The organism is Acinetobacter sp. ESL0695 (assembly GCF_029392135.1).
GTDB lineage: Bacteria > Pseudomonadota > Gammaproteobacteria > Pseudomonadales > Moraxellaceae > Acinetobacter > Acinetobacter pollinis.
In genome coordinates, this window is sequence record NZ_CP113932.1 from 57,672 (window position 1) to 173,014 (window position 115,343).

At 36.9% G+C, this 115,343-nt stretch carries 116 protein-coding genes, 1 pseudogene and 1 riboswitch (1 of these 118 only partly in view); of the genes and pseudogenes, 67 read left to right on the plus strand and 50 right to left on the minus strand.

Going from position 1 to position 115,343, the window contains the following annotated elements; all coding sequences use genetic code 11:
• Positions 1–76 precede the first annotated feature (76 nt).
• The 5 genes from OZX61_RS00285 to OZX61_RS00305 form a co-directional block, all read right to left on the minus strand.
• Positions 77–328, minus strand: coding sequence for a hypothetical protein (locus OZX61_RS00285; RefSeq protein WP_195771710.1), 252 nt, complete (start codon positions 326–328; stop codon positions 77–79).
• The gene (locus OZX61_RS00290) at positions 328–873 is read right to left on the minus strand and encodes a M23 family metallopeptidase (RefSeq protein ID WP_277094923.1); all 546 of its coding nucleotides are present in this window, start codon (positions 871–873) and stop codon (positions 328–330) included. The genes OZX61_RS00285 and OZX61_RS00290 overlap by 1 nt, the downstream gene beginning before the upstream one ends.
• Positions 874–896: 23 nt before the next feature.
• Positions 897–1,946 carry an A/G-specific adenine glycosylase gene (mutY, locus tag OZX61_RS00295; RefSeq protein WP_277094924.1) on the minus strand — a complete coding sequence of 350 codons (1,050 nt, stop codon included), beginning with the start codon at positions 1,944–1,946 and terminating at the stop codon, positions 897–899.
• Positions 1,947–2,032: 86 nt separating this feature from the next.
• Positions 2,033–2,413 carry an HIT family protein gene (locus OZX61_RS00300; RefSeq protein WP_277094925.1) on the minus strand — a complete coding sequence of 127 codons (381 nt, stop codon included), beginning with the start codon at positions 2,411–2,413 and terminating at the stop codon, positions 2,033–2,035.
• Between the two features lie 100 nt (positions 2,414–2,513).
• On the minus strand, positions 2,514–3,248 hold the full coding sequence (locus OZX61_RS00305) for a dienelactone hydrolase family protein (protein ID WP_277094926.1): 735 nt from the start codon (positions 3,246–3,248) through the stop codon (positions 2,514–2,516).
• Between the two features lie 252 nt (positions 3,249–3,500).
• Between OZX61_RS00305 and OZX61_RS00310 the strand changes: the two genes are divergently transcribed.
• Positions 3,501–3,953: a YcgN family cysteine cluster protein gene (locus tag OZX61_RS00310; protein WP_277094927.1), complete on the plus strand. Its 453-nt coding sequence runs from the start codon at positions 3,501–3,503 to the stop codon at positions 3,951–3,953.
• A 31-nt stretch (positions 3,954–3,984) separates the two neighbouring features.
• Here the strand turns inward: OZX61_RS00310 and OZX61_RS00315 are convergent, their stop codons facing one another.
• Complete coding sequence (locus OZX61_RS00315; protein WP_195771716.1) at positions 3,985–4,620, minus strand: cation transporter; 636 nt, start codon at positions 4,618–4,620, stop codon at positions 3,985–3,987.
• A gap of 70 nt (positions 4,621–4,690) precedes the next feature.
• Here OZX61_RS00315 and OZX61_RS00320 point away from each other — a divergent pair, with 70 nt between their 5' ends.
• The 3 genes from OZX61_RS00320 to OZX61_RS00330 all read left to right on the plus strand — a co-directional run bounded on the left by OZX61_RS00320 (position 4,691) and on the right by OZX61_RS00330 (position 6,847).
• The gene (locus tag OZX61_RS00320) at positions 4,691–5,134 is read left to right on the plus strand and encodes a MerR family transcriptional regulator (protein WP_277094928.1); all 444 of its coding nucleotides are present in this window, start codon (positions 4,691–4,693) and stop codon (positions 5,132–5,134) included.
• Positions 5,135–5,234: 100 nt separating this feature from the next.
• Positions 5,235–6,506, plus strand: coding sequence for a replication-associated recombination protein A (locus OZX61_RS00325; RefSeq protein ID WP_277095602.1), 1,272 nt, complete (start codon positions 5,235–5,237; stop codon positions 6,504–6,506).
• Positions 6,507–6,517: 11 nt separating this feature from the next.
• Positions 6,518–6,847, plus strand: a complete 330-nt coding sequence (locus OZX61_RS00330; protein WP_277095603.1) for a tRNA-binding protein — start codon at positions 6,518–6,520, stop codon at positions 6,845–6,847.
• On the opposite strand, the gene OZX61_RS00335 is transcribed toward OZX61_RS00330, so the two are convergent.
• The 4 genes from OZX61_RS00335 to dapA all read right to left on the minus strand — a co-directional run bounded on the left by OZX61_RS00335 (position 6,839) and on the right by dapA (position 10,225).
• Positions 6,839–7,738, minus strand: coding sequence for an alpha/beta hydrolase (locus OZX61_RS00335; RefSeq protein WP_277094929.1), 900 nt, complete (start codon positions 7,736–7,738; stop codon positions 6,839–6,841). The two genes, OZX61_RS00330 and OZX61_RS00335, sit on opposite strands and share 9 nt — an antisense overlap.
• A 212-nt stretch (positions 7,739–7,950) precedes the next feature.
• Entirely contained in the window at positions 7,951–8,670 is a 720-nt protein-coding gene (gene purC / locus OZX61_RS00340) for a phosphoribosylaminoimidazolesuccinocarboxamide synthase (RefSeq protein ID WP_277094930.1), read from the minus strand.
• Positions 8,671–8,707: 37 nt separating this feature from the next.
• Positions 8,708–9,319: a lipoprotein-34 precursor (NlpB) gene (locus OZX61_RS00345; protein ID WP_195771720.1), complete on the minus strand. Its 612-nt coding sequence runs from the start codon at positions 9,317–9,319 to the stop codon at positions 8,708–8,710.
• Between the two features lie 12 nt (positions 9,320–9,331).
• Positions 9,332–10,225 (minus strand): 4-hydroxy-tetrahydrodipicolinate synthase, encoded by an 894-nt coding sequence (gene dapA, locus OZX61_RS00350; RefSeq protein WP_195771721.1) that lies wholly within the window; start codon positions 10,223–10,225, stop codon positions 9,332–9,334.
• Between the two features lie 314 nt (positions 10,226–10,539).
• On the opposite strand from dapA, the gene pncA reads away from it, so the two are divergent.
• The gene (gene pncA / locus OZX61_RS00355; RefSeq protein ID WP_277094931.1) at positions 10,540–11,160 is read left to right on the plus strand and encodes a bifunctional nicotinamidase/pyrazinamidase; all 621 of its coding nucleotides are present in this window, start codon (positions 10,540–10,542) and stop codon (positions 11,158–11,160) included.
• Positions 11,161–11,219: 59 nt separating this feature from the next.
• On the opposite strand, the gene OZX61_RS00360 is transcribed toward pncA, so the two are convergent.
• Together OZX61_RS00360 and OZX61_RS00365 are read right to left on the minus strand one after the other, a co-directional pair.
• Positions 11,220–11,774, minus strand: coding sequence for a YqcI/YcgG family protein (locus tag OZX61_RS00360; RefSeq protein ID WP_277094932.1), 555 nt, complete (start codon positions 11,772–11,774; stop codon positions 11,220–11,222).
• A 98-nt stretch (positions 11,775–11,872) separates the two neighbouring features.
• Positions 11,873–12,430, minus strand: coding sequence for a TetR/AcrR family transcriptional regulator (locus tag OZX61_RS00365; RefSeq protein ID WP_277094933.1), 558 nt, complete (start codon positions 12,428–12,430; stop codon positions 11,873–11,875).
• A 105-nt stretch (positions 12,431–12,535) separates the two neighbouring features.
• Between OZX61_RS00365 and OZX61_RS00370 the strand changes: the two genes are divergently transcribed.
• Complete coding sequence (locus OZX61_RS00370) at positions 12,536–13,345, plus strand: hypothetical protein (RefSeq protein ID WP_277094934.1); 810 nt, start codon at positions 12,536–12,538, stop codon at positions 13,343–13,345.
• 127 nt (positions 13,346–13,472) lie between these two features.
• Here OZX61_RS00370 and OZX61_RS00375 read toward each other — a convergent pair whose 3' ends face one another.
• Positions 13,473–13,841: a hypothetical protein gene (locus OZX61_RS00375; RefSeq protein ID WP_277094935.1), complete on the minus strand. Its 369-nt coding sequence runs from the start codon at positions 13,839–13,841 to the stop codon at positions 13,473–13,475.
• A 237-nt stretch (positions 13,842–14,078) separates the two neighbouring features.
• Positions 14,079–14,321: a hypothetical protein gene (locus tag OZX61_RS00380; RefSeq protein ID WP_277094936.1), complete on the minus strand. Its 243-nt coding sequence runs from the start codon at positions 14,319–14,321 to the stop codon at positions 14,079–14,081.
• Positions 14,322–14,556: 235 nt separating this feature from the next.
• Here OZX61_RS00380 and OZX61_RS00385 point away from each other — a divergent pair, with 235 nt between their 5' ends.
• Together OZX61_RS00385 and OZX61_RS00390 are read left to right on the plus strand one after the other, a co-directional pair.
• The gene (locus tag OZX61_RS00385) at positions 14,557–15,168 is read left to right on the plus strand and encodes a LysE family translocator (protein WP_277094937.1); all 612 of its coding nucleotides are present in this window, start codon (positions 14,557–14,559) and stop codon (positions 15,166–15,168) included.
• 50 nt (positions 15,169–15,218) lie between these two features.
• Entirely contained in the window at positions 15,219–15,596 is a 378-nt protein-coding gene (locus tag OZX61_RS00390) for a hypothetical protein (RefSeq protein WP_195771729.1), read from the plus strand.
• 42 nt (positions 15,597–15,638) lie between these two features.
• Here the strand turns inward: OZX61_RS00390 and OZX61_RS00395 are convergent, their stop codons facing one another.
• Positions 15,639–17,081, minus strand: a complete 1,443-nt coding sequence (locus OZX61_RS00395; RefSeq protein ID WP_195771730.1) for an NAD-dependent succinate-semialdehyde dehydrogenase — start codon at positions 17,079–17,081, stop codon at positions 15,639–15,641.
• Between the two features lie 30 nt (positions 17,082–17,111).
• Positions 17,112–18,362 carry a 4-aminobutyrate--2-oxoglutarate transaminase gene (gene gabT, locus OZX61_RS00400; protein ID WP_277094938.1) on the minus strand — a complete coding sequence of 417 codons (1,251 nt, stop codon included), beginning with the start codon at positions 18,360–18,362 and terminating at the stop codon, positions 17,112–17,114.
• Between the two features lie 143 nt (positions 18,363–18,505).
• Between gabT and OZX61_RS00405 the strand changes: the two genes are divergently transcribed.
• Positions 18,506–20,008: a PLP-dependent aminotransferase family protein gene (locus tag OZX61_RS00405; RefSeq protein ID WP_277094939.1), complete on the plus strand. Its 1,503-nt coding sequence runs from the start codon at positions 18,506–18,508 to the stop codon at positions 20,006–20,008.
• Positions 20,009–20,017: 9 nt separating this feature from the next.
• On the opposite strand, the gene OZX61_RS00410 is transcribed toward OZX61_RS00405, so the two are convergent.
• A complete protein-coding gene (locus OZX61_RS00410; protein WP_277094940.1) occupies positions 20,018–21,016 on the minus strand; it encodes a serine hydrolase domain-containing protein in 999 nt (332 codons plus the stop codon).
• Between the two features lie 348 nt (positions 21,017–21,364).
• Between OZX61_RS00410 and OZX61_RS00415 the strand changes: the two genes are divergently transcribed.
• Positions 21,365–21,946: a hypothetical protein gene (locus tag OZX61_RS00415; protein WP_195771734.1), complete on the plus strand. Its 582-nt coding sequence runs from the start codon at positions 21,365–21,367 to the stop codon at positions 21,944–21,946.
• Here OZX61_RS00415 and OZX61_RS00420 read toward each other — a convergent pair.
• Positions 21,943–22,821 (minus strand): LysR family transcriptional regulator ArgP, encoded by an 879-nt coding sequence (locus OZX61_RS00420; protein WP_277094941.1) that lies wholly within the window; start codon positions 22,819–22,821, stop codon positions 21,943–21,945. The two genes, OZX61_RS00415 and OZX61_RS00420, sit on opposite strands and share 4 nt — an antisense overlap.
• 113 nt (positions 22,822–22,934) lie before the next feature.
• Between OZX61_RS00420 and OZX61_RS00425 the strand changes: the two genes are divergently transcribed.
• The 7 genes from OZX61_RS00425 to OZX61_RS00455 all read left to right on the plus strand — a co-directional run bounded on the left by OZX61_RS00425 (position 22,935) and on the right by OZX61_RS00455 (position 28,836).
• Positions 22,935–23,555, plus strand: a complete 621-nt coding sequence (locus tag OZX61_RS00425; RefSeq protein ID WP_277094942.1) for a LysE/ArgO family amino acid transporter — start codon at positions 22,935–22,937, stop codon at positions 23,553–23,555.
• A gap of 13 nt (positions 23,556–23,568) precedes the next feature.
• On the plus strand, positions 23,569–24,084 hold the full coding sequence (locus OZX61_RS00430) for a DUF1543 domain-containing protein (RefSeq protein WP_277094943.1): 516 nt from the start codon (positions 23,569–23,571) through the stop codon (positions 24,082–24,084).
• Between the two features lie 3 nt (positions 24,085–24,087).
• The gene (locus tag OZX61_RS00435; protein WP_277094944.1) at positions 24,088–24,714 is read left to right on the plus strand and encodes a PAS domain-containing protein; all 627 of its coding nucleotides are present in this window, start codon (positions 24,088–24,090) and stop codon (positions 24,712–24,714) included.
• Between the two features lie 99 nt (positions 24,715–24,813).
• Complete coding sequence (locus OZX61_RS00440) at positions 24,814–25,776, plus strand: threo-3-hydroxy-L-aspartate ammonia-lyase (protein ID WP_277094945.1); 963 nt, start codon at positions 24,814–24,816, stop codon at positions 25,774–25,776.
• Positions 25,777–25,946: 170 nt separating this feature from the next.
• A complete protein-coding gene (locus OZX61_RS00445) occupies positions 25,947–27,083 on the plus strand; it encodes a tyramine oxidase subunit B (protein WP_277094946.1) in 1,137 nt (378 codons plus the stop codon).
• A gap of 24 nt (positions 27,084–27,107) precedes the next feature.
• Complete coding sequence (locus OZX61_RS00450) at positions 27,108–27,524, plus strand: Rid family hydrolase (protein WP_277094947.1); 417 nt, start codon at positions 27,108–27,110, stop codon at positions 27,522–27,524.
• Between the two features lie 16 nt (positions 27,525–27,540).
• Positions 27,541–28,836, plus strand: a complete 1,296-nt coding sequence (locus tag OZX61_RS00455) for an FAD-binding oxidoreductase (RefSeq protein ID WP_277094948.1) — start codon at positions 27,541–27,543, stop codon at positions 28,834–28,836.
• Between the two features lie 49 nt (positions 28,837–28,885).
• Here OZX61_RS00455 and OZX61_RS00460 read toward each other — a convergent pair whose 3' ends face one another.
• Together OZX61_RS00460 and OZX61_RS00465 are read right to left on the minus strand one after the other, a co-directional pair.
• A complete protein-coding gene (locus OZX61_RS00460) occupies positions 28,886–29,542 on the minus strand; it encodes a helix-turn-helix transcriptional regulator (protein ID WP_277094949.1) in 657 nt (218 codons plus the stop codon).
• A 68-nt stretch (positions 29,543–29,610) separates the two neighbouring features.
• Positions 29,611–30,942, minus strand: coding sequence for a hypothetical protein (locus OZX61_RS00465; protein WP_277094950.1), 1,332 nt, complete (start codon positions 30,940–30,942; stop codon positions 29,611–29,613).
• 181 nt (positions 30,943–31,123) lie between these two features.
• Here OZX61_RS00465 and OZX61_RS00470 point away from each other — a divergent pair, with 181 nt between their 5' ends.
• Positions 31,124–32,536, plus strand: coding sequence for an APC family permease (locus OZX61_RS00470; protein ID WP_277094951.1), 1,413 nt, complete (start codon positions 31,124–31,126; stop codon positions 32,534–32,536).
• A 64-nt stretch (positions 32,537–32,600) separates the two neighbouring features.
• Complete coding sequence (locus OZX61_RS00475) at positions 32,601–33,557, plus strand: helix-turn-helix domain-containing protein (protein WP_277094952.1); 957 nt, start codon at positions 32,601–32,603, stop codon at positions 33,555–33,557.
• Between the two features lie 46 nt (positions 33,558–33,603).
• Here OZX61_RS00475 and glmS read toward each other — a convergent pair whose 3' ends face one another.
• From glmS to OZX61_RS00515, 8 genes are all read right to left on the minus strand, one after another.
• Positions 33,604–35,448 carry a glutamine--fructose-6-phosphate transaminase (isomerizing) gene (gene glmS, locus OZX61_RS00480; protein ID WP_277094953.1) on the minus strand — a complete coding sequence of 615 codons (1,845 nt, stop codon included), beginning with the start codon at positions 35,446–35,448 and terminating at the stop codon, positions 33,604–33,606.
• 25 nt (positions 35,449–35,473) lie between these two features.
• A complete protein-coding gene (gene glmU / locus OZX61_RS00485; protein ID WP_277094954.1) occupies positions 35,474–36,835 on the minus strand; it encodes a bifunctional UDP-N-acetylglucosamine diphosphorylase/glucosamine-1-phosphate N-acetyltransferase GlmU in 1,362 nt (453 codons plus the stop codon).
• 16 nt (positions 36,836–36,851) lie between these two features.
• Entirely contained in the window at positions 36,852–37,370 is a 519-nt protein-coding gene (locus OZX61_RS00490; protein ID WP_195771746.1) for a phosphatidylglycerophosphatase A, read from the minus strand.
• Complete coding sequence (thiL, locus tag OZX61_RS00495; protein ID WP_195771747.1) at positions 37,348–38,271, minus strand: thiamine-phosphate kinase; 924 nt, start codon at positions 38,269–38,271, stop codon at positions 37,348–37,350. Before thiL ends, OZX61_RS00490 begins: the two co-directional genes overlap by 23 nt.
• A 10-nt stretch (positions 38,272–38,281) precedes the next feature.
• The gene (gene nusB, locus OZX61_RS00500) at positions 38,282–38,725 is read right to left on the minus strand and encodes a transcription antitermination factor NusB (protein ID WP_195771748.1); all 444 of its coding nucleotides are present in this window, start codon (positions 38,723–38,725) and stop codon (positions 38,282–38,284) included.
• 3 nt (positions 38,726–38,728) lie between these two features.
• Complete coding sequence (ribE, locus tag OZX61_RS00505) at positions 38,729–39,199, minus strand: 6,7-dimethyl-8-ribityllumazine synthase (protein WP_195771749.1); 471 nt, start codon at positions 39,197–39,199, stop codon at positions 38,729–38,731.
• A 12-nt stretch (positions 39,200–39,211) separates the two neighbouring features.
• Positions 39,212–40,336 carry a bifunctional 3,4-dihydroxy-2-butanone-4-phosphate synthase/GTP cyclohydrolase II gene (gene ribBA / locus OZX61_RS00510; protein ID WP_195771750.1) on the minus strand — a complete coding sequence of 375 codons (1,125 nt, stop codon included), beginning with the start codon at positions 40,334–40,336 and terminating at the stop codon, positions 39,212–39,214.
• Between the two features lie 246 nt (positions 40,337–40,582).
• The gene (locus OZX61_RS00515; protein ID WP_195771751.1) at positions 40,583–41,845 is read right to left on the minus strand and encodes a hypothetical protein; all 1,263 of its coding nucleotides are present in this window, start codon (positions 41,843–41,845) and stop codon (positions 40,583–40,585) included.
• 628 nt (positions 41,846–42,473) lie between these two features.
• Here OZX61_RS00515 and serB point away from each other — a divergent pair.
• The 3 genes and pseudogenes from serB to OZX61_RS00530 all read left to right on the plus strand — a co-directional run.
• Positions 42,474–43,130, plus strand: a pseudogene (gene serB / locus OZX61_RS00520) (phosphoserine phosphatase SerB); the annotation flags it as partial.
• A 388-nt stretch (positions 43,131–43,518) separates the two neighbouring features.
• Positions 43,519–43,836, plus strand: coding sequence for an AciT family ciprofloxacin tolerance protein (gene aciT, locus OZX61_RS00525; RefSeq protein WP_277094955.1), 318 nt, complete (start codon positions 43,519–43,521; stop codon positions 43,834–43,836).
• A gap of 154 nt (positions 43,837–43,990) precedes the next feature.
• Positions 43,991–44,470, plus strand: a complete 480-nt coding sequence (locus OZX61_RS00530; RefSeq protein WP_277095604.1) for an SCP-2 sterol transfer family protein — start codon at positions 43,991–43,993, stop codon at positions 44,468–44,470.
• Positions 44,471–44,499: 29 nt separating this feature from the next.
• Here the strand turns inward: OZX61_RS00530 and dtd are convergent, their stop codons facing one another.
• Positions 44,500–44,943 (minus strand): D-aminoacyl-tRNA deacylase, encoded by a 444-nt coding sequence (gene dtd, locus OZX61_RS00535; RefSeq protein WP_195771754.1) that lies wholly within the window; start codon positions 44,941–44,943, stop codon positions 44,500–44,502.
• A gap of 226 nt (positions 44,944–45,169) precedes the next feature.
• Here dtd and OZX61_RS00540 point away from each other — a divergent pair, with 226 nt between their 5' ends.
• The 8 genes from OZX61_RS00540 to asd all read left to right on the plus strand — a co-directional run bounded on the left by OZX61_RS00540 (position 45,170) and on the right by asd (position 56,384).
• On the plus strand, positions 45,170–48,052 hold the full coding sequence (locus OZX61_RS00540; protein WP_277094956.1) for a type VI secretion system Vgr family protein: 2,883 nt from the start codon (positions 45,170–45,172) through the stop codon (positions 48,050–48,052).
• On the plus strand, positions 48,045–50,324 hold the full coding sequence (locus OZX61_RS00545) for a peptidoglycan DD-metalloendopeptidase family protein (protein ID WP_277094957.1): 2,280 nt from the start codon (positions 48,045–48,047) through the stop codon (positions 50,322–50,324). The genes OZX61_RS00540 and OZX61_RS00545 overlap by 8 nt, the downstream gene beginning before the upstream one ends.
• A 9-nt stretch (positions 50,325–50,333) precedes the next feature.
• Positions 50,334–51,122 carry a hypothetical protein gene (locus tag OZX61_RS00550; RefSeq protein ID WP_277094958.1) on the plus strand — a complete coding sequence of 263 codons (789 nt, stop codon included), beginning with the start codon at positions 50,334–50,336 and terminating at the stop codon, positions 51,120–51,122.
• Positions 51,123–51,179: 57 nt separating this feature from the next.
• The gene (locus OZX61_RS00555; protein WP_277094959.1) at positions 51,180–51,971 is read left to right on the plus strand and encodes a hypothetical protein; all 792 of its coding nucleotides are present in this window, start codon (positions 51,180–51,182) and stop codon (positions 51,969–51,971) included.
• 57 nt (positions 51,972–52,028) lie between these two features.
• Positions 52,029–52,820 carry a hypothetical protein gene (locus OZX61_RS00560; protein WP_277094960.1) on the plus strand — a complete coding sequence of 264 codons (792 nt, stop codon included), beginning with the start codon at positions 52,029–52,031 and terminating at the stop codon, positions 52,818–52,820.
• Between the two features lie 565 nt (positions 52,821–53,385).
• On the plus strand, positions 53,386–54,588 hold the full coding sequence (pncB, locus tag OZX61_RS00565) for a nicotinate phosphoribosyltransferase (RefSeq protein WP_277094961.1): 1,203 nt from the start codon (positions 53,386–53,388) through the stop codon (positions 54,586–54,588).
• Positions 54,589–54,690: 102 nt separating this feature from the next.
• Complete coding sequence (locus tag OZX61_RS00570; RefSeq protein ID WP_277094962.1) at positions 54,691–55,539, plus strand: sulfurtransferase; 849 nt, start codon at positions 54,691–54,693, stop codon at positions 55,537–55,539.
• Complete coding sequence (gene asd / locus OZX61_RS00575; RefSeq protein ID WP_277094963.1) at positions 55,536–56,384, plus strand: archaetidylserine decarboxylase; 849 nt, start codon at positions 55,536–55,538, stop codon at positions 56,382–56,384. Before OZX61_RS00570 ends, asd begins: the two co-directional genes overlap by 4 nt.
• Positions 56,385–56,421: 37 nt before the next feature.
• On the opposite strand, the gene OZX61_RS00580 is transcribed toward asd, so the two are convergent.
• From OZX61_RS00580 to phoB, 3 genes are read right to left on the minus strand one after another with little or no spacing between them, the layout of a single operon-like run.
• Complete coding sequence (locus OZX61_RS00580; RefSeq protein WP_277094964.1) at positions 56,422–56,775, minus strand: hypothetical protein; 354 nt, start codon at positions 56,773–56,775, stop codon at positions 56,422–56,424.
• Positions 56,776–56,790: 15 nt separating this feature from the next.
• Positions 56,791–58,155, minus strand: a complete 1,365-nt coding sequence (gene phoR, locus OZX61_RS00585) for a phosphate regulon sensor histidine kinase PhoR (protein WP_195772986.1) — start codon at positions 58,153–58,155, stop codon at positions 56,791–56,793.
• Positions 58,156–58,174: 19 nt separating this feature from the next.
• Positions 58,175–58,876, minus strand: a complete 702-nt coding sequence (gene phoB, locus OZX61_RS00590) for a phosphate regulon transcriptional regulator PhoB (protein ID WP_196337795.1) — start codon at positions 58,874–58,876, stop codon at positions 58,175–58,177.
• 340 nt (positions 58,877–59,216) lie between these two features.
• On the opposite strand from phoB, the gene OZX61_RS00595 reads away from it, so the two are divergent.
• Positions 59,217–59,690 carry a GAF domain-containing protein gene (locus OZX61_RS00595; RefSeq protein WP_277094965.1) on the plus strand — a complete coding sequence of 158 codons (474 nt, stop codon included), beginning with the start codon at positions 59,217–59,219 and terminating at the stop codon, positions 59,688–59,690.
• A gap of 42 nt (positions 59,691–59,732) precedes the next feature.
• Here the strand turns inward: OZX61_RS00595 and OZX61_RS00600 are convergent, their stop codons facing one another.
• The 5 genes from OZX61_RS00600 to OZX61_RS00620 form a co-directional block, all read right to left on the minus strand.
• Positions 59,733–61,097 carry an MATE family efflux transporter gene (locus tag OZX61_RS00600; RefSeq protein ID WP_277094966.1) on the minus strand — a complete coding sequence of 455 codons (1,365 nt, stop codon included), beginning with the start codon at positions 61,095–61,097 and terminating at the stop codon, positions 59,733–59,735.
• A gap of 78 nt (positions 61,098–61,175) precedes the next feature.
• On the minus strand, positions 61,176–62,333 hold the full coding sequence (locus tag OZX61_RS00605; RefSeq protein WP_277094967.1) for a methionine aminotransferase: 1,158 nt from the start codon (positions 62,331–62,333) through the stop codon (positions 61,176–61,178).
• A 101-nt stretch (positions 62,334–62,434) separates the two neighbouring features.
• Positions 62,435–63,736: a DUF445 family protein gene (locus OZX61_RS00610; RefSeq protein WP_277094968.1), complete on the minus strand. Its 1,302-nt coding sequence runs from the start codon at positions 63,734–63,736 to the stop codon at positions 62,435–62,437.
• Positions 63,737–63,752: 16 nt separating this feature from the next.
• Positions 63,753–64,331, minus strand: coding sequence for a hypothetical protein (locus tag OZX61_RS00615; protein ID WP_277094969.1), 579 nt, complete (start codon positions 64,329–64,331; stop codon positions 63,753–63,755).
• 39 nt (positions 64,332–64,370) lie between these two features.
• Entirely contained in the window at positions 64,371–64,910 is a 540-nt protein-coding gene (locus OZX61_RS00620) for a DUF924 family protein (RefSeq protein WP_195772955.1), read from the minus strand.
• Positions 64,911–65,119: 209 nt separating this feature from the next.
• Between OZX61_RS00620 and gshA the strand changes: the two genes are divergently transcribed.
• The 4 genes from gshA to parE are packed head-to-tail and all read left to right on the plus strand — an operon-like array spanning position 65,120 to position 69,744.
• Positions 65,120–66,697 carry a glutamate--cysteine ligase gene (gshA, locus tag OZX61_RS00625; protein ID WP_277094970.1) on the plus strand — a complete coding sequence of 526 codons (1,578 nt, stop codon included), beginning with the start codon at positions 65,120–65,122 and terminating at the stop codon, positions 66,695–66,697.
• Positions 66,698–66,719: 22 nt separating this feature from the next.
• Entirely contained in the window at positions 66,720–67,211 is a 492-nt protein-coding gene (locus OZX61_RS00630) for a disulfide bond formation protein B (RefSeq protein WP_195772957.1), read from the plus strand.
• 37 nt (positions 67,212–67,248) lie between these two features.
• Positions 67,249–67,860: a YqiA/YcfP family alpha/beta fold hydrolase gene (locus tag OZX61_RS00635; RefSeq protein ID WP_277094971.1), complete on the plus strand. Its 612-nt coding sequence runs from the start codon at positions 67,249–67,251 to the stop codon at positions 67,858–67,860.
• A gap of 3 nt (positions 67,861–67,863) precedes the next feature.
• A complete protein-coding gene (parE, locus tag OZX61_RS00640; RefSeq protein ID WP_195772959.1) occupies positions 67,864–69,744 on the plus strand; it encodes a DNA topoisomerase IV subunit B in 1,881 nt (626 codons plus the stop codon).
• 38 nt (positions 69,745–69,782) lie between these two features.
• Here the strand turns inward: parE and OZX61_RS00645 are convergent, their stop codons facing one another.
• Positions 69,783–70,028 (minus strand): DUF333 domain-containing protein, encoded by a 246-nt coding sequence (locus OZX61_RS00645; protein ID WP_195772960.1) that lies wholly within the window; start codon positions 70,026–70,028, stop codon positions 69,783–69,785.
• A 202-nt stretch (positions 70,029–70,230) separates the two neighbouring features.
• Here OZX61_RS00645 and hpxO point away from each other — a divergent pair, with 202 nt between their 5' ends.
• A complete protein-coding gene (hpxO, locus tag OZX61_RS00650) occupies positions 70,231–71,388 on the plus strand; it encodes an FAD-dependent urate hydroxylase HpxO (RefSeq protein ID WP_277094972.1) in 1,158 nt (385 codons plus the stop codon).
• A 165-nt stretch (positions 71,389–71,553) separates the two neighbouring features.
• Complete coding sequence (locus tag OZX61_RS00655) at positions 71,554–72,306, plus strand: carbonic anhydrase family protein (protein WP_277094973.1); 753 nt, start codon at positions 71,554–71,556, stop codon at positions 72,304–72,306.
• Between the two features lie 57 nt (positions 72,307–72,363).
• On the opposite strand, the gene OZX61_RS00660 is transcribed toward OZX61_RS00655, so the two are convergent.
• The 4 genes from OZX61_RS00660 to uraD all read right to left on the minus strand — a co-directional run bounded on the left by OZX61_RS00660 (position 72,364) and on the right by uraD (position 74,802).
• A complete protein-coding gene (locus OZX61_RS00660; protein WP_195771993.1) occupies positions 72,364–72,801 on the minus strand; it encodes a hypothetical protein in 438 nt (145 codons plus the stop codon).
• 126 nt (positions 72,802–72,927) lie between these two features.
• Positions 72,928–73,797 carry an outer envelope protein gene (locus OZX61_RS00665; RefSeq protein ID WP_277094974.1) on the minus strand — a complete coding sequence of 290 codons (870 nt, stop codon included), beginning with the start codon at positions 73,795–73,797 and terminating at the stop codon, positions 72,928–72,930.
• A 196-nt stretch (positions 73,798–73,993) separates the two neighbouring features.
• The gene (uraH, locus tag OZX61_RS00670; protein ID WP_277094975.1) at positions 73,994–74,320 is read right to left on the minus strand and encodes a hydroxyisourate hydrolase; all 327 of its coding nucleotides are present in this window, start codon (positions 74,318–74,320) and stop codon (positions 73,994–73,996) included.
• Positions 74,317–74,802, minus strand: coding sequence for a 2-oxo-4-hydroxy-4-carboxy-5-ureidoimidazoline decarboxylase (gene uraD / locus OZX61_RS00675; protein ID WP_277094976.1), 486 nt, complete (start codon positions 74,800–74,802; stop codon positions 74,317–74,319). Before uraD ends, uraH begins: the two co-directional genes overlap by 4 nt.
• A 359-nt stretch (positions 74,803–75,161) precedes the next feature.
• Here uraD and OZX61_RS00680 point away from each other — a divergent pair, with 359 nt between their 5' ends.
• The 4 genes from OZX61_RS00680 (at position 75,162) to dsbD (ending at position 78,812) form a co-directional block, all read left to right on the plus strand.
• Positions 75,162–75,509, plus strand: a complete 348-nt coding sequence (locus tag OZX61_RS00680) for an HPF/RaiA family ribosome-associated protein (RefSeq protein ID WP_195771990.1) — start codon at positions 75,162–75,164, stop codon at positions 75,507–75,509.
• A 123-nt stretch (positions 75,510–75,632) separates the two neighbouring features.
• Positions 75,633–76,175: an ankyrin repeat domain-containing protein gene (locus tag OZX61_RS00685; protein WP_277094977.1), complete on the plus strand. Its 543-nt coding sequence runs from the start codon at positions 75,633–75,635 to the stop codon at positions 76,173–76,175.
• Positions 76,176–76,192: 17 nt separating this feature from the next.
• Complete coding sequence (locus OZX61_RS00690) at positions 76,193–76,963, plus strand: transporter (protein WP_195771988.1); 771 nt, start codon at positions 76,193–76,195, stop codon at positions 76,961–76,963.
• Between the two features lie 25 nt (positions 76,964–76,988).
• On the plus strand, positions 76,989–78,812 hold the full coding sequence (gene dsbD, locus OZX61_RS00695) for a protein-disulfide reductase DsbD (RefSeq protein WP_277094979.1): 1,824 nt from the start codon (positions 76,989–76,991) through the stop codon (positions 78,810–78,812).
• A 29-nt stretch (positions 78,813–78,841) separates the two neighbouring features.
• On the opposite strand, the gene OZX61_RS00700 is transcribed toward dsbD, so the two are convergent.
• Positions 78,842–79,756, minus strand: a complete 915-nt coding sequence (locus tag OZX61_RS00700) for an alpha/beta hydrolase (protein ID WP_277094980.1) — start codon at positions 79,754–79,756, stop codon at positions 78,842–78,844.
• Positions 79,757–79,910: 154 nt separating this feature from the next.
• On the opposite strand from OZX61_RS00700, the gene OZX61_RS00705 reads away from it, so the two are divergent.
• A complete protein-coding gene (locus OZX61_RS00705; protein ID WP_277094981.1) occupies positions 79,911–80,348 on the plus strand; it encodes a DUF2147 domain-containing protein in 438 nt (145 codons plus the stop codon).
• Positions 80,349–80,399: 51 nt separating this feature from the next.
• Here the strand turns inward: OZX61_RS00705 and OZX61_RS00710 are convergent, their stop codons facing one another.
• Together OZX61_RS00710 and OZX61_RS00715 are read right to left on the minus strand one after the other, a co-directional pair.
• Positions 80,400–80,750 (minus strand): Spx/MgsR family RNA polymerase-binding regulatory protein, encoded by a 351-nt coding sequence (locus tag OZX61_RS00710; RefSeq protein WP_277094982.1) that lies wholly within the window; start codon positions 80,748–80,750, stop codon positions 80,400–80,402.
• 493 nt (positions 80,751–81,243) lie between these two features.
• Complete coding sequence (locus OZX61_RS00715) at positions 81,244–82,065, minus strand: exodeoxyribonuclease III (protein WP_195771983.1); 822 nt, start codon at positions 82,063–82,065, stop codon at positions 81,244–81,246.
• A gap of 41 nt (positions 82,066–82,106) precedes the next feature.
• Here OZX61_RS00715 and pyrE point away from each other — a divergent pair, with 41 nt between their 5' ends.
• A complete protein-coding gene (gene pyrE / locus OZX61_RS00720; RefSeq protein WP_195771982.1) occupies positions 82,107–82,757 on the plus strand; it encodes an orotate phosphoribosyltransferase in 651 nt (216 codons plus the stop codon).
• A 29-nt stretch (positions 82,758–82,786) separates the two neighbouring features.
• Here pyrE and OZX61_RS00725 read toward each other — a convergent pair whose 3' ends face one another.
• Positions 82,787–82,999, minus strand: a complete 213-nt coding sequence (locus tag OZX61_RS00725; protein ID WP_277094983.1) for a DUF1737 domain-containing protein — start codon at positions 82,997–82,999, stop codon at positions 82,787–82,789.
• Between the two features lie 197 nt (positions 83,000–83,196).
• Between OZX61_RS00725 and OZX61_RS00730 the strand changes: the two genes are divergently transcribed.
• The 9 genes from OZX61_RS00730 to lpxC all read left to right on the plus strand — a co-directional run bounded on the left by OZX61_RS00730 (position 83,197) and on the right by lpxC (position 93,445).
• Positions 83,197–83,988, plus strand: coding sequence for a shikimate 5-dehydrogenase (locus OZX61_RS00730; RefSeq protein ID WP_277094984.1), 792 nt, complete (start codon positions 83,197–83,199; stop codon positions 83,986–83,988).
• Positions 83,989–84,029: 41 nt separating this feature from the next.
• A complete protein-coding gene (gene gshB / locus OZX61_RS00735) occupies positions 84,030–84,974 on the plus strand; it encodes a glutathione synthase (RefSeq protein ID WP_277094985.1) in 945 nt (314 codons plus the stop codon).
• 362 nt (positions 84,975–85,336) lie between these two features.
• Entirely contained in the window at positions 85,337–86,434 is a 1,098-nt protein-coding gene (gene murG / locus OZX61_RS00740) for an undecaprenyldiphospho-muramoylpentapeptide beta-N-acetylglucosaminyltransferase (RefSeq protein ID WP_277094986.1), read from the plus strand.
• A gap of 12 nt (positions 86,435–86,446) precedes the next feature.
• Entirely contained in the window at positions 86,447–87,895 is a 1,449-nt protein-coding gene (gene murC / locus OZX61_RS00745) for a UDP-N-acetylmuramate--L-alanine ligase (RefSeq protein ID WP_195771970.1), read from the plus strand.
• Positions 87,896–87,940: 45 nt separating this feature from the next.
• Positions 87,941–88,867, plus strand: coding sequence for a D-alanine--D-alanine ligase (locus OZX61_RS00750; protein ID WP_277094987.1), 927 nt, complete (start codon positions 87,941–87,943; stop codon positions 88,865–88,867).
• Between the two features lie 3 nt (positions 88,868–88,870).
• Positions 88,871–89,719, plus strand: a complete 849-nt coding sequence (locus OZX61_RS00755) for a cell division protein FtsQ/DivIB (protein ID WP_277094988.1) — start codon at positions 88,871–88,873, stop codon at positions 89,717–89,719.
• A 72-nt stretch (positions 89,720–89,791) separates the two neighbouring features.
• Entirely contained in the window at positions 89,792–91,054 is a 1,263-nt protein-coding gene (gene ftsA / locus OZX61_RS00760) for a cell division protein FtsA (RefSeq protein ID WP_277094989.1), read from the plus strand.
• A gap of 169 nt (positions 91,055–91,223) precedes the next feature.
• Positions 91,224–92,420, plus strand: coding sequence for a cell division protein FtsZ (ftsZ, locus tag OZX61_RS00765; RefSeq protein WP_195771963.1), 1,197 nt, complete (start codon positions 91,224–91,226; stop codon positions 92,418–92,420).
• A gap of 122 nt (positions 92,421–92,542) precedes the next feature.
• Positions 92,543–93,445 carry a UDP-3-O-acyl-N-acetylglucosamine deacetylase gene (gene lpxC, locus OZX61_RS00770; RefSeq protein ID WP_195771961.1) on the plus strand — a complete coding sequence of 301 codons (903 nt, stop codon included), beginning with the start codon at positions 92,543–92,545 and terminating at the stop codon, positions 93,443–93,445.
• 82 nt (positions 93,446–93,527) lie between these two features.
• Here lpxC and OZX61_RS00775 read toward each other — a convergent pair whose 3' ends face one another.
• Entirely contained in the window at positions 93,528–93,968 is a 441-nt protein-coding gene (locus OZX61_RS00775) for a DUF721 domain-containing protein (RefSeq protein WP_277094990.1), read from the minus strand.
• A 104-nt stretch (positions 93,969–94,072) separates the two neighbouring features.
• Between OZX61_RS00775 and OZX61_RS00780 the strand changes: the two genes are divergently transcribed.
• From OZX61_RS00780 to recJ, 8 genes are all read left to right on the plus strand, one after another.
• Positions 94,073–94,657: a M23 family metallopeptidase gene (locus OZX61_RS00780; RefSeq protein ID WP_195771958.1), complete on the plus strand. Its 585-nt coding sequence runs from the start codon at positions 94,073–94,075 to the stop codon at positions 94,655–94,657.
• Positions 94,658–94,895: 238 nt separating this feature from the next.
• Positions 94,896–97,613, plus strand: a complete 2,718-nt coding sequence (gene aceE / locus OZX61_RS00785; RefSeq protein ID WP_195771956.1) for a pyruvate dehydrogenase (acetyl-transferring), homodimeric type — start codon at positions 94,896–94,898, stop codon at positions 97,611–97,613.
• 2 nt (positions 97,614–97,615) lie between these two features.
• Complete coding sequence (locus OZX61_RS00790) at positions 97,616–99,595, plus strand: 2-oxo acid dehydrogenase subunit E2 (RefSeq protein WP_277094991.1); 1,980 nt, start codon at positions 97,616–97,618, stop codon at positions 99,593–99,595.
• A 181-nt stretch (positions 99,596–99,776) separates the two neighbouring features.
• A riboswitch (yybP-ykoY riboswitch) is annotated at positions 99,777–99,906 on the plus strand.
• A gap of 74 nt (positions 99,907–99,980) precedes the next feature.
• On the plus strand, positions 99,981–100,556 hold the full coding sequence (locus tag OZX61_RS00795) for a TMEM165/GDT1 family protein (RefSeq protein WP_195771953.1): 576 nt from the start codon (positions 99,981–99,983) through the stop codon (positions 100,554–100,556).
• 181 nt (positions 100,557–100,737) lie between these two features.
• Positions 100,738–102,204 (plus strand): IMP dehydrogenase, encoded by a 1,467-nt coding sequence (guaB, locus tag OZX61_RS00800; RefSeq protein ID WP_195771952.1) that lies wholly within the window; start codon positions 100,738–100,740, stop codon positions 102,202–102,204.
• 150 nt (positions 102,205–102,354) lie between these two features.
• Complete coding sequence (gene glmM, locus OZX61_RS00805) at positions 102,355–103,695, plus strand: phosphoglucosamine mutase (protein WP_277094992.1); 1,341 nt, start codon at positions 102,355–102,357, stop codon at positions 103,693–103,695.
• Positions 103,695–104,351 (plus strand): pyridoxamine 5'-phosphate oxidase, encoded by a 657-nt coding sequence (gene pdxH / locus OZX61_RS00810; RefSeq protein ID WP_195771949.1) that lies wholly within the window; start codon positions 103,695–103,697, stop codon positions 104,349–104,351. Before glmM ends, pdxH begins: the two co-directional genes overlap by 1 nt.
• A 4-nt stretch (positions 104,352–104,355) precedes the next feature.
• Entirely contained in the window at positions 104,356–106,059 is a 1,704-nt protein-coding gene (recJ, locus tag OZX61_RS00815) for a single-stranded-DNA-specific exonuclease RecJ (protein WP_277094993.1), read from the plus strand.
• A 52-nt stretch (positions 106,060–106,111) separates the two neighbouring features.
• On the opposite strand, the gene OZX61_RS00820 is transcribed toward recJ, so the two are convergent.
• Positions 106,112–106,888: a putative porin gene (locus OZX61_RS00820; protein WP_195771945.1), complete on the minus strand. Its 777-nt coding sequence runs from the start codon at positions 106,886–106,888 to the stop codon at positions 106,112–106,114.
• A 340-nt stretch (positions 106,889–107,228) separates the two neighbouring features.
• On the opposite strand from OZX61_RS00820, the gene prfB reads away from it, so the two are divergent.
• The 3 genes from prfB to OZX61_RS00835 all read left to right on the plus strand — a co-directional run bounded on the left by prfB (position 107,229) and on the right by OZX61_RS00835 (position 109,889).
• Positions 107,229–108,324, plus strand: a protein-coding gene (prfB, locus tag OZX61_RS00825) for a peptide chain release factor 2 (protein ID WP_277094994.1) whose coding sequence is annotated in 2 segments (ribosomal slippage) — positions 107,229–107,300 and positions 107,302–108,324 — 1,095 coding nt in all. Because the reading frame shifts where the segments join, the coding sequence is not laid out codon by codon here.
• Between the two features lie 155 nt (positions 108,325–108,479).
• Entirely contained in the window at positions 108,480–108,782 is a 303-nt protein-coding gene (locus OZX61_RS00830) for a helix-turn-helix transcriptional regulator (protein ID WP_195771943.1), read from the plus strand.
• A 36-nt stretch (positions 108,783–108,818) separates the two neighbouring features.
• Positions 108,819–109,889 (plus strand): alkene reductase, encoded by a 1,071-nt coding sequence (locus tag OZX61_RS00835; RefSeq protein WP_277094995.1) that lies wholly within the window; start codon positions 108,819–108,821, stop codon positions 109,887–109,889.
• A gap of 46 nt (positions 109,890–109,935) precedes the next feature.
• On the opposite strand, the gene OZX61_RS00840 is transcribed toward OZX61_RS00835, so the two are convergent.
• Complete coding sequence (locus OZX61_RS00840) at positions 109,936–110,826, minus strand: LysR family transcriptional regulator (protein WP_277094996.1); 891 nt, start codon at positions 110,824–110,826, stop codon at positions 109,936–109,938.
• A gap of 127 nt (positions 110,827–110,953) precedes the next feature.
• Here OZX61_RS00840 and OZX61_RS00845 point away from each other — a divergent pair, with 127 nt between their 5' ends.
• The 3 genes from OZX61_RS00845 to OZX61_RS00855 all read left to right on the plus strand — a co-directional run bounded on the left by OZX61_RS00845 (position 110,954) and on the right by OZX61_RS00855 (position 113,735).
• Positions 110,954–111,598, plus strand: coding sequence for a LysE family translocator (locus OZX61_RS00845; protein ID WP_277094997.1), 645 nt, complete (start codon positions 110,954–110,956; stop codon positions 111,596–111,598).
• A gap of 143 nt (positions 111,599–111,741) precedes the next feature.
• The gene (locus tag OZX61_RS00850) at positions 111,742–113,028 is read left to right on the plus strand and encodes a 3-deoxy-D-manno-octulosonic acid transferase (RefSeq protein WP_277095605.1); all 1,287 of its coding nucleotides are present in this window, start codon (positions 111,742–111,744) and stop codon (positions 113,026–113,028) included.
• A complete protein-coding gene (locus OZX61_RS00855; protein WP_277094998.1) occupies positions 113,025–113,735 on the plus strand; it encodes a 16S rRNA (uracil(1498)-N(3))-methyltransferase in 711 nt (236 codons plus the stop codon). Before OZX61_RS00850 ends, OZX61_RS00855 begins: the two co-directional genes overlap by 4 nt.
• Here the strand turns inward: OZX61_RS00855 and OZX61_RS00860 are convergent.
• The gene (locus OZX61_RS00860) at positions 113,732–114,637 is read right to left on the minus strand and encodes a mechanosensitive ion channel family protein (RefSeq protein ID WP_277095606.1); all 906 of its coding nucleotides are present in this window, start codon (positions 114,635–114,637) and stop codon (positions 113,732–113,734) included. The genes OZX61_RS00855 and OZX61_RS00860 overlap by 4 nt on opposite strands.
• Positions 114,638–115,050: 413 nt before the next feature.
• Between OZX61_RS00860 and OZX61_RS00865 the strand changes: the two genes are divergently transcribed.
• Positions 115,051–115,343 carry the start of a response regulator transcription factor gene (locus OZX61_RS00865; protein ID WP_195771939.1) on the plus strand. 358 nt of this gene lie beyond the right edge of the window, so the window shows 293 of its 651 coding nt (coding positions 1–293); it begins with the start codon at positions 115,051–115,053; its stop codon lies off the right edge, out of view.

Consider the following 115,343-nt stretch of genomic DNA (forward strand, 5'->3'; position numbering starts at 1 on the left):
TCATTGATCTCATCGTTATTATCTAATGTGTTTAGATTAAACGAAAGTTTATGAGATAAGAATAGGGGATGGGGGATTACGAAACGTCGTTAAATGCTTGCCATATACTGTGTTTTTGATCCCAAAAAAATAGTTTAGCATTCTTTAAGGCTTCAAAAGAAAGCCAAACATCAGTGCCTTTCTTCTCATTAAATCCTGTACTGATAAGCAGTCCTTCTTCAGAAACTTCCATAATCCAACCTTGATAAGTTATTTCAGGAAATTCAATTTTCTGTTGGTTGCCAGATTCTGCAAATTCAATTAAAGATGCTAACTGTTGATCAGACATTAAAAATCACCATTTAAATAAGGGAAGGGGTTTGTCGCACCACGTCCTTTGCCTGTTAAATAAATACCATAGTGTAAATGGCTTGCTGTATATTTTGCATTGCCACTATTTCCCACATAGCCAATTGTATCACCAATGTGAACATAGTCGCCCACACGTAATCCAGATTTATGACGATCTAAATGTGCATAATAGTGCCATGAGCCACTAGGGCCTAGAATCCAAACAACATTTCCACCTAAGTTATTGCCTTGTAGGCTAGCGACAATTCCTTCTGTTGCACTAATGACACGTGTTCCACGTGGAGCCATAATGTCTACACCTTCATGGCGTCTACCTACACTGCGTGCAGCTCCCCAAGTGTCTGTGAGCTGCTGACGTGTAATACCAAAGACAGGAATTGGTAAAACAGGGCTAAGTGGCAATTGTTTCAAATATTGAACATCTCTTGCAGGTAAGGGATGTGATTTTTTAACAGGAGTATGCTGGCATGCACTGATCAAAAAAGTACAGCAAAGAATAATAATAGAGGTTGAATATTTCACTGAAAGATCCTTTTTACATGGGTTTAAACACCAAGATCTTTATATTTATTGGCTGTCGTAATTACTTTTTTCATTGCAGTTGGAATACCTCGTTCGTCTGCTTGTTCTGGTGTTATCCATTCACCACCAATATTTTTAGCAAAGATCTCTTTTTGTTCAGGTGTAATACTTACAACTTGAACTTCTAATTGCCATGTAAAATGTGTAAAGCTGTGCTTAATTTCAAATGTCGATTCAACGGGTGGTAGACTCAAAGCACGATATTCTTGCTGTATTGGTACATCATAAATTGGAAGAGACCATAAGCCACCCCACAATCCAGTCGATGGACGCTGATACCAAAGCCAAAGATTATGAGAGCGAAGTAGTAGAACCTTTGCATATTTTATTGGTACAGGTTTTTTTGTTTTCTTAAAAGGAAGCTCGTTTTCAAGTCCTTGTTGATGTGCTTTGCAATGTTTTTGCATTGGACAATAAAGGCATAATGGTTTTTTAGGGGTACATACTGTTGCACCTAAATCCATAATCGCTTGTGTATAGTCGTGGTTGCGCTCTGTTGGACAAAGTGAAGTTGCAAGACGCCACATTTCCTTTTCATGAATAGACTTCGTTAAGTCATCTTCAATAGCAAAGAACCGAGCGAGTACACGCTTCACATTACCATCCATAATTACGCCGTATTTGCGTAATCCGAGTGACATGAGTGCGCCTGCTGTCGAACGTCCAATACCAGGTAGCGCAATCCATTCTTCGAAGGTTTGTGGAAGTATTTTATTATTCTTAACGACTTGAGTTGCAGCTTTATGTAAGTTTCTTGCTCTTGCATAGTATCCAAGTCCTGCCCAATAAGGAGCGACCTCTTCCCATGATGCTTCGCCCAGTGCAACAACAGTTGGAAAGCGTTCAATAAAGCGGTCAAAATATTTGAGGACTGTTTTAACTTGGGTTTGCTGAAGCATAATCTCAGATACCCATACTTTGTAAGGATTATCTGAAACTTGCCAAGGTAGGTCATGACGACCATAGTCATCAAACCAGTTGAGTAATGCTTGAGAAAAAGAAAAATTCGACATATAAACCCTATTCTTAATGCGACATATTATAAATCGAATTAGATTAAAAATAAGGTTTAAACAGTTATTTTAATATTTACGCTACATTAAGATAGAGCATCTAAATCTGGTTGGTGTACACCCCAACGTTGATCTAACTGGAGTGCTTGTTTTTCATAGCGTGGAATAATATGAATGTGTAGATGCGCAGCACGGTCTTCGAATACATCACCATCATTGAAACCAATATGATAACCAGATGGTTTATAGCGCATTTCTAATTCATTACGTGCTTTTTCTAGCAAAGACATTAAGCTTTTTCGTTCTTGATCTGTAATTTCAAAAAATGAACTGATATGGCGTAAAGGTACAATAACCACATGACCTTTAGACAATGAAGTAGGCTCTGGAAAAACTACACCAAATTCGTTTTTTGCAATGATATCGTACTCATCTACATCGCAATAGATACATTTTTCTGAGGACATGATGTGTTCCTTTAGGCCATATCATTGAATAATATAAAGAGTTTAACCGATCTCTTTATATTATTGGCTTATCTTTAGTCTAACTCATTTTAATGAGGTTTTACTTGAGCGTGGTTTGAAGTAGCTCATCTAAAGCAATTAGGCTTTTTTGTTCTGCTTGTGCATTGTATCCCACATCTACACCTGTTTTTTTAGCGCGCTCATCTGCAAGTGGGTTCATAAATCCATGTTTTGCATGTTCTAAAACAAGGACTTGATGTGGCACGTGGGCACTTTCAAGTTCTTGGGTTATATTCGCTACATCTTCTAAACTTACCATACTGTCATCTTTACCATGACAAATTAAAGTTGCTGCTTTGAAAACTCCTTCTTTGGCTGGGTTTTGAGTTTGTAGGTTGCCATGAAATGATGCAACAGATTGGATGGGTGCGCCTGCTCGTGCAAGTTCAAGAACGACTTTACCACCAAAACAAAAACCAATTGCAGCGAGTCTATTCGGATCAACTTCAGGTTGGGCGCTTAAGGTTGCTAAAGCCGCATTCGCACGATCTACAATGGTATTGGGTTGTGCGAATGTCTCATTCATCCATTCGTGTGCTTGACTGGCTTCATCGGTTGTTTTTTTATCACCATACATGTCTACTGCAAAAGCTGCGTAGCCTTTTTCTGCGAGTGCTTTTGCACGCTCTACAACATAGTTGTCACGTCCCCACCACTCAGGTACAACGATTATACCTGCGACAGGTTGGTCTGTTTTAGGTGCTGCAAAAAAACCAACAAAATTTTTTCCGTCATGTGCCGTGTATTCAATTTCGCGGGTTGTAATGTCAGACATATTATTTTCCTATCAGTTAAGTTTTTATTTAATAAGTATTCTTTAGAAGTATATCGGGCAGATTAGAGTTGCTATGTCCAAGAACTTAGTTCTTGTTGTCTAAATCTTACCTTTATCATGTGGTTATCTATAACCCATCGTCAATATTTTTTATGTGTCAAAAAGCAAAAATCTGCATTGAGAAGACAATATATTTTACCATTCTTGAGCTGTTATAATATCTGCTATGTTGTACCTCAGTTGGTTGGAAAAATGCTTTCGTTACGTCCATTGTTTTGGAAAAAATATCCCCTAGCAGCACTCAATGCAGATGAATGGGAGGCATTGTGTGACGGTTGTGGCCAATGTTGTTTAATTAAACTTGAAGATGATGAAACGGATGAGGTTGCTTATACTAAAGTTGCTTGTCAGTTATTAGATTGTTCAACGGGGTACTGTTCCGACTATGTTCATCGTAAAAATTTTGTACCAGACTGTATTCAACTCACCCTTCAAAAAATTACTGAAATCGCTTATTGGTTACCTACGAGCTGTGCATATCGCCGTTTATATGAAGGAAAAAATTTACCATCTTGGCATTATTTGAATACAGGCTCACGTAAGAGTGTGATTCAGGCTAAAAAATCCGTTGCTGGTCGCTGTATTTCAGAAAAAGAAATTAATGATGATGATATTGATGAATATATTGTACGTTGGGTAAGATAGTCCAACGTACAATGAGATATTTAGATTGAAGCTAGTGTGCGTGGTGATGTTCTTGAGATTCTTGACGTTCAGCCCATGCCTTTTTCACAATTTGTAGCCCACCTGAAAAACCAAGTACTGCCATAATAAAAGCAACGATTAAGTCTGGAAGAATGCTTTGTGTCCCAAATACACCAAGTGCTGCGAGTAAAACAGCGATATTACCAATGGCATCGTTACGGCTACAAATCCATACCGAACGCATATTTGAATCACCTTCTCTAAAAGCATAAAGTACCAACGCGCTGATGATATTCGCGCCTAGTGCTAAGATACCAATCAGCCCCATTGTTATTGCTTCAGGTGGCTGTCCATTGGCATAAGACCAGATGACTTTTCCAACAACTAACCCTGCGAATAAAAGCATCATTGCACCTTTGAGGAGAGCAGCATTGGCACGCCAATATAAACTCATTCCCAATGCGATGAGTGAAAGAATGTAATTAAAAGAGTCACCTGCGAAATCGAGTGCATCTGCCCAAAGTGCAGCAGAACCTGACTGCATACCACCAATCACTTCGGTGAGAAATAAACTTAGATTGAGTATGAGTGCAATCCATAACGCATTACGAAATTTTTTTGAGTACGACTTTTTTGGAATGTCGTGACTGCAAGCGCATCCAGCCATTTGAAAATCCCCCAGAAGTTATTTAAACTCATTAGAAAGCTTGGAGTAACTCTAGGGTCAAGAGGTAAATATGAAATTTACAATTGGTGAGTTAGCAAAAAAAACAAAACTAAGCGCAGATGCGATTCGTTTTTATGAAAAGAAAAAATTGATTGCGCCTGCACAACGCGCAGACAATAATTATCGTTACTATGATGAAGATAGTCTTACACGACTCACTTTTATTCGGCATTGTCGTGAGTTAGGCATGTCTTTAAAAGAAATAGAAGCACTTCATTTGCAGTTACAGCATCCATTAAATAACTGTTCGGAAGTAAAACAGGTAATTACCAACCATTTAGCACATGTGAATGAAAAAATTGCTCAATTAAAAGTATTTAAAGAGCAATTGGAACAATTACAGCATTCGTGCCATTCAGATGAAACTATTCAGTCCTGCCAAATTATTCAAGCATTACAACGTTCGGATGATGAGCAATCTTTTGGACATGTAAGCACGATTGATTTACATTAAGCCCAACAACCACATGATGTGCATGGCGATTTTTTTTATAAAGCATGGCATGATGTAGAAATACTTCTTCTTATTTAGATTTGATTACATATTATTCATGATGACAGACAGCCACATTCCTTTACCTGAACGTATTCGTCCACGTGATTTATCTGAAATTATGGGGCAAGATCATTTGTTGGGTGAGCATGCGCCTTTACGTCAGATGATTGATCAAGGCCATTTACCTTCTATTATTTTTTGGGGGCCGCCAGGTGTTGGCAAAACAACGATTGCGCTGTTACTTGCTCAAGCGATCGATCGACCATTTGTAAGCTTATCTGCTCTAAATACAGGCGTGAAAGAGTTAAGAGAGGTAATTGCTGAAAGTGGTGATCTACTTACGCCTGTGGTATTTATTGATGAAATTCATAGATTTAATAAATCTCAACAAGATGCATTACTGGGTGCAGTCGAAAAAGGCAAAATTACGCTTGTAGGTGCAACTACAGAAAACCCATCGTTTGAAGTAAATAGCGCGTTATTGTCACGTTGTCAGGTTTATACACTAAATGCTTTAGATGAAAAGGCGCTTGTTCATTTATTAAATCATGCGATTGCGACAGATAAAATTTTACAAGCCCGCCATTTATTTATCGATGAATTTGAAGCACTTATTCAATTTTCAGCAGGTGATGCGCGAAAAGCACTCAATTTGTTAGACCTAGTTTCAAGTACATTCGATGTGAATGAAAATGTAAATCATATTACCAATGCACTTGTTGTTAAAGTTGCACAGCAAAATATTGCACGCTATGACAAAAGTGGTGAGCAACATTATGATCTTGTCTCTGCCTTTATTAAGTCGATTCGTGGGAGTGATCCTGATGCTGCTTTATATTGGATGGCACGAATGCTTAAGGGTGGAGAAGATCCATTATTCATTGCACGTAGAATGCTGATCGCTGCTTCTGAAGATATTGGGAATTCTAATCCAAATGCACTTCTTCTCGCAGGTGAGTGTTTCAGATCTGTACAAGTCATTGGTATGCCTGAAGCAAGGATTATTTTAGGTCAATGTGCGGTTTATCTTGCAACTAGTGCGAAAAGTAACAGTACATATCTGGCAATAAATAAAGCCATGGCACTTGCTGAAAAGACAACTGATGTTTCGGTACCACTTCATTTAAGAAATGCACCAACGACTTTAATGAAAGAACAAGGCTATGGTGTCGAATATTTGTATCCTCATGACTACCCTGAACATTTTGTAACTCAAGATTACCTCCCACCTGAATTAAAAGGTACAAAGTTATATGAGTCTGCACGTAATAAAAGAGAAGTAGAGGGTGAAAAATTACAACAGCGTCGTTGGAATAAAGAACAGGAATAAATATATAAGAAATTACATGGAGTGATTTTGAAAAAGTAGAGTTACATGTAGGTCAAATTATTGATGTGATCGATTTTCCAAAAGTGAGGAAACTTGCTTATACATTGCTTGTCGATTTTGATGATGAAATTGGTATATGTAAGTCGAGTGCTCAAATTACTGACTTATACAATGCATCTAACCTGAAAGGTAAGAAAGTCATTGCTGTTGTAAACTTTCCAAAAAAACAGATTGGAAAGTTTATGTCAGAGTGCTTAGTCACAGGCCTACATAATGAACATGGTGAGGTTGTTTTATGTGTTCCTGATGGTGAAGTATTGCTTGGTACAAAGTTACTGTAAGGTTTGAAACCAGTCTAAAAATAGATGGGGCCATGCGGTGGTTTCTGTACCTTGCTTTCCAAGTCCCCAACCATGACCACCATTTTTAAACTTATAAAACTGGTATGGAACATGTGCTTTATTCAATGAATGTTCTAAGAGAAGACTGTGCATGATCGGTGCAGTTTCATCATCTTCTGCATGTGCGAAAAATACCGGTGGCATTTTGGAAGAGACTTGCTCATCTACAGAAAATGCTTTTTCTAGAGCAATATTTTGAGTGTGTCCTAAAAGGCTATAGTAAGAGTGTGTAGTATTAAGAGGAGCTTCCATATGAATGACAGGATAAAGTAAAACTGTAAAGTCAGGACGTGCAGATATAGAGTCTAAAGCATCTTGTTGATTATAAAATGTTGTATTCCATCGTGTACTTAAAATCCCTGCGAGATGTCCTCCTGCTGAAAAGCCTAATACACCAATTTTATGTGCATCGTAACCATATTTTTCTGCACTTGCACGAATAATACGAATAGCACGTTGGCCGTCTGCAAATGGATCATTGCGTGAGTTGGCATTTTCTTTAATATTAGGTAGTCGGTAAATAAGTTCAAATACAGTAAAACCTTGTTTTTTTAACCATTTTGAAGTTGGCGTTCCTTCTTTATTTAATGCTTCATGTGCATAACCTCCACCACTGAGTACTAATATTGCAGTATGCTTATTATTCTCTTGCTGTGGTTGATATAAAGCCATCATTGGCGCTTCTATACCATGTCTATCTACATTTTTTTCTAATAATGACTGATGAAGTAGATTTTGATTGGGCCATATAGCAATACTTATAGGTTGTGCCCACAAAAGATGAGGTGTAATAAATATTGAAAAAATGAATAGAAAATAGCTTTTTAACATTGATGATCACCCTACAAAGAACTAGAAACTAAGGGAAGAGCATAATTCATCTATATTTAATCTATTCTTAAACCACAGGATAAATATTGTTAGTACCTGTAGTTTTCTGTTCGCCTGTTCTCTATTTTTGAATATGACCTTCTATATTTATTTATCACTGAAGCAGAAAAAAACCGAGCTAAATAACTCGGTTTTTATCATATTGAATATGATTAGATGCTGTCTAGATTTACGCCTAAACGATGTGCAACTTCTTCATATGCTTCTACGACATCGCCAAGTCCTTGACGGAAACGGTCTTTATCTAGTTTTTTCTTTGTTTCTTTATCCCATAGACGGCAACCATCTGGCGAAAATTCATCACCAAGAACGATACGATCGTGGAATACACCAAATTCAAGTTTAAAGTCGACAAGGATCATATCGCCTTCATTAAAGAGAGCAGTAAGTACTTCATTCACTTTATAAGTAAGCACTTTCATTTGTGCAAGTTGTTCTTCAGTTGCCCAACCTAAAGCCACAGACTGTGACTCGTTCACCATTGGGTCACCTAAAGCATCATCTTTGAAAAATAGCTCGAATGTTGGTGGTGTAAGTTGTTTACCTTCTTCTACACCCAAACGACGGCATAATGAACCTGCTGCATAGTTACGAACAACGCACTCTACAGGAATCATATCTAATTTCTTAACTAACACTTCACTTGGATTTAAAAGCTTTTCAAAATGGGTCTCGATACCTGCTTCTGCAAGTTTTTCCATAATGAAGGCATTAAATAGGTTATTTACCTTGCCCTTACGGTCTAATTGAGCAACTTTTTCGCCGTTGAATGCTGAAGCATCATCACGGAACACTAAAATTAAATGATCTGGATGATCTGTTTCATACACAGATTTTGCTTTACCGGTATAGAGCAGGGCTTGTTTTAACATGGGATAAACCTGTTTTTTCAAAAATAATGCTTAAAATTTAGGCTGGCCAATTTTGAGAAATTTGATCCAATAATGCTTTTGCTTTTGTTTGGTCAGCAAAACTATTATCAGGGTTAAACAATACAATTGTACTGTCTTTGCCAACAGCCGAAAGTTTAATGATATATGTACCATCATTACCTTGGATCGTTGCTTGATACTTTGAACGACTTTGGTCAGTGACCTGATAGTTCAGATGATTGAGCGCGCCAAGCGTATACTGCCAAATAGTATCAGGTTTACCGCTGACTTTCAGTAAAGGATTTTGCTGAGCATCAAATAATACAGTAGGACGGACATACAATCCCTGTTTTGCAGATGTTCTATTTGCAACTATTTCGCCTGGTCTAGGCATTGCAAATCGATTTCCCTTTTGATTTTCAAAATCAGGTGCGTGTTGAAGTGCAAGTGGATCAATTGTTGGAGCAGGATATAAAGGAGTTGCAGGTCTAACTTGATCACCTTCTGGATATTTAAGTGGTTCAAGCGTAGTTGCTTTTTTATAATCTAAAGATCCATTATTCACAGCCAATTTATGGCCTAAAGTGCTACAACCTGTAATTGCTAACACTGAAAGTGTGATAAATGTAAGACCTAAACGTAATTGCATAATATTGTGCTCTTAAATAATTCCGACTTCTTTGAGTGCCTCATTCAGTGGTGTTCTATATTCTTCTGCAAGTGGCGTAAGCGGAAGTCGAATACCTGTAGACATAAGACCCATTTCGTATAGTGCCCATTTCACAGGAATTGGATTGGATTCGCAAAATAAAATATTGTTTAGATTTGCAATTCTTTCATTTAAATGGCGTGCTTCTTGGGCGTTTCCTGCAATAGCAGCTTTACAGACTTGACTGACTGTATTTGGAGCAATGTTTGCAGTCACTGAGATATTTCCCTTACCGCCTAAAAGCATGAGTTCTACGGCAGTATCGTCATCACCTGAAAATACATCCATTTTACCATTTAATTGTTCAATGAGTGCTTGACCACGAGGGACATCACCTGTTGCATCTTTAATTGCAATAATATTTTCAATTTCTGCAAGGCGAACAACAGTTTCATTTTTTAAATCTACACTGGTTCTACCTGGAACATTGTAAAGAATAACAGGAATATCTGCAGATTCAGCAATTGCTTTAAAGTGCTGGTATAAACCTTCTTGTGTCGGCTTATTATAATAAGGCGTTACAGAGAGAACTGCGTCAGCACCAAATTCATAAGCTTCTTTGGTTAGCTCAATCGCTTCATGCGTTGAGTTTGCACCTGTACCTGCAATAATAGGAATACGTTTATTTGCAACACGAATGATTTCTTTGATCACTTGAGCGTGCTCATGCATGGTAAGTGTAGATGACTCACCAGTTGTACCTACAGCAACAATAGCATTTGTACCTTGGGATATATGCCACTCAACGAGCTTTTCTAGACCCTTCCAATCTACGCTGCCATCTTCAAACATAGGGGTGACGAGTGCGACAATTGAGCCTTGAATATTCTGAGCTAGCTGAGTCATTTTGAAAAAATATCCTGTTTGGTCATCCATATTTTAATCAATAAAGCGGATGGTGAAAGTAATTTTAAAATTGAATGAAAAAATTGATCATTGCATAATGCTTATTCAAATTATGAATGATCATGACGTGAAGAACAATATCATTTGAAATAAGTCTATAAAACTTTATAGTCATTTTTTGTTATTTTTTCAACCATATTTGTCTGTTTATTAAATAGAAAAAATAAACCTGCTCATTTTTTGAAAAAAATAGATGTAATTACATATTATTCGTCGTAATTTTATAAATATCTTGTCATATAGAAGGTGCTCATATGGTATCTAAAAAATCTGCGTTAATTGTGGTTGATGTACAAAATGGCTTTATGCCTGGGGGAAACCTTGCAGTAAAAGAGGCAGACCAGATTATTCCAAGTATCAATCAAATAGCTAGGCAGTTTGGTTGTGTTGTACTTACTCAAGATTGGCATACAGAAGACCATATTTCATTTGCAGAAAATCATATAGCTAAACAGCCTTTTGAAACGATAGAGTTAGCATATGGTACGCAAGTTTTATGGCCAAAACATTGCGTACAAGGCACTCATGATGCAGATTTTCATCCTGCACTAGATATTCCAACAGCACAATTAATTATTCGCAAAGGATTTCATCAACATATTGATAGTTATTCTGCATTTTTAGAAGCCGATCATCAGACATCTACTGGTTTAAAAGGATATTTAAATTCAAGAGAAATTGATACGGTATATATTGTAGGTGTTGCTACAGATTTTTGTGTAGCTTGGACTGCGATTGATGCAATTAAACTTGGATTTAACACTTATGTCATCGAAGATGCGACGGCTGCAATTAATTTAAATGGATCATTAGGGCAAAGTTGGTTGCAAATGACACAAATGGGCGTCAAAAGAATTTTGATGAAAGATATTTAAAAAAAAAGGACAGTAAAAATATAGGGGGTACTATATTTTTACTGTTGGGATAAAAAACGTTAACTCGCTTTTTTCATTGTAATTATACGAGGGCTATTTTTTTTCTTTAGATGCAATATAAGCATCAGGTTCTTGTCAAAAACACCTCGGGAGTATTTGACAGATGAGTCAATAATATTTAAACAAAGCTCTAAATCATTGAAAAAGAACGTTTGTTTAGTATCTGTCATCTCATTAAATTTTCTGTTATTTGATAACCCAGAATCAAACTGCTGTGCATAACCTAAGGCATCCCAAATGAGCTCCTTTGGATTATGCTTGAAGAATCGATTCAAGTTTTTATCAAAAAATACGACTAATGGTTGTTCAACTAAAGAATCATCTAAATGTTCCTTCAGCGTATTAGTATAGAGCAAGAGAGCAGAAGTAAACTGATGATAGTTTTTAAACTGCTCTTTGCAACAGAAACTATAGAAGAACCGATGCGTCGTAATAAATTTTTGGGCAGATGTACATGGAAAATTCTTTGCTATCGCAACAGATTTTAAATCATCAATGATTTCATTTTTCCAACTTCTATCATGCGTGAAATGATCTTCAGACTGGTAAATCATACATTAACCCAAAAATATATATTAACATTTTGTATATATGTAATGATACATTAAAAAGATAGACAGTTCTGTATTTATTTTCACTTTTTTGTAACTAGCTATGAGATTGTTGCATGCGATAGCATCGCCGCAACAACATCCCAAGCTAAAGTGATTGCTTGACGATCTTTGAATAGCTGTTCATGAATAATAGCACCGTCGAGTAATAAACGAATTTGTATGGCTAATTTATGATTATCTACAACATTCATTTCCTCTAATAGTTGCTCTATCACATCTGTTAACCACTTTTTATGGGCTTTTGATATCGTTTGGGAGTCTGGATGGTGTGGTAACTCATCTAAGGCTTTAATAAACATACACCCATGAAAATCATCTTGATTGAACCATTTCTCAAACCAATCAAAGATCATTTTAAGTTTGAAATAAGGATCTTTATTTTCTTCCAATGAAGACAAGATACTTTCTCGGATGAGTCGATCTCTTTCTATTAAACACTCTGTAATAAGATTATCCTTCGATGGAAAATACTTATAAAATGTCATTTTTGCTACTTTCGACTCCGATATAATGCGGTCAATTCCCACACTTGCATAACCAAATTGGTTAAACAATTCTATAGCCTTATAAAGGATATCTTTTTGCTTTTTTGACATCATTTAATCTCTTTAAAATATTATGATATAAAAATATTATGTGTCATATTATATACAGATAAGTCTATTAGTTCTATTAAAAAGAGGGGAAGCCTTTTGTGTAATATGGCGAATAATCAATCGGCTAGGCATACTGCAATTGATCTTCTAAAAAAATCTATTCCAGAAAGTATATGGAATGAGAGTGAAAATAAACTTGCTGGTTTGAAGGATGAAATTTTAGCGCATCCATTATTCAATCACGATATTATTGAAAAATTAAACAATAAATTTTTTAATTTACAACAAGTACAAGATATCCATTTGGAGTATCAACACAGTATTGTTGAGATATTTACGGATGCATTGTTGATGTCACAGTTTCAGGCACGCCAGCTCGATCCAAAAATATTTCCAACTATTAAAATGTACCCAAGGTTCTTGATCGCTTTTAATATTAATGATGAGTTTGGTTTGTCTTCAGAACATAACAGTTATGATGACACACCTCTAAATGCCCACTTTTGTTTGTTTAATCGCGTACTTGACGATCTAAGTATTTCTAAAGAAAAAATTGAGCAATATGTGTGTTCTCAAGAAGCAAACAACCTCAGAACATTTTTAGAAAATACTTACTCTGACTACATTAAAGTGGTATTAGCACTTGCGATTGCAGAACAACAAGTGATTACATTCTCGCCACCATTGAAACAGTCTGTTAAAAGTTTAGATATCGCGACAGATCGCGGCTATTACGATGTTCATGGTACTACAGAAGATGAGAGTACATCTGCTGCAGATGATCTTCATGAAGAGGACTTGTGGTTGTTACTTAATCATGCATTGCATTTAACTGACTTCGAAGATGTTAGAAAAGTCGCAATTGAGTACTGTGACTTATGGTATGCATTTTGGAGTAAGATGGAGCAAATATAGTTTTATAACTAAACATGTTAGGCAAATGATTATTTAGAATTAATGTTACTGTATATTTAAAATTACTTATAAATAGCTAAAATTTTATTATTATAAAGTAGTTATTTTTTAGCCTAATTTATCTATATTAAATAATGTTTACAAGTTCTAAATCTTCATTTGCTGATACTGAGTAAATATCATTATCTAAGTCAATCGATTCTACTGTTAGGTAATTTGAAGGATCAGTACATTTTTCTACGCTTAAAAATGTAAAATCATCAATAGTAGCATTACCAGTCTGAATGAAATTTTCTTTCATCTTTTCCAGATTATCATTAATTTCACTATATACATCTTTAAGTACTGAAATACTGCTGTCTTCTGTATTAAGTAATTTTACTATTTCTTTATAGTTATTATTCTGTATGTGTTCAAAGAATAATTCTCTATTTTCTGTATTGTCACATGGGAAAACTCTGCTGTAAGTTTCCCAAGGTGTAATCTGAAAAGTCATTTCATACAAATGCATTTTTCTTCAACTTTCTTGCTTGAATTGGTTTTATTTTACACTAATAAAGACAGGTCTGTCTAATTTAGTTAATTGGTTCTCTATTTAATGTAAATAGCTTAAATGGTACTTAAATTAAAAATTATTTTTTAAATTAAAATATACATAGAAAAATGACATTCCTGATTTAATTCTTAATTTTAATTTAGTACCAAAATTGATCTTATTTTATTAATTTATATACTATTTATGTGATTTTGAAACAATTAATTTAGTCTTCCATGAGTACTTTTTCCACACCCATAAATTGCCTAAATTTTCATCAATATAGATTTTATTGTCTACATGTGCGTGTCGAAGAATGTCGAGTGTTGGACGTTTATCTGAAAAAGCAAATAGGAAATTCCCATTAATTCCCTGAAGATAAACTTTTTTATTTGTAATTAATGTTGGGGAGTTGGTAAGCAATATTGTACTAGTATTCATAGGAGATAAATATCTAATTTTAAATATGAGAGTATATATATGTAAATTTAGTATTTAAACAGAATATAAGTAACATATTATCTGTAATTTAAGCAAAATAATCACGGTTATATATATTTTTGTAAAACAAGGCACATAAATAATATATTTTTAGTTAAATATTTTTATCGTATAAATTTATTATTTTTCATATCTCAATCAATTATTTGAAATTGAAACATAGAAAGGTAAAGAAATGAATTGGTTAGAGTTATTGAGCTATATTATTACGGTTGTAGTAATGATTGCTGTTCCTGGTCCTGTTATGTTACTTGTTGCTAGTGCAGGATTAAAAGGTGGATATGTACAAGCTTTAAAAACAATTTTCGGTACCAATACTGCTTCATTAGTTTTAATTGTCGCTTCTATTTGTATTTTAAAGGGCATATTTACTTTAAATATGCAGTTTTTTATTTTATTTAAATTGTTGGGCTGTTTATATATCGCATATTTGGGTTATGAGACACTCAAGGATGCAAAAGAGAGTGGCAATAAAGAAAAAATAGATCAAATTTCTCCTCAAGCAGGTGGTTTTAAGAAGGGTTTTTTGGTAGGTATTTCTAATCCTAAAGATATTATTTTTTTCTCGGCTTTTTTTCCTCAGTTTGTCAATGTTACATCCGATGTAAATATGAGTTTGATGGTTCTGATTGTTCTCTGGATTATTTTAGATTTTCTTACGCTATCTATTGTTTATATGGGATTTAATCGATTATCTAAAAGTCGACAGTACTCTAAAACTTTATATCTCTGCGGGATGATTTTAATATTTATTGCCATTTATGGAGCGATCACCAGCTTAACATAAGGAAAAATGAAAGAGGTTTTTTGCCAACGCACATGCATGGAATACAGTTTATGATTAAAACATGCATTCATAAATCTGGAAAAATGATGATATGTCCAAAGTGTGGTTCATCTGAACTAGAAATTAGAGATCATGAACAGCGATTAAAAAGTTTAGGTGGCATTGTTCTTGGTTCTGCAGGTGTTGCCGCAGGCACAGTTGGTGGTGCAGCAGCAGGTGCATCTACAGGTGCCGCTATTGGGACATTGGCCGGACCTTTAGGTGTTATTACAGGTGCAACAATTGGTACCTTTGTCGGTGCAATTAGTGCAGGCGTAACAGGTGGTTTCTTAGGTAGAAAATTTGGGAATAAAGCTGGTACAGTTGTCGATAAGAATGTTTTTTTTGATTATTTGTGTAAGCAATGCGGTTGTCGTTTTAATGCATAAAAAAACTAGCCTTATTTTAGTAAATAAGGCTGGTTAATGTGTTTATGAAATATCAAGGCATAAGTACTTTGTTTCAAGGTATTCGTCAATGCCGACCTGACCACCTTCACGACCAAGACCAGATTGTTTAATTCCGCCAAATGGTGCGACTTCATTTGAAATTGCACCTGTATTAATACCTACCATACCATATTCTAAAGCTTCGCCAACACGCCATTGGCGACCAGTGTTTTGCGTAAATAAATAGGCAGCTAAGCCAAACTCTGTATCGTTTGCCATAGTAATCGCTTCACTTTCTTCTTTAAAACGAAAAAGAGGTGCAACTGGTCCGAAAGTTTCTTCTTTGGCAACTTTCATGTCTTGTGTAACATCTGTAAGGACTGTTGGTTCAAAAAAGCAAGCGCCTTGATCTGTAGATTTTCCACCCGTTGCAATATGGGCACCTTTAGATGTTGCATCTTCAATGTGTGATAAAACTTTATCTACAGCAGCTTGTTCGATGAGTGGCCCTTGAGTTACACCTTCATCGCGACCATCACCGACTTTAAGTTTTTTAACAGCTTCAACGAGTTTCTCGCTTAGTGCGTTATAAATACCGTCTTGTACATAAATACGATTTGCACAAACGCACGTCTGTCCACTATTACGGAATTTACTTGCCATAATACCTTGGACTGCTTGCTCTAGGTTGGCATCGTCAAACACAATAAGAGGTGCATTTCCACCGAGTTCTAAAGAAAGTTTTTTAATAGTGGGCGCACATTGCTTCATGAGAATACGCCCGACTTCTGTAGATCCTGTAAAACTCAATTTGCGAATAACATCACTTTCACAAAGAACCTGTCCAACATCTTCAGTTTCACCACTTACATGAATTAAGAGGTCTTGAGGTAAACCTGCTTGTAGTGCTAACACTTCAAGTGCATAAGCAGTTAATGGGGTTAGCTCAGCAGGCTTAACAATCATGGCACAGCCTGCGGCGAGAGCAGGTCCTGCTTTACGTGTAATCATTGCTGCAGGAAAGTTCCAAGGGGTAATTGCCGCCGTAACACCAATAGGTTGTTTAATGACAAGAAGACGTTGATGACTTTGGGTTTGTGGAATAATTTCACCTTCAGTTCGTCTTGCTTGCTCCGCAAACCAACGGATGAATGAAGCTGCATAGCCAATTTCGCCTTCAGCCTCTGCAAGCGATTTACCTTGTTCTGCTGTAAGAATTTGTGCAAGATCTTTTTTATGTTCAATCATTGATTGATACCAAGCCAATAAGATATCTGCACGTGCCAAAGCAGTTTGATTTTTCCAAGATACTTGTGCTTTTTCAGCTCGCTGAATGATTTTTTCTACAGCAACTTTGTCATGCTTTTTAACCCATGCCAAAGTTTCATTGGTTGCTGCATCTGTGACTTCAAGATAATCCGAAGTTTGCTTATCAAAAGAAATATCGGGATGTTTGAGTAGGTATTGTAGTTTTGTTGCAATCATTAAATCTCTCCGTGCTTTACGCTTTTGTATTTATAAAGATGCAAAACTTTGTTCTAGGATTTGTAACCCTGCATTAAATTGTTCTGTTGGAATAGTCAGTGGATAAAGAAAGCGAATTACATTGCCATATTTACCACAAGTTAATAACAGCAAACCATTTTCCATTGCATGATTTTGTATTGCTTTCGCAATATCGGCTGTTGTCACTTCAACCGCAATCATTGAACCAAGTGCACGAACATCTTGAATAACAGAAGGATAACTTTCTTTTAACTGCTCGAGTAAAGAAACAAGTGATTTACCTAAAGTATGCGCACGCTCACATAAGTTTTCTTCTTGAATAATATCTAAAACAGCATGAGCGGCAGCAACAGCAACTGGACTACCTGCATATGTGCCACCAAGGCCTCCAGCTTGTGGTGCATCCATGACTTCTGCACGACCGACTACACCTGAAATTGGAAATCCGCCACCTAAACTTTTTGCCATAGTGATGAGATCAGCTTTTACTTGATGATATTGCATTGCAAAGATTTGACCTGTGCGGGCAAAGCCAGATTGAACCTCATCTGCAATAAGTAAAATACCCTGTTCATCACAAATTTTTCTGAGCTGAACCAGAAATTCAGGTGGAGCAATATGAAAGCCACCTTCACCCTGAACAGGTTCGAGAACAATTGCAGCGACATCGTGTGCAGAGATGTCTTCACTAAAAATATTATGAATACTTTCAATAGCATCATCGACAGTGACACCATTGCATGCCACCGGATAGCGAGCATGAAATACACCAGCAGGCATTACACCAAAATCACGTTTATAAGGTGCTGTTTTTCCTGTCATTGCCATGGTCATAAAAGAACGGCCATGAAATGCATTGCCAAATGTAATAATGCCATGACGACCAGTATACGATCTTGCAATTTTTACCGCATTTTCTACAGCTTCTGCACCTGTTGTAAAAAATGCTGTTTTTGCTTCACCTTCAATTGGTGCAATGTCATTAATACGTTCTGCGAGAGAAATATAACTTTCATAAGGTGTGACTTGATATGCAGTATGCGTAAAATGTTCAAGTTGTTGCGTGACGGCCTTAATAATTTTTGGGTGACGATGTCCTGTATTGAGTACAGCAATTCCACCTGCAAAATCTGTAAATACACGTCCTTCGGTATCCCAAATCGTAGCGTTTTCAGCTTTCTCTGCGTACCAGTTACACATAACACCTACACCACGAGGGGTAGCTTGTTGCTTACGAGTATTTAAAGTATTTTTTTCCATGATGGCATCCTTGAGTTTATGGCTACATCGTGCATATACAATGCTTTATAATGTAAAGCTGAGTCAGAAATTTCTTATGCTCTAATGTGTCTGTTTTTATAGATGTTGACGAGAGCCATTTTCTTAAATGTGGAGGGTACCAATTGCGGAGTCTACTTGGAGATTATGTCTTACAACATTTACAAAATGAGCAAACTGGTACGTTACATTATCGCTTATTTCGTTGTTTAAGACATGCTATTGTCAAAGGTGTTGTACAACCAAGTACACGATTGCCCGCATCACGCGATCTTGCTCAAGCAATACATGTGTCTAGAAATACGGTTTTAAGTGCTTACGACCAATTACAGGCTGAAGGCTATGTAGAAGCAAAGACAGGGCATGGGACTTGGGTATCTTCTCGTATTCCAGATGATTTTTTATCTTCACTTCCTTCGTACATAGACAATAAACGAGAAAAATTGGATGAAGAAGAAAAGTATGAGATTTCTAAAAGGGGACAATGTTTAATTGAGAGGGCGTCAGCTTCACCACATCAATGGGGTGCTTTTGTACCAGGTGTACCAGATGTCATGGCTTTTCCTCATCATATTTTTCAACGTATTCAAACCAAGCAAAGCAAATTGCCTCAAATTGAACAATTAATTTATAGCAATACAGGTGGATGTTTTCGATTACGTACTGCTTTGGCTCAGTATCTAAAAGTATCTCGTTCAGTCTCTTGCGATGCCGATCAGATTATTATTACAGAAGGCATTCATCAAGGAATTGATTTAATTACGCGAGTATTAAGTGATGTGGGCGATTTAGCTTGGGTTGAAGAGCCTGGTTATTGGGGTGTTAAAAACAATTTAAGTATGAATGGGCTCGATGTAGAACCTATCTCTATTGACTCAGAAGGATTGTATATTCCCAATTCACCTCAAAGATTGCCAAGCCTTATTTTTGTCACACCTTCACATCAGTATCCTTTAGGTCCACATTTAAGTATTCAGCGACGTAAACATTTGATTAAGTTTGCACGAGAAAATAAATGTTGGGTTGTTGAAGATGATTATGACAGCGAGTTTCGTTTTTCGGGAAAACCATACCCATCTTTACAAGGACTTGAAAGAAATAGCCCTGTTATTTATATGGGAACCTTTAGTAAAACGATTTATCCAGCACTGCGTATTGGTTATGTGGTTGCGCCAAAAAGTTTAGCGCCTATTTTACGTCAAGCCTCTACAGAGCTGTATCGCGGTGGACATACTTTACTTCAAAATACCTTAGCTGAATTTATTGAAGAAGGCCACTATGAAGCACATATTCGCCGTATGAGACTACTATATGGTAAGCGTCGATCTTATCTAATAGATCTTATTTTTAAATACTTAGGCGAACGTTTTTTACACCCTTATGATAATGCTTCAGGTCTGCATCTAGTACTTAAACTTCCTCAAAGTGTTGATGATACTGCATTAAGTGAATATGCCATTCAACGTGGTGTAAAAGTCAGACCTTTATCTCAGTATTATTTAAATAGACATAGCGCATGCGAAAAAGGATTATTACTCGGTTTTGCCTGTGTTGATGAAAAAAATATGTTTGATGCTTTTACTTTACTGATAGAGTGTTTAAAAAAGTTTAATATTCCTCTCAAATAATAATGCGTGCTAAATCATGATTGTTCTTGCTTTTTCACGCATTTGAGATGCGATTTGATGTACATTTAAATCTTCATTATTGGACAGTACAATTAACGTAAAACTATTCTTTATATCTCTTAAGAAATAAGAAACAAAGCCGAGCCATTCTCCTGAATGTTCTAAGATATTTTCATATTCATTTTCTACATGTAAAAGACCGTAGGCATACGATTCATGATCGATAACAGGTAAGTGGTTAATGTGATATTTAGGTAAAACAGTCATCATCTTATTTATTAGTGCTTTTCCACCAATTTGACATGTTTTAAAATTATGTCCCCACTTTAAAAGATCGTTAACTGTTGAATGAACAGCACCATCTCCAGTTTGTGTCCATAAAGATTCAGAAATTTCATATTGATGATTCTCTGATATTTTATAGCCTGTTGCCATTGGGAAATCTAATGGATACTTTTCAACGATGGTAGTATTGACCATACCTAACGGTGCGAAAATATTTTGCTTTGCAAATACTGAGAAAGGGGTTTGTGTGACTTGCTCAATAATTTGAGCCAGTAAAAAATACCCTGTATTTGAATATTCAAACTTTGTTCCTGCTTGAAATTTCGTTTGAGTTTCACGAAAGATGTCATGAAGTGTGTCTTGTACGGTATACGGTTGATTGAGAGAAACGCCATGATCAATAGCAACGTCAATATAATCGTAGAGTCCACTCGTGTGATAAATTAAATGCTGTAATGTAATCTGATCTGCACAAATACTCATTTGAGGAAAGTATGTGGATAGTTTGTCACTTAAAGACAGTTTATTTGCTTGTTCTAAAAGTAATATAGAGAAAGCTGTAAATTGTTTAGATAAAGAAGCTAGATTAAATATGGTATTTGAAGAAATTAAAATAGGTTGGTCAATAGATTCAACGCCTTCTTTGAGTTCTAAATAATCACCTTCGTCAAATGCGAGAAAGGCAATAAAACCTGGTCGATGGGTAGGTAGGTCTTGGTTCATATGAGTTATAGATTTTTAAATATAAAGATATATTTTAAATATTTTTAATATGAAAATACTGTAAAAAATAGTATTTATTAGACATCTTAAAAGTTTTTAGTAATTTCAATATTTTATTTTTAATCAAAAACTTAATATAGATATAATTATTTTTTCTATGCTGTATAAAGATGAATTTTCTCAAATAATATATAGGTAATACTACTAGGTTATCATTTTTTATAGATTAGTAGCTTTATATTACAATTTTTTTTGTTATATTAGGAAGCATAAAACATTCAATATGAATGTAGGTATAAAAAATAAACTTACACGCTTCCCTACAATGAATTATAAGAGGGTAAATCAATGAATAAGAAATATTTCATAGGTATGGCTGTTTGCTTTTTTGCACTACTGAATACAGCATGTTCAACATCCATACAAAATCCTAAAAATGAAATATCTTCCAGTACAAAGTCGAAATATGCAGATGAACACCAAAAAACATTTGGTATTACAGCTGAACAGTTCCGTGAAAAAATGAATGCACGTATGGATAAGACAAATACATTTGTACTTGTACCATTTCAGTCTTTCAATATTCAAAAAAATAAGTTTAAAGTGGATGACATCTCACAGCGTAATATTATATTGGAAGGGACGGTTGCACCGAATGGTGAACTCACTGCAATTATCTATAAAAGTCGTATGAATGACGATGAAAGTCTCGTTAAAACGATGACATTGATAGATGCAACTGCCAAAGTGTTGCCTCCAACGATTGATGAAAAGAAAAAGGGGGATTTACTTGAAGATGTGATAGAAGCTTCTGTCGCTAGTCCAAAAAGTTATGCGCAAAAAACGGTGGACAACGCAGTAACTTATGCTGTTAAAAGTTTACCCGATGGTCAGTTTGTAGTGACTTATACGCCTGCTGAAACTGGTTAAAGTAAAAACTCTTGTGACTTAATAATGAGATGGTGTGTAAGCCTTTCCAATTGTGGTGACTGTTGTTGCCAATGATGCCAATATAAACTGATATCTAAAGTTGTTTTTTGGGTAAGCACAACCAACTCAGTATTTCTTACTTGCAGTTCGGGTACCATGCCATAGCCTAGTCCAAGCTCAATGGCATCTACAAAAGATTCTGAAGATGGAATGAAATGATAAGGATAAGCCGTTTTAGGTAATCCAAAATGCTCGAGTAGTACATTTCCATGCATATTATCTTTACGATTAAAAATAACAGCAGGCGCATGCTTGAGCGCTTCTCTAGAAATCCCATATGGAAACCATCTGCGAATAAATGCATCGGATGCAACTAAATGATAGCGAACTTTACCTAAAAAAGTGGCATAGCAACCGCTTCTTGCTTTTGATTCTGTAGAAATACAGGCATTCACTTGTCCTGTCTCTAGTAAATAATGAGTGTAGTCCTGATCTTCTAATTGTAAATTTAGTAAGATTTTTTCAGTAAGTGTGACTTGTTGTAAAGCAGGTAAAAACCAAGTCGCTAAAGTGTCTGCATTAATTGCAATTGCGAGTTTGAAGAACTCTGAGGAAAGGTCTTTGCCCGAAAATTGATACAATAAATCTTGCTCTAATAGCTTAACTTTTCTTAAATAAGATAATAACTCATGTCCTGATTGGGTTGGTTTACATGGCCTTTCACGCAGTAATAATGTTTTTCCTACACATTGCTCAAGTGCTTTTACTCTTAATGTAATGGCAGATGGCGTCACATGTAATTGAGCACCGGCTAATTCAAAACTTCCTGTTTCAACCACTGCTAGAAATGCCTCACACTGTTTATTATCAAGCATATACTACCTAAATTATTTTTAGTTTGACCTATATTTTCTTAATAATACTTAAAAAGCAATAAAAATATGAATAATGCATTTGAGTGCAAAACTGAAAATATGGGGAGTCTAAAATGTTGTGGGGAATCTGGGGGCAAGGACTTGTTATGGGGGCAGGTTTGATTATTGCAGTAGGAGCACAAAATGCGCATGTATTACGCATTGGCTTACAGCAACAACATGTACTCATTACAGTATTCATTTGTATTTTATGCGATGCACTTGCAATTTCAGTAGGTGTGGCAGGCGTGGGAAACTTTATTCAAAGTAATGAAATTTTAATGAATATTGCACGTTGGGGCGGTGCTTTATTTTTATTAAGTTATGGATTTTTAGCATTGAAACGAGCACTCTTTGCCAAAGAGGGATTATATGTTGCTCAGCAAAATAAAACACTAACAAGAATGACGGCAGTTCAACTTGTTCTGGCAGTTTCTGTACTAAATCCACATTTATATTTAGATACAATGGTACTCTTAGGAGCAGTTGGAAGTCAGCACGATGCCAGCAATGCAAAAATTGCCTTTACTGTAGGAGCTATTTCAGCATCGATTATATGGTTTACTTTGTTAGGTTGGGGGGCGAAAAAAGTTGCACCATGGCTACAAAAACCTATGGCATGGCGTTTTATAGATGGCTTTGTCGCTATAATGATGTTTACAATTGCATCTATACTTATATTTAAACCTTTATAAATAGGAAATACCGATGTCGCAGGAAACTCTATATATTGTTTTATTGGGTGGAAAACATGAAAAAGCAAATATAGAGGTTCATGATATCAGACCGATCATTTGTTCAAATTTAGAAGATATATATTCCAAATTAAAGCAACAATGGTTTGGTCTCCAAAAGGGATTACATATTGATGGATGGATGAAAATTCATGGTGTTCATTATCATGATCAATCTTATAAGCTTGTGATTTCAGATCAACCACAATCTTCGGCATTAAAACTATACCTTATTAATTTAGGTGCTTATGTTCCGCAAGAGTTTGGAGAGGTACATAAGTACCTAGTCGTTGCGGGTAAAAGTACAGCAGATGCAAAGCAACAAGGCAAACAGGCAATAGAAAAGCATTGGTTTAAACCACATACAGATGCGGTTGTCGATGTCGATGCATGTATTGAACTTAATTTAATTGATCAACAATATATCCATCTTATAGAGGGTTCATTTGAGCCAAACAGCTTTGAAAATGACTATATTGTGATTGGGTGATTTATGTCAGATAGTCAGTTAGATGAACAACATCTTTTAGCGCAGTTAGACATTATTGCAGACGGCTTAAGCCAAACTCTAAAACCCTTTTGTGAGGTGGTTGTTCATCACTTAAATGGTGATCAACAAGGTATACATCGGATTTACAATAATTTATCTAGCCGAACAGAAGGTGACCCTGTCACAACATTGGGCGAAGCACGTATTTCAGATGATAATTATCCGAGTATTATTGCCAATTATGCAAATACACTACCTGATGGAAAACCACTAAAAAGTACCTCTATTGGAATTAAAAATAAACAAGGTGAGTACATTGCAGCTTTATGTCTGAATGTAGATATCGCTGCATTCTCTACAGTGCAACATATGCTTGCCCAATTTACAGCAGTTGGTGATTTACAGCCTAAGGAAAGATTACAACCTTTCAATCAGGACGATTTGATTGAGTATATGAATCAATTCTCTGCAGCCAAAGGAATTTCAGTAAGAGGTTTAAGTAGTCAAGAAAGAAAGCAATTAATGTCTGAATTAAAAGAACAAGGATTTTTAGAAATTCGTCGCTCGATTGACTTAATTGCTAAGCATCTCGGTGTTTCACGACCAACAATTTATGCTTATCTAAAATAAAACATGCTTTAATTTTAGTACCATCTTCTAAAAATTAACTTTACAAAATGTCAATTATTTAATATTTTGTAAATATGTCGATGGGATAGAAATACAAATATGAGTACAATTCAATATAATGATGTGGTTCAAGCACATGAGAAAATTAATGCGCATATTCGAAGAACAGACATACATACATCCGAAACTTTAAATAGATTATTGGATGCAGAAGTTTATTTTAAATGTGAGAATTTCCAAAAAACAGGCGCATTTAAATTGAGAGGTGCATTGAACGCATTATTAAATTTTAATGTTCTACAACGACAAAAAGGTGTGTTGGCATTTTCATCGGGTAATCATGCACAAGGTATTGCTTATGCAGCAAAAATTTTGAATATTCCAGCAAAAATTCTCATGCCAAAAGATGCACCTAAGTCTAAAGTACAAGCAACACAGGGTTATGGTGCAGAGGTTATTTTTTATGACCGCTATATAGAAAATAGAGAGGAGATTGGTAAGCGGTTGGCATTGGAACATGAAATGACATTAATACCATCTTACAACCATCCAGATATTATCGCAGGTCAGGGAACAGCAGCTAAGGAACTTATAGAAGATATAGGCCAGCTTGATGCTATTTTTGTTGGACTCGGCGGTGGTGGAATGTTATCAGGCACGCTACTTACAGCACATGCATTATTGCCTGATTGTAAGGTTTATGGTATCGAGCCAGAAGCGGGGAATGATGGCGAGCGTTCTTTGCAGGCAGGTCATATTATTCAAATCGATACGCCTCAAACCATTGCAGATGGCGCACAAGTTACCAGTTTAGGGCATTTCACATTTCCAATTATTCAAAAATATGTCGCAGATATTCAAACGGTAAGTGACTTAGAGCTACAGCAAGCGATGGCATTCTTTGCCCAAAGAATGAAAATGATTGTTGAACCCACAGGTTGTTTGGGCTTGGCAGGACTTATGAAGTATCGTTCATTATGTAAAGGTAAGCGAGTTGGAGTGATTATTACGGGTGGAAATATTGATTTGGAGAGATATGCAAGATTGATTTCTAAATTATAAATATATTTCAATGTATTATATAATTTTATTAGACTAATTTTAAAATAAAAAATGATATAACTTCTTAAAAAATCATCCATTCGGATGATTTTTCTATTCTAATCTTTTTATATGCTCATTCTAAATACTCAACTTTGTTTATATTCTTACCCACAAAGGATGCATGAAGAATGACGAACTCTAATATAGATTTTATATACCTTTCTGAGACAGATATGGTTAAAGCTGGTGTAACGGATATGCCTGCTTGTGTCGATACCATGGAAGAAATGTTTGGATTACTTTATTCCGGTGACTATCGAATGGCTGGTGCAAATAGTGATTCGCATGGAGCGATGATTACTTTTCCAGAGGACTCACTATTCGAAACGATGCCGAAACCAACAGCTGATCGTAGATTTATGGCGATGCCTGCCTATCTTGGTGGTAACTTTCGTACTGCAGGCGTGAAATGGTATGGATCAAATATTTCAAATAGAAACAAAGGATTACCTCGTTCTATTTTAATGTTTACCTTAAATGATGCAGATACGGGTGCACCATTGGCTTACATGTCTGCAAATTTATTGTCTGCTTATCGTACGGGTGCAATACCTGGGGTAGGTGCAAGATACTTAGCACGAAAAGATTCTCAAGTGATTGGTCTTGTCGGTCCGGGAGTAATGGGAAAAACAGCAGTTTCTGCCTTTGTGTCAGTTTGTCCTCAAATAAACGCTATAAAAATAAAAGGACGTAGTCAGCATAGTATTGATGATTTTATTGAGTGGTTAAATGTAGAGCATCCAAAAATTAAAAATATTCAAGTTGTAGACACTATAGAGCAAGTTGTAAGAGATTCTGACATTGTTACTTATTGCAATTCTGGAGAGACCGGTAATCCAGACAGTTATCCACTGGTTAAATATGAATGGGTAAAACAAGGTGCATTTCTTGCAATGCCAGCATATTGCAATACAGATGAGGCCATGAATAACAAAAGTGTTCGTAAGGTATTGGATAATCCAGGTATGTATGAGGCATGGTTTGAGGAAGTTCCTAAGCCTGCGCATGTGCATATTCCTCTTATTGGCGTTAAATTTCTAGATATGGTGCAAGAGGGAAAAATAGAAAAACAAGATTTAGAAGATTTAGGAAAAATTGTTTCTGGAGAAGCACCCGGTCGTAAGACAGAGGAAGAAATTATTTTAATGTCTGTTGGTGGAATGCCTGTTGAAGATGTTGCATGGGGAACTGTTGTATATAGAAATGCAATTGCGCAAGGTATAGGTACAAAGCTGAACTTGTGGGAAACCCCAGTGTTACGATAATTCAGAGATAAAAGGAGCAGAAAAATGACAAAGTTGGTGAAAGTAAAAACAGGCGCTAAGCTTGAAGAAGAATATAACTACTCACGTATTGTAAGTATCGATAATTGGATATTTGTTTCAAATACTGCTGGGCGTAATCCAGAAACAAAAGAAATTCCAGAAGATATTACTGAACAAACATTACAAGTATTTAATAATATTGAATTTGCTTTGATTGGGATAGAGTCTGGCCTAGCAGATATTATTAATGCGCGAATTTTTATTCAAAATCCTAAAGATACTTTGGCTGTAATGAAAATTGTTGGAGAAAAATTTTGTGGGATAGATCCAACGATCACAGTCACAAATCCATCTTTAGGCTCAGCACATTATAAAGTAGAGATAGAGGTAACAGCATATAAAGATGCTTCTAAAGCGACAATTAAGAAGTTAAGAATTTAGCTGTTGGAGAGAACCTATGAGACCTGCAATATCTTCAGTAGAAACTTCTAGTAATTTACCTTCTTCAACTACAGTGATTATTATTGGTGGAGGGATTGTGGGTTTAACAGCCGCACTTACGCTTGCTGAAAGAAAAATTCCTGTTGTTGTCTTGGAAAAAGGGCAGATCGCTGGTGAGCAATCATCTAGAAATTTAGGTTGGATTCGTAAAACAAGCCGTACTTCAGAAGATGTGCCGTTAGCACAAGCTTCAGATCGATTATGGAAAGAGATGAGTCGACGTGTTCAGGGTGACGTAGGGTATCGACAATCTGGAATTATGTTTGTTACACGTACACAAGAGCAGATGGCAAGTTATGAAAAATGGTATGAGTCAGTTCGTCATTTAGATTTAGACACACAAATTCTATCGAATCACCAAATTTCAAGTTTAGCCCCTCAAGGAAAAACTAAATGGGAAGGAGGAGTTTATACACCTTCAGATGGATGTGCAGAACCAACATTGGCGGCAAGTGCTATTGCAAAAGCAGCGATTGAAAAAGGGGCGATTATTATTGAGTCTTGTGCGGTAAGAACGTTGAGTTTGTCTGCAGGACGAGTAAGTGGTGTTGTTACAGAACAAGGAGAAATTCGCTGTGAGCAGGTATTATTAACGGGTGGTTTATGGTCGAGAAAATTTCTTGGAAATTTAGATATTAACTTCCCGACCTTACCTTTAATTTGTTCGGTATTACATACGAAACCAATGCAAGGACCTACTGATATTTCATTGGGTGCACCAGATTTTTCTTTTAGAAGACATCAAGATGGTGGCTTTATTATTACTCAAAGAGGAGCTCTAGATGCACCTATGACACTCGATCATTTATTAATTGGGATGCGGTATTTGAATCAGCTTCGAGCACAGGGTGGTTTTTTAAGAGTATCTCTTGGAAAGTATGGTCTAACAGACTTAGCATTGTCTCGCCGTTGGAAAAGAGATCATATTTCACCTTTTGAAAAGATACGAATTATGGATCCTCAAGCAAATATAAGGTTAAATAAAGAAGCAATAAATAATCTACAGCATGCTTGGCCTATGTTCTCGGCATTAAAAATTGCTAACGCTTGGGCAGGAGTAATCGATGTAACACCCGATTCTAATCCAATTATTGGATCAATTGATAAGATTCATGGCCTCTTTGTTGCATCAGGCTTTTCTGGTCATGGGTTTGGGACTTCGCCTGCAGCAGGGCAATTGGCAGCTGATTTAATCATGGGTAATACTCCAATTATTGACCCCACCCCTTATTCTTTTCGTCGATTCCAGTAAGAAAAAAAGGGTACTTTGTACCCTTTTTACGTGCTATTACGATCTACTTTTATGAAGCAAGAGATTTTACAATTAATTCAGATTTACTACTCACTAGCATTTTTTGAAAAATATGCTGAATATGTGTTTTTACAGTAGTAATGCTAATAAAAAGAATATTTGCAATATCCTGATTTTTCTTTCCCTGTAAAATAAGATCTAACACTTTTTTTTCTTTACTGGTTAGTTCCGTAACATCTACCATTTTTTGGCTTTTATAAGGTATAAATGTTAGGGAGTGTTTAGCAAGTGAATGACAGCTTTGAATAGCCATAAGCTCATGCTCCGAAAAATAAGACTCTTGTGTATTGCGTACTAGGCTAATGCCACGAACGGTCTGTGAATTTTGTTTAAAAATTAATTCAATATTATCTAGAACGCCATTCTCATTTAAGAAACTCTGATAAATAGGAGAGATATGTTGTGTTCCTAAGGAGAGTACTTCTTCTGTATTTTGAATATTATTTTTAAAATAAATAGGATCATGATCACTCATGCGGTGAATGTAGTGATCTATTGTTTTTTTCGAAATATTTTGAGATGTATAAGAGTGGAGTGCGTGCTCTTTTGAATGTACTTCATAAGCAAAGAACTGTGAAAAAGGCACAGCCTTATGAATACTCGTTAAAAAATGATCCAAAAATGAATCCCAACTATTTGTTATCATTTTTACTCACCTCTAGTTTATCTGATGAATAAAGAAGCAAATATCGTTCCATATTCAGCTAATTAGATTTAAAAATTCATAGTAAAAACAAGAGAAGAATAAATATTTAAATGGTTGTTTCCATTTTGAAGCCCTTGATCTGAACTACTCTTAGATGGTTTGTAAAAGGCAATAACAGGTGAGATATTAATATTTTTATTTACGGTAATTAAGCTATATAAATCTATTTCATTCGCTGATAAGTTAAGTGAATTATTTTTTTCTAATGTTCTAAAATTATAGTAGAGTGCACCAAATGTAAGTGAACTCCTAGGGGTAAATTTTGCTCCAATCTGCACCACTTGGACATTACTATTAAAAGGCCCTGCGTAGTTGTAAGCAACTTCACCTTGAAACCATGTACCGTATTCTGAGCCACCTACAAAAAGATTGTCCCATTTTGAAGAAAATCTTGAATATCTTAGACTAATAGTTGGCTCCCATAGATACTTTGAAAATGTATAAGTTGATCGTACGAACCAAGCATTTGCATGATCATTATTTTTTTTATCTTGGTATGCATATTGAAAGGAAAGGTCTGTATTTTGAATAAGGGTCTGATTGTGACCAAGGATACTGTATACGTTGATATGTTTCCGGTAGGCATTTTGACCGAGTATTGCTGGATCGGCATAACTATCATTCAAGCTAGTATTATGTAAGTAAATTAGGCTTAAATTATCTCTATAATTTAAATTTCCTCCAATAAATTGAGATTGCATTTGTATGGGTTGATTCGATTTAAATGTAAAAATACTCCCATTGATTACTTTGTTTTGTGCAATTTTTAAAATAGCTGTGTTTTTGAAATCCTTATGAGCAGCTAAATAATATGCACCGCCTCTTTTTGTTGCATATTTATGCGGATATGCAGTGGTATTGCCCAAATTAGGTTCATCTGAACAAACTAAGAAGCCATCATTTAAACAAAAATTTTGTCTCCCATATGTAATATCTATTCCATCTTTTCCTAAGAAAGAAAATAGCTCTCCAGATTTCCATCCAATATAAGCATCCTCTATACGAGTTGCTGCCTCCTTACCATTCGTATATCCTCCAGCATCACCATCTCCTTTGGTCGTTGCGCTAACTAAGCTGACTTGACCGTAGATCGAACTTTTTTTCATACCAATAAGATGTGTAGCATCCATACCATATTGAGCATATCCTTCTAACCATTGATAAGATTGAGCTGAATGACTAGCTATATAACCTTTATTACTTGAGAACGCACCTAAAGATAAATTTAAATTGGTATTTAATTGGGTATTTTCTGTCTTTAATAGTGAAAGATTTGCAAAGACCGATTGTGTTTGAAAGATAATAGAAAATGTAAGTGCATAAGTGATTTCTTTATTCATTCTATATGACCGAGTTGTGTATGAAATTCTCATCAGTTTTTCTTAAAAGAATTTATTTTTCTATCAAAAAACGGCAAATCTATGCCACAAATTTCCTAGATTGAATTGCCTAATTTCGATAACGAATGTTTTGAACATACTCCTAGACTAAGAAATAAATTCTATTTAGGAGATATCTAAAATGACCTCTAAAAACAAACTCAAATCCGGCAGTCTAGGGCTCTTTTCTATTGTATTTTTCGTAGTTGCTGCTGCATCTCCACTAACAGGTATTGTCGGTGCATTACCTGTTGCATTTTCTTTGGGAAATGGTGAAGGTATTCCAGGCGTATATTTATTAGCTGGGATTTTATTGGTTATTTTTAGTTTTGGCTTCGTTGCCATGAGTAAATATACAAAAAATTCTGGTGCTTTTTATGCCTATATTATTCAAGGATTAGGATTTTCAAGTGGGTTAGCAGGGCTGAATCTTGCACTTTTGGGTTATATCTGTATGCAATTTGCGATTAGTGCAATGTTTGGTTTTTTTACGAGTGAGTTAGTGAAGTCTTTACAGATTCATGTTCCAGTTGCATGGTGGCAATATGCAATAGTAATGCAGATAATCGTTGTACTGTTAGGTATTTCTAAAGTTGAAATTGGTGGCAAAGTATTAGGAATTTTAATGCTGTGTGAAGTTGGAATTGTCATATTACTTGATTATGTGATTTTACAACATACACATACAATGAATCTAAATTCGTTTTTACCATCGACCCTTTTGAGTGGTCACTTTGGCATAGCAATGGTTTTTGCTATATGTTCATTTATTGGCTTTGAGGCGACGGCAATTTATGCAGAGGAGTGTAAAAATCCCGAGAAAAATATTTCTAGAGCTACATTTATTGCGGTTGTTATTATCACTCTATTTTTTGCATTTAGTGCATGGGCTATTGTCCAGTACCTTGTAAATGTTCAAAAGAATATTTCATTTGCCTCACTTGATCCTACCACTCTTATTTTTAATATTACACAAGCAACTCTAGGAAGCTGGGCTGTTCAGCTAATGTCAGTACTTTTGGTTACAAGTTTATTTGCAGCTACGCAGGCATTTCATAACTCATTATCTCGTTATTTGTTTGCGATGGCGAAAGATCAACTTGTATGGGAGAAGCTATCATACACACATGCAAAACATCAAACGCCTTATATTGCGAGCATTCTACAAGGTATTTTTATGGTAGTTATGCTTGCCATTTTTGGAGCTTTTCATTTAGACCCAATGAGTGAAGTCTTTTCATGGGCCTCTATGCTTGGAAGTATGGCCATACTCGCTTTGCAAGTTGGCGTAAGTTGTGCAGTTATTTGTTTTTTCTTACGGCATAAACATCTAAATGTTTCTAAGTGGAGTTCGGTGATTGCACCTACAATTTCTGCTTTTGGGATGGCATATGTACTTATGAATGTGATTGAGAATATTAAGCTTATTGGTGGATCATCTTCTATTGTACTGTCATTTTTACCTTGGATAGTGTTACTGGTAGTTGTTATTGGCTTTTTAAAGGCTTTACATTTTAAGAAAAGAAATTTTGTTCTTCCTATTATTAAGAGTTAGTTTTTATATTATTTGGTTTGTTTTTTGCTTGGTAGTTAAGATCAGAAAAATTAAGTTTCTAGTTATGCAAAATACAGAACAGAATCAATTCTATAATGCATCAAATATATTAGAAATCAGTCAGCATGCCAATATGATGACTGATTGGGATTTATCATATCATCAAATATCTTCTGGCAAATTTAAAAGCACTTTAAATCTGCTAACTTTTGATGATATACAGATATATCGAGAAAGCTTTTCAACTTCTGTGTTCCAACAAGGTGAAGCAAAAAAAGGGTGCTTGAATCTTGGTTTTTACTTGCCTACATTATCGCCTATTTTATGGAAAGGTCGTGTATTGGAAGGTAAGGAAATTATTACAATTATGGGAGGTGAAGATATTATTTTAAGCACACCAGAAGGTGCTGTATGTTTAGGATTAAGTATACCTTTTCATCATTTGAGTGAAGAGTATAAATATAAATCTAATGAAAAAATGAACCACCAACTTATATTAAATACAGGGGTCTATTCTAAGCTTTATCATTTAATTCAGGCACTTTTGTCCCAGCCACTGCTTATTGCAACAAAGCAGCCAAGAGAACAATTAAAAAAAGAAATTATTGATTTATTGGAAGAGAATTTTTTGGTGTGTCATGAAAATGTTAAGTTTTCTTCTTATAAGTCGAGTTCAGTTGTAAATACCGTGATCGAGTATGTGAATGCACATCAAGAACAACAATTATCGATCGCTGATCTATGTCGTATGACGAATACTTCAAGAAGAACTCTTCAAAATTGTTTTGAACAAACAATAAATATTAGCCCTGCCTTATTTTTAAAGTATTTGCGTCTAAACTATGTAAGAAGAATATTGGCACAAACTACAGAAAAAGTTTCAATTAGTACGGTGGCTACTTATTTTGGTTTTTGGCATTTGTCTCAATTCTCATTAGATTATAAGCGTCTATTTAGTGAGTTACCTTCAGACACATTAAGGTTTAATCGTAAATTGATGAAAAATTCTTTGACTGTATAGGTTGTATGAGAATATTTACTACTCTCATACAATAACTCAAAACGTATTATTCAACCGTTACAGATTTCGCCAAATTACGTGGTTGGTCTACATCGGTACCACGTAATACAGCAACGTGGTATGACAGAAGCTGTACAGGAATACTATAAATAATTGGTGCTAACCAAGGGTTAACTGTTGGAATATCAACAACGTGTTGACGTTCTTTATTCGCAATACCGCTGTGCTCATCTGCAAAAACAAAAAGCTCGCCACCACGTGCTTGCACTTCTTCCATATTCGATTTTAGCTTATCTAACATGTCATCTTTAGGTGCTAAAATAACAACGGGCATCTCATTATCTACGAGTGCTAGAGGTCCGTGCTTTAACTCACCTGCAGCATAGCCTTCAGCATGAATATATGAAATTTCTTTGAGCTTAAGTGCGCCTTCAAGTGCGATAGGGTAGTTTGTTCCACGACCTAAGAATAAGCAGTGTTGTTTTTCAACAAAGAGTTCCGAAAGACGTAGAATTTCTGCATTGTGTTGCAATGTATCTAAAATGACTTTTGGACAGTGCCATAAGCTTGCAACGATTTCAGTCAATTGTGATTCAGCTAAGCGCTTTTTCACTTGACCAATTTTAAGCAGTAGCAACATGAGTGCAGAAAGTTGAGTTGTAAATGCTTTCGTCGAGGCAACACCAATTTCAGGGCCTGCCAAAGTTAATAAATGATGATCTGTTTCTCGTACCATAGATGAAGTTGGAACGTTACAAATCGCCATTGTTGAAATATTCAGCCCTTTATCTTTCGCACGCTTTTGAGTGTCGCGTAAAGCTGCCAATGTATCTGCTGTTTCACCTGATTGAGAAATACATACATACAATGTACGGTCAATAATTACAGGTGAGCGATAACGGAATTCGCTTGCAATTTCAACCTGACATGGTAAATCAATCAGTTGTTCTGCCCAATATTTAGCAATCATACCCGCATGGTAGCTTGTACCACAGGCAATAATTTGGATTTGCTCTATATTCTGAAAGCTAGTTACTGCATCACTTAAAAAGTCTTCACGAAGTGCATTGTCATTAAGAGCTTGCGCAATCGTTTGCTGAATCGCTTCGGGTTGCTCATAAATTTCTTTGAGCATAAAGTGTTTATATTCACCTTTAGAAGCATGGCTGACTGTCGCATCTAACTCTTTAATTGGGCGCTCTATACGCTCTTGACCATGATTTTTAAATACTTCAACTTGAGTACGTGTGAGGTGCGCAATATCACCTTCTTCAAGGTAAATAAAACGATTTGTAATGGGTAACAATGCGAGTTGATCTGAGCTAATAAAATGTTCACCAATCCCTACACCAATTACTAGAGGTGAGCCTTCACGGACTGCAATCAAATCTTCTGGATAATCTGCATGTACAATACCCAAAGCAAAAGCACCTTTTAGACGAGGCACAATACTTCGAACGGCATCGAGAAGTAATGGATGAGTTTTCATTGCTTCGGCAACAAGATGCGCGACTACCTCAGTATCTGTTTGAGAAACAAATACATAACCCAAACGTTCAAGCTCAGATTTAATTTCTACATAGTTTTCAATAATACCATTATGAACAACGGCGACTTTACCCGAGATATGTGGGTGTGCATTTGTTTCAGTAGGTTTCCCGTGTGTCGCCCAACGCGTATGAGCAACTCCAATATGACCTGTAATCTTATGTTCTTTCGTTGCTTCTTCTAGATTAATCACTTTACCTACGCGTCGTTCACGCAGAATATTATTATCATTAATAAGTGCTAAACCTGCAGAATCGTACCCACGATACTCTAAGCGTTTTAAACCCTCGATAAGAATTTCACTAATATTTCGTTCTGCAATACCACCAACAATACCACACATATTTTAAGCCTCTATTTCTGTTTTGCTATTTAGTCTTTTGAGGACGTTGATAATTTGCTTTTTCGATTTGTTGTGAACGTTCAAAAGCAAGCGTATTTTCAGGTACATCTCGAGTGATAACAGAGCCAGCACCGACTGTTGCACCTTTACCAATAGAGATAGGGGCAACCAATGAACTATTTGAACCGATAAAAGCAGATGAGCCAATTTTGGTTTTATGCTTGTTTACGCCGTCATAGTTACAGGTAATTGTACCTGCACCAATATTAGACTCGGTGCCAACCTCTGCATCACCTAAATAAGTGAAATGGTTTGCCTTAACCCCTTTTTCAAGGTGTGAGTTTTTAACCTCTACAAAATTCCCGATATGAACATCGTTATCCAGTTGAGTTCCTGGTCTTAAACGTGCGAAAGGACCAATAATAACTTTCTCACCGACAACAGCATTGTCGATTATGGTATAAGGTTGAATTTTTGTATTTGAAGCAATTTTGGCATCTTTTAATATCGTACCTGCACCGATTTCGACATTGCTTCCAATTTCGCAATGACCTTCAATAATGACATTGATATCGATATAAACATCTTGCCCAGTGGTTAATGTACCACGTAAGTCAAAACGCTCTGGGTCGGCAAAAGCAACACCCTCACGCATTAAATGTATGGTTTGTTGGCGTTGAAAAGCACGTTCTAAATTTGCAAGCTGAATGCGGTCGTTTACACCTTCAACTTCATAAGCCAATTTCGGTTGAATTGATGCAATTTCTAAACCGTCTTGAACGGCCATTGCAACAATGTCAGTCAAGTAATATTCGCCTTGTGCATTCTCATTTGAAAGCTGAGGCAACCACTCATGTAATTTACTATTTTCAACACAGTAAATACCTGTATTAATTTCAGTAATTTGACGCTGTTCCTCAGAGGCATCTTTATGTTCAACAATTGCTTGTATCTGACCATGCGAACGAACGATACGACCATAACCTGCTGGCTCATCTACATTCAGTGTAATCATACCAATACCAGTTTTCTGACTGGCTTCGAGCAATTTATTTAAGGTTTCTGAAGAGACTAATGGCACGTCTCCATATAAAATAAGTGAGAAACCATCTGTAGGTAGCACTGGCAGTGTCATTTGAACTGCATGTCCTGTACCTAATTGCTCTTTTTGTTCAACCCACTCTATATTTTCTTCTTTAAATGCATTTTGAACGTGTGCGCCGCCATGACCAAAAATAGTAATAATACGGCGGGCTTTTAATTGTTTTGCTGTTTCAACAACATGACCAAGTAAAGGTTGACCAGCCAAAGGTTGGAGTACTTTGGGCAGTTGAGAACGCATACGTGTTCCTTTGCCGGCAGCGAGAATAATCACGGTAGTTGACATAATCACCCTATTGGAATTAAACCGAGAAATTTAAATAAATAAGTATACATAAGGCAGCCCAGATACCAGCAATGACATCGTCGAGCATAATGCCGAAGCCACCATCAACTTTTTGATCGATGACACGAATTGGCCAAGGCTTCCATATATCAAATAAACGAAAGAGGGCAAAACCAATCAGTGCCCATTGTATATTCATTAGATTAAAATAGATTAAAGGAAGAAAGGTAATTGATTGCCCAGCAAACTCATCCCATACAATACGACCGTCATCGTGTACTTGAATTAAGCGCGCTGTCTTGCCACAAATGTATATCCCAATCAGTGTCATGAAAGTTATGAGTATGAACGAGCTATAAAAACCTACGTGCATAAATATTGGAATAAATAAAAGTGCAAATGCTGAACCAAATGTACCCGGTGCTTTAGGAGAAAGACCAGAGCCGAGCCCCACACCTAAAAATATAATAAATCGGTGATAAAGGGAAAATTGGCGAAAATGAATAGCTGGTTTATGCAAAATGCTGGTATCCATGAAAATTTAAAGCTTGTTCTTCGTTTTGATAAGTCAGACGTAGACCTAAAGCAGATTCAATATAACCAATCACACTTAATGAAACATTTGGTTTTTGTAAACAAAGTTTTTTATAGTTTTCTGGAGAAATTGTAAAGCAAAGCTCATAGTCATCTCCACCTGCAATTGCATATTGCCATTGCTGTTGTCGAGAGAGTGAATGTAGGGCATTGTCTGTCGGTAAGTTTTCAAGTTGAAGCGTTGCGCCAACGTTAGAAGCGTTTAGAATGTGTTGTAAATCTTGGATGAGACCATCAGACAGATCTATCATACTCGATGCAAAACCTAGCAAATGCTTTCCAAGCTCACAACGAGGCGTAGGGTAATCTAAACGCTTTTGAAGTGGATGACCTAAGTGCTGTAAGCCAAATGCAGCATCACCAAGTTGGCCACTCACGACAATATAATCACCAATTTCTGCACCACTACGAGTAATGGCTTGACCTTTTGGAACCCAACCTAAAGCAGTCACACTAATTGTTAAGTGAGGCCCCTGAGTTGTATCGCCACCAATGAGTTCAACACCATATTGTTCACAACATGCAAATAAGCCTTGGCAAAAGTTGTCTAGCCAATCTTCTTGAATCTTGGGGAGTGTAATCGCAAGTAATATACTGTGAGGAGTTGCCCCCATTGCAGCAATATCAGATAGATTCACAGCTACACTTTTCCAACCAACAGCATGTGCAGTGGTCGATGAAGGGAAATGTCTACCTTCGACCAATGTATCTGTGCAAATGACAAGTTGCTGGTTTTCTGGTGGGGTAATTAAGGCCGAATCGTCACCTATACCTAAGTTTACGTTACTCTGCCGAGCATGTTTTTGCTTAAAGTAGCGGTCAATAATTGAAAATTCGGCCATAAGTCTGTCTTTATGCTTGCTTTTCAGCCTGACGTAATGTCTGTGCAAGGCGGTCTAATACACCGTTAATGTATTTATGACTATCTGCACCACCGAAGTGTTTTGCGAGCTCAATCGCTTCATCTAGTACAACACGGTACGGAATTTCAGCATGATCACGCAATTCGTAAGCACCTAAACGTAAGGTTGCAAGCTCTACACCATCAAGAGCAGTTAAATCACGATCGAGTACGCTACTTAAAAGTTGATCGAGAACATCATGTTCTGCAACCACACGTGTAAGAAGTTCATGATAGTAATTTAAATCAACCTTATGCATTGCATTGTCTGCACGTGTACGTGCTTCAATTTGGTGTACAGGATTTTGGCTCATTTGCCATTCATAAATCCCTTGTACGGCAAAGCGACGAGCTTTACGTTTAGCAGCATAAATTGCTTGTTGTGTTTGTGACATCGATTAAATTGCCTTTAACAAGTTAACCATTTCAATGGCAGTAAGAGCAGCTTCGCTACCTTTGTTGCCCGCTTTAGTACCTGAACGTTCGATGGCTTGTTCAATGCTGTCAGTAGTTAAGACTCCATTGATGACTGGTAAACCAGTCTCAAGACCAACAACGCCTAATCCTTTCGCACATTCACCTGCAACAAAGTCGAAGTGAGGTGTGCTACCACGGATTACGGCTCCAAGCGCAATAATGGCATCATAAGTTGATGTATTTGCTAATTTTTTAGCAACTACAGGAAGTTCCCACGCACCGGGTGCGTGAACAACAGTAATATTTTCTTCAGCAACACCATGACGTTTTAATGTGTCAATAGCACCTTCAAGAAGGTGTTCAACAACAAAACTGTTGAAACGTCCAACTAAAATCGCGTAACGGCCTTCGCTCGCGAGATGCATTAAACCTTCGATACGGCGAATAGCCATAAGAAACCTCTATTATTTTTCAGTAGATTGATCAGCAGAAATATATTCTACTACTTCTAAGTTAAAACCTGATAATGCATTAAAACGTAAAGGGGAGCTGAGCAATTTCATTTGCTCTACACCTAAGTCACGTAAAATTTGTGCACCCACACCAATATTTTGATATTGCTTTGAGAGCTCAGCATTAGACTTGCTTGCTTTACGCGGTAACAATGATGTTTCTAAAGCATGACCAAGATCTAACAAATGTGTTTGACCAATCCATACTAAAACACCACGCTCACTTTGTGCAATGTATTGAAGGGCATGATCTAAACTCCATGCCGTTTCGCCAGATTGCTGCTTCAGTTTCACGAGGTCGCGCAGTGGATTAAACCCATGAACTCGAACGGTAGTTACCCCTTCTTTCGGTTCGCCTTTAACCAATGCAAGATGTGTTTCAGTACTACCATGTTCACGGTAGCGATAAAGTTCAAATGAACCATATTCCGTTTCAAGCGTTTCTTGCCCTAAGCGTTCAACAGTTTGTTCATTTGTCATGCGATAATGAATCAGGTCGGCAATTGTACCAATTTTTAACTGATGTTTCTCGGCAAATTTTTCTAAATCGGGACGACGTGCCATCGTACCGTCATCATTAATAATTTCACAGATAACAGATGCAGGCTCCAAACCCGCTAAACGAGATAAATCTGAACCTGCTTCAGTGTGTCCTGCACGGTGTAGTACACCACCGGGCTGTGCCATTAATGGGAAAATATGTCCCGGTTGTACAATGTCTGAGGGCTTTGCATGTGCTGCAACGGCAGTTCTAATGGTATGTGCACGCTCTGCTGCTGAGATACCTGTCGTTACGCCCTCAGTTGCTTCAATAGACAATGTAAAGTTTGTACCATGTTGAGCACCATTTTGATCTACCATTAAAGGTAAATTTAACTGTTCACAACGAGCTTTACTTAAAGTAAGACAGACCAAGCCACGTGCATGAGTAATCATGAAGTTGATGTCTTCAGCACGAACATGCGTCGCTGCCATCACAAGATCACCTTCATTCTCACGATCTTCATCATCCATTAAGATGACCATTTTACCGGCACGAATATCTTCGATAATTTCTTCTACTGTGTTAAGTGACATCCGTCCACCTTTCCCAGATTGCACTTATTCTGCAAATACTGTTTGTAAGTTATGTTAGCAATATTTATCGCACTTCTTCGATATTTTACCGTAAGCGCCGATGGGTTGCTATGAAAGTGATATTAAAATTTTACAATAAAAGAAATGGAGAGAATTGAATAGAGGGAAGGGGCTTTGTTATTTATACATTTGTTAAAGCTTCTGAGAGACATCTGTATTACGTTATGAATACAGATGTCTTTTAAATTATGTTGTGGTTTTTTTACCCTTTAGGATTTCAGTTCTTAACTTTTGAGCAATAACGGCACATGGGGTATTCATACCATTAATCATAAACGCATGGCGTGTAAGTACATTAGTTGGGCTAGGTAGAGCAACTAACTGATAACAGTCATTTACGCTTTTGAGCATCGCATGGTCTAGATGCACAGCGCTTTCTTTTGCGCTTAAAAGTTGACATAAGCGTGATGCAGCTTGAGGTGCTTCTAATTGCATTTCATCTACAGCGTTTGAAATACCACAACGTGTTTGAAGTACAAAACGTTTTTCTTCTCTATAGCGTTTATATAACACTTCAGACAACAATTGAAAAACGGTTGAAATCATGAGCAAACAGGTTGCTGCTTTAGGTTTGTCTGTAGTAATACAGATTGTTGCACCTTGTGCATTAAACTCTTCTTCAATTGAAATGGTTGATGTCGGAATTTGGTAATGCTGTGCACATAAAGCAATACTTTTATTGAGGAAGATTTGGCACAGGTTAAAATGTGATGTAGCAACAGATTGACTGACAGAGTTAAGCAATTGTTTTGGGTCGTAAAACTGAATATTTAACGCAATTTGACTTTTATTGAGATCTTTGGCCTGAGTATTATCTAAGACTTGTTCAGCATTAAACACTTTACTTTTAGGCATATCTTGCTGTGTCACAAGCTCAATGTTTTTTTGTTTTTCTTGCTCTAAAGCTTCAGTTAAAGATTGAATTTCATTTTTTAACTGCATTTCATGCTGAATGCGCTGAATATATTCAGTTCGACTTGGACGTGCAATGACGCGATAGGCAAGCCATAAAATTACATGTAGGAAGAATGAAAGTACGATAGCAAGCCACTCAGTTCGTAAGATTTCTCCGATACTCGGCTTCACTAAGGTAATTTCTACACGTCCGACTTTCTTCTCATTTTGTAAGGCATCGCGAGAAAAGACTTCACCCGTACGTGTTTGTTGTAAACCACTCGTTGCAAGTACATCATTATTCATTCCTAATATACGAATAGATGCAACGCTTGGGTTGCTTGAGTAACGATTTGCAATGAGCGCCAATGAAACTGTATTTGGAGGGCTCATTTCCTGTAACCCATCTGCAACCAATTGGCTTGTCATGAGTTGCCCTTGATTCGCGCGATTTTCTTTTAATTGATAGGTTGTCGCAAGAACCAATAAAAAAGCTTGCAGTGCAAAACTGATGATAAGTAGGCTTGCAAAAAGCCCTTGTCTAGGTGCATTCAAGGTAACGTTCCAAAGCAATTTAGTTTATTTCTAGTGCCTATTACAATAGCTTGGCTATCGAGCCGAAATGCGCTTATATCAAGAGATATTTATAAATGCTGAAACCAGTATGGGGCATATTTAACGCATGAATGATGATATATTTTAATAAATTAAGTTTAATTTACTCATCACTTTTTAAATATGGCACCTTATTTCATTGGCTTCAGTTAATTTATGTATAAAGTGATTTCGTTTCTATATCCAACTTATTGTTGTATGTGTAAAAAAATATGGCTAATTTTAACATATTAGAATGCTAAAGTAGCTAGATTGAAACCAATGAGTAACATAGAAGATTGACTATATGACGCAGACAACTCCAATCCAATCTTATCAATTTACCCTTTTGGGAAAAACTCTGACCAAAGATCATATTGCTTCTTTAAATCAGGTGTTTAAAGAATCTCAAATTACTGTTGATTCGTCGCCAAAATATTTATCTGTAGGGCAGGGGCACGATGCAGTTCAATTTGCAGTTAAAACCTCTCATGCTCAGCATACATTACGTGACTTGTGCTTAAACTTTTCTGCACACCACAAAGTTGACCTGTTGGCGCAACCACAGTCGTTTGACACGAAAGCATGTCGTTTAGTTTGTTTCGACATGGACTCTACACTTATTGAACAAGAAGTGATTGATGAGTTAGCAAAGGAAGCGGGGATAGGAGAGCAAGTTGCTGAAATTACTGAGCGTGCTATGCAAGGTGAGCTCGATTTTCAAGAAAGCTTTAAAGCAAGAGTTGCACTTTTAAAAGGTTTAGATACAGATGTTCTTGATAAAATTGCATCGCGTTTAACAATTAATGATGGCGCTGCTCGACTTATCTCAACTTTAAAAGCCAATGGGATTCATACAGCTATTTTTTCTGGTGGATTTCAGTATTTTGCTGAATATTTAAAAAATAAACTGGGTTTAGATGAAGTACATGCAAATACTTTAGATATACAAGATGGGCAAGTCACAGGTGAAGTGAAAGGTCAAATTGTAGATGGTGCAAGAAAAGCAGTTTTGTTACAAGAGCTTGCGAACAAGCTTGATATTTCATTAGAGCAAACTATTGCTGTAGGGGATGGTGCGAACGATTTACCTATGCTTTCTTTGGCAGGGCTTGGTGTAGCATTTAGAGCAAAACCTTTGGTAAAGGCGCAGGCAAAGCAATCTATTTCATATGAAGGGCTTGACGGTATTTTATATTTACTTCAGCTTTCTGATGATGAAATTGAATCTAAAACAAATATTTAGTGATCAGAGGACATCATAATTGAATAAAAGTATTTGAAAATTATGGTGTTCTTATTAAATAGGCTTAAACGATATCTATAAATCATATTTCTTATAAAAAAAGAAATTTCTCACTTTTTCAGGTGGTATTTTTTTGTAATGACACGGGAAGCTATAAGTCATCATGGCTATACGCTAAAGACCAATTTAAAAAACTGTAATTACAAAATAATATTGCGACATCTTATGTCGTACTGAGCATTTATACCACTTTTTTTTCCACTTTTTTACGGCATAATATGGCTTAAGGAGTGTTGAATCAGATGTTTAACTCCTTCGAGTTGCAACAAAATAAATAGTAGTTATTTTTATTTATGGTTCATCACATACAGTGATTGACGGAGGTTTTATGTTAACAGCAAGTTTTGCCAGTATGGTGGGGACATTTCTCATCATGATAGCACTTGTTTCTGTGTACTTCTCACCGTATCGTCATTGGCTTGGTTTTATGTTAGCGGGTATGGTGTTTTGGGGTGCAATAGAAATTATGCGCTTAAGTATCCAATACACGTTACAGTGTTCAATATCGTCTAGTTATCTTATTTCAGCTTTCATTGGAATGATTGGCTTACTCTTCGTTTTACTACGTCTTAATCGTGTTGAACAAAAGACAATAGCGAATCGACAACTTATAGAACATACCCCTGTGTATGACGACAAACAATAATAATAACCAGTAGTAGCTCACTCGACTTGGTGTATTGAAAAATACACCTTTTTTTTTAGATATTACAAGATATGTATTTTAGTTCAAATCTTACTTATCCTTGGGTATGATACGATGCTCTAATATTTGGGAATATGAGAATCGGCGAATGCGTATAAATCTTTCAGCAATTCCTGTTGTGAAATTACCTGTAGTGGATGTCAGTACGGATCCATTAGATTTATTGGTTGCAGGTATAGCATTGCGTATGAAGCAACTTGCAAAAACCAGTCCAAAATTTATTGAGTTGACACACGATCGCCAATTACGTATTCAAATAAGTACGCAAAAGGGAATGGCGCGTCAAATTGTAATTGACCAAGGTGCTGTTTCAAGTGTATCTGGTGAGATTGAACCTGCTGATTTAGTGCTTCAATTTAAAAATAGTGATCAGGGTGTAAAAACATTTTTACAAGGAGATCCTGCTGTAATTCTTTCAGGTATTCAGAAAGGAAGTATTCAGCTCGAAGGCGACCAAAGATTATTGGTTATTTTTGCAAAGTTGTTGCGTTTGCTTCCACCAAAACTACCAAATCCTCTTCAAGAAAAAATTCAACATGCGAAAGCATTTATTCGTAAAAAAACGAGTAAGTAAAAATAAAGCCCTTATTTAAGGGCTTTATTTTAATTTGTTACTTCAAGATTAAATGTAACTGGTCCATCATTAATAAGATGAACTTTCATATCTGCACCAAATATACCGGTCTCGACTTTAATATTCTGTTGCTTTGTATATTCAATTAACTGTTCATATAGAACTTTTGCTTCTTGTGGAGGCATGGCATCTCCGAAGTCAGGACGTAATCCCTTTTGTGTTCTTGCCATTAAGGTAAACTGAGATACAAGTAAAATAGAGCCTTGCGCTTGTGAAATATTCCATCCCATTTTACCTTGCTCATCATCAAAAACACGGTATTTTAGTAATTTTTCAATAAGCTTTTTGCCAATCTCAAAATTGTCATCTTTAGAAATACCTAAAAAAACCAATAAACCTGTTTGAATTTCGCCAGTTGTTTGCTGCTCTACAACGACTTTAGCGTGTTGTACTTTTTGAATTAATGCGCGCATTGTTGTACTTAAATAAAGAACGTCTTTTTATTATAAATAATATTTAGCATAAAGCGTGCTTTGGAGTTTTTTTGTTTATCTTGCCATCATTATAAATTGAGAAGAGAAACAAAAGTTACTTTCAGATTAATTAAAATGCAATATAAGTCACATTTTTTATAAATATTGTGTTTTTGATTTGTTTATTTATTGTATAATTTACTTTTTATTTAAATAACTTTTTCTAATGATCAGTGATGTTTTTTCTCTTTTAGAAAGTTTGGGGTTTGGATATCAAACACGAGCGATTCACGCTCAATTCTCAAGTCCGTTACTTAATCCACAACTTTTTATACAACGCATCGATGGCCATCATGAAATCAATAAAGGCCTGAGTTGTGAACTCATTTGTTTGTCGATTAATCCTGCGATTCCACTCAAGGAATTTATAGGATGCCGTGTGGCAGTCGATCAAATTACAGATCTAGGTCAGTTATTTAGAACAACAGGAATTATTGTAGAAGCCTCACAAGGACAACATGATGGTTCATTGAGTGTCTACAAACTTAAAATTCAAGATGCAACCTCCCTTTGGCAGAAGCGTCGCAATAGTCGAGTATTTATGAATAAATCTGTGTTAGATATTACACAGATCTTATTTAAAGAATGGCAAGAGAAAAGTCCATTGTTTGCATCGAGTTTAATGCTCGACATGAGTGGTCTGAGTAAAGCCTATGATGTACGACCGTTCATCATGCAAAGTGCTGTAGAAACAGAATATGAGTTTCTAACCCGTTTATGGCGAAGTGAAGGGATCAATTGGTTAATTGATGAAAGCCAAGCATTTGTATTGCATAACAAAGATCAAATCCAAGCACAGAAACTGCGTTTAATTGATGCCAATGCCCAGTTTAAAGCATTAGATCGTCAACTGATTCGCTTTCATCGTAGTGATGCGACAGAAACATTCGATACCATTACCAGCCTGACGGCTTCTCGTCAGCTTCAGCCAAGTACGGTGCATGTACAAAGATGGCAACCGCAATATTTAGAACAAGAAGATGGTGCAGGTTCAGTTTTATCTTTAGGTGAGCAAAGTGGTCAATATGACAATGCCACACTCAGCTTAGAAGATGCTTGGCATGTGAGCCCAGCATGGATGGGAGATCTGAACGGTGAAGATGGTGTTACACCATCAAGCCATCAACAAGTTGAGGCATTGAACAGCCATTTATCCGATCAAAACCGTTTAAAGTCAAAATACTTTACTGCACACAGTACCGTACGTGATGCGCAAGTGGGCTATTGGTTTAAACTGAATGGCCACCCTGAAATAGATCTACACACAGGTTCAGACCAAGATTTTCTTATTTTAAGCAAGCACTTCTATAACCAAAACAACTTACCCAAAGATATTCAAAAACAGGCAGAAGAACTACTCACGTCGAGTCGTTGGCATCATAAAAACATTCAAGAAGATGAACAACGCCAAGGCAATACCTTAACACTCATCAGACGTGAGATTAAGGTGGTGCCTGAGTATCATCCTGAACAACATAAACCGACAGTGCATGTTCAACGTGCGCAGGTGGTGGGGGTTGAAGGTGAAGAGATTCATGTTGATTCATGGGGTCGAATTAAAGTTCGTTTCTTATTTAGTCGTGCAGAAGACAACAGCCATGATGGAGGTGCAGGGAGTAACCAAAGCGATACCGATTCTGCATGGGTAGATGTACTTACCCCTTGGGCAGGTGAAGGCTACGGTGCCAGATTCCTTCCGCGTGTTGGTGAAATAGTTGTCGTTGACTTCTTTGATGGCAACATAGACCGTCCCTTTGTGACAGGTCGCTTGCATGAAGCACAGCGTCACCCGACACAGTTTGATCAGGCTGGTCAACTTCCCGAAACCAAAAGTTTAAGTGGTATACGTTCACAAGAGATCAAAGGGTCGGGTTATAACCAACTGCGTTTTGATGATACTCATGGACAGATTAGTGCTCAGTTACAAAGTAGTCATGCATCGAGTCAACTTAATTTAGGGCAACTCAGCCATCCTAAATCACAAGCGACCAGTGACAGTCGAGGAGAGGGTTTTGAGTTAAGAACAGACCAGTGGGGTGCTGTTCGAGCAGGAGAAGGTCTTTTAATCTCTACGTATAAACAATCAGATGCACAAGGAGATCATCTTGATGCTCAGGTTGTAAAACAACAACTTCTGCAAAGTAAAGACAATAGCGAAGTGCTGAGTGCTGTTGCAAAAAATCAGCAAACTGATGAAATTGAAACGATTGATCAATTAAAAGCATTTGCAGATCAGCTTGAAAAAGACGTTGCAAAATTTAATAAAGCACTTTTAGTTTTAAGTTCACCTGATGGTATTGGTCTAAGTACGGCACAGGATATTCACTTGTCTGCAAATGCTAAGATTAGTCAAACTGCAGGCGACAGCATTAGCATGAGTACGCAAAATAACCTGATTGCTCAGGCACAAAATAAAATTAGTTTATTCGCAAGTACAAAGGGCATTAGTGCAAAAGCCGCGAAAGGCAAAATAGATCTTCATGCACAAGATGACATGATTGAGCTTATTGCAAGAAAAATGATGAAGATCATTTCAACGGAAGATGTTTTGGAACTCATTAGTGCAAAAGGCATTTCATTGAAATCGGGTGGCTCAGAAATTTCAATTTCTCCCAATGGGATTACGCTTAAAACAGCTCAAGGTATTTCTTACTATGCTGCACAACATCAGTTTAAGAAAGGAGAGAAAGTTGAAGCTCAAATACCTGAGCTACCAAAACAAGGTCTACATGCCATTAATTTCCTATTTTCAGATTTAATGGGGCGAGCACAAAAAGATGCCAAAGTAGAAATTGTAAATACTCAAACAAAAGAACCAATTTGGCAGGGTGAAACTGATGCATTGGGTATAACAAATCTTTCTGTTTTAGATGAAAAGCAAACATACAAAGCTTTAGTCGGTTTTGACTATTGGGCGAGTGAGTTTGAAGACGAAGAACAGTATGCACCAGAAATAGAAGAAGAGGAGAGTTTTGATCTAGGTGAACATGAAGGCCCTCAAACTGAAGTAGATGAGATGATTATAGATAAAGGAAATAAAAATGTCTGAGTTCTATACTGTAAAAAAAGGCGATACACTTTGGGGTATTGCAAAACATTATAACATTCATGTCAGTGATTTAGCATCTATTAACCATTTACGAGGCAATGCTGTTCATCACTTAAGATTAGGGCAAAAGATTTATTTAAAAGAGCATCCTAAAGATCTAAAAACATATGAAACAAAATTGACCATTAAGCTTTTTGATTTGGCATTTAAACCAATTAAAAAGGCGACATTAAGGGTTGAATATGATGGTAAAAAAGAAACTATATTTGTGCATGATGGTGTAAGTAATGAATTATTTATTGAAGACCATGCAAAAGGTTTAAAAGTTTACTTTAAAAATTTAAAAGAAGAATTTGATCTTGTTGCAGATCATAAAAAAGTCAGCATTGGCAATAAAGTACTTAAGCTTACGTCTAGGAAAGTGTTAGTCGAGGGAAGTTATCATCCGAAAGAAGGTGTACAGCATACTTCTACAGATTCAATTAAACGAAATCTTCGTAAGGCTGGTAAAGAAATTCTTGAACATACAAGACAAGTTCAAGACAAGATGCCAAAGCCTCAAGCTCCAACAGTACCTGTACACACAGAGGCACAACCTGCAACATCAAAAACAGCAGTACCAGAAAGTCCAAAAACGACAACACCTACAATTAAACCAAAACCGCCAGCTCAACCAGTGTTAGGAGCGCCCAAAGTAAAAACACCACCACCTGTAAATGAACAAAAAAGAACAGACCACGGCAACAGTACACATGTGGTTGCAGTTCATTTTTCAGAAGATAACTTTATTATTATTCCTGAAAATGAAAAATACCGAGGCTATATTTTCGCAGCAGCAAAACGACATAATTTAACCCCGCATTCTTTAGCAGCATTAATTAATGCGGAAGCGGCAAGAATTAGTAAAACTGTACCTGGGAGACAGAAAAAGGTTCAAACAGAAGAATGGAATCCAAAGTCAAAAGCACCGCCTCCAGGTACAGCAGCAGGCTTAACTCAATTTTTAGATGGCACTTGGTTAGGTATGGCAGCCGATTCTAATTCATTGGTCGGTCAACATGTTGCAGCGAAGTACCCCAATGTAAAGCCGAAAGATTTATCAACATTATTTTCAAAGAACAGCTATATAAAACAAGAGGTTTTAGATTTAAGGTTTAACCCAGAGATGTCGATTGATGCAGCAGGGGCGTATGCCCGTGCCAATTTAAACGAGCTACAAAAATATGTACCGAGTTCGAGTCAACTACAAGATGCTGAAGCATTGGCAAAATTGGCTTACCTGTTACACCATGAAGGGTTAGCAGGTGCAAAAACAATTATTAAAGATAATCTGATTGAAAAAAGAGCGCACGAATTACTTAATACACAACTTGTATATACAAATAAAAAGACCAAACAGCTAGTGACCGAACGTAGGGATATGTGGTTAAAGCGTTATCACAATGACCCGATTAAAACCTATAAAGCGTGGCTGATAGGGTATGTGAATGAGCATATCAATGTATATAAATTTTATCCAAAAGATGAAAATAATCAAATTATTTCTAGTAATTTAGATTTTGAAGAGGTATTAGTACAGTTAAATCCACAGTACCGACGTGTAGGTGAGGCTGCACCTTTACATCAGACCAAACCACCTGTCAAGCCGATAGCAAAACCAGATACGAAGCCTGCTGAGCCACTAAATCAAACCATACAGCTACAACCACAATCTACACAACCGAGTGGTGTAGTGGGTGGGGAAAATGGTTGGTTTGACCCTGTTAGAGTGTGTAAATTAAGAACCAAAGGTTTACGAGATGTCAAAGGCTCGACCTTTGGTATGGTGCGAATGACAAAGGAAGGTCATAAAAAACCCCATCAAGGCATCGACTTAGAAGCAGAACCCGGCACAGATGTTTTTGCGGTTTGTGGCGGTAGCATCCTAATGGCTGGGGACTCTGGTGGTGCTTATGGCAAAGTGATTGTTTTAACAGTCAATGTCGCAGATTTACCGCCTAAGCATCAAACGTATGCAAAAAATATCGTAGGTAACCAGGAACAAATTTACTTTTTTTATGCGCATTTATCCAAAATAGATGTAGATACAGATAAACCTGTGCAAGCAGGGCAAAAAATCGGTCAAACCGGCTGTACAGGCAATGCGTCTAATATGAAACACATTGCAACAGGGGCACATTTGCATTTTGAAGTACGTGTTACAAAAGAAAAGATGGGTGGATTAAACGGACGTATTGATCCGTTGCCATTTATTTCGAGCAAATTATTATAAGGAATTTTTATGAAATATTTAAAGGTACTGGCACTGTTATGTGGTGGCTTGTGCGCCAATTTAAGTTATGCAGATGACCCTGAATGGGATGATCCATTTATTGAAGGTGTGCAATTAAAGAATCCTGTTAATTTTTTAAGTAGTCGTAGATTTAATTTTTACTCTTATTATAGTGATGATTTAAAAGTTAAAATTGTAGACTATGGAACTAGCGATGAATCTACAGGTAAAGAGAATTATCAACTAAAAAAATATGGTGTGGAGATTCTAAACAAGAATAAAATCTATCAGCTATTTAAAACGACGGGTGCTTATAATGATGCTTTTGGGGTACGTATAGATACTCTTTGGTTAGAGGACGATAGTTATATTGCCCTTACCGTGCGTACAAATAAATACATCAATTATGGATCATCACCATTTAAAACAAATGATGTTACGACTTATGTTTATAATTTAAAAAACAATAAATTTATAAGGTTAAATTCAATATCAGTCAGCAGTAACGTCAACTCTAAAGGGGATGCGATTAAGCCACTAGATTGTACTGTAGGAGTGAAACTAAGTTATAACGAAAAAACTAAACTGTTTACCTATACAGACCGTATTCAAAAAGGCTGTGATGGACCCATCAATGCGCAAACTATAAAAAATATGCCAGTTTATAAAGTGACGTTTGACCGTAATTTTAAATGCATTTCGACCAATAAATTAGCTGGTGGCTGTAGTGATGAAGATAATATAAATGAAAGCATCGGTAATTATACTGCTGAATTTCTTCGTATGAAGAAAAAATAAAGTAGTTACTTTAAAGCCAATATGAGCGCTCATATTGGCTTTTTTTATGGGGAATAAATGAAATATTTAAAAGTACTGGTATTACTGTGTGGTGGGTTGTTTGCCAATTTAAGTTACGCAGACGACCCTGAGTGGGATAATTTTATGATAGATGATATACAATTAAAAAATCCTGTTGATTTTTTAAGTAATCATCGATTTAATTTTTATTCGCGTTACAGTGAAAATTTAAAAGTTAAGATTGTCGATTATGGGGTTTTAAATAGATCATCTGGTGGGTATAACTATCAATTACAAGAGTATGGTGTAGAAATACTTAATAAAAATAAAATTTACCAATTATTTAAAACAACAGCACCATATAATGATCAATTATGGGTACGCATAGATAATATTTGGTTAAATGAAGAAAAAGGCTATATTGCCCTTACTGTGCGTACAAATGATTATATCAATTATGGATCAGTACCTCAAAGAAACAATGATGTTACGACTTATGTGTATAATTTAAAAACAAATAAAATGATAAGTTTGAATTCAATATCGGTCAGTAGTAACGTCGACTCTAAAGGGGATGCGATTAAACCGCTCGATTGTACTGTGGGGGCGAAGCTAAGTTATAACGAAAAAACCAAGCTATTTACCTATACAGACCGCATTCAAAAAGGTTGTGATGGACCTATCAATGCGCAAACCATAAAAAAAATGCCAGTTTATAGAGTGACGTTTGACCGTAATTTAGAATGTGTTTCGACCAATAAATTAGCCGGTGGTTGTACTGACGAAGATAACGTCAATGAGAGTATTTATAATTATACTGCTGAATTTATCCGTATGAAGAAAAAATAAATTAGTCACTTTAAAGCCAATATGAGCGCTCATATTGGCTTTTTTTATGGGGAATAAATGAAATATTTAAAAGTACTGGTATTACTGTGTGGTGGCTTGTTCACCAATTTAAGTTATGCAGACGACCCTGAATGGGATGATATTATGATTGAAAGTGTGCAATTAAAGAATCCTGTTGACTATTTAAGTAATGATAAATTTAATTATTACTCTTATTATAGTGATGATTTAAAAGTTAAAATTGTAGACTATGGAATTAGCAACGAATCTACGGGGAAAGAAAATTATCAGTTGCAAAAATATGGTGTCGAGATACTCAATAAAAATAAAATCTATCAGCTATTTAAAACGACGGCTGCTTATAATAACAAACTATGGATTCGTATAAATAAGATTTGGTTAAATGAAGAAGCAGGCTATCTTGCACTTACTGTGCGGACAAATAAATATATCAATTATGGTACATCGCCATATAAAACAAATGACGTCACCACGTATGTCTATAATTTAAAAAATAATAAAGTGATAAGTTTAAAGTCGGTATCAGAAATTAGCTCGGTCGATGCCAAAGGTAATCCAACTAAAGCGATGGATTGTACAGCAGGTATGAAATTAAGTTATAACGAAAAAAACAAGTTATTTACTTATACAGATCGTATTCAAAAAGGCTGCATTGGACCAATCAACGAACAAACCATTAAAAACATGCCAGTTTATAAAGTGACATTTGACCGTAATTTTAAATGTATTTCGACCAATAAATTAGCCGGTGGCTGTAGTGATGGTGATGATGTTAATGAAAAAATTGGTAATTACAATGCTGAATTTCTTCGTATGAAGAAAAAATAAAGTAGTCACTTTAAAGCCAATATGAATAGTCGTATTGGTTTTTTTATGGGGAAAGTGCTGTAAAATTTACATACTACATATGAATATTGCTAAAGACAGTAAGCTCTTTAAATATACTTACACTGAGAAAAATTATAATTTTAATAACTACCGAATTTATTTTCTAAATGTTATAAAATATTAAGTAAGACGGGTGAGAATGATCCTTTTTAATGACTCATATTGTTTAGCTAACCTAAATAGCGGATAAAAAATCAATTAAAACTCCTGAATTTTAAGTTTAGTTACAGTACATTGATAAGAGATTTATGTTGCATAAATATGGGCTATCTAAAATTTTTGACTATCTAAGATCTCAAGTAAATTTCTCTGACTCATATGATGCTTATACTCTTCATTTAAATGGTTTGTAGCCATACTTGGTCTTGTGATGAGATCACCATTCAATTTTATTATCTATAAATACATTAGAATGGTAAACAATTTTGAATTCTAGGGCTTTCTAATCTTTCATCTACTGAAAAATATGCTTTAATGCTAGAAGTCAAAAAAAAGCTATATTGATATGGAACCAATAATACAGTCGTTACTTGATACGGATTTATATAAGTTTACAATGCTTCAAGTGGTATTACATAAATTTCCACAAACACATAGTGTGTACCAATTTCGCTGTCGTAATTTAGAGGATACCGTTTATCCTCTACCTGAAATTTTAGATGATTTAAATCATCAACTCGATTTACTGTGTGAGCTTAAATTTAAACCCGACGAGCTCTTATATTTAAGAAAACTTCGTTTTATTAAAAGTGACTTTGTTGACTATCTAGAACTGTTTCAATTGAAACGTCGTTTTATCGACGTGGGTTTGGATACACAAGGACGTTTAGATGTCCATATTGAAGGGCCAATGATTCAAGCATTAATGTTTGAAATATTTGTACTTTCAATTGTAAATGAACTGTATTTCCGTAGATTACACTCAGTAGAAGTCTTAGCAGAAGGTGAAAGAAGATTACAAAAAAAATTGGAACAGCTTAAAACTTTTGAGAAAAAACAAGCTGGTACAGAACCCCCATTTTTAGTTGCAGATTTTGGTACGCGCCGTCGTTATAGCTTGGACTGGCACCGTCATGTCGTACAAGAGTTTAAACTCACTGCACCTACAATTTTTAGAGGGACAAGTAACGTTTTACTTGCAAAAGAATTGGGTATGATTCCTATAGGAACAATGGCACATGAGTTTTTACAGGCCTTCCAAGCACTTGATGTAAGATTAAGAGATTTTCAAAAAGCAGCCCTTGAAGCATGGGTACAAGAATATCGTGGGGATTTAGGCATTGCATTAACTGATGTGGTAGGAATGGATGCTTTTCTTACAGACTTCGATTTATATTTTGCAAAGCTTTTTGATGGTCTACGTCACGACAGTGGTGATCCATATGTTTGGGGAGACAAAGCATATGCCCATTACCAAAAACTTAAAATAGACAGTAAAACTAAAATGTTAACATTTAGTGATGGTTTAAATTTAGATCGTGCTTGGGACTTGTATCAGTACTTTAAAGATCGTTTTAAAGTGAGTTTCGGAATAGGGACAAACCTAACCAATGATATGGGAATAACGCCGTTAAATATTGTATTAAAATTGGTCGAGTGTAATGGACAGTCTGTCGCAAAAATTTCTGATAGTCCGGGAAAAACGATGACAGATAACGATACATTCCTTGCGTATTTAAGACAGGTCTTTGAAATCCCAGCAGAGTAATACGACATGCAGTTTTGTATTGAGCTTATACAAAATTAAGAAAAGCAGACTGTTGCCTTATGCTAATATTGAAAATGTCAAAGAATATAGAATTTATCCGCTATGGCTACACCAGACTTGCCCTTTGGTTTGCTTATTGAGGCAGAAGAACTTGTTCCATACTTGGGTCATCCTAAAGTACGCATTGTCGACTTAACAAGAGCTTCTGTGTATGAGCAGTTACATATCCCTCATGCAATTCATGTTAAACCACAGCAGTTGCTCCAGCAAAAAGGAATGGCTTCAGGTTATTTACCAGATGAAGAACAACTGCAAGCATTAATTGAATATTTGCAGTTGTCACCAGAGCATCATGTGGTTGCATACGATGATGAAGGCGGAGCATGGGCAAGTCGCTTGTTGTGGAACCTACATTGTATAGGCTTTTATCGCACCAGTTTATTGAACGGTGGTATACATGCTTGGCTTGGCGATGGCCTGCCAACCAGTAATGTTATTGAAGAAATTGAACCCACCAGTCACTTTATTTCAGTGCACCCTATTGCACTCGAAAAACATCAAATAAATTATTTAGAAATTAGACAACTTATTGAAAATAATGAAATTCAAATTTGGGATTGCCGAACCTTTGACGAATATACAGGTAAGCGCTTAGCTGCAAGAAAGGGTGGACATATTCCAAATGCACATCACTTTGAATGGAGTAGTGCCCTAAATCGTGAAAATCGTTTAAAATTACATTCTTTTGATCGTATTCAACATACTTTAAAAGATGTTGGATTTAATTTAGATCAACCCGTTGTTGTATATTGTCAGTCTCATCATCGGTCAGCATTCGCTTATTTTTTAGGACGTTTATTGAATTGGGATATCCGCGCATATGATGGTGCATGGAGTGAGTGGGGCAATATGTCAGACAGTCCAATTGTTATGGGAGAGAAACCACTTTGAATCTTGCAGCATTAAAGAATAAGGTGTTTTTAAAAGCACAGCGCATTGTTCCTCAGCATCAGCTGAGCCGTGTTGTGGGTAAAGTGGCAGCCAGTGAGAATGTTGTCGTAAAGAATTTAGCGATTCAGGCATTTAAAGCGAAGTATGGCATTGACCTTTCGATTGCAGAACAGACCGATGCATTAAAATATAAATCTTTTAATGAGTTTTTTACTCGCTCACTTAAAACGGGTGTGCGTCCTGTAGATGACGTTGAATCACATATTGTGTCTCCTGCAGATGGTGCAATTTCTCAAATTGGTAAAATTGTAAATGGTGACGTTTTTCAAGCCAAAGGCCAAAAGTTTACGGTTGAGCAATTAATTGGTGATCCAAAATTGGCAGAACCATTTAAGCAAGGAAATTTTGCGACTGTATACCTATCACCTAAGGACTATCATCGCGTACATATGCCATTCTCTGGAACACTGACAGAAACACTGTATGTACCAGGTGAGCTTTTTTCTGTAAATCAAGTGACTGCAGAAAATGTAGATGCCTTGTTTGCACGTAATGAGCGTATGGTCTGTTTATTCGATACAAAAGTTGGGCGCATGGCTGTGGTGTTGGTCGGTGCAATGATTGTTGCTGGAATAGAAACAGTTGCTACGGGTAAAGTGAAACCAACAGGACGTCTTGAACTCGAACAGCATCAGCTTGACTTAGAAAAAGGTGATGAGCTTGGACGTTTTTATTTAGGTTCTACGGCAATTGTATTGTTTGAAGAAAACGTCATGCAATGGGACGATGTCTTTAAAGCTGAATCACATGTGGTTATGGGTGAAAGACTGGGTGAGGTTATCTAGTTTTCTTAAAGAAGTGTGACCAAAGGTCACACTTCTTTTAGTCCTGATCTAATGCTTTGTCACATGCTTTCGTATCTTTTCTTAATCTTTCTTGCTCTTCAGGCGAAAAGCTATAGAAGCGATTAATTAATTTATGCGCAAATTCTTCATAAATTTTGGGTTTATAATAGGCATAATCTGGAATTGCATTTTGCGCTACATATAAGAAGTTATCGTACATCTGTGTGGGATTCTGAGAGATTCTAGGTTTACTAATCACGTAACAAAGCGATGATCGGTGGTAGGCTTTATCATCGTCGTTAGGACGGTGTTTTGATATATACACATATGCAGATACAGCAATAACAATAATTGCCCCAACAATGGGGAGGCCTATTTTTTTTACATTCATGGTAAAAATTCTAAATTAATTTTCGCTTTGGTAGAGACATTCTTTCGGAAAAATAGCTTTAAAGCAAGAACCTTCATTTGGAATAGATTCAATTTCTAAGTACGCACCATGTTGCATGAGTACGTGTTTGACGATAGCTAATCCGAGGCCTGTTCCACCTGTTTGACGACTTCTTGCACTATCTACACGATAGAAGCGTTCTGTCAGACGTGGTAGGTGTTTAAGATCAATACCAATCCCATTGTCTTGTACTGTGAAATATCCATGTTCTTGGTCATCATGCCAACCAATCGTAATATGACCATTGCCTTTAGGCGTGTACTTAATGGCATTAGTAATTAGGTTACCAAATGCACTTGCCAGTTCCATATCTGAGCCAATTAAGTCGCAATGACTATCTATTTCTAAGTGCAGGATGTGTCTGTATTCTGTATTGTAAGCCTGTGCATCATCAAAAAGCTGTGTCATTAGACTTGGCATATCGACAATTTGATTTTTAATAATTTTTTTCTCACTTTCGAGACGAGAGAGTAAAAGTAGATCGTTGACTAAAGCATTCATGCGTCGCGTTTGTGATTGCATTTGATCAAAAGCACGTCGCCATCTTGGGTTAAAATCATCTTGTTCTTGGAAGGTTTCTAAATAACCACTGAGTACCGTCAGTGGTGTACGCAATTCATGTGAAATATTGTCGACAAAATCTTTACGCATTTGCTCTAAGTTATGAATGCGCGTAACGTCATAAGCAACCAATAGGCGACTTTCTACGCCAAAACGTGTCAGCTTAATTTGTACATAGTGGCCTTCATACAGTGAAGATTCGATTTTAATGCCATCTGGATGCTGTTCCATATCTTGGAAATATTCAACAAATGCAGGTCGTCTTAAAATGCCTAAAATATTATTGCCATGATCACTGGCTTTAATTCCTAAAATACGTTCTGCCGCAGGGTTACACCATTCAATTTGATGAAGTTCGTCGGTAATCACTACCGCTTCAGTTAATGCAAATAAAGAGGCTTGAGCACGGTCAATTAGGCTTACCATTTCCGCCTGTACAACACGTTCTTGACGTTGTGTTCGATAAATATTAAAAAGCAATGCCCCCCAAATACCATTAATATTTGGAGGCGCATCATAAGGACGACTTGAAATCCACTCATTGACTAAGTAGAGCGCGCGGACTTGTAATGCTGTAAATACACTAAAGCCAATTGCAATACATAACCAAAAGTGTCCGCTACCTAAACCAATAAGCCCCGCGATCAGAAGTAAAAAGATCAATACTTTGAAATCTTGTTTAGCAGACTCCCATAAACTGCTATAACGATATTTCTTATGTTCGTGACTTAATTCAGGTGTTGGGTAGGGTTCATACATAAGGCAATGGTCTTAAAGATTAAGCATCGGTGCGTGTTGAAAAACGATAACCTGTTCCACGAACAGTTTGAACAAATTTATCGGCACCAAATGGTTCTAAAATTTTACGTAAACGGCGAATGTGCACGTCAATAGTACGGTCTTCAATATAGACACTTCCACCCCAAACATGGTCTAGAAGCTGAGCGCGTGTATAAGCACGTTCTGCATGTGTCATAAAAAATGCAAGCAAACGATATTCTGTTGGGCCCATATCTAAGATATTGTCATTAAAGCTCACGCGTTGACTTACAGGATCAAGAATTAATCCATTGGCATCGATAGATTTTTCACCACTTAATGCACTTGAGCGACGTAAAACAGCTTTAATGCGAGAAATAAGTTCACGTGTTGAAAATGGCTTCGTCATGTAATCATCTGCACCAGCATCTAGCCCTTGTACTTTATGGTCTTCTTCACCACGTGCTGTCAGCATAATGACAGGAATTTCAGCCAAAGTCTCATCTCGTTTTAGACGATAGCATAGATCTACACCACTTAATCCACCCGGTAACATCCAGTCAAGTAGTACCAAAGATGGACGACGATCTACAATCATTTGATGTGCTTGCTTGGCATCTTCTGCTTGTAGACATTGATAACCTGCCATATCTAATGATGTATGAATCATTTCACGAATTGGCAATTCATCGTCGACAATTAAAATATAATCCTCTTTCACTACGCAATATCCTATATGAACAATTTCATTAAACCTTATAGGTGAGTATTACAAAGATTTATTGTGACAGTATTATTGCAAGAGTGGTAAGGATGTAACATTTTAATGTTTTTTTATGACAAAATCATACGACCTTAATGAATATTAAATGACATTTTTTTGACAAAACTAGAGACAAATTGAAATTATTAATTTAAGTTTTTGATTTTATTATTTTTTTATAAAAAATATTTAATTTATCTTTTATTTCTTTATTTTTTTGTATTTTAAAAACCAATTTTCTATATTTTTATAAATGGTTAAACTGCATTATATATTCATTTTATATTACGGTATTGGTATGGCTGAAGATTTAAAGATCACTGAAGGAAGTAAAATAGAGCAATATAAAGATATTATTCCTCAAATTTTAGCAATTATTGCCGATGAAACAGATTTAGTGGCAAATTTAGCAAATATTGTTGCTGCACTAAAAGAGCAATTTAACTGGTTTTGGGTCGGTTTTTACTTAGTAAAAGACAATGAATTGGTTCTTGCACCATTCCAAGGACCTATTGCGTGCACACGTATTGCAAAAGGTCGTGGTGTTTGTGGAGATGCATGGGAACAGTCAAAAGTACTTATTGTTCCAGATGTAGATGCTTACCCGGGGCATATTGCATGTAGTTCACATTCAAAATCTGAAATTGTTTTACCAATTTTAAGAAATGGAACATGCTTGGGTGTATTAGATATAGACAGTAGTGCGTTAAATACATTTGATGAAATTGATGCACAATATTTACAAGAAGTAATTGACGCCATTCGGTTTTAAAGTCTTAAGAGGTATACCTTTAAAAGTATACCTTCTACTCAGCTAAACCAATTTACGAATGGCTTTTTTCTTCCAAACAAACTGATAATAAGAAAACTGAAAAATACTTAGACTGACAAAAGAAAGTGCATACGCAAACCAAATGCCCTGTAACCCCCAAAAGTGGCTGAACAGATATGCACACGGTACCTCTATAATAAAGATGGTTGCAATATTAATAAGCATAGGTGGTGTAACTGTACCTGATGCACGCATAATTGATGCAAACACTGCATTGGTTCCTAAAAATAAGATAGCCCATAAAATAGTAAAAAGAAGTTTTTGGCCTAAAGCAACAACGTTGGGATCTGTGATAAAAAGCGTCATTAAATGACGAGAAAATAAATAAGCAAGTGTGACCAATGACCCTGTAATAGCTAAATTCATAAAAAGTGCTGTTTTGGTGACTTTTGACAAAAGCTCTGCTTTTCCTGCACCAATGGCTTGTGCGGCAAATATAGATGCTGCAATTGCAATTGAGAAAGCCGGAAATTGAATATAGTTAATGACTTGGTTTAATGCACCATAAGCCGCCGTTGCATCTGCACCAAAAGAGTTTACAAGACGAATGACCACTAGTCCGGCAATAGATGCTGTAATCATTTGAATACCTGTGGGTACCCCTAATTTTAAAATAGTTTTACTGAGTTGAGCGTGATGTTTTACTTCTTTAAGGAGTGCTTTATTGGGACGAAGAGGATGTTGTTTTTTATTTAAATAGAATGCTAGAAATAAAAGGACTGCAAAGTTTCCAACAATTGAGGCGATTGCAGGAGAGATAATGCCCAATTGGGGTAATCCTAAATAACCTTTAATTAGCGCAGGTGTAATAAATAGGCCAAGTAGGCTGGTCATCGCAAGTGATACCAAGGGTGTGATGCTATCTCCTACACCCCGTAAGAGTGATGTATAAACAATATATAAAAACAGTAAGGGACTACCAATCAGCATACTACGTATATAAGGTTCAGCCAGATGTGATACATCGGGTGCAACCCCAAGCACGTGTAAAAGTGGGTGTGTAAACGTCAGGCCTAGTATTGCAATAATTATACCCGAGATCACAGTCATAAAAATAGTTGAGCCTACGGCACGACGAACAGTTTCTAAATTACCAGCCCCCCATGCTTGACCCACTAAAATACTGGCACCTGCAGAAAGCCCAATCATAAATGCTAAAAGACAAAATAGAATTGGAAAAAAAACAGCAACCGCAGCAACAGCATGTACACCAAGTAATTGACCGACAAAAACTGTATTAATGGTCATGGACAAGTTTTGTAAAATATTGGTTGCGATCAGTGGAAGCAAAAATAAGAAAAATGATTTCCAGAGCTTTTGGCCAGTTACCAAAGGGCTTTGCTGCATAAAACTGACCTATTGACTAAAGGGTATAATTTTAAGACTTCTGTGTGTGTTGGTACAGCTTTGCTTTGTAATAGGTGCTTATTTTATTTTCTCTAGAATGTGAATGGCTTGGTCTAATGTAGTCTGTTTCTTTGCAAAGCATAGACGGACAAGTCTTGAAGATTGTGGGGGCACTTTATAAAATGCAGACAAAGGAATAGTCACAATTTTATATTCATGTGCAAGATATTGGCACATTTCATAGTCAGATAAATCCGGTCTAATGGAACTATAATCGAGTAACTGAAAATAAGTTCCTTGGGTAGGTTGTAGTTTAAAAGAGGTTTCCTTTAGACCATTGATAAAGTAATCGCGTTTATTCTGATAAAAAGAAGCAAGGTTTTCGATATGCTCAGGGCAATGTTCGATAAACTGACTAAGTGCGACTTGTACAGGTGATACACCACAGAAACACGCAAATTGATAAACTTGTCGAAATTGCTGCATTAAATGAGATGAACCAACGCAGTAGCCAGTTTTCCATCCTGTCACATGGAAGGTTTTTCCAAAAGAACCAACCACTAAACTTCTATTGCGTAGTGACTCAAAAGAAAAAGCACTATAGTGACGTTGTTTATCGAAAATAATATGTTCGTATACCTCATCTGACAGCACAATAATCTTGGTGTCTTGAATAAGTTCGATGAGTGTTTGCCAATCTTCCTTTGACCAAATCGCACCAGTTGGATTATGCGGTGTATTGACAATAATCATGCATGTTTTTGAGGTAATGGTATCTTTTACTTGTTGCCAATCTACATGGAAATCTGGAGACTTGAGTGATATATGCTTGGCAACTCCTTGTGCCAACTGAATGGCAGGCCCATAACTGTCATAACTTGGATCGAATACAATAACTTCGTCGCCAGCATGAACAAACGCTTGTATGGCACTATGTAAAGCAATCGTTGCGCCTGCTGTGACTGTAACTTCTGAGATTGGATCTAAATGAACCTGATTTCGATGGTGAAAAATCTGAGCGACTTGCTCACGAAGTTTAAGAAGACCATCTCCTGAGGGGTATTGGTTATGCCCATCTAAGGTCGCTTTTGCGAGATATTCTAAAAGTTGAGGAGGTGCAGCAAAATCTGGAAAGCCTTGTGATACATTTAAAGCATTTAGACGTTGTGCTAACGCAGACATTACAGAAAAGATGGTTGTGCCTTGTTGTGGCAGTTTGGGTTCAGGTATATGCATGATTTTGCCTAAATGCTATTGTTATATTTAGAATGGTTTTCCTACATCATGCAGTATATTTTTCTGTACGTCATCCATGACATAATAAAAATATAATCTAACTATAAAAGATAATCGACCAATGCACGAATAACACCAAGGATTAAACCAATAAATGCACCTACAATGACGCCGTTTACACGAATCATATGTAGATCACCACCAACGGAGTTTTCAATTTTGGCAATCATTTCCGTAGAGTCCCACTCATGAATACGCTGACTAATAAAACGAATGACTTTATCGCTATATTGGTCACTAAAATAGGTGGCAAGCGTAATAAGCCGAGTATTAAGTAATTGTCGAACCTCTTTACTTTCGGCAAGGTTTTTACCTACAAGTTCAATCGCTGCACGCATATTCATGGCAATACCAGAGTTTTCTTTCAGTAAATCCTCTTTAATGGCATTAAACAAAATAACCACAGCACCAGTCATAAAATTAAGGACGTGAGGGTTTTCTAATAATGCATTTTTGCCTGAATTTAAACGCATGCTTACTGCACTTTCATCGTTTTTAAGTTCACCAATGAGTGACTGTCCATAGTCTTCTATGTGTTGTCGCCATGGATGTTCTGGATCTTTTAGTATTTCCTCAAGTTTGTGCATGAAACTGTCAACAGTACGTTGCTCCATATCAATGCCAAGCCAACTTACGCCTTTAGAAAGTTTTAAAATTCCCATTTCTTTAAAAATACGAGTGACAATATCACGGGTTTTTTCAGGGTATTTAAGTACCCACTCATGTGAATAATCTAAAGCACGTTGTAATACATCCTGATGAAAATCATTGTCTAAAATAGAGTGAAGCATCTCACTGGCAAGACGATTAATTTTAGTATTCTGAATCCACTGCACACTGTTATTTTGAATGAATTGAGCAATTTGTTCTTGCTCTACAAAATCGAATACTTTAGGGAGGGTTTGTTGTACAACTTGGGTGACCTGTGTACTATTATTTGGATTCTCTAACCATTGTCCAATACTTAAGGTGAGGTCAGTTTTACTTAGACTTTTTTCTACAATTTGAGGTGATAAAAAGTTTTCCTGTACAAACCTACCCATAGATTCGGCAATACGTGCTTTATTTCGAGGAATAATTTCCGTATGGTCTCTTAGAAAATGTGGAATGGGAATTTTCCCAAAAGGATTCCGAAATAAGACCGTAACTGCATACCAGTCTGCAAAGCCACCGACCACACCAGCCTCGGCAGCAAGCATGAGAATATGTATCCACCATGCATATTCTGGAAAGAGTTTTGCAGCGACCATGAAGACAATCCAAACCAAAATGGCAGTCACAAGTGCCATGGTGGCCAGTCTTTGACTACGTTTTAAATGAGTAGAAGTTGTGGTTGTCTCCATAGGCGTATCCTCTTATTTATTTTGGTGGTGCGTGGCGTTGTGGTGGCTGAATGGGTGGTAAGACCTGACCATTAGGGGCAACACCATATTTTGCACCAAGGGATTGTAAAATAAGTCCTGCATTAAATGCATCTTTTGGGGTGTTTTCAGGTTCTTTATAACATTCAATCGTATATGAAACCTCGGTCGGATCAAGATTAACAACTTCAGGAAAGTCATTCCAAGGACCATAACCAAAACCTGGACCTGGTCTGTAAAAACCGTAGGGACCTCCAAACATTGGAGGTGGAGCAGGGTAAACTACGGTTTGTCTTGGTGGCTGATTACGGTTACTCGGATCATTTAAGACTTTAAACGCACCAAAACCGTTTTGAACAGCAATTTGAGCTGCTTTTAGAAGCGTAATTTCTTGTGCTGTGCCATAGCTCATATTAGGACTAGTCTTAAAGCTCACACGGAAAGTACTTTGATTCAGTGGATAACTCGAAAAATGTCCCAACTGGTCAAAGGTGCGTGGTTTTTCAAATGTTGTCATACAACCTGAGAGGCTTACGGTTATGGCTAAAACCAAACATGGAACGGTTTTTTTAATCATCTTTATACTCCAAACGATAGTGGTTGACCACACACGATTTTAAAAGTGGCTGTCTGGTTCAGTCAGAAATTGAATTTCTTCTGCAGTCGATGAACGGCCTAAGATTTGATTTCGATGTGGGTATCTTCCAAATCGATCGATAATCACTTTATGCTTATGCTCAAACGCTAAATTGAGCGGATTCCCCAATGCCTCAAATAAGCGTACAGCATGCATGTGGATAACTTCTGACTCACTGTGCATAAATGGCATATATAGAAATGAACGTGCCTCACTTGAGAGTGCTTCATCTACTCTTAAAGAAATCGCTTCTTGCGCCAGCGCAAGTGCAAGCGCATCTTGAGCAAATGCTTGAGGCCGATCTCTAAAAATATTTCTAGAGAACTGATCAAGAATAATAATTTCTGCTAAACGCCCTTCAGCGGTGGTTCTCCATGACCATAACTCAGCTTGTGATGCTTGATGATGAATTTTTTGGAATTGATCTGCAATTTTTTGATCAAATTGTGTATCTTTTACAAACCATAGTGGTTTGTGTTCAGTATTAAACCAAAAATCTAAAATAGTATCTTTGTTCATAGCAGACCCAATGAAATGGTGTATATTTTTATTCGATCATGAATGTAGATCTTGATATTGTATAGTTTTACGATTTAAATATGATTTAGACGTATGTTGTCCTTCAAAAACTACACGAAATTGGCATGATTTTACGTAGTATTTTGTGGTATTCATGCAATATAAACAACGAAACAAATAGACAGCGAAAAATTAAAGTGAGGAATACTATGAGTCAACCCAAAGCAAGTTCTCATTCTATAGTGCCAGCTTGGGTAGACGCATCAATGCTTCAGGGAACTTTACGTGGTATAGAGCGTGAAAGCCTGCGTATGCAAAGTGATGGCTATCTTTCAAAAAAACCACATCCTCAAAGTCTCGGTTCTGCGTTAACACATCCTCATATTACGACTGACTATTCTGAGGCATTGATGGAGTTTATTACACCTCCTGAGCCTTCTATTGAAAAGGTATTGGCCTATCTAAAAGATCTTCATTGTATTGCACATCAAAATTTGCCTGAGGGTGAAAAACTCTGGCCGATGTCTATGCCGTGCATGTTAGATGAAGATGAAGAAAATATTCCATTTGCACAATATGGCAGTTCAAATATAGGAAAATTTAAAACCTTATATCGAAAAGGCTTAGCCATACGATATGGGCGTAGAATGCAAACCATCTCTGGCGTACATTATAATATATCTTTTCCAGATGAATTATTTAAACAATTACAAGCACATGAAACAGATCCAGCGCTTCAAGCATTGAGTTTACAAGATTACAAGAGCAGTCGTTATTTTGGTCTGATTCGTAATTTTATACGTTTGACACCAATTGTTATTTTTTTACTTGGTGCCAGTCCTACTGTGTGTGGTAGTTTTTTAATTGGGCAAAACCATCATCTACAACCATTAGTTGCAGGTTCATTACATTTACCATACGCCACAGCACTGCGCATGGGGAAACATGGTTATCAAAACTCTGCACAGAAAAAATTAGGAATTCATTACAATAATTTAACAGGATACTTAGAGGGTATTCAGCAAGCGGTTAAAAAGCCATATGCGCCTTTTTCTAAGTTAGGTTTAGATGATGAGTATGGTGAACCTCTTCAAATTAATGATCATACATTACAAATAGAAAATGAGTACTACAGTCTTATTCGTCCAAAGCAAACACCAAAAGGGAATGAAACGCCATCACAGGCATTGGAAAATCGAGGCGTTGCTTATGTTGAGTTACGTGCAGTCGATGTAGACCCGTATAGTCCTATTGGTATTGAGGCCAATAGTGCTGCATTTCTTGAACTGATCGCGTTATATTGTTTACTCCTTGATAGTCCTGAGATTTCAGAAGATGAACAAACACGTATAGAGCAGAATCAAAGTAAAATTGTAGAGCAAGGACGTGCTGAAAATTTAATGTTAGATATGGAACAAGGTTCAATTTCTGCAATAGATTGGCTATATGAGCACTTAACTGCTATGCAACCTTTGGCAAATTTATTCGATCAAGATTTAAATAAGCCTTTGTACAAACCAGCCTTAAATGACATGTTGTTGCGCATTCAAACACCAGAAAAAACGCCATCAGCTCAAGTGATTGAAGACATGAAAATTCATGGTGGAACACGTCGTTTTGGCGGTCACTTGGCAGCACAGCATGCTAAAATATATGACACACATCAAATTACAGCCGAGAAACAGCAATATTTTGACAAACTTGTTACTATCTCTCAGCAAGATCAGTTGGCTTTAGAGCAAGCCTCAACTGAAACTTTTAAAGAATATTTGAATAAGTTTCGCTAATAGCAGAGTGAGAAAGTAAAGCGTGAAAGTAAGCTATCGTCTCGTGAATGGATTACTGGTTTTAGCCAGTATTATAGGAATGTCTTTTGCACTTTATTTAGAGCATGTAAAGCACTTACAGCCATGTCCTTTATGTATTTTTCAACGTGTAGGACTCATTGCAACGGGCGTAGTTGCCTTAATTGCATTTTTACACCATCCTAAAAGTAATATAATGAAGCGCATTTATGCGTTGCTTGCCAGTTTAGGTGTTATTTGGTCGACTGGTGTTGCTGCAAGACATATTTGGATACAGCATTTACCTGCGGATCAAGTGCCAAGTTGTGGCCCTGGTTTGAACTATTTAATTGACGTTTTTCCAATGAAAGATGTACTTGCACAAGTGTTCACCGGTTCAGGTGAGTGTGCCAAAATTGATTGGACATTATTTGGTTTTTCATTGCCTGAGTTATCTATTGTATTTTTTGCCTGTTTAACCATTCTTTGTTTTTGGCAAATGTTCCGTAAACTTTAAAGTAAGAACCACCTTTGAGGTGGTTTTTTTATTTATTATGTATCATATTTTTTATTTACATGGCTTTAAAAGCCAAGCCAACTCTGTAAAAGGTACACTTTTACAAAGATATTGCAAGACAGCATATCCTCATATACAAGTACATTTACCCGATCTCAATTTTCCTCCACAACTTGTTATTGAACAGATCAAAAAACAAATTGATGCAAAATATAAACGAGAGCATATTTGTTTTGTTGGCAGTAGCTTAGGTGGTTTTTATGCAACTTATTTGGCGCACCATTATGATTGTTCAGGTGTTTTAATTAACCCAGTCATCCGTCCATGGCAACTCTTTGAGACGCATATTGGGTTAGATCAATTGCCTTATGAAGTTACACCAAACTGGTCATTAACGCTTAAAGATATTCAGTCATTGAAACAATATGATACTACCGATGTTCAAGACCTAAGCAAACTGTTGGTGTTACTGCAACAAGGCGATGCAACTTTGGATTATAAGGCAACACAAGATTATTATGGTGAGCGCAAAATTTCTAGTATGATAATGACAGAATGCGGTGGCAATCATGTCATGGATAATTTTGCTGAAAAGATTCCCATGCTACTCGTATTTTTGTTGCAACACCTCTCATTAAGGAATATATAAAACGTGTCACAATATACAGCCCAATCCCTAGAAGTCTTATCTGGTTTAGATCCTGTTCGTCGTCGTCCGGGTATGTATACAGACACAACACGCCCAAACCATTTAGCACAAGAAGTTATTGATAATGCAGTAGATGAGGCACTTGCAGGGCATGCAAATAAAGTTACTGTAACAGTATATAAAGATGGCTCGCTGTCTGTACAAGATAATGGACGTGGGATGCCTGTAGATATTCATCCAGAATATGGTCAAAGTGGTATAGAAATTATTCTTACTAAGCTTCATGCTGGTGGAAAATTTAGTACGGACAACTATCAGTTTTCAGGTGGTTTACATGGTGTAGGAATTTCAGTAGTAAATGCATTATCTACACGTGTAGAGGTGGAAGTTCAGCGTCAAGGCGCTTTATATAAAATGGCTTTCGAACATGGCGAACCTGTTGCAGCGCTTGAAGTCTTGGAAGGGAAGGCACCCAAGCGTGCATCTGGTACACGTGTCCATTTTTGGCCAGAAGCAAAATATTTTGATAGTCCTAAATTTGCACTCAAAGCACTAAAACATAATTTAAAAGCAAAAGCAGTGTTGGCTGCTGGTTTACAAATTATTTATATTGATGAAATTAATAATGAAAAAATAGAGTGGCAGTTTGAAAATGGTCTTGTCGATTATCTGATGGATGAGGTTCAAGATCGTGAAATTTTGCCAACTCCTGTGTTTGTGACACAAGGTGATGCAGAACGTGCAAGTTGTGAGTTTGCATTATGTTGGAATGTCGATGGTGGTGAACAAGTTCAAGAAAGCTATGTAAACCTTATTCCAACAGCGCAAGGTGGAACACATGTAAATGGCTTGCGTTCAGGTATAACTGAAGCACTACGTGAATTTTGTGAATTAAGAAATCTTTTACCGAGAAATCTAAAGCTCTCTGCAGAAGATGTATGGGACGGTGTAAACTATATTCTTTCCTTAAAATTTCAAGAACCACAATTTTCAGGACAAACGAAAGAGCGTCTTTCAAGTCGAGAGGCATCGGGCATTGTTTTAAATATTGCAAAAGATGCATTTACCTTATGGTTAAATCAGAACTCAGAAGTTGCTATACAGCTTGCAGAAATTGTTATTGCAAAAGCAGGTCGTCGTTTAAAAGCTGCCAAAAAAGTACAGCGTAAAAAAATTGTATCGGGGCCAGCATTACCTGGAAAGCTTGCAGACTGTGTGGGACAGACTCGAGAAGAAAGTGAATTGTTTATTGTCGAAGGTGATTCTGCAGGTGGCAGTGCAAAGCAAGCACGCGATAAGAATTTTCAGGCAGTTATGCCAATTCGAGGAAAAATCTTAAATACGTGGGAAGTGGCTTCAGATGAAGTTTTAGCCTCACAAGAAGTTCATGATATTGCAATTGCGATTGGTGTTGATCCGGGAAGTGACGATTTATCTGAATTGCGTTATGGCCGAATTTGTATCTTGGCTGATGCCGACTCTGATGGATTGCATATCGCAACGTTATTGTGTGCATTATTTGTGAAGCACTTTACGACGTTGGTCGAGGCAGGCCATTTATATGTGGCAATGCCACCACTGTTTCGTATAGATGATGGAAAAGATGTACATTATGCGCTTGATGAAAATGAGCTAAATGCAACACTTAGCCGTACCAAAACAAAGAATCCGCAAATTACTCGATTTAAAGGATTAGGCGAGATGAACGCCAGTCAGCTTCGAGAAACGACAATGGACCCTGATACGCGTCGTTTGGTGCAATTAGATTTAGATGATGCTCAATTTACAGCAGGTTTGTTAGACAAACTACTTGCTAAAAAACGCTCACCAGATCGTAAACAATGGTTGGAACAAAAAGGTAATCTTGCTGACATTACAGCTTAATCATAAAAAACGGCATAAAATGCCGTTTTTTTTTATCGTTAGCGATGGTTTTCGCGGTAAAGATCCCACTCGTTCTTTTCTACACCATTTGGTAATTTACAGTTAAAACTGACATTGCCATAGGCATCTTTGAGTTGTTTAAGTTTACCCTGTTGTTCGACACAGTATTCACTTGCAGGATTGGCCATACCTATACGTTGTTTCTTGTGTAGGGATGGCAGGCTATTACATGCACTAAGAGAAATACCTATACAGATAACACCAAATACTAATAATTTTTTCATCGTCAAATATCTACTTTATACTTATAAAAAATATAACTGATCTATGCAGATCAAACTGTAAATTTTCTAAAGCATGCTTTTATAAAACTGTATAAAATATATTCTTATTTCATTCAATAACGCTTTTTCTTCAGGTGTTGCTACACAGTGGCATATTTCTCGCTATATAAAACTTTAAATATCTAAAATAAGGCATACTTAAATGAAAATTGTCATTATTGGTGCAGGTATTGCAGGTTTAACGGCTGGAATTGCACTAAAAAAATTCGGTTACGACGTTATTATTTATGAACAAGTGAAAGAAATAAGACCAGTAGGTGCAGCAATTTCTTTATGGCCGAATGGCGTTAAATGCCTAAACTATTTGGGTTTGAAGGATAAAGTCGCTGCTTTAGGTGGCCAAATGGATCATTTATCTTATGTTGATGGAATTCATGGAGATGTAATGACGGCATTTAGTCTTATGCCACTCATTCAAGATTCAGGTCAACGGCCGTACCCTGTTTCTCGGGCAGAATTACAACGGATGCTCATGGATGAATTCGGTCATGAAAATATCCATTTAGGTACAAAAGTAATTGCTTTAGAGGAGCATAAAAATTGTGTTCACTTCACATTTGAAGATGGTAGAAAAGATTCGGCAGATTTATTAATTGGTGCAGATGGTACGCACTCTATGACACGGCGTTATGTATTAGGTGAGCAGGTTTCGCGCCGTTACGCAGGTTATGTAAATTGGAATGGTTTAGTAAAGGCAAGTGAAGAAATAGCACCACAACATCAGTGGACGACTTATGTTGCAGATGGCAAACGTGTGTCCTTAATGCCTGTTTCCGATGGGCGTTTTTATTTTTTCTTTGATGTACCACTGCCAGTAGGACTAGAAAATAATAAGCAAACGTATCGTTCAGATTTGGAAGACTATTTTGAGGGTTGGTGCCCTCAGGTTCAACGACTTATCCAACATATTGATGTAGAAAAAACAAATCGCGTAGAAATTCATGATATTGAACCTTTTTTAAAGTTTTATAAGGGGCATGTTGTACTTATTGGAGATGCTGCACACAGTACAACCCCTGATATTGGTCAAGGCGGTTGTCAGGCGATGGAAGATGCAATTTATCTTGCACGTGCATTACAAGTTAACAGCTTAGGGATAGTAGATGCATTGAGTCGATACCAAAGCAAACGTAATGAGCGAGCGAAAGAAATGGTGTTACGTGCTAGAAAACGTTGTGATATTACGCATATGAAAGACAGTGATATAACACAAGCTTGGTACAGCGAGCTGAGAAAGGAGAAAGGAGAAAATATTATGAAAGGAATTTTAAGTAATATTATAGGAAATGTACTCGACTAACAGAATAATTGTAGTTTTATTAGAAGTGTGATCTATTTTTCATTATATTTAATTTTAATGATTTATTTATCTAATATTTAAATAAATGATTAAGAATATAGAGGTAAAGTTTGAGTGACTATTGAACAATGAATGATAGTGATTGACTAAATAGAGTATTTTGAAATGAAATCTTTTTTATTGGGTAGTTTAGTTTTTGGTTTAAGTACATTTACTGTTGCATCTGAAACCATACACTGGGGTTACGATCATGAAATTTCACCTGAGCATTGGGGAGAGTTGAATGAAAATTTTAAAGAATGTAGTAGTGGTAAAAATCAAACACCAATCGATATTAGGAATACTTATAAAAGTGTAATTAAGCACAAATTAAATATTCAATATAAAGTGTCGCCTAATGACATTATATTTAACGGTCATACAGTTCAGGTCAATACTAAAAAAGATGATCAAAGCGACTACGTTATATTAGATGGTCAGAAATTCTTTTTAAAACAATTTCATTTTCATACGCCAAGTGAAAACCAAATTGAAGGAAAGAGTTATCCTTTAGAATTACATTTTGTAAATGCAAATGCTCAGGGTGATCTGACAGTATTGGCTGTGATGTTTGTTTTAGGTGAAAAAAATCCAGAATGGGATAAATTATGGATAGATTTATCAAGTAAAGAAAATGACGATCGACATTTATCGCATGAAGTCAATTTGAATAAACTTCTTCCTAAAAATTTAGACTATTATCGTTTCTCAGGGTCTTTAACGACACCTCCTTGTTCTGAGGGTGTGAACTGGGTTGTTCTGAAAAACCCATTAACCATTTCTGAGCAACAACTAAAAACATTTAAAGTTTTACTGAAAAACCAAGATAACCATCGTCCTATTCAACCCACGCATGGCAGAATAATTATAGAAGATTAATATCAGTCTGATTTCTCTTACTACAACAATGTAAGAGAAATCATTTCATGAGGCTACTTAGTAAAAGATATAAGATAAGCGGTTACTATCTAAGCTATCTACATAATCATAATAAGATTTATTCATACAAGGAATATGAGCCAATTCTTTCCCATTTTTAATAACAGAAATTCCTGAGTCGATATCGAGTTGGCGTGAATATTCAGAATATTTAGAATATATACGGTACGTAGTATCGCCATTTGGCATGTCTAGGCTATATACACTGTACTGGTTAGACGGCTTGTTACTTACACCATAGTTTACTTTGGTATTTGGAAGAGTAAATGAAAGCTCAGGATTCGTTAAGGTGTATCCGAATTTGTAAGAGACGCTTGACGAGTTCATCGTGACCAGTAACTCTTTATCATTCGCAGTGGTACATTGAAAAAGCGTGGTATCAGCAAAAAGTGGTGTGCTAATAAAAAGTGCCAGTATGGCTAGATTTACTTTCATGTTTTTCTCTAAAGTTAAGTTAAATGCTAAAATAAAAAATCCCCAAAGCAAAACTGCTTTAGGGATAATTTTACGTGCTTAAAACATAAATGTAATTGACATTTAATAATAAAATATAATGTTTATTTAGAAGTGATAGTCTACACGCACCATTGGTGTATTTGCAGTTGCACCTGCATTTCCATCAGTTGGATTTCCAAATTTGTTGTGCCAGTACTGATATTCAAAACCTGCACGTAAGGTTTTATCTTTTTTGCCCCATAATGTACTTAGATCATACATAACCATTGCATCGATATTGGTTTCTGGTGATGTCTTACCACCGTATTCATTTTTACCTTTGGAGTCGATCCATAGGGCATAACCTTCAAAAGATAAAGGTGTATTTCCAAGAGGGATGCCCCATGTAAGCTGAAATGCAGCATGTGGGTCATATGAATAACGATGACCTAAACCTTTAGGTTGGTTACTTTCAAAGAAAGCAAGTGCACTTAGACTAAGAAAACCAGGTACATCGAAATTAATGGTTGGCCCAACAACCCACATACGCTTTTTAGAACCGTATGAATCGTTTTTTGTATTCCAATCTAGCCCTGCAGTTAATGCATAGCCACGAATTCCTTTAGATGAAAAATCTTTCTTAAAAACAGCACCTAGATCGATATTATTTCTATAAACCAAATATGCTTCTTGTGTTCCACGTTCAAATTGGTCTGAACCTTGTCCACCATAGATTTCTTTTGATGATTGTAAAAAGTCTACATTTAAAAAGTTAGTACCATAACGATAACCACTGCTATGTGTGAATGAATAAATCTGTTTTGTAATATCCATTCTCGAACCATCTGCATTGTTTTTATAGGGTTCTGCAAAATCACTTCCATAACGCCAGCCAATTGCATTATCACTCCATGTGAGTGCAAAGGCTGAAGAAGAGAGAAGAGCAATAGAAGAAAAGGCAATTGCTGTAACAGACTTTTTAAAGAAAGACATCATATATGACACCATGTAGAGACCTAATGGTCAGAATAAACGTATAAATTTTTTCTCTTGATTTGAGCCAAAGAGAATGCAGTGAATACGCGTATTCTGCAAAAAATGAGCCATAATGTATAAAATTTGTAATAAAAAATAAATAAAAAAATAGCTTTTTTTAATTATTTTAAATAAATTAAAAGGTTATTTATACTTTTTAACTTCCTCTATAAGTAGAATAAGCATGTGCACTAAGAAGTAATGGCACGTGATAGTGCTCATTGAGCAGATGAATGGTAAATGTAATATCAATTTTTGGAAAAAAAGACGCAATATTTTCTAACTGAAAATAGGGACTAACATAATATTCGAGTGTATATACACCCTCTTCAATAGGTGTAGTTATTTGAAAGTCTGCAATACGTCCATTGCTATCAGTTATCTCTTCTCCAAGACAGGCTTGTGTTTTTGTATGAAGTAAACGGACTTTAACACCTTGAGCAGGTTTGCCTGTTTGTATATTTAAAATATGTGTACTAATCATAATATTTCCTGTTCTAAGCGCAGAAGCGTAATAAGTATAAGTTGCTCATGGACACATTTTTTTTCTACATCGATGGTGTTATTTAAACGTTGCTTAATTTGTACCAAAACCTGATCAGTCGTCAGTCCTTTGGCTTTAATTAAAAAAATAAAACCAAATTTTTCTTCATAGTTTTGATTTGCTTGTTTGAGCAAGTCTAGATCTGATGCATTTTGAGAAATATCAGCTTGCTCCTTGCTTGAATAATTATGGTTGGAATTTTTATCTTTTTCTCCTATTTTGGGATGTGCGTGAAGTGCAGTTAAAATGTCATCCCACGTCCAATCTAACGCAAGTATTTTTGCTGTCGTTAGAAGTTTTTGCCTATTTTCATAAGGGCGATGACATGCAATGTGTTGAGCCCAATGCGGAATATTGACACAACGGATCAATAGATCTTGTATCTCTGCAGAAGATTTTTCATTAAACTGATGAATATTCACATCTTACCTAAAATGCTTTAAAGTTCTTGTTTTTTACAAGCAAAAAATATGCCTAATTCTTTGTATTTATAGTTTTTTTAGCTCAAAATGAATTAGAAAAACAAAATATGTAATTAAATATAATTGGTTTGTAATGAAATATAGATGTTGTGAGAGTAACACGTTGCTATTGATCTTCTTTTAATCAAATCTATAAAAATGTACTTGCATATTTTTATAGATGGCTCATATTAAATTAAAAGGACACAGAATATTTTAAATAAGTTTCAAGTGTATTAAACCTTAAATTTATTTAAAAAAGTGTGAAAAAGAAGGATGTATTAATTCCGCATAGCATGCGCAAGTAGTGAGGATAAACTATGAATATTGAAATCCGTACTGATAAGAATATTAAAAATAGTGAGCGTTTAATTAATTATGTGCGAGAAGAACTTCTAGAAAAATTTCAACGCTATGGCGAAAAAATTACACACTTTTCTGTGCATTTAAGCGATGAAAATGCTGCAAAAGGCGGGGATGATGATTTACGTTGTATGATTGAAGCGCGTCCAGCAGGCCTAAAACCTGTCGCAGTTTCACATAAAGCAGCAAATATTGATGCTGCAATTCACGGAGCACTAGACCGTCTTAAACGTAGCTTAGAACATTTATTTGAGAAAAAAGACCACCCTCGTAGCCATAAAGGCTTAGAAATTATTGAAGAATAAATAAATTTTGAACCTTCATATAAAAAGCGCCATTTGGCGCTTTTTTATCGTTTAAATGAAACTTTCTTGATAAACTGCTAGGGATAGTAGAGATAGATCTAAGCAGATTATAGTGAGCACTGTATGCTAACCACCGAACAACAATCATTTATTCAATCTCTTGAAGCGCTAGACATTGAAACAACACAATCGTTATTACAACAGGGATTAGATCCTAACTTTATTGACCCTGAAAATGGCCCACCTATTTCTATTGTATGTGATGGTATTTTTCAGTGGTGGGAAGTTGTTTGTGAGGCGTATGAAAATGAAAAACCGCTTTCAGATACTGAGAAACAAACACTTCTACAGCCACATCTTACGTTGTTAGATCTATTAATAGATGCCAAAGCAAATCTTCATCTTTGGGATGCAGATGAGTTTTATGGACCACTTTGGGATGCAGCAAGTGCAGCATGTGTACCAGCCGTTGAACGTCTGCTTGCACAGCAAGTTGATCCAAATACTAAAGATGATGATGATCTAACCATACTTTCATCGATCAGTCATTTATTCTTTGAATGTGATTATGACGAAATTGATTGGTCTCAAGCATTACCAGAAGAAAAAAACACATTAGACATGTTACGTGAGCATGGCGCAAAAATGTCAAAAGAGCTTATTTAATAAAATTGGATATAAATATGAAACAGCTATTCAAAATAACAATGCTGACCTCTGTCGTGTTTTCAACTGGACATGTATTTGCAGACAGTTTTTCTTTTGATCGTCCTGGTACTGGGTTTGGCACAGGAATTACCCCTGTAGGGCGTTTAGCATGGGAACAAAGTTTGCCTTCAGCAAGCTATACAAAAGCGAGTATTGCAAATGACCAACAGCAATCTGTTTCCTTACAAGAAGACATGGTATTTCGTACAGGTTTAACAAAGGATATGGAGTTACAGCTTGGTTGGGCTGGGCCTACTTGGCTAAAAACAACGCAAAATGGTAAGAAAACTACAGTTAATGGCTCAGGTGACATGAGCGTTGGTTTGAAAAAAGCCGTAGATTTACATGATGACCGAATGACGATGGCTCTTTTAGGGCAAGTTGTTATTGCTACAGGTAATCAAGAGTTTTCTAATCACGACAATATCTATGCAGTTTCATCAAGTGTCCAGTATGCACAAGATGATATTTTAACCACAGGCATTACTATGCGCTATGAAATGCAAAATAGTGACTGGGCGGTAACAGCTGTACCTACGTTAAGTTACAAATTGTCAAAAAAATGGTCTGGCTACTCTGAATTTGTTTATAGAAAACAAGAAAGTGAACATATTCAAACATCTGTAGCTACTGGTGTTATCTATGCACTGAACAATCGTATGCAATTCGATGCAAGTATTGGTGCTGGACTCAGTGGTGATGTACCTGACTATAAGGGTGGATTTGGCGTATCATTCCTGTTCTAGTGTGTTTTAAGCATTTGGACAAAACATGGGTTTTATAAAAAACAAGTTTTTTGCAGCACTGTGGATATTTACGCAGTGCTGTTTACTTTTTAGCATAGTGCATACAAGCCATGCAGAAGAGCCATTACTACCTGCATCACAAGCATTTCAATTTTCTGCAAATGCCTTGGATCATCAGCAGGCATCTTTATCTTGGAGTATTGCTCCACATTATTATCTTTATCAGCAAAAATTTACCATTCAAGAAAATGGCAAGACGGTTCAACTCAATTTTCCTCAGGCGGTTACACAACACGATGCGACCTTTGGAAAGAGTTTAGTTTATTTTAATCAAGTCGGTTTAAATATAAAAACGAGCGCCAATGCAACATACGATGTGAGTTGGCAGGGATGTGCGAAAGATCGGCTCTGTTACCCTCCACAGCATACCCAGTTCAAAACTGACCGTGATGGTTTGGTGCTAGATCAAAATCAGTCTCTTGGAAAATCGACGTTACTTGGCTTATCTGAGAAATCTGAAGAAGATAAAGTCATTACATCCCAGACAAATAGTCAGTCATTTGAAAGCAAAGTGGTGGGGGAAAAGGCCAATAAGAATGCTGTTGCCGAAGATGAAATTTTATCTACACGGCTTCACGATCATTCTTTTATATATGGACTCATTTTATTTTTGGGTCTAGGTATATTATTGGCATTTACACCGTGTTCGTTGCCCATGTTGCCCATTCTAAGCTCTTTAATTATACGAGAAAAAACAGGTACAAAGGCATGGGCAATCGCACTTGTCTTTGTGTGCAGTATGGCATGTGTATATGCAATTTTGGGTATGGTTGCCTCATATGCAGGTTTAGGATTTCAGCGTTGGTTACAACAGCCTGCAACACTGATTGCTTTTAGTATTTTATTTATTGTGTTTGCACTTAATCTATTTGGATTATTTGAAATTAAACTGCCTCAGTCATGGACTTCTCGTTTAGATCAAGTACAGTCTACGCAAAAAGGGGGGTCTTTTATTGGCGCAAGTGTCATGGGGGTTATTTCTGCCTTACTTGTTGGCCCTTGTATGACAGCACCACTGGCAGGTGCACTTCTTTTTATTGCACAAACGCAGAATCAGTGGCATGGCGCTATTTTACTCTTTGTTCTTGGTTTTGGAATGGGAGTTCCACTGCTTTTAGTTAGTATTTTAGGTACAAAAATTTTACCGAAAGCTGGTGAATGGATGTCACAGATTAAAGTGGTATTTGCATTTATTATGCTAGGTCTAGCTTTATACTTTTTAAGACCCCTCCTTTCTCCTGTGACCATGCATCTGGTGGCATGGCTACTTTATGTATGCTTTGCTATTTATCTCATATATGGCATTTTAAAATATACGAAAGGGTTAAAAATATTATTTGGTCTTTTGCTTTTAGCTGTTATTGCTGGTGCTGGATATCAACAATATCAATATGCACAAAACTCACAAGTCACGACCGATGCTGAAGTGAAATGGCATGTTGCAAAAAATGCAGAAGAGTTTGAACAGCTATTGAAAAATGCACCTCATGGACAAGCAATTGTTATTGATGTATATGCAAAATGGTGTGTGGCTTGCCAGCCTATTGAGCATCATATTTTAAAGCAAGTAAATGTTCAAAATGCTTTAACACCTTTTTATTTAATCAAACTTGATTTAAGTCAATACGATACTTCTCATCAAGCTTTATTGGCAAAATGGGATATTCTAGGGCCACCAACGTACTTATTTTTAGATGCTACACATCAAGAAAAAAGAGGTTTACGTTTGGTCGGTGAGTTTGAGGCACCACAGCTAATTCAACAACTTAAATTACTTAAAGAATCATAAGTAAAAAGGAGGCATAAAAGCCTCCTTTTTTATAGTTCTTCAATAAAACTTCTAGTATTTACAAGCGCTTGTTTTCCTTCTTCAAACCACTCATTAAACATAAAAAAGTTATGCCACATCCCTGTATATAGTTGGTAGTCCACAGTAACATCTACTGCTTCGGCCATTTCTTTTAATCGTTTTGCATCATCAAGTAATAAAGATTTACTACCTACTTGAATGAGTAGAGGTGGTAGACCTGTTAGATCACCATACAATGGCGAAATTCTAGGATCATCTGCTTCAAAGTTGGTATTAGCAGTATAGTAATGAATACTCTTTTGTAAGAATTGTAGAGAGGTGAGAGCATCGTGCTTTTGGTTGGAGCGTATAGATCTACTTGTGAGTGTAAGATCTAAAAATGGTGAAAACAACATTAATGCTCGAGGAAGGGGGACACTTTGTTTGCGTATGAATCGTTGTGTTAAAGCAAGTGCAAGGTTAGCACCGCTATCATCTCCAGCGAGAATAATATTTTGGGCATCTACACCAGACTCAAGTAATGCCAAATAAGCATTATAAATTGATTCACTTGATGTTGGGAAAGGTACTTCAGGAGCAAGCGGATACTCTAGATGAATGACCTGTGTTTGGGTCACTTGAGCAAGACGATATAACCATGCGCGGTGACTTTTTAATGAACCTATATGAAATCCACCACCGTGTAAGTATAAAATAACATATTCATTGGTTTGAATGGTGGGTGTAATTTTTTCAATATTTAGTCGTGCAAGCTGACTCTTTTCAACAGTAATATCTTGTTTATGTAATGGAAAAATAGACGTTGCATGATTAATATAAAATCGGTTAATTTGAGGCGAGAAGCGCCCTTGACTTGGGTAACGTATGGTTGTTTTTAATAAAGCTTCTGTAAGCCATTGCTTCCACATTTCTTGCATATTCATTTCCTTTATTTGTTATAAAATAAGTCATCTAAATTTAGAATACATATAATATGTATTATGTCAGGCCAACATTCGTTCGTCACATGACAAAATTGCAATATTGTTTTTAATTTAAGTGTCCGAACGATAGGTTCATGTGATTGAGGATGTACAAATGAAAAAATTATGCTTAATTTTAAGTATGCTTGGTGCAGCGGTGACCGCACATGCCGCAGACCCTTTAAACGGAACGTTATGGAAAACGATTGATGATGAAACAAATCAGCCAAAAGCTTTAGTTCGTTTTTCCGAGCAAAAAGATGGCATGCTTTCAGGAACTATTGAAAAAATTTTAGTACCTGGTGAAGATGGGCCATGCGAAGGGTGTGAAGGACCTTATCATAACAAACCTTTAAAAGGTGTAAGTATCGTACATCATTTAAAAAGTATTGGTGGCGGACAATATGCCAATGGCGAAATTACCGATCCTAAAAATGGTAAGACTTATAGCTTAAAGGGTGAAATTCTAAATCAGGGAAAGACGCTTAAATTGAGAGGTTATTTGGGTATTTCACTGTTGGGTCGTAATCAAATTTGGCAACGTGTTCAATAAATGTAAATCTTTTAAGTCTGCACACACATATGCAGACTTAAAGTCAAAGGCTTAATCTTTTAGGGCTTTGTAGGCATCTTCATTAAATCCAACAATTAATCCATTTGGTGTTTCCAGTACAGGTCTTTTAATCATACTGGTATTGGCTTGAAGAGTTTTAATTAGTTGGGTTTCGCTTTCTAATGCATGTTCTTGTGCCTGAGCATCTAGTTTTCGCCAAGTCGTCCCTTTTTTATTTAAAATAACATCTTGCCCAGCTTCTTCTAGCCACTGCTTTAAATGCTCTTCATCTATTCCTAACTTTTTGTAGTCATGAAATTCATATGATATTTCGAGCTGTGCCAATAAATCGAAAGCCTTCTTCATTGAGCTACAATTTTTTATGCCATAAATCTTTAACATAGTTGTGCTATTCCTAGTGATATAAGTACAAGCCTATCTAAGAATAGAGTAGATCTCTAGAGGTGATTTGGAAAAAATATTTTTGTGATATAAAATAGAGAAAACCCGCATTATATCATCCTGATTATGCGGGTCTCATAGTTTAACGTCCAGTGTCACATCCTTGAAAATAAATTAACGAGTTAACTTATTTTTTTCCATCCTACGGCTTCCAATCCTTGTGCTGTCATCCTGACATATCCCTTTGCCGTGCCCTTATATTGCGCTTATTTGAACAGAAAGCATAGACTCAAAAACGACAAAAGTTGTAGGTGATGAACCTATTCTGAGTGAACGAGTGTTCACAAATTAAATCAATTATCGAAATATATAGGTATATCATACAGCTACGATTTTATAAAACGATTATAAATATAAAGATATCTCATAAAATGAAATAGATATTGCTGAATAAAACATCTATTTCATTTCGAAAAAAACTAACGATTAGAAGCTATGCAATTTTATAATCGATAATGACAGGTGCATGATCGCTATACCACTGTTCTCGATAGACCCAAGCATTTACAGTACGTGCTTTCCAATCTGGTGAACAAGCTTGATAGTCAATTCGCCAACCAACATTTTTTGCTCTGGCTTGCCCACGGTTTGACCACCAAGAATAAAGTTCTGCCTCAGGGCGTACTTCTCTAAATGTATCAACATAGCCAAGCTCATCGTACATATGATCTAGCCATGCACGCTCATGAGGCAAACAACCTGATGAGTTTTTATTGCCTGACCAGTTTTTAATATCAATGCGTTTATGAACGATATTATAGTCACCACAAATAATGAGCGATTTATCTTCATCTCGCCATTGCTTTAAAATCTTTTGATAGTGCTCTAGAAATACTTCTTTTCTAGCTTGTGCCTCATCACCAGAAGAACCTGATGGAAGGTAAAGCGAGCAGATATAAACATTTTTGTCTAAGCCTAGATCAAATTCGGCAGCAGTAAAACGGCCTTGACTGTCTGCAAGTTCGAAACCAAGTCCATCTTTTACAGACACAAAAGGTAAGCGGCTATAAATTGCTGTACCTGCATAACCTGCTTTTTCAGCAGGAAATAGGTGTGTGTGCCACCCTTCAGGCTTAAATTGATCTGTCCATTGCGCATGTGTTATACGACTTTCTTGAATGCAAACAACATCTGCATCTGATTGCTCAAGCCATTCAAGAAGCCCTTTTTTTACAGATGCACGTAGACCATTGACGTTAAGAGAAACAACTCGAAGAATTTTTTCATCACTTGGATAGTGATCCTTTGGTATCATATGCCAGTTTGACCTCAGTATCTAAAAAAATGGAGCACCGCATGACAACGCCGAATCAATTTAACCCACAAGCTTTTATTGAACTTGCTCTATCACGTGGTGTGCTTAAGTTTGGTGAGTTTACTTTAAAATCGGGACGTGTGAGCCCTTATTTTTTTAATGCAGGCCTTTTGAATGATGGAGAAGCACTGTCTCTATTGGCGCAAGGTTATGCAGCACAGTTAACTACATGTAACGATGTGGAGGTCATTTTTGGACCTGCATATAAAGGCATCCCTTTTGTTGCAGCAACAGCAGTTGCTTTATCTCAACAATATAACCAAAGTGTACCATGGGGTTTTAACCGTAAGGAAGCCAAAGACCATGGTGAAGGTGGTGTTTTAGTCGGTGCCTCAGTGGCAGGCAAAAAAGTATGGATCATTGATGACGTGATTACAGCAGGTACAGCCATTCGTGAAGTGGTTGAGATTCTGAAAAATGCAGGTGCTAGTATTGCAGGTGTATTGGTTGCATTAGATCGTCAAGAACGTGGTCAAGGGGAACTTTCTGCAATTCAAGAAGTACAAAAAGAATTAGAAATCCCAGTACATGCACTTATTACGATGAAAGATCTAATGGATTATTTAGAACAAAAAGGTGATCTAGAATCACTTGCTGGTATGCAAGCCTATCGTGTCAAATACGGTATTTAAAATATAAGGAGCTGAAAAGCTCCTTTTTTTTATGATTCGGCTTTGAGTACTGCAATAATATCGGTATCTTCTTGATAGTCTTTGGTAACTTCTTTACACACAGCTTGTCCAACAATTATATTTTCGCCATTAAATGACGTGGTTGGCGATCCATAAAGCTCCCATCCTAAATTCAATGCTTTTGTAACACGTGCACAAAATGCTGAGTCATCTACACCTGTCAGATAACGATATAGTTTCATAATTGGATGCTCAAAAATTAAATTAATTTGCCATCATGACAGATCTATATTTTAAATTTAATCAATCGTTGTAAATATTTTACAGATGAAGACGTTTGTGATGTGTTTTAAGCTCGAAATGCTAGTATTAATACTCATGGAAATAATATTTAAAGGGAATAAAAACGATGAGAGTTAACAAGGATACTATTCTATGCATGTCACTTGCTGCTAAGCCAAGTAATTTTGGGACACGATTTCATAATTATTTATATGAAGCGCTTAATTTGAATTTTATGTACAAAGCTTTTGCACCGCATTGTATTGAGCAAGCGATACAAGGAGTACGTGGATTACCCGTTCGTGGCTGTGCTATTTCCATGCCGTATAAAGAGGTTGTTATTCCTTTAGTCGATGAAGTAGATTTATCTGCACAAGAGATTCATTCTGTAAATACCATTGTAAATACAGAGGGCATATTAAAAGCATATAATACTGACTATATTGCAATACAAAAAATTATTGAAAAACATGCAATCAATCCGAGCAGTTCATTTGTTTTAAAAGGTAGTGGAGGAATGGCCAAGGCCGTAGCTTTTGCATTAAAAAATAAAGGGTTTAAAGACGGTATCATTCTGGCAAAAAATGAAGTGTCAGGTTCTGCACTTGCTCAAGCAACCGGTTATATCTGGAAAAAAGAGTTGTCAGAGACTGACAAAATAGATCTATTAATTAATGCAACTCCGATTGGTATGCAGGGGGCAGGATATGAACAAATGCTTTCTTTTTCAGAAATGGAAATACAACGTGCCCAGATCATTTTTGACGTTGTTGCCTTGCCTGAGAATACACCTTTAATTCAGGTTGCTCAAAAATATAATAAAAAAATAATTTCTGGTTCAGAAGTGTTTGCTTTACAAGCACTGGAACAATTTTATCTATATACAGGAGTTTATCCTGAAAAAGAATTATTTGATGAAGCAGCAGCCTTTTCTCGTACGGGTGTATAGCAGTATGATGAACTAAATTTTAATTGAATGAGAAGAAAATAATGCGTGTACTTGTAGTGATGGATCCGATTGAGCAAGTCAATGTAAAAAAAGACTCGACAATGGCAATGTTATGGGCAGCCTCTCGCCGTGGTCACGAGCTTGGTTATGTACTACAGCAAGATTTATATATCAATCATGGTAAAGCATTTGGCCTTATTTCACCGCTTCAAGTTTTTGAAAAATCAGAAAAATACTATGAGTTAGGTGAGAAGCAATCGCAATCTTTGGCTGAATATGATGTGATCTTAATGAGGAAAGATCCTCCTTTCGACATGAACTTTGTATATACAACGTATATCTTAGAGCAGGCAGAAAGAGAAGGGGCGTGGGTAATCAATAGACCTCAATCGTTAAGAGATTGCAATGAAAAATTATTCGCAACTCAGTTCCCTCAATTACAGGTCCCTACACTGGTGACTTCTCAGCAATCGCTCATTCGTGAATTTATTCAAACGCATGAAGATGTGATTGTAAAACCACTCGATGGTATGGGAGGGAGTGGAATATTTCGTTTAAATGCACAAGGCGCAAATATTGGTTCAACATTAGAAATGCTGACTGAACTAGGTAAACAGCCAATCATGGCACAACGTTATATTCCCGAAATTACCGCAGGTGATAAACGTATTTTAATGGTAAATGGTGAGCCTATTCCGTATTGCTTGGCACGTATTCCACAAAATGGTGAAGTTCGAGGTAATTTAGCTGCAGGTGGACGAGGGGAGGCAAGACCACTTACAGAGAAAGACAAAGAAATCGCTGCACAAATTGGTCCTTTTTTACGTGAAAAGGGTTTAATTTTTGTTGGACTAGATGTCATCGGTGATTATGTCACTGAAATTAATGTAACAAGTCCAACATGTATTCGTGAAATTGATACTCAATTTGGAACCTCTATTGCCGATACCTTGTTTGATGTCCTTGAAAAGGGTCAAACAGTTTAATCGAAAAAACAAAGATGAGTGTTCTTTAGATGATGCTCATCTTTGTGAGATTGTTTGTATTTTTAATAAAAAAAGAGAAGCTGACTTGTAACAAGGCTGTTATGCAGAGTAGACTAGTAAGTACATTATGTGAAAATCATCTTTTGCAAGTTTTGAAAGTATTTGCTTGAAAATAGCTTGGTTTTTACATAAGGCATAAATTACTGAATGTGTGATACACAGTAATTTAGTGAATTTATTATATAGACAATAAAATTTAACTAAATTTGTTTAAACGATGTGAAAATCGTTCACGCAATAAGTAGTTTATGATTACAATAAGACCCGAAAATCTATAGTTTTATAGCTGAAGTATTATACACGTGAGCAATTCTCAAAAGCCCCAATCTAAACATATTCTTATGATGGCCGCAGGAACTGGAGGACATGTCTTTCCAGCGCTCGCCGTCGCTAAATTATTACAACAACAAGGGCATCAAATCTCATGGCTTGCAACGCCAAATGGTATGGAAAATAGGTTACTACAAAATGAAAATATTCCTATTTACCGTATTAATATTCAAGGTGTGAGAGGAAATGGCTTTATTCGAAAAATTGTTGCACCTTTTAAAGTGTTAAAAGCAACATTAGGTGTAATTAAAATTATTCAACAACAAAAAATAGACGTTGTTGCAAGCTTTGGAGGGTATGTTGCAGGGCCAGGTGGTTTAGCTGCACGTGCACTCGGTATTCCTGTATTAGTTCATGAGCAAAATGCGATTGCAGGTTTTACAAATCTTCAATTGGCACGGATGGCAAAGAAAATATGTCAGGCATTTCCAAAAACTTTTCCTGAGAGTGAAAAAGTCGTAACGACGGGTAATCCAGTACGTTGTGAAATTGCACAGACATTGAGTCCTGCTTGGCGTTATGAACAACGTGAAAAGGAAAATGCGCCGCTTAACATTTTAGTTGTTGGTGGATCTTTGGGAGCACAGGCATTAAATGAAACTTTGCCTGAAGCCTTTAAAAGGTTGACCGTGCCTTTGCATATTACACATCAGTGTGGTCAACAAAAACTAGAAGCAACACAAGCACAGTATGAAAATTTACCAAAACATATACAGGTAGATGTTGTTCCTTTTATTGAAGACATGGCTAAAGCATACAGTGATGCGGATCTAATTGTCTGTCGAGCAGGTGCCTTGACGGTTACTGAAGTTGCGACCGCTGGTGTGGCTGCTATTTTTATTCCACTACCAAGTGCTGTAGATGACCATCAGACCGCAAATGCACGCTTCTTATCTGATATAGGTGCAGCAAAGCTTTGTCCTCAAATAACATTTACGGTGGATCATGCAGTTGAGGTACTTACACCACTCATGAGTCGTGCATCATTATCTGAAATGGCAGTAAAAGCGCGTCAACATGCGCAACCAAATGCGACAGAAAAAGTCGCTCATTTAATTGAAATACTATAGTTAGAGAGTTATATGTCTCCAGCAATCCCTGCTCAACAAGCAAAAAAATTAATTAAAGTTCCTGAAATGCGTCGTATTAAGCATATTCATTTTGTAGGTATTGGTGGTGCTGGTATGTGTGGTATAGCTGAGGTTTTGAAAAACCAAGGTTACCATGTATCAGGTTCTGATATTAAAGCTTCAAAAACCACAGCCCAACTAGAAAAAGATGGCTTAGCAGTATTTATTGGCCATGCTGCTGACAATATAAAAAATGCTGATGTGATTGTGGTTTCAACAGCAATTGATCGTGAAAATCCTGAAGTCAAAGCGGCTATAGAACAACGCATCCCTTTAGTGCGTCGTGCAGAAATGCTAGGCGAGTTAATGCGCTATCGTCATGGTATTGCGGTTGCAGGTACACATGGAAAAACGACAACGACCAGTTTACTGACTACAATGCTTGCGGAAGAGAATTTTGATCCTACATATGTGATTGGTGGACTGCTAAATAGTACTGGTGTAAATGCAGCTTTAGGAGAAAGTCGTTTCATTGTTGCGGAAGCAGATGAATCAGATGCATCTTTTCTGCATTTACAACCTATGGCAGCAATTATTACCAATATAGATGCAGATCATATGGATACCTATGAGGGTAGCTTTGATAAGCTCAAAGACACTTTTGTAGAGTTTACTCGACGTCTTCCATTTTATGGCTTGGCAGTGGTTTGTGGTGATGATGCAAACATTAGAGAAATTATGCCAAGATTGGCAAGACCTATACTGACGTATGGTTTTGGTGAAGATAACGATATTCGTGCGATTGATATATTACAAGATGGGATGCAGTCACACTTTACCGTGTTGCGTAAAGGTCACGAGCCATTACGGTTAACGATTAATCAGCCAGGATTACATAACATCTTAAATGCCTTAGCTGCAATAGGTGTTGCAACAGATGAAGGTGTATCTGATGGTGCAATCAGTCGTGCCTTAGCAGGATTTAGTGGTGTTGGGCGTAGATTCCAAATTCAAGGTGAATATCCGCTTAATGAAGGGACGGTAAAACTTGTAGATGATTATGGTCATCATCCGAAAGAAGTGGATGCAACGATTAAAGCTGCACGCCAAAGCCATCCCGATCGACGTTTAGTGATGGTATTTCAACCCCATCGTTTCTCAAGAACACGAGATTGTTTTGACGATTTTGTAGATGTTCTCTCTGAGGTTGATCAACTTATTTTATTAGAAGTATATCCAGCAGGTGAAAAACCAATTGTTGGTGCGGATAGTCGTGCATTGGCACGCAGTATTCGTCTACGTGGTCAGGTCGAGCCAATACTCATAGATCCAATTGATGAAAAGCACCTTGAAAATGTTATTAAAAGCGTATTACAGTCCAATGACTTGGTGCTCACACAAGGTGCGGGTAACGTAGGTGCTATTTCTGCAGATTTAGCACAGAAAAAATTGTTTCTGTAATTTCAAGCTATCTGGTTTTTATTCATATTGTGTAAGGAAATAAACGTGTCAAATGCTTCTAAATTCGGCAAAGTCGCGGTGTTACTTGGAGGTCGTTCTGCTGAAAGAGATGTCTCTTTAGACAGTGGAAACTCTGTGCTTGCATCTTTATTGCGTTCAGGTGTTGAGGCTGAAGCATTTGATCCTAAAGTGCGTTCTGTCACTGAGCTTGTGAACTATGATCGTGCATTTATTGTACTGCATGGCCGAGGTGGTGAAGATGGTCAGATTCAAGGTGTACTTGAATGGCTGAACCTTCCCTATACAGGAACAGGTGTACAGGGCTCTGCCATTGGTATGGATAAAGTTAAAACAAAACAAATTTGGCAGGGAAGTGATTTACCGACAGCACCTTATCGTATTGTAACGAAAGATACTTTAGCTAAAGATGTGATTGACGCGCTTGGATTGCCATTGATTATTAAACCAGTACATGAAGGTTCAAGTATTGGAATGAGCAAAGTTGAAAAAGCAGAAGACTTTGCTTCAGCTATTGAAAAAGCAACGGCACTTGATGATGTTGTTATGGCTGAAAAATGGATTACAGGAAAAGAGTATACTATTGTGGTTTTAAATGGTCAGGCTTTACCTGTTATTCGACTACAGCCACCTGAAGACGTTGCTTTTTATGATTACGATGCAAAATATCAGCGTAATGATGTGCAGTATGGTATTCCAAGTGGTTTATCTAGTGAAGATGAAGAAGCATTACAATCTTTAACCTTACGTGCTTTTCAGGCAGTCGGTGCAAGTGGGTGGGGACGTATAGACGCAATGCGCGATGAACATGGGAATTTTTGGTTACTTGAAGTGAATACTGTACCAGGAATGACCAGCCACTCTCTTGTTCCTAAAGCTGCGCAAGCTGTTGGCTACAGTTTCGATGCATTATGTTTGGCTATCTTAGAGCAAACACTTAAGGTGGCTGACTAGTTTATGGCTCAACTACCTGCAGCAATGCGCCGTAAACGTACGGCAGCAGTGACATCTATTCACGATAAACCGCCCTCTAAGAAGGAAAAAATAGCAAATATTGGTGGATGGCTTTTGCTTGTATTTGCAACGGTCATCGCATTAGTTGGTGCGTATGGGCTGTATAAGGTGATTACAGATGCACATGTTGCAGACTTGGATGTTGTAGGTGTTGATTCTTCTGTAGAAAAACAGCAGGTAGTGAGCTATGTTCAACCTGTGGTAAAAAACAATTATTTTACTGCAGATTTAGAGCAAATTCGTGATCGTGCTTTAGAAATTTCATGGATTGACCATGTGGTTGTTTCTCGTGCATGGCCGGATCAGATTCGTTTACGTATTATTCCTCAGCATCCTGTGGCTCGCTGGGGAACAGGTCGTCTTTTAAGTGATAATGGTACGGTGTTTAAAGAAGCTGTACCGCAAAATCATAATAATCTGCCATTACTGCATGGACCTGCAAGTCAGGCTCAATTGATGATGCGAAGATACAATGAGATTAATCAGTTGTTCCAACCTTTAAATTTACACTTAAAGGAGTTGTATCTTACAGAGCGGATGACGTGGTTTATGCAGTTTGATACAGGTTTAAGAATTATTGTTGACCAAGATCAAACAATGAGTAAACTGCAACGTCTAAGTCAAATGGCATCTAGAGACTTACAACCAGTATGGGCACAAATCGCGACAATTGATTTACGTTACAGAAATGGATTATCTATTCAATGGAAAGGACGTCCACCAGTATTTCATGGACAATTTGTTGTAACGAATAATGACAGTAGCATTGCAGCTAAACAGAAGACCAAGTGATAATATGCGGTTTTTTAATATAACAGGCGGTCAATACGCCAAAACTAAATGATAAATGAATGGTATTAGGTAATGAGTGACGCTGTTTCCTCAGTTGTAGCAATAGATATTGGAACGCATAAGATTGCTGTTCTAATTGGAAAGGTACATGCACCAGACAACATTGAAGTTGTGGGTATGGCCACCGCGCGAAACCGTGGAATGAGTAAAGGTAAAATTGTAAGTTTGGATAAAGTGATTTCTGCAATAAAAAATGCAGTATCCGAGGCTGAAGATATGGCTGAATGCCGTATCCATTCAGCATGGGTCTCTATTCCAAGTACTGATTTGAAAAGCTTTTATGCTGTGGGCACAACATCTATTATTAACCCAGAAAAAATTATTACAACAAATGAAGTTGTGCGTGCATTAGAGCTCGCAAAAGAGCAATATATTATACCAGACTACTATTTATCTAGCGCCGTTCCTTTAGGTTTTGAATTAGATGGTACGGATCAGTGGGTGGTGAATCCTGTAGATATGTCTGCACAGCAAATTACTGGTCACTATCAGTTGATGATGTTACCCATTCATACGATGCAAAATTTAGATCGTGCAATGAAAGGTGCTAGTATAGGCGTCGAGAAGATGATTATTTCTTGTCTGCCAACAGCTGAAGCAAGTTTATTGCAAGATGAAAAAGATTATGGTGTTTGTCTGATTGATATCGGTGCAAGTACAACGAACGTTGCTGTATATTTAGATGGTCGACTTGCATTAACACAGACTTATACCATTGGTGGTGAAAATGTAACCCGAGATATTGCTGCTGTCCTACAGACGACGACAGAAGAAGCAGAAAGACTTAAAGTTTTACATGGTTGTATCGATTTACATGCTGTAAAGCCAGATCATATGATCCAAGTGCATGGTATTGAAGGTCCTCAGACAATTAGTCGTATAGAACTCAGTGAGATTATTATAGCGCGCTATGAAGAGATCTTAAATAAAGTTCGTTATGACTTAGAGGCGACAGGAGCCATTCATGGGTTGTATCATGGTATTGTGTTAACAGGTGATGCTTGTCAAATTGAAGGTATGATTAGCTTTACACGTAAAATCGTTGGTATTTCTGCACATCTTGGTAACGCACCAATTGCAGTAACAGCAGCAGACGAATTACTTCCTGCACTTAGACGATCTCAGTATGCAACAGCAGCTGGGTTACTTATGTACAGTCAGAGTGAAACATCAGAAGCATTTGATGTAGAAAGTGATGAAGTAGATCAAACGTTTGTAGAGCGTTTAAAAAGTGGATGGAATACATTAAACAATAAGCTGAAGTCAATTTTTTGAGTTAAATTCAGTTTAGACATTGTTGGGATGTTGTAAGTGAGAGCGTTCATGCTTGACAAAGGTAACCCTCTCGCTTCATCCTAAAAAAAATTTGTATTTTTAGTTATGAAGTGCAAGGCAGTATACGGGCTCAAGTGACTGCCAATAAACATTAGGAACACTCAAGGTCATGGCCTCATTTGAATTTTTAGACGACGAACAAGTTGATGGTAACGGTCAAGCCCGTTTCACTGTATTTGGTGTTGGGGGTGGCGGTGGTAACGCTGTTCAACACATGGTGCAATCTGACATTAAAGGTGTGAAGTTTGTTTGTGCAAATACAGATAAACAAGCACTCGATCGTATGAACGCACCTTTTAAAATCCAACTTGGTGAGCAAAGCACTCGTGGTTTGGGTGCAGGTGCAAACCCTGAAGTGGGTCAAATTGCAGCAGAAGAAAGCCGTGAGCAAATTCGTCAGCACCTAGAAGGTGCAGACATGGTATTTGTAACTGCAGGTATGGGCGGTGGTACAGGTACAGGTGCTGCGCCAGTGGTTGCAGAAGTTGCTAAAGAGATGGGGCTACTTACGGTTGGTGTGGTGACTACACCATTTAACTTTGAAGGTCGTCGTCGCCAAAAATCTGCTGAAAAAGGGATTGAAGCTTTAGAACAGTTTGTAGATTCGTTAATTATTATTCCTAACGAACGTCTACTAAATGTGTATGGCGATATTTCAATGCAAGATGCTTATCGTAAAGCAGATGATGTTTTACTTAGCGCTGTACGTAGTATTTTTGATCTTGTTGTGCGTCCTGGGCATATTAACCTTGACTTTGCTGACTTAAAAACAGCAATGAGCACACGTGGTTATGCAATGATGGGTGAGGGTAAAAGCTCAGGTCCTGAGCGTGCTGAAGAGGCAGCTCGTTTGGCTATTCGTAGCCCATTGCTAGATAACGTAAATATTATGAATGCTAAGGGTGCGCTCATTAATATTACAGGTGGTAATGACGTTACTTTACGTGAAACCCAAATCATTACTGACGTAGTCAATCAAATTGTTGACTTAGATGAAGGTGAAATTTTCTTCGGTACAGTATTTGACCCTGAAGCACGCGATGAAATTCGTGTTACTGTCATCGCAACTGGTCTAACACGTAATGCAAATAAGCAAGAATCTAGACCTTCAAAAGTTGCTGTACATCAGGCAGCTCACCAACAGGCTGCACGTCAGCAACCAGTGTCTGAAGATGAGATTCCTGCGATTCAAAGACAGCAACAGGCTGAAAATGCATCACAACATGAGCCAACGGCAGCACAGTCGAATTCAAGACCTAGTCCAATGAGTATTCAAGAATACCTTAAAAAACAACAAGGTAGATAATATTTATTTAGCCGATAGGTTTAATCTGAAAAAAGGTAGGTGTTTCATCTACCTTTTTTCTTTTTTATCAATGGCTAAATGTGCTAACGTATAGCGGATTTATAGGTAGAAGATGAGTACAGATGTTGAAACAGCGTACCCTCAAACGTGTTGTTAAAGCCAGCGGAATTGGTTTGCATAGCGGACAAAAAGTCATGATTAATTTTGTGCCGCATACGGTTGATTCGGGCATTGTTTTTCGTCGTATAGATGTCAATCCGCCTGTAGACATTCCTGCAGATGCAATGCTAATACAAGAAGCATTTATGTGTTCGAACCTGATTCAGGGTGACTTTAAAGTAGGTACAATTGAGCATGTGATGAGTGCGATTGCTGCACTAGGCATAGATAACTTAATTGTTGAAGTTTCAGCTTCAGAAGCACCTATTATGGACGGTAGTGCAGGGCCATTTATTTACTTGCTTATGCAAGGTGGACTTGTTGAGCAAGACGCCCCGAAAAAATTTATTAAAATTTTAAAACCTATCGATGCTCAGATTAATGATAAAACTGCAAAATTTTCACCACATGAAGGTTTTCAGCTGAACTTTACAATAGATTTTGATCATCCTGCTTTTGCGAGAGAATACCAATCGGCCACTATCGATTTTTCTACTGAAACTTTTGTGTATGAAGTAAGTGATGCGCGTACCTTTGGTTTTATGAAAGATTTAGATTTTTTAAAAGCGAATAATTTAGCTTTAGGTGCAAGTTTGGAAAATGCCATTGGAGTAGATGAAAATGGTGTCGTGAATGAAGAAGGTTTGCGTTATAACGATGAATTCGTTCGCCATAAAATTTTAGATGCTGTAGGCGATCTTTATTTGTTAGGTTATCAAGTTATTGCAAAATTTGATGCTTATAAATCGGGGCATGCGCTAAATAATCAGTTATTGCGCAATGTTAAAAATGATCCTTCTTCTTATGAAATTGTAACATTTGATGATATAAAAAACTGTCCTATTCCTTATGTTAGTGTAATTTAAGCATTTAATTTTAAAATTATGGCTATTGAAATATAGCAAGTAAAATTGATCATTTAGATAAAAACCATAATAATTGGGTGGTCTATTTTTTACGGTTTACAAAGTTAAGTAGTGCTTGGCTAAGTTTAGGGTCTGTAACAAAACTTGCTGCACTTTCAAGCATGCTTTGAGTTTCTTGAGGAAGAGGAACAGCATCTTTCTGAGTTTCTTTGGGTTTGGACTGAAAGCGCAACCTTACATGGATTTTTTCTAAGTCTTTAAAGTCATCTAATTGAGATAACTTTTGTATATAGTTTTTTTGCAGGTAACCGAGCTGACTCACCATTGCTTGATTTTCACCAGTAATTGTTAAGATACCATGTTGATAACATGCGATTTGCCAATCTTCTGGTTGAGGCAATATGGGTTGAATAATCTTTGTAAGCTTTTGCCAGTAAGCCACTTGCTGGGTTAAGTGTTTTACGTTACTTGATTTATTTATTTTTTTATTTGCTGTTTCGAAAAACTTGGTGGGTTGTGACATTTCATAACTCTCATTTAATACCAAATGAGATGTTAATGGAATTATGCGTATTCAAACAAGGGTTCTGAAACGATTTAGGTTAAACCCACATATTGGGAACATTTATGCGCCGTATTTTTTTTGCCTTGTCCGTCCTTGCATCCACCCCTTTTGCTTATGCAGATTTGATTGAAAATTATAGTAGTCAACGAATAACTGAATCACGTGAACAGCAGAATCGTTTAAAAGATAAGACGAATGTTGTTTCAAATATTGCTGCGAAGAATAGCCGATTCTCAGAAAAAAATGCCGTCATGAATTGGCTAACACAGCATCCATTACCCAATGCACGTATGAGCTCTGATTTTGGAGAGCGTGTGATGTTTGGAAAAAGAGAAGGTCATTCAGGCGTTGATTTTGCCGCACCGACAGGTACACCTATTGTCGCTTCAGGTTCTGGATTAGTGGTACGTGCTGGATGGGTGACAGGTTACGGTCAATTTGTAGAAATTAACCATGGAAACGGTTACCTTACACGTTATGGACATGCCTCACGCCTTTTAGTGAAAGTAGGAGATCGTGTAGAGGCTGGAGAGGAAATTGCAAAAGTAGGTTGCACAGGGAGATGTACAGGTTCACATTTACATTATGAAATTGTACTTGATGGAAAGCGTAAGAACCCTGAAACTTATTTAGCAATGTTGCCATAAGTTGCATATAAAAACTGATGTATAATATGGCCAGTAAAATCTCTATAAGCTAGAAAAATAGGGCTTTATCATAAAATGACTTACATCGTAATTTTATGTTTAAAGTGGTTTAAATCCATCGGTATTTATTTACGAAATGTCGAGATATAGTTGTATTCAAATGTAACCATTACTTATAGCCATGAAAACATGGTAAAACTATAAGCGGTTATTGATAATGATTAAGGAAAGGTGAAATATGGCGTATTATGGTGATTCCGACGCTCAAGAAACCCAAGAATGGCAAGATGCCTTTGATTCTGTTTTACAACATATGGGTACAGAACGTGCCGCTTTCTTATTAGAAAAATTGTATCAGCAAGCTGTTGCTAAGCATGTCCCAATCCAGCGTCTTAATACGCCATATTTAAATACGATCTCAGTTGAAGAAGAGCCTGCTATGCCAGGGGACTCTAGTATGGAGCGTCGTATTCGTGCACTTATCCGTTGGAATGCCTTGGCGATGGTGTTACGTGCAAATAAAACAGGTGACGATTTAGGCGGTCACTTAGCAAGTTTTGCATCTTCGGCAACACTTTATGATGTTGGTTTTAACCATTTCTTCCGTGCCAATAGTGATAACTTTGGCGGTGATATGATTTACTACCAAGGCCACTGCGCACCTGGTATTTATGCACGTTCATTCTTAGAAGGTCGTTTAACAGAAGAACAACTGGGTAATTTCCGTCGTGAAGTAAACGGAAATGGCTTACCAAGCTACCCACACCCTTATTTAATGCCTGACTATTGGCAGTTCCCAACTGTTTCAATGGGACTTGGGCCAATTATGTCAATTTATCAAGCACACATTCAAAAATATTTAATGAATCGTGGTTTGATTAAAGAAGAAGACCGTAAGGTATGGGCATATCTTGGCGATGGTGAAATGGATGAACCTGAAAGCTTAGGTGCTATTTCTCTTGCTGGGCGTGAAAAGTTAGATAATCTTATTTGGGTTGTAAACTGTAACTTACAACGCCTAGATGGTCCTGTACGTGGTAATGGTAAGATTATACAAGAATTAGAGTCTTTATTCCGTGGCGCAGGTTGGCGTGTGATTAAAGTGGTATGGGGTCGTCAGTGGGATCCACTACTTGCAAAAGATCATTCAGGTGCACTAAAAGCATGTATGGATGAAACTGTAGATGGCGATTACCAGCGTTATCAAGTGAAAGGTGGTGCTTATACACGTGAGCATTTCTTTGGTAAATATCCTGAGTCTGAAGAGCTTGTAAAACACTTAAGTGATGATGATATTGACGCATTACAACGTGGTGGACATGATCCTCATAAAGTATATGCTGCCTATGCAGCGGCGACACAAAGTAATGGTCAACCAACAGTTATTCTTGCTAAAACTGTCAAAGGTTATGGTCTTTCTGACGAAATCGAAGCAGTGAACAAGACGCATCAGATTAAAAAGATGCAGTTAGAATCACTAAAATACTTCCGTAACCGCTTTAACCTGCCATTTAATGATGAGCAATTAGAAGAATTACCATTCTATCGTCCAAGTGAAAACTCACCTGAGATGAAATATCTTAAAGCGCGCCGTGAGTCACTCGGTGGCTACTTACCTGCGCGTCGTAAAGAAAGTGCTGCTTTACCAATTCCTGAGTTGTCTGTATTTGATGCTGTGTTAAAAGGAAGTGGTGGTAAAGAACAATCGACTACCATGGTTTCTGTGCGTTTAATTTCTGCTTTACTTAAAGAAAAAGCACTGAAAAATCATGTTGTACCTATTGTGCCCGATGAAGCACGTACATTCGGTTTAGAGGGTATGTTCCGTCAGCTTGGTATTTATGCTGCACATGGTCAGAAATATACGCCTGAAGACCAAGAGCAACTGATGAACTATCGCGAAGCAAAAGATGGTCATATGTTGCAAGAAGGAATTAATGAAGCAGGTGCAATGAGTGCATGGGCTGCATTAGCAACAAGTTATTCAACCAATAACTTGCCAATGATTCCAATGTATATGTATTACTCAATGTTTGGTTTCCAACGTATCGGTGATATTGCTTGGGCAGCAGGCGATGCACAAGCACAAGGTTTCTTGTTCGGTGCAACAGCAGGTCGTACTACCTTAAATGGTGAAGGTTTACAGCACCAAGACGGTCACTCGCATATCCTTGCAGGAACAATTCCAAACTGTGTATCTTACGATCCATGTTTTGGTTATGAACTTGCTGTAATTATGCATGATGGTCTAAAACGTATGTACGCAGACCAAGAGCGTGTGTTCTATTACTTAACATTAATGAATGAGAACTACGAACACCCACCAATGCCACAAGGCGTTGAAGAGGGAATTAAACGTGGTATGTATTTATTTGAAGAAGATGAAAAAGCAACTGTTCAGCTACTCGGTTCAGGCGTAATTTTGCGTGAAGTAATTAAAGCTGCAAAAATTCTTCGTGATGAATACCAAATTCACTCAAACGTTTGGAGTGTTACAAGCTTTAATGAGCTTGCGCGTGATGGTATGGTATGTGAAGAACATAATCGCCTACATCCGATGGATGAAACAGCACAAGAATCTTGGGTGTCACAGCAATTGCGCCCGACAGATGGTATTGTTGTTTCAGCAACAGACCATATGCGTGCCTATAGTGAACAAATTCGTGCATATCTTCCAGACAACCGCCCATATGTAACATTAGGGACAGATGGTTTCGGTCGTTCAGATACACGTGCAAACCTTCGTAGCTACTTTGGTGTAGATGCTGCACATATTGTTGTTGCAACACTGAAGAAATTAGCAGACGAAGGTGAAGTAGATAACCGCTTAGTTAAAGATGCTATTTCATCATTTGAGTTAGATACGGATCGTCCTGTTGCATGGGCACCACAAGCGCATCCTGAAGTACAACCCGTTGCTGAGTATCGTGAAGATCAAGCAGGTGAGGAGAACTAAGCATGGAAATCAAAACACCTGATATTGGTGTCGATAAGGCAACTGTTGGCGAAATCCTTGTTCAAGTTGGCGATACCATTGCAGAAAATGACAGCATTATTGTTGTAGAGTCAGATAAAGCAACTGTTGAAGTACCAAGTACTTCAGCAGGTGTAGTGACCAAAATTCTTGTAAAAGAGGGTGATGAAATCGGAGAAGGTGTTCCACTTCTTGAAATCTCATCTTCAGAGCAACAATCTGCTGCACCAAGTGAACCAAAAAAAGAAGAGAAAGTAGAACCATCTGCAACGCAAGCTTCTAACCAAGAAAAAGTAGAAACAGCGCCTGTTCAGACATCGACTTCTTCACAAGTGGTTGATATTCAAGTACCTGATATTGGTGTTGAAAAAGCAACTGTTGGCGAAATTCTTGTCAAAGTTGGTGACACGATTGAAGAAAATGACAGTATTGTTGTTGTAGAGTCGGATAAAGCAACCGTTGAAGTACCGTGTACCTCTGCAGGCGTTGTTGAAAGCATTGAAATTAAAGAAGGTGATTTAATCCAAGAAGGTGTTGTTCTTATTAAATTAAAAACAACAACTACTTCAAAAGATGCTGCCCCTGTTACATCGGCACCTCAGCAAGTAGAAAAGTCTGCTGAGCCAACAGTGCAAGTACAAGAAGAACCATCTACTCAAGCATTAGGTGGTTCTGTTGAAATGACAGTACCAGACCTTGGTGTTGATCAAGCGGCTATTGCTGAAATATTAGTAAAAGTTGGTGACACGATCGAAAAAGATGACAGCATTATTGTTGTAGAGTCGGATAAAGCAACTGTTGAAGTACCAAGTACCGAGTCAGGTGTGGTTACTGCTTTACATGTTGAAGTTGGACAGACTGTTAAACAAGGTGTGAAACTTGCAACGATTGAGGTGAAGGGCAGTTCAAAAGCATCACAAGTGAATGCGCCTGTTGCACCGCAAGCGACTGCGCCTAAAGCTTCATCTGCACCACAACAAGTTGTAGAGAAAACTTCTTCTGTCGAAGCACACTCATCTACTGAAAAACTAACGAAGCAACAACAAGCAGACAATGCCAAAGTATATGCAGGCCCTGCTGTACGCAAACTTGCACGTGAGTTAGGTGTAGTACTTGCTGAAGTGAAAGCATCAGGTCCACATGCACGCTTAATGAAAGAAGATGTTTTTGCTTTTGTTAAACAGCGTTTAACAGAAAAACCTAAAACTGCTGAAGCAACGACCACAGCACCAGCTGCTGGATTACCAAAGTTACCTGATTTTACGGCATTTGGTGGTGTTGAAGAAAAGCCAATGACGCGCCTACAGCAAGTTTCTGTACCGCAATTGTCATTGAATAACTTTATTCCGCAAGTTACACAGTTTGATCATGCTGATATTACTGACTTAGAAGCATGGCGCGGTGAGCTTAAAGGTGGCTTTAAACAGCAAGGCATAAGCTTAACCATTCTTGCATTTATTGCAAAAGCTGTTGCACACCTTCTTAAAGAAGAGCCTTATTTTGCTGCACATTTAGCAGATGATCAGAAAAGTGTCTTACTTCGTAACGAAATTCATATGGGCATTGCAGTGGCAACACCAGATGGATTGACAGTACCAGTTATTCGTAATCCAGATCAAAAATCAATTAAAGATATTGCAATTGAATTGGGTGAACTGAGCAAAAAGGCACGTGAGAAGAAACTTTCTCCAAAAGATTTACAAGGTGCAAACTTTACAATTACGAGTTTAGGTAGCATTGGTGGAACAGCGTTTACACCACTTGTAAATTGGCCACAAGTTGCGATTTTGGGTATTTCACCTGCAACGATACAACCAGTTTGGAATGGTAAAGATTTTGATCCACGTTTAATGTTACCGTTGTCGCTGTCTTATGACCATCGTGTAATTAACGGTGCAGATGCAGCACGATTTACAAATAAGCTGACGAAATTATTAAATGATATTCGTTCACTTTTACTGTAAATAATACATATAAAAAGGCCTCGCTTTAGCGGGGCTTTTTTATATTTAAAAACGATAAATATAAATCAATAAGAATTTATAAAACAAATAATTAAGATTATTTTAAGGTTTGTTTCAAAATAAAATTAAACCAACTATTTTGGTAGGGATTGCAATATTAAAAAAAACTTATATAATTATCAGTAACTTCATTGGGGAGTAGCCGCTATTTACAGTTGTTGTAAATAGATGATGATCAACATACTTGTTCTATCGAACATGGTCATCATAGCAAAGAACCAAATTTTTCTTTTGTTGGCAAGACCTTTGATTTATCACTCTGCAACTTTTTGGCTGGCAGGAGAGATGAATCATTGGTAGCTATTGCCAGCCAAGGAAAACATATATGTATGCCTTCCTAATATCCGTTGCAGTTGTTGCTCTTGCAGAAATGGGCGACAAAACACAACTTCTTGCCTTATTACTTGCCGCACGTTTTAGAAAACCTGTTCCAATTTTAGCAGCAATTGTTATTTCAACGACAATTAATCATGGGGTGTCTGCTGTTTTGGGGCAATGGCTCACCACTGTTGTGAGTCCAACCACGATGGTGTGGGTTTTAGCACTTGGTTTTATTGGTATGGCAATTTGGATGCTTATTCCAGATAAATTAGATGACGGTCAAGAAAGTATTAATCAATGGCAACGCTTTGGTGTCTTTGGTGCCACCTTTATTTTATTTTTTCTTGCAGAAATTGGTGACAAAACACAAATTGCTACTGTCGCGCTTTCTGCACGTTTCGATAGTATTTGGACGGTATTGCTAGGAACTACGATTGGAATGATGATTGCAAATGCACCTGCTGTATTTATTGGAGATCGTTTGGCAGGAAAATTACCAATTGCGCTCATTCATAAAATTGGAGCAGTTATTTTCTTATTGGTGGGTATAAGTACGCTGATTCAACATTATTATTTTTAGTTCTTTAGAGAACCAAAATGCAGTATTTGTTAAAAATACTGCATTTTTCTTTTATTTTAAATCAGTTAAATATGATAAAAACAAGCATCACATCAAGTATTTAAAAGAAATTAAAAGAAACGATGCAATTTAAAATAAAATTTGTTTATAATAGCTCACGGAATTAACCAGTGAGATTGTTATGCTAACCATCATTCAAGAAGCGCTAACCTTCGATGATGTCCTTTTAGTGCCTGCCTATTCTACTGTCCTCCCAAAAGATGTTTCTCTAAAATCGCGTTTAACACGTGATATCCACCTGAATGTTCCTCTTGTTTCTGCTGCAATGGATACGGTAACTGAAGCTCGTATGGCAATTGCAATGGCTCAAAATGGTGGTATTGGTATTATTCATAAAAATATGGATATTGCTGCACAAGCGGCTGAAGTTCGTCGCGTTAAGAAATTCGAAGCGGGTATGGTCAAAGACCCTATTACTGTTACACCAGAAACCACAATACGTGAACTGATTGCAATTAAACAAGCAAATAACATTAGCGGTTTGCCTGTTGTTAAAGATGGTCGTGTTGTTGGGATTATTACTGGGCGTGACACACGTTTTGAAACTAATTTAGAACAGCCTGTTAGTAATTTAATGACGACACAAGAACGTTTGGTAACTGTGCGTGAAGGCGAATCTAAAGAAAATATTCAAGCATTATTACAAAAACATCGTATTGAAAAAGTGTTAGTGGTTGACGATAACCAAGCGCTTAAAGGTTTAATTACAGTCACTGACTTTCGTAAAGCAGAGTCTTACCCAAATAGCTCAAAAGATCATTTAGGTCGTTTACGTGTGGGTGCAGCAGTAGGTACTGGTGCAGAAACACCATCTCGTGTTGAAGCTTTAGTTGAAGCCGGCGTAGATGTGATTGTGGTAGATACTGCACATGGTCATTCAGCAGGTGTAATTGATCGTGTAAACTGGGTGAAGAAAAACTTCCCACAAGTGCAAGTGATTGGTGGAAATATCGCGACTGGCGATGCTGCGCTTGCTTTACTTGATGCTGGTGCCGATGCTGTAAAAGTTGGTATTGGACCGGGTTCTATTTGTACAACACGCATTGTTGCAGGTATTGGTGTACCACAAATTTCTGCAATTGATAGTGTTGCAAATGCGCTTAAAGATCAAATTCCGCTTATTGCAGATGGTGGTATCCGTTTCTCTGGCGATATGTCTAAAGCCATTGGTGCTGGTGCAAGTACGATTATGGTAGGTTCTTTACTTGCAGGTACTGAAGAAGCACCAGGTGAGGTAGAATTTTTCCAAGGTCGCTATTATAAAGCTTACCGTGGTATGGGCTCTTTAGGTGCAATGGCAGGTTCTTCAGGTTCAGCTGACCGCTATTTCCAAGATGCAAAAGCAGGTGCAGAAAAGCTTGTTCCAGAAGGTATTGAAGGTCGTGTGCCGTATAAAGGTACTATGGGTGCAATCCTACATCAAATGATGGGTGGCCTACGCTCATCTATGGGTTATACAGGTTCTGCAACAATTGATGACCTTCGTCAAAATGCAAAATTTGTGAAAATTACTTCTGCAGGCATGAAAGAGTCTCATGTGCATGATGTGACTATTACGAAAGAAGCACCAAACTATCAGCTAGGTTAATTTATACTTTAAGTAAATTAACTGTAGGAAAACCGTCATTGTGATGACGGTTTTTTTATTTTTGGTGTAAAGTATTTCAAATTGTGAATATGAATTGGGTATAAATCTATAGATTGCCCACAGTAAAAGTTTTGACTGTATGAGAGACGCATGAGTTATTTTGGCACAGATGGTATACGTGGAAAATTTGGACAGCTTCCAATTACACCAGAGTTTGCATTAAAACTAGGATTTGCTGCTGGTAAAGTATTAAAGCAACATAGTTTTAATCATAAACCTGTGGTGGTGCTTGGCAAAGATACACGTCTTTCGGGATATATTTTAGAGTCAGCATTACAGTCAGGTTTAAATGCTGCAGGTGTTTATGTACATTTGCTTGGTCCATTGCCAACACCTGCAATTGCACACTTAACACGTGCATTACATGCCGATGCGGGTATCGTGATTTCTGCATCGCATAACCCGTATTTTGATAATGGAATTAAGTTCTTTTCATCTGAAGGAAAGAAACTTCCAGATACAATTCAGGATGAAATTAATAGCGAGCTTGAAAAAGAAATTGTCATTGAAAACACAGCAGATCTTGGAAAAAGCGTCCGAGTAAAAGATGCGAATGGTCGTTATATTGAGTTTTGTAAATCGACATTTCCTTACCATTATGATTTAAGAAATCTAAAAATTGTAGTCGATTGTGCCAATGGTGCAGCTTACAACGTTGGCCCAGCAGTATTTAGAGAACTTGGGGCAAAAGTTGTTACGATTTATAATGAGCCGAATGGTTTAAACATTAATGAAGATTGTGGTTCAACACACCCACAGGCTTTACAAAAAGCAGTCCTTGAGCATCAGGCCGATTTAGGGGTTGCTTTTGATGGTGATGCAGATCGTGTTGTATTGGTAGATCATCGGGGAAATTTAGTAGATGGCGATCATATTCTTTATATTTTAGCGACAAAAGCAAAAAAGAAACCTGTAGGTATTGTGGGCACTGTCATGAGTAATATGGCATTTGAGCTTGCGCTTCGAGAAGCAGATGTTCCATTTGTACGTGCAAATGTTGGTGATCGATATGTATTGCAAGCACTTGCAGAAAAACAATGGAGTATTGGCGGAGAGCCATCAGGTCATATTCTCACGCTAGATAAAAGTACGACAGGCGATGCGATTATCGCAACATTACAAGTATTGACTGTTATGGTTTATCAGAAAAAATCATTGCATGAATTGACGGCAGAATTAAAATTATTCCCTCAGGTTTTGGTAAATGTACGGTTAGATAAAATGATTGACCCGTTTGCTGTACCTCATTTGAATCAAGCATTCAAAGACGCTGAAAAACAGCTCGAAGGTCGTGGTCGCCTACTTATTCGTAAATCTGGTACAGAACCGATGATTCGCGTCATGGTTGAAGGTGAACATGCAACTGAAGTCACTGCTTTAGCCAATGATTTGGCTGATTTAATTCGTAAATATGCTGAGGAAAATGTTTGATGACTGATACGATTAAAGATTTAAGTGAGCTACGCTTAAGCTATGAGCAAGGTGAACTAACAGAAAATCAGGTTTCTCAAGATCCACATCAGCAATTCTTAAATTGGTTTAATTTTGCATTGGAAGCTCAACTTCACGAACCTTATGCAATGTCTCTTGCAACCGCAGATCGAGAAGGGCATCCACATGTAAGAACTGTACTATTACGTGGTGCAACAGAGCGTGGATATGACTTCTATACAAACTATGATAGTCAAAAAGGATTAGATCTTGCAGAAAATGCATTTGCAGAAATTCTATTTTATTGGCCAAGTCTAGAGCGTCAAGTCCGTATTCATGGTCAAGTAATTAAAATTTCTGAGCAAGAGTCTGTAGATTATTACCATAAAAGACCAAGAGATAGTCAAATTGCTGCACATGTGAGTACACCTCAAAGTGGTACAATTGAAAGCAGGGAAAAACTTCAGCAAAAATTTGAACATTTGTCAGAAGCGCTTCAACAGCAACAGACCTTAGACAAACCAAATTTTTGGGGAGGTTATCGCCTTCAAGCGACTTCTTATGAGTTTTGGCAAGGCCGTCCTAATCGCTTGCATGACCGTCTTCAATATATTAAACAAGATACGACTTGGGTTCTCCAACGTTTAATGCCATAAATTTATGCTCCATATTCGTCAAAGGCCACTTAAAACAAGCCCCGAAAAGTTTCTAGGGCTTTCGCCATTTATAGCTAACCTTTTAGCACGTCGTTCTATTCATTCAGTTTCAGAATTGGAACTTAAGTTACCTAAACTTCTTCCTCCCACTTTAAAAGACTTGGATAAAGCGGTAGGACTGCTAAATGATGCGATAGATTTACAAGAGAAAATTGTCATCGTAGGTGACTATGATGCAGATGGTGCGACCAGTACAGCAATTATGGTGTTGATTTTGCGTGCTGTAGGCGCACATGTTGAATATGTTGTTCCTGATCGTTTTAAATACGGTTATGGGCTGACTGCTAAAATTGCAGATTTGGTACAAGAGATGTACCAGCCAAATTTATTGGTTACGGTTGATAATGGAATTTCAAGTCATGAGGGTGTGCAAAAGGCACAGACCTATGGCATGAAGGTGATTATTACAGATCATCATTTAACTACGAAACAGCCACCAAATGCAGAGGCTGTCGTTAATCCAAATCAATTAGACTGTAATTTTCCGAGTAAATCTCTGGCAGGTGTGGGCGTTGCCTTTTATGTCTTGGCTAGCCTAATGAGACTACGTAAACAGCAAGGTAAATCAATTACATCGGTGACGCAGTATCTAGATTTAGTTGCGTTAGGTACGTATGCAGACGTCGCTACACTAGATTATAACAATCGTATTTTAATCCAAACAGGTTTAAAACAAATTCAAGCAGGGCATTGTCGTGCGGGTATTTTAGCACTACTCGATGTTGCAGGACGTGACTTTTCAGCGCTAACAGCACAAGACCTAGGTTTTGTTTTAGGGCCAAGACTAAATGCGGCAGGACGTATGGATAGCATGCGTATAGGTATTGACTGCTTGTTGTCAGAGGACTTTTCTCAAGCTTATACATTGGCAAGGCAGTTACAACAACTAAATTTAGACAGGCGACAAGTTGAAACTGAAATGAAAGAGGAAGCCCTAACAGCTTTAGCTCAAATTCAGTTAGATGCTACACAGCTTCCAAGTGCTTTGGTCTTATTTGAACCACATTGGCATCAAGGCGTTATAGGAATTGTTGCTGGTCGATTAAAAGAGCAGTTCCATCGTCCAAGTATTGTGTTTGCACCAGATGAAGATGGTATTCATATTAAAGGGTCTGCACGTTCTGTCGAAGGTATTCATATTCGAGATATGATTGAGCAGGTGGCAGAAACACATCCTCATCTTGTTCGTTACTTTGGTGGTCATGCAGCAGCAGCAGGATTAACCATAGAAAAGAAATATTTTAATGAGTTTAAATTTTGTTTCGAACAATTGATAGCTCAGGTCGATCAACAGCTTTTAGAGGCAACGATTTGGACGGATGGACAGCTTGAAGATAAATACTTTAACTTGCACACCATTGAGGATATTGAAAAATTAGGACCATGGGGACAAAATTTTCCATCGCCAGTATTTGAAGGTACTTTTAAACTGATCAATTATCGATGGTTAAAAGATAAACATCTTAAGCTGACATTACAGCTTGTATCTGGACAAGAACTTGATGCGATTGTATTTAATGCAAAAGATAGATTTGAATTTAATGAGCAAAGTGATCAGGTTTATTTGGTATATACCTTGGATAAGAATGAATATAATGGCAGAGTAAGTGTGCAGTTGAAAGTTACGTATTTATCTTCTGTATCATAGATGTTGTATAAAAAAAGCCATGCGGTTGCATGGCTTTTTGAGTAAATATAGCTTAGAAGCGGTAAGACGCGCCTACAGTATAAGTATTGTAGTTGTCATCGCCGAATCCAAGACGGCCATCTACACTTAGATTTTGGTTGAAGAATTTCTTAGCAGTAATTCCCCATTGATCTTGGTCAACTGATTTATCTTTTGTATAGTCAGCACCAACACTGAGTGTTTTATCGATGTAGTAGTCGCCACCAACATAGTATTGTTTGTTGTTGCCGTCACCGAATACACCGCGTGCTTCTACATTGATGTCATGCTGACCTAACTGTGTTACGTATTTTGCACGTAATGTTGGATCTGCGCCGTCATCACCATCTTTCACGTCATAGCCTTGTACACCTACCGCAACCAATAGACCTGGTGCAGGAAGGTAACCGACTTCAGCGTTATAACGTGTAGTTTTGCTATCCCAGCCATAACGTTTTACTTTGTACTCATCACGTGCTACACCGCCACCTAAGTAAAAGTCCGAGTTTGGAACGTAATATTCCGCACCGATACCGTAGCTAGAGTTTTTTGTTCCGTCATTGTCACCGTATTTTACGGCAGCATTTACGTTACTTGCACGGTCTAAGAACGCAGCTTCTGCAAGTGGCGAGTTCTTTACTTGTACTGGGTTAAAGTAGTAAGTACCATTTACCCCAAACTGACTCACACCACTGCCATGATCAGGATCTAAGTAGCTATAAGTGCCTCCCACTTCGCTTTGGTAGGCATTTGCTGTTCCCGTAAATGCAAGGCCTGCAAGGATTGCAGCTGCAATAAATGTCTTTTTCATGATGATACTCCTGTGAAACTTCACATTCATCTTTTGTTACAACTTTCAGTCTATGCGAAAAAAATATACGGTCAACTAGATACACGTAATTGAAATGTACGAACGTAAGGTTTTGTAATAATATTTTTCTAATATTTTGAAATATATAAATAATTTATATTGTTATCTTTTATTAAAAACGTTGTAAATATGTGATGTTAGCATATTTAATTTATTTTTGTATGAAAAATACACTGAATTTTCCAGTTTCGTATTTTTTGTTTGGGTGTTTATTTGATGTATCGCAAGAGCAATATGATAAAATAAGACAAATATTGAAAGTTTGTAGAGAGAAATTTACGTGGAAATTAATCCTTATCTAAACCAATTAAAAGACTTATCTGATCGTAGTGAAACATTACGGGGGTATCTTTGACTACGATCTTAAGAAAGAACGTTTAGAAGAAGTTTTACGTGAATTAGAAGATCCTTCGATTTGGAATGACCAAAGTCGTGCACAAGCAATGGCACGAGAAAAAGGTGAGTTGGAAAACGTTTTAAATGTATTAGATCAACTTGCTAAACAACTTGAAGATGCCAAAGCAATGCTAGATCTTGCAGTTGAGGCAGAAGATGAAAGCTTGCTTGAAGATGTTGAATCAGAGCTAAATACAGCGGAAGAAGCTTTGGCGAAACTAGAATTCCGTCGAATGTTCAGTAATCCGATGGATCCAAATCCATGTTTCTTGGATATTCAAGCAGGTTCTGGTGGTACTGAAGCACAAGATTGGGCATCAATGTTATTGCGTATGTATATGCGTTGGATTGAACGCCATGGTTTTAAAGCTGAATTGATGGAAGTTTCAGATGGTGATGTAGCAGGTATTAAATCTGCGACAATTCGTGTTGAAGGTGAATTTGCATTTGGCTGGTTAAGAACAGAGACAGGTGTACACCGTCTTGTCCGCAAATCACCATTTGATAGTGGCAATCGTCGTCATACCTCGTTTAGTGCAGTGTTTGTATCTCCTGAGGTTGATGACAATATTGAAATTGACATTAATCCAGCAGATGTACGTACAGATACATATCGTGCATCGGGTGCAGGTGGTCAGCATATTAACAAAACTGACTCGGCTGTTCGTTTAACCCACACGCCAACAGGAACAGTGGTTGCATGTCAAAATGAGCGTTCACAGCATGCGAACCGTGATCGTGCTTGGAAATTACTTCGTGCAAAATTGTACGAATTAGAAATGCAAAAACGCAACGAAGCCGCGCAAGCACTTGAAGATTCTAAATCAGACATTGGATGGGGAAGTCAGATCCGTTCGTATGTACTTGACGACTCACGTATTAAAGACTTGCGTACAGGTGTGGAAAATACAAATACCACAGCAGTACTCGATGGTGATCTAGACCGATTTATTGAAGCAAGTTTGAAAAAAGGACTTTAAAGGTTACGACAATTACAAAAAGAAACGGCATTGCGTATAAATCGAAATAATTAGATATATAAATCTATTTATTTCGATATACATATCGTGTATATTCGATATTAGTGATTGTGAAGCAATGCTAACTTCTAGTAATGTCTTTAGATGGTTTGATTATGGATATTGATTTAATTAGTAAGGCACTCGCAAACCCTTTAAGACGTCAAATTTTACTTTGGCTTAAAAATCCTCATGAACACTTTTTAGCAGGTGGTTATGCAGGTGATTTACAACAGGGTGTTTGTGCAGGACAAATTGAACAACTTGGAAAAGTTGCGCAATCGACCATGTCTAATCATTTATCTGTCTTACAGAAATCAGGTTTGGTAGATGTAAAAAAACATGGTCAGTGGTCTTATTTTTCTAGAAACGAAGCATTGATTCAGCAATATATTGAACATTTACAACAAGTACTCTAATGATCTAATCATGTGTATCGCGAAGTGAGAAATATTATGGCAGATCTAAATTCGTCACTAAAAATGGGTGACCTTACTCTAAAAAACCGTTTAGTCCTTGCACCATTAACCCGCGCACGAAGTGATGAAACACGTGTACCGACAGCTTTAATGGTTGAATATTATAAACAGCGTGCGAATGCTGGCTTAATTTTAACCGAGGCAACCGTCATTGGTGCAGATGCTGTGGGCTATGCAAATACACCAGGATTGTGGAATAAAGAACAGGCAGAAGCATGGAGTCAAATTATAGACGTTGTACATGCACAAAATTCTAAAATAGTCGCACAACTTTGGCATGTTGGTCGTATTTCAGATCCGACGTTTCTTAATGGTGAAACCCCTGTTGCACCTAGTGCAATTCAACCTGAAGGGCATGTAAGTTTAGTTCGACCAATGCGTCCATATGTAACACCTAAAGCCTTAAGTGTTGCCGAAATTAAAGATATCGTAAGTGCTTATAAACGCAGCGCTGAACTTGCAAAAGAGTCTGGCTTTGACGGTGTGGAATTGCATGCGGCAAATGGTTATTTGGTTGATCAGTTCTTACAAAGTGGTACAAATACCCGTGAAGATGAATACGGTGGTAGCTTAGAAAATCGTGCAAGATTACTTCTTGAAGTGGTCGATGAGTTGGTTAAGATCTGGGGTGCTGGACGAGTTGGTGTACATATTGCGCCGCGTGGTGACTCACACGACATGCATGATGATCATCCTTTAGAAACATTTAGTTATGTTGTTAAAGAATTAAGTAAGCGCAATATTGCTTTTATTTTCTCTCGTGAGTATGAAGCTGAAGATAGTATTGGCCCTAAATTACGTGAGCAGTTTACAGGTGCTTGGATTGCAAATGAAGGTTTAACAGCAACATCTGCTAAACGGATACTTTCAGAAAATCAAGCAGATGCAGTTGCTTTTGGTAAGCTATATATTGCCAATCCAGATCTGCTTACACGTTTAACAGATAATTTACCTTTAAATGATTTAGATACTTCAACAATGTATCCAAACCCTGAAAAATCATTAGAAGCAGGTTATACAGACTATCCTGTTTTAGACCAAAACTAGATGAAGAGGTATGGTAAGGAAAAATGCATTTGCCATATAAATTTATCTAAACTTCATTATAAGTTATTGTCTGAATAACTTCTTCTAAACAGGCCTTAAATATTTGATGTGATTTAAGGCCTTTAGATGAATAATGTTCGATTAAAACAATTTCTCGTCTAAAATTATCCATTTCTAGTTTTATATGTTTTATACCATTTGGTAATGAATTAACGAGTAGCCCTGCCCAAGGAATTATTGAAACACCTATACCTAACTTGACCATTTGAACAATGGCATCAATTTCATCTAACTCATAAATAACTTGGTGGTCTAATTGATTTCTAAGTAAAAACTGAGATACTTGTTTACCATCTATAGAATCTTTATCATATTGAATAAATGGATTATTTTTTATAATTTCACTGTAGTTTGTTATTTTAGTTTCGTCAGTGTAAATTAACATAAAAGGCTCATAAAAAAGCGTTTCAACACTAATATCTTTAGGTAGTAAATAGTTTGGTTTAACTGTAATTGCTAAATCAATCTCTTTTGCTATCAGTGCAGAAATGAGTTGCTTGGAGATTCCTGGAATAATTTTCATATCAACAAATTTTATATTTTGTTGAAATAATTTCAAGCTCATTGGTAGTATGCCAGTTTGTATTGTATTAATAGCACCTAACTTTATTTTTCCTAAATAAATTTCAGCATCAGATGCATATCTTAATTCATCGTAGACCTGTATTAAATTTTTTGCATGATCAATGATTTGTTTTCCTGCATCTGTGAGTGCAATTGAGTGAGCTGACCGAGTAAATAACTGTATTCCTAAATGATTCTCTAAGTTTTTAATTTGAGTACTTATTGCGGAAGGTGTAATACCTAAATGAATTGCTGTTTTCGAAAAAGAGCCATATCTGGTAACAAGTAAAAAAGTATTTATTTCTTTAATCATGATAGATAGGCTAAAAAATAATTATGCTCAGACTATAAAAGAATGATCAAGTAAATAAAAGAAATACCTTAATATTCAATTTGTTCAATCGATCTAATTGAAAAAGCAAATAGCTTTAAGGTGAAATATGATACTTTTAAAATATATAGTCATTTGCTTCATTCTGGTTGTTTCTCCAGGGCCAAACACTTTCTTGATTTTTAGTACAGCATCATACCTTGGTAAAAGAGAGTCTTTATTAAAAATACTTGGTCTTGTCGTTGCAACATATATTCATGGTTTATTATCTCTATTTGGGATTTCTTTAATTCTTTTGAAATCTTATAACTTATTTATGATGATAAAAGTATTTGGTGCACTATACTTGTTTTACTTAGGTATAAAATTTATTGTACAAGGTATAAAAATTAAGAATAAACAAGTTTTGCAACTAAGCAATGTTAAAAAAACAAATAACTTACATAGCTTTAAAGAGGGATTCTTAACACAAATTCTTAATCCTAAAGTATCCATGTTTTATATTGCGGCTTTTCCACAGTTTATCCATTTTTCTCAAGGTCAGTATCATCTACAAGGTATAGTTTTAATAACTATACATGCTTTAATGATTACATCTTGGTTTATATTAATGACTATTTTTATCAAAAAATTCACAATAATTCTTAATAATCAAAAATATAGTAAAATTTTGATGTATGTTTCAGGATCATGCCTTATCTATTTTTCAATTTTACTTTATCTACAACCGATTCCAGAATTTAGTCACTTCTAGATACTTAAAGTATAGTAGTTTTAGACTGTTTGCTTTATTCATAATTAGTATGTCTATTTTAAAATCCTTTGATATAATTTCAAAAGATTTGATGGCGAGTAACTACCATTTTTTTGTAGTTACTTTGCTTTAAGTAGATAAGGATTTTTTCATTGCAACCTCCGTTTTGGTATCAGCTTTTACTTCATTGTATACAACCGCTTTATCGTTGGCGAGTTAAAAAGAGATCAAATAATTCATCGTTGTTAGCAGATGAGTTAACACAACGATTCGGAAGTTTAGCTCCTCCTTTAAATACAAATGTCATTTGGTTCCATGCAGTATCTGTCGGAGAAACCAATGCAGCTCAACCACTGATTGAGCATTACTTAAAGCAAGGTAAAAATGTACTTGTAACCAATACAACAAAAACAGGTCAGGCAAGAGTAAAATCATTATTCGTCGAAAAATACCCATCTTCATTTCAAGCTGTTTTTTTACCTATTGATACGCAATCTCAAATTGAGAAATTCTTAAGCCAGTATCAACCTAAAATTTTACTTCTAATGGAAACTGAGCTATGGCCTAATTTACTTGCCATGACAGCTAACAAAGGTATTCCTCAACTCTTATTAAATGCAAGGCTCTCGGAAAAATCTGCCCGTGGCTACGCTAAATTTAAGCGTTTAACTCAACCGATGCTTGAACAGCTAAGTTGGATTGCAACGCAAGATGAAGCAACTTATAAGCGATTTGTATCTTTGGGAAAAAAGACGGATGCAATGAGCATTGTAGGTAATATTAAATTCGATATTCAACCTCCCGAGCAAGCATTGAAGCAGGCAGAAGCGTTATATCAGGACTGGCAATTGCATCATCGAAAAATTATAGTTTTGGCCAGTACGCATGCAGATGAAGAAAAAAATATTTTAAATGCATTCATACCTTACTTTAAACAAGATCCTCAATTACTTTGTGTTGTTGTACCACGCCATCCTGAGCGGTTTGATGAGGTATATCAGGTGATTAAAGATTTAGGTTTAAATGTTCAACGCCGTAGCTCACAACAACCTATAGAGAAAAATACGCAAGTTTATTTAGCAGACAGTATGGGAGAGTTATGGCTTTGGTATGCACTTAGTCAAGTGACTTATGTGGGTGGATCATTAAATGAGCCTGGGGGTGGACATAATATTCTTGAACCTATTGCAGTAAATGTAGCTACAATATTAGGTAAAAATTATTTTAATTTTCAAACGTTGGTGGATGAGTTTGTTTCACATCATGCTATACAAGTCGTTAACTCTCCAGAAGAAGCGGCAGATGTACTCTATCGGCTTCTAGATAATACCCAACAGCGTCAGGAGATGGTTAAGCAAGCCAATAAAATATTAAAAAAGAATCAAGGCTCCGTCCTCCGTCATATTCAATTAATTGATCAATTTCTATGAATATTGTTTTATTAGAAGAATCTGAAAAAAATAAAACATGTTGGATGATCCGAGATCAAAGACAGTTGGCACATATTTGTACCCATTTGAAGGCGAAGGTTGGCGATACATTAAAAATTGGTATAAAAAATGGTCCTCGATACGTTGCTGAGGTCGTGACCATAGCACCGAAAGAAATACAAATAAAAGCTTTAAAAAATGTATCTGTTCCTGAAAAACATCCAATTACACTAATTGTTGCTTTACCTCGACCGAAAGTCTTGCGTCGTTTAATTATGGATAGCGTAACACTTGGTGTGGAGAAAATTATTTTATTACATAGCTTTCGAGTAGATAAAAGTTATTGGCAGAGCCCATTTTTAAAGCAAATAAATGATTATGTTACGCTAGGGCTCGAACAGGCGGGGGATACCTACGTACCTCAGATTGAGTGTTATCAAAGGTTCAAACCATTTGTAGAGGATATACTTCCTCAGCTTATTCAGCAAAAAGATTGGGCCTATGTGGCACATCCTTATGTGGAAAATACTTTGCCCAAAGAGATTGTCTCTAAGAACGGTATAATTATAATTGGGCCTGAAGGTGGATTTATCCCTTATGAGGTTGATTTACTTATAAAAAATGGTTGCCAAGCGATTCAATTTGGCAACCGTATACTTAGAACAGAAACAGCAGTTTCTTATTTACTTGGACGCTTGTCTGTTTAAGATTGACCTTCTATGGCTTTAACAGGCGCTTGAGTAATTTGTTCTTGAATTGGATATGGAATGCTAATATTGTTTTTCGCAAACGCAGCAACTACCAACTCCTGAATTTCACTAATTGAATTATTAATCGCAACTTTATTGGTATCGATCCACCAACGAATATTGATATTAATTGCAAAGTCACCTAATGCAGTCACGTTAACGATACTCGCAGGTTGATTAAGTACCCCTTTGTTTTCTTCTAAAATTTTAAGAATAACGTCTTTTGCTTTTTGAATATCATCTGTATAACCGATACCAACATTAAATTCACAACGGCGTTGTGTATACGCAGTGACGACGGTAATTGAGCTGGTATAAACAGTTGCATTTGGAATAACAAGACGGCGACCATCATATGAACGTAACGTTGTTGCACGAATTTGAATATCTTCAACAGTCCCTTCTAAACCATTACATACAATCGCATCGCCAATACGGAAAGGTTCACTCAGTAAAATAAGAATTCCTGAGAGTAGGTTTTGAAAGATATCTTTAAATGCAAAACCGATAGCGACCGAACCAATCCCTAAAGCGCTCATAAGTTGGCCAGGAGTAAAGCCAGGAATAGCAATAACGAGGGCGATGAGGAAGCCAAAGAAAATAATAAATGTGCTACCAACACGGTTAAGTACCAGTACTAAATTTTGTTTTGCATAAGGACGATTTGAGAGTGCCTTTGCCACAAAAATCTTAAATACTTTAGAAAGTAACCAAAATATAATAAAGACAATTATAGCGATACAAAGGTAGGGAACACGCTCCCAAAAGCTATTAACGATACGGTCGATGGTCAGATACGCATCATGATATTGACCACTTTGACTGAACATATTTGCAGCTTTATTGCCTGCATTTGTTATGACGTTTTGTTCTGCCACAATTTTTCTCAAAAATGATAAAGTTAAATATATTGTGCCTTAATCCATAAATAAATTTAACTCTTTAATTACATAAACCATATGAAAATGAGTAAAGATCTTTAATTTGAATAAAAAGTGTATTTTGGTTTACTTATTAGACAATAAGTCCTAGATTTTACTACTATATAGTTCACGTAGTAATTGAATAATCGCTCGCTTTATATAATAAACTATATAAAAAACATAATCTTGCGTAAATACTTGAGAATTTAAAGAAAAACTATGATAAAAAATAAGGGTTTTTTATGATGAAACTAGATACAAACCGTAAAAAATCTGTAATATTAACAGGGCTACTTTTATAGTAATGCTCACGTTTTTGCACACATTCAACAGACATGGCCAAACGTATTATGAATATACTAATCGTTGATGACCACCCCTTATTTCGCCATGCTTTAATTCAAGCTGTGCGTCATGGTCTACCACAAGCTCAGATTCAAGAAAAAGCAACTGTTAAAGAATTCTACGAATATCTTGAAAGTGGCGCAGAACCAGATTTAGTTTTACTAGATTTAAACTTACCAGGTGCTTCTGGGTTTTCAGCACTGGTGCATGTACGTGCACAATTTCCTGCTATTCCAATAGTTGTTGTTTCTGCACATGAAGAAACTTCAATTATTCGTCGTGCTATTGCGCATGGTGC

What these genes read in the sequence shown, in the direction of transcription:
- OZX61_RS00285 (WP_195771710.1), bottom strand. Translation starts at nt 328, where the DNA reads ATGTCTGATCAACAGTTAGCATCTTTAATTGAATTTGCAGAATCTGGC.
- mutY (WP_277094924.1), bottom strand. Translation starts at nt 1,946, where the DNA reads ATGTCGAATTTTTCTTTTTCTCAAGCATTACTCAACTGGTTTGATGAC.
- OZX61_RS00300 (WP_277094925.1), bottom strand. Translation starts at nt 2,413, where the DNA reads ATGTCCTCAGAAAAATGTATCTATTGCGATGTAGATGAGTACGATATC.
- OZX61_RS00305 (WP_277094926.1), bottom strand. Translation starts at nt 3,248, where the DNA reads ATGTCTGACATTACAACCCGCGAAATTGAATACACGGCACATGACGGA.
- OZX61_RS00310 (WP_277094927.1), top strand. Translation starts at nt 3,501, where the DNA reads ATGCTTTCGTTACGTCCATTGTTTTGGAAAAAATATCCCCTAGCAGCA.
- OZX61_RS00315 (WP_195771716.1), bottom strand. Translation starts at nt 4,620, where the DNA reads ATGGCTGGATGCGCTTGCAGTCACGACATTCCAAAAAAGTCGTACTCA.
- OZX61_RS00320 (WP_277094928.1), top strand. Translation starts at nt 4,691, where the DNA reads ATGAAATTTACAATTGGTGAGTTAGCAAAAAAAACAAAACTAAGCGCA.
- OZX61_RS00325 (WP_277095602.1), top strand. Translation starts at nt 5,235, where the DNA reads ATGACAGACAGCCACATTCCTTTACCTGAACGTATTCGTCCACGTGAT.
- OZX61_RS00335 (WP_277094929.1), bottom strand. Translation starts at nt 7,738, where the DNA reads ATGTTAAAAAGCTATTTTCTATTCATTTTTTCAATATTTATTACACCT.
- purC (WP_277094930.1), bottom strand. Translation starts at nt 8,670, where the DNA reads ATGTTAAAACAAGCCCTGCTCTATACCGGTAAAGCAAAATCTGTGTAT.
- OZX61_RS00345 (WP_195771720.1), bottom strand. Translation starts at nt 9,319, where the DNA reads ATGCAATTACGTTTAGGTCTTACATTTATCACACTTTCAGTGTTAGCA.
- dapA (WP_195771721.1), bottom strand. Translation starts at nt 10,225, where the DNA reads ATGACTCAGCTAGCTCAGAATATTCAAGGCTCAATTGTCGCACTCGTC.
- pncA (WP_277094931.1), top strand. Translation starts at nt 10,540, where the DNA reads ATGGTATCTAAAAAATCTGCGTTAATTGTGGTTGATGTACAAAATGGC.
- OZX61_RS00360 (WP_277094932.1), bottom strand. Translation starts at nt 11,774, where the DNA reads ATGATTTACCAGTCTGAAGATCATTTCACGCATGATAGAAGTTGGAAA.
- OZX61_RS00365 (WP_277094933.1), bottom strand. Translation starts at nt 12,430, where the DNA reads ATGTCAAAAAAGCAAAAAGATATCCTTTATAAGGCTATAGAATTGTTT.
- OZX61_RS00370 (WP_277094934.1), top strand. Translation starts at nt 12,536, where the DNA reads ATGGCGAATAATCAATCGGCTAGGCATACTGCAATTGATCTTCTAAAA.
- OZX61_RS00375 (WP_277094935.1), bottom strand. Translation starts at nt 13,841, where the DNA reads ATGACTTTTCAGATTACACCTTGGGAAACTTACAGCAGAGTTTTCCCA.
- OZX61_RS00380 (WP_277094936.1), bottom strand. Translation starts at nt 14,321, where the DNA reads ATGAATACTAGTACAATATTGCTTACCAACTCCCCAACATTAATTACA.
- OZX61_RS00385 (WP_277094937.1), top strand. Translation starts at nt 14,557, where the DNA reads ATGAATTGGTTAGAGTTATTGAGCTATATTATTACGGTTGTAGTAATG.
- OZX61_RS00390 (WP_195771729.1), top strand. Translation starts at nt 15,219, where the DNA reads ATGATTAAAACATGCATTCATAAATCTGGAAAAATGATGATATGTCCA.
- OZX61_RS00395 (WP_195771730.1), bottom strand. Translation starts at nt 17,081, where the DNA reads ATGATTGCAACAAAACTACAATACCTACTCAAACATCCCGATATTTCT.
- gabT (WP_277094938.1), bottom strand. Translation starts at nt 18,362, where the DNA reads ATGGAAAAAAATACTTTAAATACTCGTAAGCAACAAGCTACCCCTCGT.
- OZX61_RS00410 (WP_277094940.1), bottom strand. Translation starts at nt 21,016, where the DNA reads ATGAACCAAGACCTACCTACCCATCGACCAGGTTTTATTGCCTTTCTC.
- OZX61_RS00415 (WP_195771734.1), top strand. Translation starts at nt 21,365, where the DNA reads ATGAATAAGAAATATTTCATAGGTATGGCTGTTTGCTTTTTTGCACTA.
- OZX61_RS00420 (WP_277094941.1), bottom strand. Translation starts at nt 22,821, where the DNA reads ATGCTTGATAATAAACAGTGTGAGGCATTTCTAGCAGTGGTTGAAACA.
- OZX61_RS00425 (WP_277094942.1), top strand. Translation starts at nt 22,935, where the DNA reads ATGTTGTGGGGAATCTGGGGGCAAGGACTTGTTATGGGGGCAGGTTTG.
- OZX61_RS00430 (WP_277094943.1), top strand. Translation starts at nt 23,569, where the DNA reads ATGTCGCAGGAAACTCTATATATTGTTTTATTGGGTGGAAAACATGAA.
- OZX61_RS00435 (WP_277094944.1), top strand. Translation starts at nt 24,088, where the DNA reads ATGTCAGATAGTCAGTTAGATGAACAACATCTTTTAGCGCAGTTAGAC.
- OZX61_RS00440 (WP_277094945.1), top strand. Translation starts at nt 24,814, where the DNA reads ATGAGTACAATTCAATATAATGATGTGGTTCAAGCACATGAGAAAATT.
- OZX61_RS00445 (WP_277094946.1), top strand. Translation starts at nt 25,947, where the DNA reads ATGACGAACTCTAATATAGATTTTATATACCTTTCTGAGACAGATATG.
- OZX61_RS00450 (WP_277094947.1), top strand. Translation starts at nt 27,108, where the DNA reads ATGACAAAGTTGGTGAAAGTAAAAACAGGCGCTAAGCTTGAAGAAGAA.
- OZX61_RS00455 (WP_277094948.1), top strand. Translation starts at nt 27,541, where the DNA reads ATGAGACCTGCAATATCTTCAGTAGAAACTTCTAGTAATTTACCTTCT.
- OZX61_RS00460 (WP_277094949.1), bottom strand. Translation starts at nt 29,542, where the DNA reads ATGATAACAAATAGTTGGGATTCATTTTTGGATCATTTTTTAACGAGT.
- OZX61_RS00465 (WP_277094950.1), bottom strand. Translation starts at nt 30,942, where the DNA reads ATGAATAAAGAAATCACTTATGCACTTACATTTTCTATTATCTTTCAA.
- OZX61_RS00470 (WP_277094951.1), top strand. Translation starts at nt 31,124, where the DNA reads ATGACCTCTAAAAACAAACTCAAATCCGGCAGTCTAGGGCTCTTTTCT.
- OZX61_RS00475 (WP_277094952.1), top strand. Translation starts at nt 32,601, where the DNA reads ATGCAAAATACAGAACAGAATCAATTCTATAATGCATCAAATATATTA.
- glmS (WP_277094953.1), bottom strand. Translation starts at nt 35,448, where the DNA reads ATGTGTGGTATTGTTGGTGGTATTGCAGAACGAAATATTAGTGAAATT.
- glmU (WP_277094954.1), bottom strand. Translation starts at nt 36,835, where the DNA reads ATGTCAACTACCGTGATTATTCTCGCTGCCGGCAAAGGAACACGTATG.
- OZX61_RS00490 (WP_195771746.1), bottom strand. Translation starts at nt 37,370, where the DNA reads ATGGATACCAGCATTTTGCATAAACCAGCTATTCATTTTCGCCAATTT.
- thiL (WP_195771747.1), bottom strand. Translation starts at nt 38,271, where the DNA reads ATGGCCGAATTTTCAATTATTGACCGCTACTTTAAGCAAAAACATGCT.
- nusB (WP_195771748.1), bottom strand. Translation starts at nt 38,725, where the DNA reads ATGTCACAAACACAACAAGCAATTTATGCTGCTAAACGTAAAGCTCGT.
- ribE (WP_195771749.1), bottom strand. Translation starts at nt 39,199, where the DNA reads ATGGCTATTCGCCGTATCGAAGGTTTAATGCATCTCGCGAGCGAAGGC.
- ribBA (WP_195771750.1), bottom strand. Translation starts at nt 40,336, where the DNA reads ATGTCACTTAACACAGTAGAAGAAATTATCGAAGATATTCGTGCCGGT.
- aciT (WP_277094955.1), top strand. Translation starts at nt 43,519, where the DNA reads ATGTTAACAGCAAGTTTTGCCAGTATGGTGGGGACATTTCTCATCATG.
- dtd (WP_195771754.1), bottom strand. Translation starts at nt 44,943, where the DNA reads ATGCGCGCATTAATTCAAAAAGTACAACACGCTAAAGTCGTTGTAGAG.
- OZX61_RS00540 (WP_277094956.1), top strand. Translation starts at nt 45,170, where the DNA reads ATGATCAGTGATGTTTTTTCTCTTTTAGAAAGTTTGGGGTTTGGATAT.
- OZX61_RS00545 (WP_277094957.1), top strand. Translation starts at nt 48,045, where the DNA reads ATGTCTGAGTTCTATACTGTAAAAAAAGGCGATACACTTTGGGGTATT.
- OZX61_RS00550 (WP_277094958.1), top strand. Translation starts at nt 50,334, where the DNA reads ATGAAATATTTAAAGGTACTGGCACTGTTATGTGGTGGCTTGTGCGCC.
- OZX61_RS00555 (WP_277094959.1), top strand. Translation starts at nt 51,180, where the DNA reads ATGAAATATTTAAAAGTACTGGTATTACTGTGTGGTGGGTTGTTTGCC.
- OZX61_RS00560 (WP_277094960.1), top strand. Translation starts at nt 52,029, where the DNA reads ATGAAATATTTAAAAGTACTGGTATTACTGTGTGGTGGCTTGTTCACC.
- pncB (WP_277094961.1), top strand. Translation starts at nt 53,386, where the DNA reads ATGGAACCAATAATACAGTCGTTACTTGATACGGATTTATATAAGTTT.
- OZX61_RS00570 (WP_277094962.1), top strand. Translation starts at nt 54,691, where the DNA reads ATGGCTACACCAGACTTGCCCTTTGGTTTGCTTATTGAGGCAGAAGAA.
- OZX61_RS00580 (WP_277094964.1), bottom strand. Translation starts at nt 56,775, where the DNA reads ATGAATGTAAAAAAAATAGGCCTCCCCATTGTTGGGGCAATTATTGTT.
- phoR (WP_195772986.1), bottom strand. Translation starts at nt 58,155, where the DNA reads ATGTATGAACCCTACCCAACACCTGAATTAAGTCACGAACATAAGAAA.
- OZX61_RS00595 (WP_277094965.1), top strand. Translation starts at nt 59,217, where the DNA reads ATGGCTGAAGATTTAAAGATCACTGAAGGAAGTAAAATAGAGCAATAT.
- OZX61_RS00600 (WP_277094966.1), bottom strand. Translation starts at nt 61,097, where the DNA reads ATGCAGCAAAGCCCTTTGGTAACTGGCCAAAAGCTCTGGAAATCATTT.
- OZX61_RS00605 (WP_277094967.1), bottom strand. Translation starts at nt 62,333, where the DNA reads ATGCATATACCTGAACCCAAACTGCCACAACAAGGCACAACCATCTTT.
- OZX61_RS00610 (WP_277094968.1), bottom strand. Translation starts at nt 63,736, where the DNA reads ATGGAGACAACCACAACTTCTACTCATTTAAAACGTAGTCAAAGACTG.
- OZX61_RS00615 (WP_277094969.1), bottom strand. Translation starts at nt 64,331, where the DNA reads ATGATTAAAAAAACCGTTCCATGTTTGGTTTTAGCCATAACCGTAAGC.
- OZX61_RS00620 (WP_195772955.1), bottom strand. Translation starts at nt 64,910, where the DNA reads ATGAACAAAGATACTATTTTAGATTTTTGGTTTAATACTGAACACAAA.
- gshA (WP_277094970.1), top strand. Translation starts at nt 65,120, where the DNA reads ATGAGTCAACCCAAAGCAAGTTCTCATTCTATAGTGCCAGCTTGGGTA.
- OZX61_RS00635 (WP_277094971.1), top strand. Translation starts at nt 67,249, where the DNA reads ATGTATCATATTTTTTATTTACATGGCTTTAAAAGCCAAGCCAACTCT.
- OZX61_RS00645 (WP_195772960.1), bottom strand. Translation starts at nt 70,028, where the DNA reads ATGAAAAAATTATTAGTATTTGGTGTTATCTGTATAGGTATTTCTCTT.
- hpxO (WP_277094972.1), top strand. Translation starts at nt 70,231, where the DNA reads ATGAAAATTGTCATTATTGGTGCAGGTATTGCAGGTTTAACGGCTGGA.
- OZX61_RS00655 (WP_277094973.1), top strand. Translation starts at nt 71,554, where the DNA reads ATGAAATCTTTTTTATTGGGTAGTTTAGTTTTTGGTTTAAGTACATTT.
- OZX61_RS00660 (WP_195771993.1), bottom strand. Translation starts at nt 72,801, where the DNA reads ATGAAAGTAAATCTAGCCATACTGGCACTTTTTATTAGCACACCACTT.
- OZX61_RS00665 (WP_277094974.1), bottom strand. Translation starts at nt 73,797, where the DNA reads ATGATGTCTTTCTTTAAAAAGTCTGTTACAGCAATTGCCTTTTCTTCT.
- uraH (WP_277094975.1), bottom strand. Translation starts at nt 74,320, where the DNA reads ATGATTAGTACACATATTTTAAATATACAAACAGGCAAACCTGCTCAA.
- OZX61_RS00680 (WP_195771990.1), top strand. Translation starts at nt 75,162, where the DNA reads ATGAATATTGAAATCCGTACTGATAAGAATATTAAAAATAGTGAGCGT.
- OZX61_RS00685 (WP_277094977.1), top strand. Translation starts at nt 75,633, where the DNA reads ATGCTAACCACCGAACAACAATCATTTATTCAATCTCTTGAAGCGCTA.
- OZX61_RS00690 (WP_195771988.1), top strand. Translation starts at nt 76,193, where the DNA reads ATGAAACAGCTATTCAAAATAACAATGCTGACCTCTGTCGTGTTTTCA.
- dsbD (WP_277094979.1), top strand. Translation starts at nt 76,989, where the DNA reads ATGGGTTTTATAAAAAACAAGTTTTTTGCAGCACTGTGGATATTTACG.
- OZX61_RS00700 (WP_277094980.1), bottom strand. Translation starts at nt 79,756, where the DNA reads ATGAATATGCAAGAAATGTGGAAGCAATGGCTTACAGAAGCTTTATTA.
- OZX61_RS00705 (WP_277094981.1), top strand. Translation starts at nt 79,911, where the DNA reads ATGAAAAAATTATGCTTAATTTTAAGTATGCTTGGTGCAGCGGTGACC.
- OZX61_RS00710 (WP_277094982.1), bottom strand. Translation starts at nt 80,750, where the DNA reads ATGTTAAAGATTTATGGCATAAAAAATTGTAGCTCAATGAAGAAGGCT.
- OZX61_RS00715 (WP_195771983.1), bottom strand. Translation starts at nt 82,065, where the DNA reads ATGATACCAAAGGATCACTATCCAAGTGATGAAAAAATTCTTCGAGTT.
- pyrE (WP_195771982.1), top strand. Translation starts at nt 82,107, where the DNA reads ATGACAACGCCGAATCAATTTAACCCACAAGCTTTTATTGAACTTGCT.
- OZX61_RS00725 (WP_277094983.1), bottom strand. Translation starts at nt 82,999, where the DNA reads ATGAAACTATATCGTTATCTGACAGGTGTAGATGACTCAGCATTTTGT.
- OZX61_RS00730 (WP_277094984.1), top strand. Translation starts at nt 83,197, where the DNA reads ATGTCACTTGCTGCTAAGCCAAGTAATTTTGGGACACGATTTCATAAT.
- gshB (WP_277094985.1), top strand. Translation starts at nt 84,030, where the DNA reads ATGCGTGTACTTGTAGTGATGGATCCGATTGAGCAAGTCAATGTAAAA.
- murC (WP_195771970.1), top strand. Translation starts at nt 86,447, where the DNA reads ATGTCTCCAGCAATCCCTGCTCAACAAGCAAAAAAATTAATTAAAGTT.
- OZX61_RS00755 (WP_277094988.1), top strand. Translation starts at nt 88,871, where the DNA reads ATGGCTCAACTACCTGCAGCAATGCGCCGTAAACGTACGGCAGCAGTG.
- ftsA (WP_277094989.1), top strand. Translation starts at nt 89,792, where the DNA reads ATGAGTGACGCTGTTTCCTCAGTTGTAGCAATAGATATTGGAACGCAT.
- ftsZ (WP_195771963.1), top strand. Translation starts at nt 91,224, where the DNA reads ATGGCCTCATTTGAATTTTTAGACGACGAACAAGTTGATGGTAACGGT.
- lpxC (WP_195771961.1), top strand. Translation starts at nt 92,543, where the DNA reads ATGTTGAAACAGCGTACCCTCAAACGTGTTGTTAAAGCCAGCGGAATT.
- OZX61_RS00775 (WP_277094990.1), bottom strand. Translation starts at nt 93,968, where the DNA reads ATGTCACAACCCACCAAGTTTTTCGAAACAGCAAATAAAAAAATAAAT.
- OZX61_RS00780 (WP_195771958.1), top strand. Translation starts at nt 94,073, where the DNA reads ATGCGCCGTATTTTTTTTGCCTTGTCCGTCCTTGCATCCACCCCTTTT.
- aceE (WP_195771956.1), top strand. Translation starts at nt 94,896, where the DNA reads ATGGCGTATTATGGTGATTCCGACGCTCAAGAAACCCAAGAATGGCAA.
- OZX61_RS00790 (WP_277094991.1), top strand. Translation starts at nt 97,616, where the DNA reads ATGGAAATCAAAACACCTGATATTGGTGTCGATAAGGCAACTGTTGGC.
- OZX61_RS00795 (WP_195771953.1), top strand. Translation starts at nt 99,981, where the DNA reads ATGTATGCCTTCCTAATATCCGTTGCAGTTGTTGCTCTTGCAGAAATG.
- guaB (WP_195771952.1), top strand. Translation starts at nt 100,738, where the DNA reads ATGCTAACCATCATTCAAGAAGCGCTAACCTTCGATGATGTCCTTTTA.
- glmM (WP_277094992.1), top strand. Translation starts at nt 102,355, where the DNA reads ATGAGTTATTTTGGCACAGATGGTATACGTGGAAAATTTGGACAGCTT.
- pdxH (WP_195771949.1), top strand. Translation starts at nt 103,695, where the DNA reads ATGACTGATACGATTAAAGATTTAAGTGAGCTACGCTTAAGCTATGAG.
- recJ (WP_277094993.1), top strand. Translation starts at nt 104,356, where the DNA reads ATGCTCCATATTCGTCAAAGGCCACTTAAAACAAGCCCCGAAAAGTTT.
- OZX61_RS00820 (WP_195771945.1), bottom strand. Translation starts at nt 106,888, where the DNA reads ATGAAAAAGACATTTATTGCAGCTGCAATCCTTGCAGGCCTTGCATTT.
- OZX61_RS00830 (WP_195771943.1), top strand. Translation starts at nt 108,480, where the DNA reads ATGGATATTGATTTAATTAGTAAGGCACTCGCAAACCCTTTAAGACGT.
- OZX61_RS00835 (WP_277094995.1), top strand. Translation starts at nt 108,819, where the DNA reads ATGGCAGATCTAAATTCGTCACTAAAAATGGGTGACCTTACTCTAAAA.
- OZX61_RS00840 (WP_277094996.1), bottom strand. Translation starts at nt 110,826, where the DNA reads ATGATTAAAGAAATAAATACTTTTTTACTTGTTACCAGATATGGCTCT.
- OZX61_RS00845 (WP_277094997.1), top strand. Translation starts at nt 110,954, where the DNA reads ATGATACTTTTAAAATATATAGTCATTTGCTTCATTCTGGTTGTTTCT.
- OZX61_RS00855 (WP_277094998.1), top strand. Translation starts at nt 113,025, where the DNA reads ATGAATATTGTTTTATTAGAAGAATCTGAAAAAAATAAAACATGTTGG.